113 protein-coding genes (2 of these 113 only partly in view) are annotated in these 114,916 nt (G+C 54.2%); 50 read left to right on the top strand and 63 right to left on the bottom strand.

The genetic code is table 11. The features are described 5' to 3' along the window. A protein-coding gene (locus ACXKZD_RS08465; protein ID WP_033769189.1) for a carbonic anhydrase crosses the window boundary here: on the bottom strand, positions 1–343 show its start. The gene continues 395 nt to the left of window position 1, outside the view; the window shows 343 of its 738 coding nt (coding positions 1–343); its start codon is at positions 341–343; the stop codon falls past the left edge of the window. 1,856 nt (positions 344–2,199) lie between these two features. Here ACXKZD_RS08465 and ACXKZD_RS08460 point away from each other — a divergent pair. Further along, on the top strand, positions 2,200–2,874 hold the full coding sequence (locus ACXKZD_RS08460; RefSeq protein WP_010670761.1) for an ATP-dependent Clp protease proteolytic subunit: 675 nt from the start codon (positions 2,200–2,202) through the stop codon (positions 2,872–2,874). A gap of 382 nt (positions 2,875–3,256) precedes the next feature. On the opposite strand, the gene ACXKZD_RS08455 is transcribed toward ACXKZD_RS08460, so the two are convergent. Beyond that, positions 3,257–3,424, bottom strand: a complete 168-nt coding sequence (locus tag ACXKZD_RS08455) for a hypothetical protein (RefSeq protein WP_010260551.1) — start codon at positions 3,422–3,424, stop codon at positions 3,257–3,259. Positions 3,425–3,774: 350 nt separating this feature from the next. Between ACXKZD_RS08455 and ACXKZD_RS08450 the strand changes: the two genes are divergently transcribed. Both ACXKZD_RS08450 and ACXKZD_RS08445 read left to right on the top strand, forming a co-directional pair. Continuing rightward, complete coding sequence (locus ACXKZD_RS08450; protein WP_010260549.1) at positions 3,775–4,134, top strand: hypothetical protein; 360 nt, start codon at positions 3,775–3,777, stop codon at positions 4,132–4,134. A 67-nt stretch (positions 4,135–4,201) separates the two neighbouring features. Beyond that, positions 4,202–4,546 (top strand): RidA family protein, encoded by a 345-nt coding sequence (locus ACXKZD_RS08445; RefSeq protein ID WP_003852699.1) that lies wholly within the window; start codon positions 4,202–4,204, stop codon positions 4,544–4,546. Positions 4,547–4,557: 11 nt separating this feature from the next. On the opposite strand, the gene ACXKZD_RS08440 is transcribed toward ACXKZD_RS08445, so the two are convergent. After that, the gene (locus tag ACXKZD_RS08440) at positions 4,558–4,752 is read right to left on the bottom strand and encodes a YoaH family protein (RefSeq protein ID WP_010260545.1); all 195 of its coding nucleotides are present in this window, start codon (positions 4,750–4,752) and stop codon (positions 4,558–4,560) included. Positions 4,753–4,862: 110 nt separating this feature from the next. On the opposite strand from ACXKZD_RS08440, the gene pabB reads away from it, so the two are divergent. From pabB to ACXKZD_RS08420, 4 genes are all read left to right on the top strand, one after another. Beyond that, complete coding sequence (gene pabB / locus ACXKZD_RS08435; RefSeq protein ID WP_022625546.1) at positions 4,863–6,242, top strand: aminodeoxychorismate synthase component 1; 1,380 nt, start codon at positions 4,863–4,865, stop codon at positions 6,240–6,242. Next, entirely contained in the window at positions 6,226–6,789 is a 564-nt protein-coding gene (locus tag ACXKZD_RS08430) for a CoA pyrophosphatase (RefSeq protein ID WP_033757888.1), read from the top strand. The genes pabB and ACXKZD_RS08430 overlap by 17 nt, the downstream gene beginning before the upstream one ends. Before the next feature lie 182 nt (positions 6,790–6,971). After that, positions 6,972–8,336, top strand: coding sequence for an L-serine ammonia-lyase (locus ACXKZD_RS08425; RefSeq protein ID WP_010260538.1), 1,365 nt, complete (start codon positions 6,972–6,974; stop codon positions 8,334–8,336). A 224-nt stretch (positions 8,337–8,560) separates the two neighbouring features. After that, on the top strand, positions 8,561–10,123 hold the full coding sequence (locus ACXKZD_RS08420) for an EAL domain-containing protein (RefSeq protein WP_132499952.1): 1,563 nt from the start codon (positions 8,561–8,563) through the stop codon (positions 10,121–10,123). A 141-nt stretch (positions 10,124–10,264) separates the two neighbouring features. On the opposite strand, the gene ACXKZD_RS08415 is transcribed toward ACXKZD_RS08420, so the two are convergent. Next, positions 10,265–11,845 (bottom strand): TerC family protein, encoded by a 1,581-nt coding sequence (locus ACXKZD_RS08415; protein ID WP_488982001.1) that lies wholly within the window; start codon positions 11,843–11,845, stop codon positions 10,265–10,267. Positions 11,846–12,352: 507 nt separating this feature from the next. On the opposite strand from ACXKZD_RS08415, the gene manX reads away from it, so the two are divergent. The 4 genes from manX to ACXKZD_RS08395 all read left to right on the top strand — a co-directional run bounded on the left by manX (position 12,353) and on the right by ACXKZD_RS08395 (position 15,590). Then, positions 12,353–13,315 (top strand): PTS mannose transporter subunit IIAB, encoded by a 963-nt coding sequence (gene manX / locus ACXKZD_RS08410; RefSeq protein WP_010260527.1) that lies wholly within the window; start codon positions 12,353–12,355, stop codon positions 13,313–13,315. Positions 13,316–13,378: 63 nt separating this feature from the next. Then, complete coding sequence (locus tag ACXKZD_RS08405) at positions 13,379–14,179, top strand: PTS mannose/fructose/sorbose transporter subunit IIC (RefSeq protein ID WP_010670765.1); 801 nt, start codon at positions 13,379–13,381, stop codon at positions 14,177–14,179. A 15-nt stretch (positions 14,180–14,194) separates the two neighbouring features. Then, complete coding sequence (locus ACXKZD_RS08400) at positions 14,195–15,040, top strand: PTS mannose transporter subunit IID (RefSeq protein WP_010260523.1); 846 nt, start codon at positions 14,195–14,197, stop codon at positions 15,038–15,040. A 91-nt stretch (positions 15,041–15,131) separates the two neighbouring features. Next, a complete protein-coding gene (locus tag ACXKZD_RS08395) occupies positions 15,132–15,590 on the top strand; it encodes a DUF986 family protein (RefSeq protein WP_488982000.1) in 459 nt (152 codons plus the stop codon). Here ACXKZD_RS08395 and rlmA read toward each other — a convergent pair. The 4 genes from rlmA to ACXKZD_RS08375 all read right to left on the bottom strand — a co-directional run bounded on the left by rlmA (position 15,587) and on the right by ACXKZD_RS08375 (position 18,701). Then, positions 15,587–16,396 (bottom strand): 23S rRNA (guanine(745)-N(1))-methyltransferase, encoded by an 810-nt coding sequence (gene rlmA / locus ACXKZD_RS08390; protein ID WP_031591383.1) that lies wholly within the window; start codon positions 16,394–16,396, stop codon positions 15,587–15,589. The genes ACXKZD_RS08395 and rlmA overlap by 4 nt on opposite strands. A 137-nt stretch (positions 16,397–16,533) precedes the next feature. After that, positions 16,534–16,743, bottom strand: coding sequence for a transcription antiterminator/RNA stability regulator CspE (gene cspE, locus ACXKZD_RS08385; protein ID WP_003852684.1), 210 nt, complete (start codon positions 16,741–16,743; stop codon positions 16,534–16,536). A 656-nt stretch (positions 16,744–17,399) separates the two neighbouring features. Then, positions 17,400–18,410: an MBL fold metallo-hydrolase gene (locus tag ACXKZD_RS08380; RefSeq protein ID WP_111533876.1), complete on the bottom strand. Its 1,011-nt coding sequence runs from the start codon at positions 18,408–18,410 to the stop codon at positions 17,400–17,402. Positions 18,411–18,428: 18 nt separating this feature from the next. Continuing rightward, positions 18,429–18,701: a YebO family protein gene (locus tag ACXKZD_RS08375; RefSeq protein ID WP_325177292.1), complete on the bottom strand. Its 273-nt coding sequence runs from the start codon at positions 18,699–18,701 to the stop codon at positions 18,429–18,431. A gap of 212 nt (positions 18,702–18,913) precedes the next feature. Here ACXKZD_RS08375 and ACXKZD_RS08370 point away from each other — a divergent pair, with 212 nt between their 5' ends. Continuing rightward, positions 18,914–19,150, top strand: coding sequence for a YobH family protein (locus ACXKZD_RS08370; protein WP_010258788.1), 237 nt, complete (start codon positions 18,914–18,916; stop codon positions 19,148–19,150). A 30-nt stretch (positions 19,151–19,180) separates the two neighbouring features. Here the strand turns inward: ACXKZD_RS08370 and kdgR are convergent, their stop codons facing one another. Then, on the bottom strand, positions 19,181–19,972 hold the full coding sequence (gene kdgR / locus ACXKZD_RS08365; protein WP_010670769.1) for a DNA-binding transcriptional regulator KdgR: 792 nt from the start codon (positions 19,970–19,972) through the stop codon (positions 19,181–19,183). A 187-nt stretch (positions 19,973–20,159) separates the two neighbouring features. Between kdgR and ACXKZD_RS08360 the strand changes: the two genes are divergently transcribed. Further along, entirely contained in the window at positions 20,160–21,530 is a 1,371-nt protein-coding gene (locus ACXKZD_RS08360) for an MFS transporter (RefSeq protein WP_488981999.1), read from the top strand. A gap of 262 nt (positions 21,531–21,792) precedes the next feature. On the opposite strand, the gene htpX is transcribed toward ACXKZD_RS08360, so the two are convergent. The 4 genes from htpX to ACXKZD_RS08340 form a co-directional block, all read right to left on the bottom strand. Then, complete coding sequence (gene htpX, locus ACXKZD_RS08355; RefSeq protein ID WP_003852678.1) at positions 21,793–22,674, bottom strand: protease HtpX; 882 nt, start codon at positions 22,672–22,674, stop codon at positions 21,793–21,795. 244 nt (positions 22,675–22,918) lie between these two features. Beyond that, positions 22,919–24,958, bottom strand: a complete 2,040-nt coding sequence (gene prc / locus ACXKZD_RS08350; protein ID WP_488981998.1) for a carboxy terminal-processing peptidase — start codon at positions 24,956–24,958, stop codon at positions 22,919–22,921. Positions 24,959–24,977: 19 nt separating this feature from the next. Next, positions 24,978–25,679 carry an RNA chaperone ProQ gene (gene proQ, locus ACXKZD_RS08345; RefSeq protein WP_010258776.1) on the bottom strand — a complete coding sequence of 234 codons (702 nt, stop codon included), beginning with the start codon at positions 25,677–25,679 and terminating at the stop codon, positions 24,978–24,980. 96 nt (positions 25,680–25,775) lie between these two features. Then, positions 25,776–26,276, bottom strand: coding sequence for a GAF domain-containing protein (locus ACXKZD_RS08340; RefSeq protein ID WP_010258773.1), 501 nt, complete (start codon positions 26,274–26,276; stop codon positions 25,776–25,778). 214 nt (positions 26,277–26,490) lie between these two features. Between ACXKZD_RS08340 and yebS the strand changes: the two genes are divergently transcribed. The 3 genes from yebS to rsmF all read left to right on the top strand — a co-directional run bounded on the left by yebS (position 26,491) and on the right by rsmF (position 31,927). After that, positions 26,491–27,735, top strand: coding sequence for a membrane integrity lipid transport subunit YebS (gene yebS, locus ACXKZD_RS08335; protein WP_029519361.1), 1,245 nt, complete (start codon positions 26,491–26,493; stop codon positions 27,733–27,735). After that, the gene (locus ACXKZD_RS08330) at positions 27,704–30,337 is read left to right on the top strand and encodes a PqiB family protein (RefSeq protein ID WP_010258767.1); all 2,634 of its coding nucleotides are present in this window, start codon (positions 27,704–27,706) and stop codon (positions 30,335–30,337) included. Before yebS ends, ACXKZD_RS08330 begins: the two co-directional genes overlap by 32 nt. A 162-nt stretch (positions 30,338–30,499) precedes the next feature. Then, positions 30,500–31,927, top strand: coding sequence for a 16S rRNA (cytosine(1407)-C(5))-methyltransferase RsmF (gene rsmF / locus ACXKZD_RS08325; RefSeq protein ID WP_488981997.1), 1,428 nt, complete (start codon positions 30,500–30,502; stop codon positions 31,925–31,927). Position 31,928: 1 nt separating this feature from the next. Here rsmF and ACXKZD_RS08320 read toward each other — a convergent pair whose 3' ends face one another. The 4 genes from ACXKZD_RS08320 to ACXKZD_RS08305 all read right to left on the bottom strand — a co-directional run bounded on the left by ACXKZD_RS08320 (position 31,929) and on the right by ACXKZD_RS08305 (position 36,763). Further along, the gene (locus ACXKZD_RS08320) at positions 31,929–32,576 is read right to left on the bottom strand and encodes a metallophosphoesterase (RefSeq protein WP_488981996.1); all 648 of its coding nucleotides are present in this window, start codon (positions 32,574–32,576) and stop codon (positions 31,929–31,931) included. A gap of 305 nt (positions 32,577–32,881) precedes the next feature. Further along, entirely contained in the window at positions 32,882–33,094 is a 213-nt protein-coding gene (locus ACXKZD_RS08315; protein ID WP_010258758.1) for a DUF1272 domain-containing protein, read from the bottom strand. 147 nt (positions 33,095–33,241) lie between these two features. Further along, positions 33,242–34,591, bottom strand: coding sequence for an MFS transporter (locus ACXKZD_RS08310; protein WP_033757897.1), 1,350 nt, complete (start codon positions 34,589–34,591; stop codon positions 33,242–33,244). Between the two features lie 141 nt (positions 34,592–34,732). Next, positions 34,733–36,763, bottom strand: coding sequence for a choline transporter (locus ACXKZD_RS08305; RefSeq protein ID WP_010258753.1), 2,031 nt, complete (start codon positions 36,761–36,763; stop codon positions 34,733–34,735). A gap of 255 nt (positions 36,764–37,018) precedes the next feature. Here ACXKZD_RS08305 and betI point away from each other — a divergent pair, with 255 nt between their 5' ends. The 8 genes from betI to ACXKZD_RS08265 all read left to right on the top strand — a co-directional run bounded on the left by betI (position 37,019) and on the right by ACXKZD_RS08265 (position 43,973). Then, positions 37,019–37,612, top strand: a complete 594-nt coding sequence (betI, locus tag ACXKZD_RS08300) for a transcriptional regulator BetI (RefSeq protein ID WP_010258750.1) — start codon at positions 37,019–37,021, stop codon at positions 37,610–37,612. 14 nt (positions 37,613–37,626) lie between these two features. Next, positions 37,627–39,099: a betaine-aldehyde dehydrogenase gene (gene betB, locus ACXKZD_RS08295; RefSeq protein WP_010258746.1), complete on the top strand. Its 1,473-nt coding sequence runs from the start codon at positions 37,627–37,629 to the stop codon at positions 39,097–39,099. A gap of 23 nt (positions 39,100–39,122) precedes the next feature. Then, on the top strand, positions 39,123–40,805 hold the full coding sequence (gene betA / locus ACXKZD_RS08290) for a choline dehydrogenase (protein ID WP_010258743.1): 1,683 nt from the start codon (positions 39,123–39,125) through the stop codon (positions 40,803–40,805). Positions 40,806–41,234: 429 nt separating this feature from the next. Further along, on the top strand, positions 41,235–41,585 hold the full coding sequence (gene mdtJ, locus ACXKZD_RS08285) for a multidrug/spermidine efflux SMR transporter subunit MdtJ (RefSeq protein WP_010258741.1): 351 nt from the start codon (positions 41,235–41,237) through the stop codon (positions 41,583–41,585). Continuing rightward, positions 41,572–41,901, top strand: coding sequence for a multidrug/spermidine efflux SMR transporter subunit MdtI (gene mdtI / locus ACXKZD_RS08280; protein WP_010258739.1), 330 nt, complete (start codon positions 41,572–41,574; stop codon positions 41,899–41,901). The genes mdtJ and mdtI overlap by 14 nt, the downstream gene beginning before the upstream one ends. A gap of 200 nt (positions 41,902–42,101) precedes the next feature. Further along, positions 42,102–43,244 (top strand): acyltransferase family protein, encoded by a 1,143-nt coding sequence (locus ACXKZD_RS08275; RefSeq protein ID WP_010258734.1) that lies wholly within the window; start codon positions 42,102–42,104, stop codon positions 43,242–43,244. A gap of 180 nt (positions 43,245–43,424) precedes the next feature. Continuing rightward, positions 43,425–43,685: a hypothetical protein gene (locus ACXKZD_RS08270; RefSeq protein WP_010258727.1), complete on the top strand. Its 261-nt coding sequence runs from the start codon at positions 43,425–43,427 to the stop codon at positions 43,683–43,685. A 102-nt stretch (positions 43,686–43,787) separates the two neighbouring features. Then, on the top strand, positions 43,788–43,973 hold the full coding sequence (locus ACXKZD_RS08265) for a hypothetical protein (RefSeq protein WP_010258724.1): 186 nt from the start codon (positions 43,788–43,790) through the stop codon (positions 43,971–43,973). A 97-nt stretch (positions 43,974–44,070) separates the two neighbouring features. Here the strand turns inward: ACXKZD_RS08265 and ACXKZD_RS08260 are convergent, their stop codons facing one another. Together ACXKZD_RS08260 and adhP are read right to left on the bottom strand one after the other, a co-directional pair. Beyond that, entirely contained in the window at positions 44,071–44,208 is a 138-nt protein-coding gene (locus tag ACXKZD_RS08260; RefSeq protein ID WP_010258717.1) for a hypothetical protein, read from the bottom strand. Positions 44,209–44,421: 213 nt separating this feature from the next. Then, positions 44,422–45,444: an alcohol dehydrogenase AdhP gene (gene adhP, locus ACXKZD_RS08255; RefSeq protein ID WP_010258714.1), complete on the bottom strand. Its 1,023-nt coding sequence runs from the start codon at positions 45,442–45,444 to the stop codon at positions 44,422–44,424. Positions 45,445–46,046: 602 nt separating this feature from the next. Between adhP and ACXKZD_RS08250 the strand changes: the two genes are divergently transcribed. From ACXKZD_RS08250 to ACXKZD_RS08235, 4 genes are all read left to right on the top strand, one after another. Further along, on the top strand, positions 46,047–46,505 hold the full coding sequence (locus ACXKZD_RS08250) for an STM2901 family protein (protein ID WP_488981995.1): 459 nt from the start codon (positions 46,047–46,049) through the stop codon (positions 46,503–46,505). After that, a complete protein-coding gene (locus ACXKZD_RS08245) occupies positions 46,499–46,798 on the top strand; it encodes a DUF1493 family protein (RefSeq protein ID WP_488981994.1) in 300 nt (99 codons plus the stop codon). The genes ACXKZD_RS08250 and ACXKZD_RS08245 overlap by 7 nt, the downstream gene beginning before the upstream one ends. A gap of 36 nt (positions 46,799–46,834) precedes the next feature. Continuing rightward, positions 46,835–47,311: a hypothetical protein gene (locus tag ACXKZD_RS08240; RefSeq protein WP_488981993.1), complete on the top strand. Its 477-nt coding sequence runs from the start codon at positions 46,835–46,837 to the stop codon at positions 47,309–47,311. 106 nt (positions 47,312–47,417) lie between these two features. Continuing rightward, a complete protein-coding gene (locus ACXKZD_RS08235; protein WP_256844388.1) occupies positions 47,418–47,597 on the top strand; it encodes a hypothetical protein in 180 nt (59 codons plus the stop codon). 384 nt (positions 47,598–47,981) lie between these two features. Here ACXKZD_RS08235 and ACXKZD_RS08230 read toward each other — a convergent pair whose 3' ends face one another. Continuing rightward, positions 47,982–48,245, bottom strand: coding sequence for a MazG-like family protein (locus tag ACXKZD_RS08230; RefSeq protein ID WP_191918420.1), 264 nt, complete (start codon positions 48,243–48,245; stop codon positions 47,982–47,984). 469 nt (positions 48,246–48,714) lie between these two features. Here ACXKZD_RS08230 and ACXKZD_RS08225 point away from each other — a divergent pair, with 469 nt between their 5' ends. Further along, positions 48,715–49,797: an ImmA/IrrE family metallo-endopeptidase gene (locus tag ACXKZD_RS08225; protein WP_488981992.1), complete on the top strand. Its 1,083-nt coding sequence runs from the start codon at positions 48,715–48,717 to the stop codon at positions 49,795–49,797. 5 nt (positions 49,798–49,802) lie between these two features. Here the strand turns inward: ACXKZD_RS08225 and ACXKZD_RS08220 are convergent, their stop codons facing one another. The 8 genes from ACXKZD_RS08220 to copC form a co-directional block, all read right to left on the bottom strand. Then, on the bottom strand, positions 49,803–50,744 hold the full coding sequence (locus ACXKZD_RS08220; RefSeq protein ID WP_191918422.1) for an alpha-glutamyl/putrescinyl thymine pyrophosphorylase clade 3 protein: 942 nt from the start codon (positions 50,742–50,744) through the stop codon (positions 49,803–49,805). A 3-nt stretch (positions 50,745–50,747) separates the two neighbouring features. Further along, on the bottom strand, positions 50,748–51,716 hold the full coding sequence (locus ACXKZD_RS08215; RefSeq protein ID WP_488981991.1) for a thymidylate synthase: 969 nt from the start codon (positions 51,714–51,716) through the stop codon (positions 50,748–50,750). Positions 51,717–52,062: 346 nt separating this feature from the next. After that, on the bottom strand, positions 52,063–52,314 hold the full coding sequence (locus ACXKZD_RS08210) for a hypothetical protein (protein ID WP_488981990.1): 252 nt from the start codon (positions 52,312–52,314) through the stop codon (positions 52,063–52,065). A 512-nt stretch (positions 52,315–52,826) separates the two neighbouring features. Then, the gene (locus ACXKZD_RS08205) at positions 52,827–53,276 is read right to left on the bottom strand and encodes a WapI family immunity protein (protein ID WP_488981989.1); all 450 of its coding nucleotides are present in this window, start codon (positions 53,274–53,276) and stop codon (positions 52,827–52,829) included. 21 nt (positions 53,277–53,297) lie between these two features. Continuing rightward, positions 53,298–54,044: a hypothetical protein gene (locus tag ACXKZD_RS08200; RefSeq protein WP_488981988.1), complete on the bottom strand. Its 747-nt coding sequence runs from the start codon at positions 54,042–54,044 to the stop codon at positions 53,298–53,300. 480 nt (positions 54,045–54,524) lie between these two features. Next, positions 54,525–54,872: a YebY family protein gene (locus ACXKZD_RS08195; protein WP_010258700.1), complete on the bottom strand. Its 348-nt coding sequence runs from the start codon at positions 54,870–54,872 to the stop codon at positions 54,525–54,527. Positions 54,873–54,900: 28 nt separating this feature from the next. Beyond that, the gene (gene copD / locus ACXKZD_RS08190) at positions 54,901–55,776 is read right to left on the bottom strand and encodes a copper homeostasis membrane protein CopD (protein ID WP_488981987.1); all 876 of its coding nucleotides are present in this window, start codon (positions 55,774–55,776) and stop codon (positions 54,901–54,903) included. A 5-nt stretch (positions 55,777–55,781) separates the two neighbouring features. After that, positions 55,782–56,159, bottom strand: a complete 378-nt coding sequence (gene copC, locus ACXKZD_RS08185; protein ID WP_033769230.1) for a copper homeostasis periplasmic binding protein CopC — start codon at positions 56,157–56,159, stop codon at positions 55,782–55,784. A 151-nt stretch (positions 56,160–56,310) separates the two neighbouring features. Here copC and ACXKZD_RS08180 point away from each other — a divergent pair, with 151 nt between their 5' ends. Both ACXKZD_RS08180 and exoX read left to right on the top strand, forming a co-directional pair. Continuing rightward, positions 56,311–56,544 (top strand): DNA polymerase III subunit theta, encoded by a 234-nt coding sequence (locus ACXKZD_RS08180; protein ID WP_010258692.1) that lies wholly within the window; start codon positions 56,311–56,313, stop codon positions 56,542–56,544. Further along, positions 56,541–57,212, top strand: coding sequence for an exodeoxyribonuclease X (exoX, locus tag ACXKZD_RS08175; protein ID WP_022625523.1), 672 nt, complete (start codon positions 56,541–56,543; stop codon positions 57,210–57,212). The genes ACXKZD_RS08180 and exoX overlap by 4 nt, the downstream gene beginning before the upstream one ends. On the opposite strand, the gene ACXKZD_RS08170 is transcribed toward exoX, so the two are convergent. Next, on the bottom strand, positions 57,206–59,269 hold the full coding sequence (locus ACXKZD_RS08170) for a prolyl oligopeptidase family serine peptidase (protein ID WP_033769232.1): 2,064 nt from the start codon (positions 59,267–59,269) through the stop codon (positions 57,206–57,208). The genes exoX and ACXKZD_RS08170 overlap by 7 nt on opposite strands. 126 nt (positions 59,270–59,395) lie before the next feature. Continuing rightward, positions 59,396–60,052: a tellurite resistance TerB family protein gene (locus ACXKZD_RS08165; protein ID WP_010258682.1), complete on the bottom strand. Its 657-nt coding sequence runs from the start codon at positions 60,050–60,052 to the stop codon at positions 59,396–59,398. Positions 60,053–60,218: 166 nt separating this feature from the next. Between ACXKZD_RS08165 and purT the strand changes: the two genes are divergently transcribed. Further along, positions 60,219–61,397, top strand: coding sequence for a formate-dependent phosphoribosylglycinamide formyltransferase (gene purT, locus ACXKZD_RS08160; protein ID WP_488981986.1), 1,179 nt, complete (start codon positions 60,219–60,221; stop codon positions 61,395–61,397). Between the two features lie 34 nt (positions 61,398–61,431). Here purT and ACXKZD_RS08155 read toward each other — a convergent pair whose 3' ends face one another. Together ACXKZD_RS08155 and zwf are read right to left on the bottom strand one after the other, a co-directional pair. Further along, positions 61,432–62,070 (bottom strand): bifunctional 4-hydroxy-2-oxoglutarate aldolase/2-dehydro-3-deoxy-phosphogluconate aldolase, encoded by a 639-nt coding sequence (locus ACXKZD_RS08155; protein WP_010258674.1) that lies wholly within the window; start codon positions 62,068–62,070, stop codon positions 61,432–61,434. A 214-nt stretch (positions 62,071–62,284) separates the two neighbouring features. Beyond that, on the bottom strand, positions 62,285–63,760 hold the full coding sequence (gene zwf, locus ACXKZD_RS08150) for a glucose-6-phosphate dehydrogenase (RefSeq protein WP_010258671.1): 1,476 nt from the start codon (positions 63,758–63,760) through the stop codon (positions 62,285–62,287). A 365-nt stretch (positions 63,761–64,125) separates the two neighbouring features. On the opposite strand from zwf, the gene ACXKZD_RS08145 reads away from it, so the two are divergent. The 3 genes from ACXKZD_RS08145 to ACXKZD_RS08135 all read left to right on the top strand — a co-directional run bounded on the left by ACXKZD_RS08145 (position 64,126) and on the right by ACXKZD_RS08135 (position 67,871). After that, complete coding sequence (locus tag ACXKZD_RS08145; protein WP_167430293.1) at positions 64,126–65,004, top strand: MurR/RpiR family transcriptional regulator; 879 nt, start codon at positions 64,126–64,128, stop codon at positions 65,002–65,004. A 107-nt stretch (positions 65,005–65,111) separates the two neighbouring features. Continuing rightward, positions 65,112–66,554 carry a pyruvate kinase gene (gene pyk / locus ACXKZD_RS08140; RefSeq protein ID WP_033757915.1) on the top strand — a complete coding sequence of 481 codons (1,443 nt, stop codon included), beginning with the start codon at positions 65,112–65,114 and terminating at the stop codon, positions 66,552–66,554. Positions 66,555–66,638: 84 nt separating this feature from the next. Further along, entirely contained in the window at positions 66,639–67,871 is a 1,233-nt protein-coding gene (locus ACXKZD_RS08135; protein WP_033757916.1) for an MFS transporter, read from the top strand. 120 nt (positions 67,872–67,991) lie between these two features. On the opposite strand, the gene lpxM is transcribed toward ACXKZD_RS08135, so the two are convergent. The 3 genes from lpxM to znuA form a co-directional block, all read right to left on the bottom strand. Continuing rightward, a complete protein-coding gene (lpxM, locus tag ACXKZD_RS08130; RefSeq protein ID WP_022625518.1) occupies positions 67,992–68,966 on the bottom strand; it encodes a lauroyl-Kdo(2)-lipid IV(A) myristoyltransferase in 975 nt (324 codons plus the stop codon). A gap of 125 nt (positions 68,967–69,091) precedes the next feature. Beyond that, positions 69,092–70,423 carry a murein DD-endopeptidase MepM gene (gene mepM / locus ACXKZD_RS08125; RefSeq protein ID WP_010258653.1) on the bottom strand — a complete coding sequence of 444 codons (1,332 nt, stop codon included), beginning with the start codon at positions 70,421–70,423 and terminating at the stop codon, positions 69,092–69,094. Between the two features lie 13 nt (positions 70,424–70,436). Beyond that, a complete protein-coding gene (gene znuA, locus ACXKZD_RS08120; RefSeq protein WP_033757918.1) occupies positions 70,437–71,384 on the bottom strand; it encodes a zinc ABC transporter substrate-binding protein ZnuA in 948 nt (315 codons plus the stop codon). Positions 71,385–71,461: 77 nt separating this feature from the next. Between znuA and znuC the strand changes: the two genes are divergently transcribed. Both znuC and znuB read left to right on the top strand, forming a co-directional pair. Continuing rightward, on the top strand, positions 71,462–72,217 hold the full coding sequence (gene znuC, locus ACXKZD_RS08115; RefSeq protein WP_022625516.1) for a zinc ABC transporter ATP-binding protein ZnuC: 756 nt from the start codon (positions 71,462–71,464) through the stop codon (positions 72,215–72,217). Then, on the top strand, positions 72,214–72,999 hold the full coding sequence (gene znuB / locus ACXKZD_RS08110) for a zinc ABC transporter permease subunit ZnuB (RefSeq protein ID WP_010258643.1): 786 nt from the start codon (positions 72,214–72,216) through the stop codon (positions 72,997–72,999). The genes znuC and znuB overlap by 4 nt, the downstream gene beginning before the upstream one ends. On the opposite strand, the gene ruvB is transcribed toward znuB, so the two are convergent. The 6 genes from ruvB to aspS all read right to left on the bottom strand — a co-directional run bounded on the left by ruvB (position 73,000) and on the right by aspS (position 78,526). After that, entirely contained in the window at positions 73,000–74,004 is a 1,005-nt protein-coding gene (ruvB, locus tag ACXKZD_RS08105) for a Holliday junction branch migration DNA helicase RuvB (protein ID WP_010258640.1), read from the bottom strand. An 8-nt stretch (positions 74,005–74,012) separates the two neighbouring features. Then, on the bottom strand, positions 74,013–74,627 hold the full coding sequence (gene ruvA / locus ACXKZD_RS08100; protein ID WP_003849207.1) for a Holliday junction branch migration protein RuvA: 615 nt from the start codon (positions 74,625–74,627) through the stop codon (positions 74,013–74,015). 96 nt (positions 74,628–74,723) lie between these two features. Continuing rightward, on the bottom strand, positions 74,724–75,251 hold the full coding sequence (gene ruvC, locus ACXKZD_RS08095) for a crossover junction endodeoxyribonuclease RuvC (RefSeq protein WP_003849205.1): 528 nt from the start codon (positions 75,249–75,251) through the stop codon (positions 74,724–74,726). 37 nt (positions 75,252–75,288) lie between these two features. Next, a complete protein-coding gene (locus ACXKZD_RS08090; protein ID WP_010258633.1) occupies positions 75,289–76,032 on the bottom strand; it encodes a YebC/PmpR family DNA-binding transcriptional regulator in 744 nt (247 codons plus the stop codon). A 284-nt stretch (positions 76,033–76,316) separates the two neighbouring features. Then, positions 76,317–76,748 carry a dihydroneopterin triphosphate diphosphatase gene (nudB, locus tag ACXKZD_RS08085; RefSeq protein WP_010258628.1) on the bottom strand — a complete coding sequence of 144 codons (432 nt, stop codon included), beginning with the start codon at positions 76,746–76,748 and terminating at the stop codon, positions 76,317–76,319. Beyond that, the gene (aspS, locus tag ACXKZD_RS08080) at positions 76,748–78,526 is read right to left on the bottom strand and encodes an aspartate--tRNA ligase (RefSeq protein WP_010670804.1); all 1,779 of its coding nucleotides are present in this window, start codon (positions 78,524–78,526) and stop codon (positions 76,748–76,750) included. The genes nudB and aspS overlap by 1 nt, the downstream gene beginning before the upstream one ends. Before the next feature lie 211 nt (positions 78,527–78,737). Here aspS and ACXKZD_RS08075 point away from each other — a divergent pair, with 211 nt between their 5' ends. From ACXKZD_RS08075 to cmoB, 4 genes are all read left to right on the top strand, one after another. Then, on the top strand, positions 78,738–79,559 hold the full coding sequence (locus tag ACXKZD_RS08075) for a DUF72 domain-containing protein (RefSeq protein WP_061703863.1): 822 nt from the start codon (positions 78,738–78,740) through the stop codon (positions 79,557–79,559). Between the two features lie 69 nt (positions 79,560–79,628). Continuing rightward, a complete protein-coding gene (locus tag ACXKZD_RS08070; protein WP_010258617.1) occupies positions 79,629–80,024 on the top strand; it encodes an MAPEG family protein in 396 nt (131 codons plus the stop codon). Positions 80,025–80,105: 81 nt separating this feature from the next. Further along, positions 80,106–80,834, top strand: coding sequence for a carboxy-S-adenosyl-L-methionine synthase CmoA (gene cmoA, locus ACXKZD_RS08065; RefSeq protein WP_010258614.1), 729 nt, complete (start codon positions 80,106–80,108; stop codon positions 80,832–80,834). Beyond that, positions 80,831–81,799 (top strand): tRNA 5-methoxyuridine(34)/uridine 5-oxyacetic acid(34) synthase CmoB, encoded by a 969-nt coding sequence (cmoB, locus tag ACXKZD_RS08060; RefSeq protein WP_010258611.1) that lies wholly within the window; start codon positions 80,831–80,833, stop codon positions 81,797–81,799. Before cmoA ends, cmoB begins: the two co-directional genes overlap by 4 nt. Positions 81,800–81,803: 4 nt before the next feature. Here the strand turns inward: cmoB and ACXKZD_RS08055 are convergent, their stop codons facing one another. Further along, the gene (locus ACXKZD_RS08055) at positions 81,804–82,424 is read right to left on the bottom strand and encodes a LysE family translocator (RefSeq protein ID WP_033787624.1); all 621 of its coding nucleotides are present in this window, start codon (positions 82,422–82,424) and stop codon (positions 81,804–81,806) included. A 154-nt stretch (positions 82,425–82,578) separates the two neighbouring features. Here ACXKZD_RS08055 and ACXKZD_RS08050 point away from each other — a divergent pair, with 154 nt between their 5' ends. After that, entirely contained in the window at positions 82,579–83,676 is a 1,098-nt protein-coding gene (locus tag ACXKZD_RS08050; RefSeq protein WP_033787622.1) for a glycerol dehydrogenase, read from the top strand. 30 nt (positions 83,677–83,706) lie between these two features. On the opposite strand, the gene ACXKZD_RS08045 is transcribed toward ACXKZD_RS08050, so the two are convergent. After that, a complete protein-coding gene (locus tag ACXKZD_RS08045; RefSeq protein WP_010258604.1) occupies positions 83,707–84,555 on the bottom strand; it encodes a hypothetical protein in 849 nt (282 codons plus the stop codon). Positions 84,556–84,977: 422 nt separating this feature from the next. Then, positions 84,978–85,730, bottom strand: a complete 753-nt coding sequence (cutC, locus tag ACXKZD_RS08040) for a copper homeostasis protein CutC (RefSeq protein WP_187484297.1) — start codon at positions 85,728–85,730, stop codon at positions 84,978–84,980. Between the two features lie 85 nt (positions 85,731–85,815). On the opposite strand from cutC, the gene ACXKZD_RS08035 reads away from it, so the two are divergent. Continuing rightward, positions 85,816–86,961, top strand: a complete 1,146-nt coding sequence (locus ACXKZD_RS08035; RefSeq protein ID WP_050679615.1) for a MalY/PatB family protein — start codon at positions 85,816–85,818, stop codon at positions 86,959–86,961. Here ACXKZD_RS08035 and ACXKZD_RS08030 read toward each other — a convergent pair. Further along, entirely contained in the window at positions 86,958–87,518 is a 561-nt protein-coding gene (locus ACXKZD_RS08030; protein WP_061703859.1) for a VOC family protein, read from the bottom strand. The genes ACXKZD_RS08035 and ACXKZD_RS08030 overlap by 4 nt on opposite strands. Positions 87,519–87,832: 314 nt before the next feature. On the opposite strand from ACXKZD_RS08030, the gene ACXKZD_RS08025 reads away from it, so the two are divergent. The 6 genes from ACXKZD_RS08025 to ACXKZD_RS08000 all read left to right on the top strand — a co-directional run bounded on the left by ACXKZD_RS08025 (position 87,833) and on the right by ACXKZD_RS08000 (position 92,934). After that, positions 87,833–87,955 carry a hypothetical protein gene (locus ACXKZD_RS08025; protein ID WP_009089698.1) on the top strand — a complete coding sequence of 41 codons (123 nt, stop codon included), beginning with the start codon at positions 87,833–87,835 and terminating at the stop codon, positions 87,953–87,955. Between the two features lie 209 nt (positions 87,956–88,164). Next, entirely contained in the window at positions 88,165–89,895 is a 1,731-nt protein-coding gene (argS, locus tag ACXKZD_RS08020; RefSeq protein ID WP_010258588.1) for an arginine--tRNA ligase, read from the top strand. Positions 89,896–89,982: 87 nt separating this feature from the next. Continuing rightward, the gene (locus ACXKZD_RS08015) at positions 89,983–90,918 is read left to right on the top strand and encodes a LysR family transcriptional regulator (protein WP_033787618.1); all 936 of its coding nucleotides are present in this window, start codon (positions 89,983–89,985) and stop codon (positions 90,916–90,918) included. Between the two features lie 212 nt (positions 90,919–91,130). Further along, positions 91,131–92,129, top strand: a complete 999-nt coding sequence (locus tag ACXKZD_RS08010) for an aldo/keto reductase (RefSeq protein WP_061703857.1) — start codon at positions 91,131–91,133, stop codon at positions 92,127–92,129. A 74-nt stretch (positions 92,130–92,203) separates the two neighbouring features. Next, the gene (locus tag ACXKZD_RS08005; RefSeq protein WP_010670815.1) at positions 92,204–92,521 is read left to right on the top strand and encodes a type II toxin-antitoxin system RelE/ParE family toxin; all 318 of its coding nucleotides are present in this window, start codon (positions 92,204–92,206) and stop codon (positions 92,519–92,521) included. An 80-nt stretch (positions 92,522–92,601) separates the two neighbouring features. Beyond that, positions 92,602–92,934 (top strand): HigA family addiction module antitoxin, encoded by a 333-nt coding sequence (locus ACXKZD_RS08000; RefSeq protein WP_010258577.1) that lies wholly within the window; start codon positions 92,602–92,604, stop codon positions 92,932–92,934. Between the two features lie 162 nt (positions 92,935–93,096). Here ACXKZD_RS08000 and flhE read toward each other — a convergent pair whose 3' ends face one another. From flhE to otsB, 18 genes are all read right to left on the bottom strand, one after another. Next, entirely contained in the window at positions 93,097–93,489 is a 393-nt protein-coding gene (gene flhE / locus ACXKZD_RS07995) for a flagellar protein FlhE (protein WP_010670816.1), read from the bottom strand. After that, positions 93,489–95,582, bottom strand: a complete 2,094-nt coding sequence (gene flhA, locus ACXKZD_RS07990; RefSeq protein ID WP_010258569.1) for a flagellar biosynthesis protein FlhA — start codon at positions 95,580–95,582, stop codon at positions 93,489–93,491. The genes flhE and flhA overlap by 1 nt, the downstream gene beginning before the upstream one ends. After that, on the bottom strand, positions 95,575–96,726 hold the full coding sequence (gene flhB, locus ACXKZD_RS07985) for a flagellar biosynthesis protein FlhB (protein ID WP_010258565.1): 1,152 nt from the start codon (positions 96,724–96,726) through the stop codon (positions 95,575–95,577). Before flhB ends, flhA begins: the two co-directional genes overlap by 8 nt. Positions 96,727–96,914: 188 nt before the next feature. Beyond that, positions 96,915–97,556 (bottom strand): protein phosphatase CheZ, encoded by a 642-nt coding sequence (gene cheZ / locus ACXKZD_RS07980; RefSeq protein ID WP_003849160.1) that lies wholly within the window; start codon positions 97,554–97,556, stop codon positions 96,915–96,917. A 9-nt stretch (positions 97,557–97,565) separates the two neighbouring features. Continuing rightward, positions 97,566–97,955: a chemotaxis response regulator CheY gene (gene cheY / locus ACXKZD_RS07975; RefSeq protein ID WP_010258559.1), complete on the bottom strand. Its 390-nt coding sequence runs from the start codon at positions 97,953–97,955 to the stop codon at positions 97,566–97,568. Between the two features lie 39 nt (positions 97,956–97,994). Continuing rightward, positions 97,995–99,044: a protein-glutamate methylesterase/protein-glutamine glutaminase gene (locus tag ACXKZD_RS07970; RefSeq protein ID WP_010258555.1), complete on the bottom strand. Its 1,050-nt coding sequence runs from the start codon at positions 99,042–99,044 to the stop codon at positions 97,995–97,997. Further along, positions 99,044–99,916, bottom strand: coding sequence for a protein-glutamate O-methyltransferase CheR (cheR, locus tag ACXKZD_RS07965; protein WP_010258551.1), 873 nt, complete (start codon positions 99,914–99,916; stop codon positions 99,044–99,046). Before cheR ends, ACXKZD_RS07970 begins: the two co-directional genes overlap by 1 nt. Positions 99,917–99,996: 80 nt before the next feature. Continuing rightward, entirely contained in the window at positions 99,997–101,673 is a 1,677-nt protein-coding gene (locus ACXKZD_RS07960) for a methyl-accepting chemotaxis protein (protein ID WP_010258548.1), read from the bottom strand. A 106-nt stretch (positions 101,674–101,779) separates the two neighbouring features. Further along, a complete protein-coding gene (locus ACXKZD_RS07955) occupies positions 101,780–103,342 on the bottom strand; it encodes a methyl-accepting chemotaxis protein (RefSeq protein ID WP_010258545.1) in 1,563 nt (520 codons plus the stop codon). A gap of 194 nt (positions 103,343–103,536) precedes the next feature. Beyond that, entirely contained in the window at positions 103,537–105,210 is a 1,674-nt protein-coding gene (locus ACXKZD_RS07950) for a methyl-accepting chemotaxis protein (RefSeq protein ID WP_033757951.1), read from the bottom strand. 161 nt (positions 105,211–105,371) lie between these two features. After that, a complete protein-coding gene (gene cheW, locus ACXKZD_RS07945) occupies positions 105,372–105,869 on the bottom strand; it encodes a chemotaxis protein CheW (protein WP_010258541.1) in 498 nt (165 codons plus the stop codon). 23 nt (positions 105,870–105,892) lie between these two features. Next, positions 105,893–107,875 carry a chemotaxis protein CheA gene (gene cheA, locus ACXKZD_RS07940; RefSeq protein WP_187661369.1) on the bottom strand — a complete coding sequence of 661 codons (1,983 nt, stop codon included), beginning with the start codon at positions 107,873–107,875 and terminating at the stop codon, positions 105,893–105,895. Between the two features lie 11 nt (positions 107,876–107,886). After that, complete coding sequence (gene motB / locus ACXKZD_RS07935; RefSeq protein WP_010258536.1) at positions 107,887–108,828, bottom strand: flagellar motor protein MotB; 942 nt, start codon at positions 108,826–108,828, stop codon at positions 107,887–107,889. Further along, positions 108,825–109,712, bottom strand: a complete 888-nt coding sequence (motA, locus tag ACXKZD_RS07930; RefSeq protein ID WP_003849139.1) for a flagellar motor stator protein MotA — start codon at positions 109,710–109,712, stop codon at positions 108,825–108,827. Before motA ends, motB begins: the two co-directional genes overlap by 4 nt. Positions 109,713–109,845: 133 nt before the next feature. Then, positions 109,846–110,424, bottom strand: coding sequence for a flagellar transcriptional regulator FlhC (gene flhC, locus ACXKZD_RS07925; RefSeq protein ID WP_010258532.1), 579 nt, complete (start codon positions 110,422–110,424; stop codon positions 109,846–109,848). Beyond that, positions 110,421–110,774, bottom strand: coding sequence for a flagellar transcriptional regulator FlhD (gene flhD / locus ACXKZD_RS07920; RefSeq protein WP_010258528.1), 354 nt, complete (start codon positions 110,772–110,774; stop codon positions 110,421–110,423). The genes flhC and flhD overlap by 4 nt, the downstream gene beginning before the upstream one ends. Positions 110,775–111,794: 1,020 nt before the next feature. After that, complete coding sequence (otsA, locus tag ACXKZD_RS07915; RefSeq protein WP_060680405.1) at positions 111,795–113,231, bottom strand: alpha,alpha-trehalose-phosphate synthase; 1,437 nt, start codon at positions 113,229–113,231, stop codon at positions 111,795–111,797. After that, entirely contained in the window at positions 113,228–114,016 is a 789-nt protein-coding gene (otsB, locus tag ACXKZD_RS07910; RefSeq protein ID WP_022625498.1) for a trehalose-phosphatase, read from the bottom strand. The genes otsA and otsB overlap by 4 nt, the downstream gene beginning before the upstream one ends. 453 nt (positions 114,017–114,469) lie before the next feature. Between otsB and eptA the strand changes: the two genes are divergently transcribed. Continuing rightward, positions 114,470–114,916, top strand: partial view of a phosphoethanolamine transferase EptA gene (gene eptA / locus ACXKZD_RS07905; RefSeq protein ID WP_182500290.1) — the 5' end (the start) only. The gene runs 1,182 nt beyond the window's last position; only the first 447 of its 1,629 coding nucleotides appear in the window; it begins with the start codon at positions 114,470–114,472; the stop codon falls past the right edge of the window.

Below are 114,916 nucleotides of genomic sequence, written 5' to 3'. Positions count from 1 at the left end.
TCGGCGTATGGAAGTGATACTGACGCAGTGTGAACTTTTCCCGATCCAGTACAAAATCATCTTCTTCATCAACGGTCACCTGAATCGTGTGGCCATTGTTGATCACCTTCTCAGCCGACGTATGGTAGGCCAGATCGAGTGCCTGTAAATGCCCCTCAATCGGATCTTTAATATTGATAGGCGACTGGGACTTACCTTCGTGGCAGATGTGGAAGTCGCTGGTCAGTTCGCTCCAGTGTTCCGGGCCAGCTTTGCCTTCGTACGTCCAGTGTGGTTCCGCCGCACCGGCTACGTTGAGGGTAGAAAGCGCCACAACCAGACTTAACATTTTTGGTAATTTCATTTTTATCCCTGCTTAATAAGCTTATTTGCGGCAGGGATACTATTCCGCTCACTGCGGAGTCAGCAAGGTGACTAAATGCGTTAAATCAAAATCAGAACGAATAAAGAGTTTATAATTACAATCAATGTTAATTTAATTAACAAACATCACGATGTTACGTTTTTAAGCACTTCAGGAAAGGGTTGATATCAATCTCTCTGAATAAAAGAGTTTCATTTTTCTGTGTTTATCATTTTGATCGTCGAAACGAGCCGGGAGGGAAATTTTGCACTAAATTCAGGCGACGTAAGAAACCGCAAAACTGCACGCAGGCGGTTTTGCGGTGCAACGCGATAACGCGTCATAAAAGATTATGCAGGTGACGCTAGACATCCTTTTCTAATGGTTCCTCTTCTTCATCTTCTTCCTCATCTTCAGGATAAATCTCAGCGTCATCGGGCAGCGGCTCATCGTAATCAGGGCGTTCAGACATAATTTCCTCCGGTGTCAGATAGCAATTTTGCTATGCCCTTTGAGTGTAGCTTACTCTTGCCATCTGTTTTGCAAGGCTCGCAAAAGATATCAGAAATGCAGGCGCTGCCGCAGACTCAGCTTCGCCACTGCGTGAAACAGCCTTGCGTCACAGCCGGTGCTGATAGCGTACCGGTTAATCGGATGCCCATTCGCCTCCTCCAGCCGCGTTATCATTGACGTCAGTCTGATAGCGGGTTTAATAATTCGCCGCTGAAAAAACTGTGTTTTCAAAAAAACCTCTTACTCGTTTAATGAATAAAAGGCCGGAACTTAACTGTTATAATATAGGGACACGAAAAGTTAATGATGCGATTCAAAGCACAATTATGCACAAAGAAAGGTAACATTAAATAAAAACTCAACAGGAGTAGCATTAAACATCGTTATGTTGTTATAAGAAAAAATCCCTGATATAAAAGAGACAGAATTTAAACGTAACCTGTGAGCATTAGCGGATTGAATATTTCCTCTGATGCAGCCACGCTGACTTAACAGATGGTAGAGAGGTAATTAAAAATTCAGGCGTTCTGTTATCTCTCACAGGCAATAAAAAATTGTCGCCGGATGAGTCACATCACAATAGAAACCATGCCCCACGGCATCCGTCCTCTTTAAAAGGCCGTTTAAGACTATCTCGCTAAAGATATCCGTTAATGTAAATGAAGTGGGGTTTTATATTATAAGTTAAATGGGATGTAATCTGGCTGTTGCTACCCTGTTGCATCTATCCGTCAAAATGGACACCATTACCTCAACAAGGAGAAATATCATTGTTCCCTAAATTACCCCAGTATAGCTTAGTGATTCTGACGCTGAGCGGTTGCGTTACCAACGATGAGGTCAAACTTAACCCAGTTGGTCAACATAGTGAACCTGTCATGCCGCATATAAACCAGGGAATCAGCCCTGCACAGCGGCGCGCGATTATGTCCGGCGAACAACCAGACTGGTCTGACGTTTATCCTCAGCGAATCAATAAAAACTCGTCAGCAGTCAGGAAATGATCTGCACGTCGTAGCAGTTAACGTCGTTACTCCACCACTCACATAGCGTAAAAAACACTGTGGAAAATAATCAACACGTCGATGATGTCTCCCTATGGGATTGGATTGTCACATTAATTTTAACCGGCATACCCGTATTAAATCTTTTCATGCTGCTTTACTGGTCCTTAAACCGAAGGACTAAACGTTCAAAGAAAAACCACGCCAGAGCGAGTTTATTATTGATATTCATAGTACTTATCTTCTATATCATCACCCTGGAAGTTACAACGGGCTATTTTCTTTTTAAACATTACTGATCCTTAAACTGACAGCGTCACACCCTTAAATGGAGTTTTTATGGTGCGTTATTTCACTTTTCTGTTATTGGGCGTCACTTCCGCTTGCTGCATAGCAAAAACGTCAGTGGTGATAAATAACACCCTGAAAGCGCAAGAGATAAAATCGGCAAAAATCGTTTACATTGGCGAGGTTAATGGCACTAAAGTGGCAGAATTGATGGCAGGCATCGATGATATTAATGCAAGTTACCCTGCTGTAAAAGAAATATCGCTTTATATAAACAGCTTTGGCGGCGACATGGAAGCCGGCTATATGGGCGGTCAGGCCGTCAGGGGGTCAAGGATTCCGATAAAAACCATCAATGCCGCAATGACGGGTTCGGCGGCTACCCTGATTTATTGCTCAGGGGCGCAAAGGGAAACATTACCCAGCGCAACGTTTTTAATCCACCCTGCAGCGAGTCAAAACATTCAGAGCAACTATCTGAAAAAAAATGAAGTCATTTTACTCAGCAGAGATATCGATAATGTCAGTAAAATATTCAGGGACACCTATGCATCCTGTTTCAAAGATGACGGGATAGAGATAGATAAAGCCTTATTCAGTGAAGACAACCGTATTTACCTGCGTTTTCCAGAATCTGTAAAACAGGGTATTGCACAAAAACGTGTTGAAGGAATCGCACCCGCTGATGTCGCTTATTACATTTTCACTTCAGAGGCCAGCGGCTAGCAAAAATAACGTTATTTATGCCTGCTGGACGAATACCTTTTATCAGATATGCGCCGCCTGGACAGATGGGCGTGCTGGCGGGGAGACATATCGAGCCGTTAGCGGGTAATCCAGAGAAGAACATAACGCAGACGACGTTCAGATGGTGCGCCGCAGGATGTCACCATCAATATCACTGTGAATTTTCGCAGTAAGCGCTACCCTTGTATGGTGAGTTTTTTGAGCAGCTATAGCAGGGTTGATTCAACACTGGCCAGATAAAAAGCGGCAAATAAAGCAGGCCGCTCAGCCAGATACGGCTCATTCTGGTACTGGGCGTTTATCTGTTTCTGGCTGGTGACCTGATATCACGATTATTGGCGACGCTGCTGTTGCGACCTGCTTATAAGCGGACGTACAACGCGCCCGCCAGCATAACGATGAACAGAATAGCGAAGGTAATAAAGCCCTGCTTACTGCCACGGGACAATCCAACAAATGCCGAAACCACAATAAACAGCAGCGTCAGTGCGCCGACCATCACCCAAAAAAGATACTGCGTATTCGCCATGCCTGAACCCTCATCCGTAGCGCGATTTATCTGCTGTTTTATAACATTTTTATGCCGCGCGTGCCCTCACTTCTCCCGCTCTTTCGACGCTTCATGCTGCTTTAGCGCAGCAGGGCTGCAACAGTGACAACGTCCGCGGCCAATTATCATGATGCAGACAGTGTGATGCAGTTAGCAAATGCAGAGGAACGCAGCGAGTAAACAAACGCGCGGATTATAATGATTAAATCAGCTTACCGTTGGGATGTGGCACCCGTAGGCTGACGTGCTGAGACTGGTTTAACATTGCCGTTCAGGCGGTGTAAAACAGATGGCCTTAACCCGACTGCCTGACTCAGGCGGAGGAATGTATGAACTGTTTCCGCATCGGCTCTCTGGCTGGCGTGCTGCTGCTCTGCGGCTGCCAGGCACCCACGCCTGATCAGGCTCGTCTGCAGCAGCCTGTTTTTCAGGGTCAAAGCACCCGCACCGTCCCTCAGCTCAGCGACTGTATTTATCGCGGCTGGTCCACCACCAGCGTCATTGCCAGAGATAACACCACCCACACCCAGCCCAACGGCAGCGAGATCAGCGTTTTTACCTGGGAAGATTCGATTTTTGCGGATGTGTCGCCCCGCCGAAAAGGGGCTGAGGTGAAATATTTCACGACTTTCCGGATGGCGCCTCAGGTGATGGCGGACAGACAGGCGATTGTTGAGCGCTGCCTGTAAAGCGTAAGGGGTGACAGCGATGTCGGGAGTGTGCCAGGCTAATGCGCAATTAACCAGGGAGAAACCGATGAGTATTACCCGCATTGACCCGGAACACCGTATGTCCGAAGCCGTGATCCACAACGACACGATCTATTACACCAGTGTGCCTGAGAATCTGGATGCCGACGCAGAAGCGCAGACAGCCAATGCGCTGGCAGTGATTGATGCGATTCTGACACGGCTCGGTAGCGATAAAAGCAAAATCCTTGATGCGACACTGTTTCTGGTGGATAAGGCCGATTTCCCTGCGATGAACCGCGCATGGGACGCATGGGTCTCCCCAGGTAATGCGCCGGTGCGCTGCACGGTACAGGCCGGTCTGTTGAATCCGAAGTACAAAATCGAAATTAAAATTATCGCTGCACGTTAAAACGCCGGGCGTTATTCCTCTTCGTTTTCTTCATCTTCGTCTTCGAATAGCGCCCGAATCCGTTCGCCCTTGAAATTTTGTCGGATCTCCTGCGCCACCTGGGTGATCGCTTCACCGCTCGACAAACCTCCCGCCATCAATTCCTGAATACGTTCGACGGCCTGCTGCTGCTGCTCATGAGAGAGAGCCGGTATTCCAATAAACATGTTTCACTCCTGCGTTGGGGCAGACAGTATCCCACGCGGAACTAACAGGTGCCAGTCAGGAAAAAATATGGCAGTCTGACCGCCTCTTTGCTCTCTGATTTCTCTGCCCGATGATTGTTGAAACCCTCAGTCTTGATTATACCCCTGATGCGCTGACTCAGCGTTTTGCCCCGATTGCCCATCTGCCATGGGCGATGCTGCTTTCCTCCGCGCAGGCGAACCACAGCGACAACCGCTTTGATATTCTGACTGCCGATCCCCGCGCCACCCTGGTGACCCGCGGTGCGATGACTACGCTCAGCGACCCGACCGGCACGACCGAATCAACCGCCGATCCCCTGCTGCTGGTGCAGCAGCAGTGTGATGCGCTGGGCGTGACGCCGGCTGCCAGCGATGCCCTGCCGTTTCAGGGCGGTGCGCTGGGCCTGTTTGGTTATGATCTGGGCCGCCGGTTTGAGTCGCTGCCTCAGCAGGCCGCAGCCGATCTCACCACGCCTGACATGGCGGTGGGTATCTATGACTGGGCATTGATTGCCGATCATCATCAGCAGACCCTGACGCTGGTGGCGTTAAAGAACGCGGAAGAACGCGCCGCCTGGCTGGCGCAATGGCCGGCGCGCGAGGCCGTGCCCTTTTCACTGACCAGCCGCTGGCGCTCCAACCTGAGCTATGCAGATTACGCTGCGCGTTTTGCGGCGGTTCAGGCCTATATTCAGGCGGGTGACTGTTATCAGGTTAATCTTGCGCAGCGCTTTCAGGCCGGTTACCAGGGTGATGAGTGGCAGGCGTTCAGTATACTCAATGCGGCTAACCGCGCGCCGTTCAGCGCTTTTCTGCGTCTGCCGGAGAGCGCAATCCTGAGCCTGTCGCCGGAGCGCTTTCTGTCACTGAATAATAAACAGATCGAAACCCGACCGATCAAAGGTACCCGGCCACGCTGTGACGATCCGATTGCTGATGCGCAACAGGCTGAGTCGCTGCGCCATGCGGAAAAAGATCGGGCCGAAAACCTGATGATTGTCGATTTGCTGCGCAACGATATTGGCCGCGTGGCGCTACCCGGCTCGGTCACGGTGCCTGAACTGTTTGTGGTTGAACCCTTCCCCGCCGTACACCACCTGGTGAGCACGGTGCGGGCGCAGCTGCCTGATACCCTGCAGGCTACCGATCTGCTGCGCGCCTGTTTTCCGGGCGGCTCGATTACCGGTGCGCCCAAGATTCGGGCGATGGAGATTATTGATGAACTGGAGCCGCAGCGGCGCAATGCCTGGTGCGGCAGCATTGGTTATCTCAGCCTGTGTGGCCGGATGGATACCAGCATCACCATTCGCACGCTGATCGCTGAAGGTCAGCAGCTCTACTGTGCGGCGGGCGGCGGGCTTGTTGCAGACAGCGATCCCGAAGCGGAGTATCAGGAAACACTCGATAAAGTCAGCCGGATCTTACCGGCACTGGAACAAACCGGAGGTTCAGTTGGCCCTGACGCTTAATGATTTCCGCAGCCGTTTTCTGTTGCAGCAGCCAGCCCGCAGCACACAATTGCTATCCGGGCGCCATGCGGCGGTGCTGGTGCCGATTGTGGCACGGCCTGAACCCGGTCTGTTGCTGACGCAGCGCTCACACGCCTTGCGCAAACATGCCGGACAGGTCGCTTTTCCCGGCGGGATGCAGGATGACACTGACGCATCGCTCATCGCCACAGCACTGCGTGAAGCACAGGAAGAGGTTGGCATTGAGCCGCATCAGGTCGAGGTATTAGGCGCACTGCCCGCCGTGACCAGCAGCACCGGCTTTCAGGTGACGCCGGTACTGGGGATCATTCCGGCCGATCTGCGGTTAACGATTAATCCGGATGAGGTGAGCAGCGCCTTTGAGATGCCGCTGGCCGAGGCTTTGCAGCTCAGCCGCTACAGCGCGCTGGAGGTACATCGGGCTGGCGTTCGCCACCCGGTCTGGCTGTCGCGCTATCAGGATTATCTGGTGTGGGGCATGACCGCGGGTATTATCCGCTCGCTGAGTACTCAGATCGCATTCTGAAACCTTTCTCGTTTTTCTCTCTCCGGCCCGTCAGGTTACTGGCGCGCTGCACTATAATTTTTTCTATGAGTTTTGATAAGTTTATTTCATGCGAAAAGCTGCTCTTTCCTGGTGCATGACCATTACTATGGGCGCCATAAACTGCCCCGGCAGACTGAGAATAATTGTGAGGAGTGTCACCTGTGATTAGTGTTTTTGACATGTTCAAAGTGGGCATCGGCCCCTCAAGTTCGCATACTGTCGGCCCGATGAAAGCAGGTAAACAGTTTGTGGATTTGCTGTGCGAACAGGAAAAGCTGCAGGAGGTCACCCGGATCGCCGTGGATGTTTACGGTTCTCTCTCTCTGACCGGCAAAGGCCATCACACTGATATCGCCATTATTATGGGTCTGGCGGGTGAATCGCCGGATACGGTGGATATCGATGCGATCCCCGCCTTTATTAAAGATGTTGAGCAGCGTGAGCGACTGCTGCTGGCGAAAGGCGCACACGAAGTGGATTTCCCGCGCGAAGGCGGCATGGTATTTCGCAGTGAGAACCTTTCGCTGCATGAAAATGGCCTGCGCCTGCTCGCGTTTGCCGGTGACCTGCTGATCCTGTCAAAAACCTATTACTCCGTTGGCGGCGGTTTCATTGTTGATGAAGAGCATTTCGGACAGTCGGCACTGGATGAAGTCTCTGTGCCCTGGCCGTTCCACTCCGCCAAAGATCTGCTGGCTCACTGTCGTGAAACCGGCCTGTCACTCTCAGGTCTGGTGATGAAAAATGAGCTGGCGCTGCACAGCCGCGATGAGATCCATGCCTATTTCACTAACATCTGGCAGACGATGCAGGCCTGTATCGATCGCGGTCTGAATACCGAAGGCGTGTTGCCAGGGCCACTGCGCGTGCCCCGTCGCGCCGCCTCCCTGCGTCGTCTGCTGACCTCCTCTGACAAGCACTCCAGCGATCCGATGATTGTAATCGACTGGATCAATATGTATGCGCTGGCCGTTAACGAAGAGAACGCCGCGGGAGGCCGCGTGGTGACTGCGCCAACTAACGGTGCCTGCGGTATCGTGCCTGCGGTGCTGGCTTACTACGATCACTTCATTGAGCCAGTGACACCCGACATTTTCCTGCGCTATTTCCTCGCCTCTGGCGCCATCGGCGTGCTGTACAAAATGAACGCCTCTATTTCAGGCGCGGAAGTGGGCTGTCAGGGTGAAGTGGGTGTCGCCTGTTCTATGGCGGCGGCCGGTCTGGCTGAACTGCTGGGCGGCAGTCCGGAGCAGGTCTGCGTGGCGGCTGAAATCGGCATGGAACATAACCTTGGACTGACCTGTGACCCGGTAGCCGGTCAGGTTCAGGTGCCCTGCATTGAGCGCAATGCTATCGCCTCGGTTAAAGCGATTAATGCGGCGCGCATGGCACTTAGGCGCACCAGCGAACCCCGCGTCTCGCTGGATAAGGTTATCGAGACAATGTATGAAACCGGCAAAGATATGAACGCCAAATACCGTGAAACTTCGCGTGGCGGTCTGGCGATTAAAGTTCAGTGTGATTAAGCGAAACGATTAACTGACTAAAAAACGTGCAAACGTAATAAAATCCGCATCCTGCGCTATCTCAGCGCAGGTTTAACCGGTAGAGTGATTTCCGCGCAGCCGTCCGGCTTACGCAACTTTCCAGACCCGCTTTTCTGCATTCCGGCCTCAATGTTGATCTGACCGTGCCGATACTCACCCCGTTGTGTTTTGCTTTTTACTGGCTTTTGGGAAGGTGGATACAGATGTTTATGGCCCAGCAAAATGTTGGACAATTCAGACGCAAGCGTGTGCTGATAGCGCTGTCGATCGCCACCGTGGTGCTGATATTAACCCTGGCCTTTCGCTATATCGAAGAGAAGTCACGTATCGAGCAGCAGGCGATGGATTTCGCCGATAAAGCGATTATGCGGTTTGACCGGATGTTTTCACCGCTGGAGGTTTCAGCCAATAATACGCTGGGTCTGGTCGGCGTTCCCTGTCAGGATGTTCGCTTTCCACTCATCGAAAAAATCTCTTCCCTGCAGACGGTCCGGGCGATCCTGCTGGTGGATAACGACGTGCTCTACTGCTCCAGTATTTATGGGCCGCGCACCATCCCCTTTAGCCAGACTTACCCTGACTTAGCCTTTAACAGTCAGCGCATGACGCTGGCAACCGATGAGTACCTGCTGAAAGGCTCGCCCATTTTACTGCTGTGGACGCCAAAGAGCCTGGATAACCGCTCCGGGATTTTGCAGGTGATCAACATCGAAATGATGAGCAATTATCTGCTGGAGCCGCAGTTGCCCTGGGTGGAACGCGCTGTCTTTAACGTCAACGGGGAGAGCCTGGAGTATGGCAATCCACTGATCGAGCCCACGGTGCCGGCAGATGATGAAGTGAGCTATGAGCAGGGCTCGCTGCGCTATCCGTTTACGCTTACCCTCTATGGCCCCTCTCCGACCCGCCTGGCGCTGGCGACGCTTCCCTCACAGCTCCCGCTGGCGCTGCTGCTGAGTCTGCTTATGGGTTACATCGTCTGGCTGGCGACCGCAAATCGTATGAGCCTGAGCTGGCAAATCAGTTATGGCATTACGGCCCGTGAGTTTATGGTTTATTGCCAGCCGCTGATCAACACCAAAAGTGGTGAGTGCGACGGTATTGAGTTACTGCTGCGCTGGCATAATCCCCGTCAGGGCTGGATTGCCCCGGATGTCTTTATTCCCCTGGCCGAACGACAGAACCTGATCAAACCGCTGACGCGCTTTGTACTGAATGAGGTGGTGAGTCAGTTACCGCAGTTGCCCGACGATCCCGCGTTCCATATCGCCATTAATGTTGCCGCCAGCCACTTCCGCGACCACGCCATTCTGGAAGATCTGCACAACCTGTGGTGGCCTGCCAATCCGGTGCCGAAACTGGTGGTGGAGCTCACCGAGCGCGATGCCCTGCCGGTCGTGGACCAGTCGGTGATTGCGCAACTGCACGACATCGGTGTCCGGCTGGCGATTGATGATTTTGGCACCGGTCACAGCTCGCTCTCCTACCTGAAAGATCTGCAGCCAGATGTGCTGAAAATCGACAAGATTTTCACCGCAGCCATCGGCACTGACGCGATTAATGCCACGGTGACGGATATGGTGATTTCGCTGGCCCAGCGCCTGAATATCAGTCTGGTGGCGGAAGGCGTGGAGACGGCTGAGCAGGCGGCGTATCTGCGCGAACGCGGCGTGGATCATCTTCAGGGCTACTATTTTGCCCGTCCGATGCCGCTGCAGGACTTCCCGGCGTGGCTGGCGCAGCATCAGGCTGATGCCCGCAGGTGACAATCGCCTGAGCCCCGTTTCGCCCTGCCTGATGACCTTACGCCACAGACAAAAAAACAGCCGCGGCAATGAGCCAGCGGCTGTCAGAGAAATTCAGCGCGGCCGGTAAACCCGGCAGCGCCGCTGCATCAACGAGAACGATTAGTCCTCTTCATCCTCATCATGCGGTTTATCTTTAGTGACACGCACCAGATCGATACGGTAGTCGGTCGCTTCGATAATCTGGAAGTGCAGCGGAGTGATATCAATCACATCGCCAGGAAGCGGTAACTGCCCTTTCTGCTCAATCAGCAGGCCCGCCAGCGAGGCGTGGTCTTCTGTCGGGTCGACCAGTTCATGGAAGTCGAGCAACTGCTGCAGCGAGTGCAGATCGGTCCCCCCTTTCACTAACCAGCCATCACCATCCGCAATAATATCGGGCGTTTCATCTTCATCCGGGAATTCACCCGCAATCGCTTCCAGCACGTCCAGCGGCGTAATCAGACCCTGAACCACACCAAACTCATTGGTGACAATCACGAAGCTGCCCTTAGCACGACGCAGCACGCCAAGCAGGTTGATCGGATCCAGCGTCTCCGGCACCACGATAGTCGGTGTATTGGCCGCAAACGTTGCCACATCCACACCGTGCTCCAGCGCCACCAGCAGCTCTTTGGCTCGCACTACACCGACAATTTCATCCAGTTCACCCCGACAGACCGGGAACAGGCTGTGTGGCGTATCAAGCAGCTGACCGCGAATCTCATCTACCGGACGATTCGCATCGACCCAGGAGATTTCACCGCGTGGCGTCATGATGCTGCGAATCGAGCGGGAAGCCAGCGTCAGCACGCCATTAATCATATAGCGCTCTTCATCTTTAAACGCTTCCTGCGGCATCGCTTCCGCCAGTGCAGCCTCTTCGCTGCTGCTGGTGTTGCCATTGCTGGCGGTCTGGGCACGGTTGCGGCCCCCCATCAGGCGTAAAATCGCTTCGGCAGTGCGTTCACGCATCGGGCGATTTGACTGATGGCGGATAAAGTTACGACGTGCAACCTGGTTGAACAGCTCAATCAGAATCGAGAAGCCAATCGCCGCATAGAGGTAGCCTTTAGGAATATGGAAACCAAAGCCTTCTGCCACCAGCGACAGACCGATCATCAGCAGGAAGCTCAGACAGAGCACCACTACTGTCGGATGCGCGTTAACAAAGTTGGTTAACGGCTTAGATGCCAGCAGCATCACACCCATCGCAATCACCACGGCGGTCATCATCACCGGCAGGTGGTTCACCATACCCACGGCGGTAATCACAGCATCCAGCGAGAAGACGGCGTCCAGTACCACAATCTGCGTCACGACAGCCCAGAAACTGGCATATCCCCGATTACCGGATCCGTCGAGCTGCCGGTTCTCCAGCCGCTCGTGCAGCTCCATGGTCGCCTTAAACAACAGGAACAGACCACCCGCCAGCAGAATTAAATCACGACCGGCAAAGCTGAAACCGCCTACGCTAAAGAGAGGCGTCGTCAGCGTCACCATCCAGGAGATCAGCGACAGCAGACCCAGACGCATGACCAGCGCCAGTGACAGGCCAATCAGGCGTGCTTTATCACGCTGCTTCGGCGGCAGTTTGTCGGCCAGGATGGCAATAAAGACCAGGTTATCAATGCCGAGTACGATTTCCAGCACCACGAGCGTCAGTAAACCCGCCCAGATTGAGGGGTCGAATAAAAATTCCATTATTTATGACTCCAGAACAGGGAACAGATCGCGGTGCCGCTTATCAGCGCAGCAAAGCGTGACATGCAGGTAGTCGGGAAAGCGGTGAAAACGCCGTGAGGCGAAGGGTGACGCGCCAGCAGGCGCAAAGAACAGATTAAGCGACGTCGGTGACGATCCATAAAGGTGGGCTGAAGCCCGTTACTCCTGAGTAATAAACAGAACGTTAATGTATCAGGTCGGCGAATTGCGTCAAAAAATTTTCTTATTTTTACAATCTGCCTGACGGATGATCAGGCGCATAAAAAGGGTTACTGGCCGCTTCACAGGATGAATAGCTGACAGACATCACATAATTTATTTTTTCGATCACTAAAATAAATCGCGACTTTACCGCCTTGACGTAGTTAACCCATGTTTTTTCGACGCTATACCGATAATTCGAATCATCCGGTTAAACAGATCATCAAAGCACTTCAATACAGTTCATTGACTCAGATGAGCATCTCTAGCGAACGGAGGTAGCACGTGACCATTGCGATAGTAATTGGTACACACGGCTGGGCAGCGGAACAACTGCTGAAAACAGCAGAAATGCTGTTGGGCGAGCAGGACAATGTCGGCTGGATAGATTTTGTCCCCGGTGAAAATGCAGAAACGCTGATTGAAAAATATCAGGCACGACTGGCAGAACTTGATACGACGCAGGGAGTACTGTTTTTAGTTGATACCTGGGGTGGCAGTCCGTTCAATGCGGCCAGTCGCATTGTGGTCGACAAACCGCAGTATGAGGTCATCGCCGGGGTCAATATCCCGATGCTGGTCGAAACGCTGATGGCGCGCGATGACAATCCCGGTTTTGACGAGCTGGTCGCCGTGGCGGTGGAGACCGGCCGTGAAGGGGTCAAAGCCCTGAAAGCCAAAGAAGAAGCGCCAGCGCCAGCCGCGGCAAAACCGGCTGCTGCGGCGCAACCGGCTAAGCCGATGGCGCCCGGTGACCACATGAAAATCGGGCTGACACGCATTGATGACCGTCTGATTCATGGGCAGGTGGCAACGCGCTGGACCAAAGAGACCAACGTTCAGCGCATTATCGTAGTCAGCGATGAAGTGGCCAACGATCATGTGCGCAAGACTCTGCTGACGCAGGTCGCTCCGCCCGGCGTCACGGCCCATGTGGTGGATGTCGATAAGATGGTGCGGGTGTGGAACAACCCGAAGTATGGTCAGGATCGCGTGATGCTGCTGTTTACCAATCCCACCGATGTACTGCGCGTGGTGGAACAGGGTGTCGATATTAAAACCGTCAACATCGGCGGTATGGCGTTCCGCCAGGGGAAAACCCAGGTCAATAATGCGGTCTCGGTCGATGAAAAAGATATTGCCGCGTTCCGCAAACTCAATGAACGCAATATTGAACTGGAAGTGCGTAAAGTTTCCAGTGACCAGAAACTGAAAATGATGGATCTGATTGCAAAAGTTAACGCGTAACAGAAGCACTTATGCGCCTGCGTTTCCGGGCTCCTGGTTATCCTGCTGAGGACAAGAAGTATGATGGAAATAACCTCGCTACAAATTATTTTGATTTTTATTGTCGCCTGTATTGCCGGTATGGGGTCGATTCTGGATGAGTTCCAGTTTCACCGTCCCCTGGTGGCCTGTACCCTGATTGGTATGGTGCTGGGTGATATGAAAACCGGCATTATTATCGGCGGTACGCTGGAGATGATTGCGCTGGGCTGGATGAACATCGGTGCCGCCGTTGCGCCTGATGCCGCCCTCGCCTCCATTATCTCGACCATCCTGGTTATCGCTGGCGGTCAAAGTGTGGGTGCCGGTATTGCGCTGGCGATTCCGCTGGCCGCCGCCGGACAGGTACTGACCATAATCGTGCGTACGCTGACCGTCGCCTTCCAGCATGCGGCTGACAAAGCCGCAGAGAAAGGTAATCTCACGGCCATCTCCTGGATCCACGTCTCTGCCCTGCTGTTACAGGCGATGCGTATCGCCATCCCGGCGCTGATTGTGGCGATTTCGGTCGGTACCAGTGCGGTCCATGCCTTACTCAGCTCTATTCCGGACGTGGTGACCAACGGCCTGAATATCGCCGGTGGCATGATTGTGGTGGTCGGTTATGCGATGGTCATCAACATGATGCGCGCAGGCTACCTGATGCCGTTCTTTTACCTGGGCTTCGTCACCGCGGCCTTCACCAACTTTAACCTGGTGGCGCTGGGCGTCATTGGCGTGGTCATGGCGGTGCTCTACATTCAGCTCAGCCCGAAATACAACCGTGTGGCGGGAGCACCAACAGGTGCAGCGACCGCAAACGATCTTGATAACGAACTCGATTAAGGAACAGGTGAGCACATGGTTGATATTACGAAAGTTGAAAAGAAACTGACACCCGGTGATGTTCGCGCCGTCTTTCTGCGCTCTAATCTGTTCCAGGGTTCATGGAACTTTGAACGCATGCAGGCGCTGGGCTTCTGCTTCTCAATGGTGCCGGTGATCCGCCGTCTCTATCCTGAGAACAATGATGATCGTAAGCAGGCGATCAAGCGTCATCTGGAGTTCTTTAATACCCATCCTTATGTGGCCGCGCCGGTTCTGGGCGTGACTATGGCGATGGAAGAGCAGCGTGCTAACGGCGCACCGATCGACGATGGCGCGATTAACGGCCTTAAAGTCGGCCTGATGGGACCGCTGGCCGGTGTTGGCGACCCGATCTTCTGGGGTACGGTGCGCCCGGTGTTTGCCGCGCTGGGAGCCGGTATCGCCATGAGTGGCAGTCTGCTGGGTCCGCTGCTCTTCTTTGTGCTGTTTAACCTGGCACGTCTGCTGACCCGCTACTACGGCGTGGCCTATGGCTATCGCAAAGGGATAGATATCGTCAGTGATATGGGCGGCGGTTTCCTGCAGAAACTCACGGAGGGGGCGTCGATTCTCGGCCTGTTTGTCATGGGGGCGCTGGTCAACAAGTGGACACACGTTAACATTCCGCTGGTGGTGTCACGTATTACCGACTCGACCGGTAAAACCACCGTCACCACCGTACAGTCGATCCTCGATCAGCTGATGCCGGGCGTGGTGCCGCTGCTGCTGACCTTTGGCTGTATGTGGCTGTTACGCCGTAAAGTGAACGCGCTGTGGATTATCGTCGGCTTCTTTGCTATCGGTATCTTTGGTTACTGGATCGGCCTGCTCGGTCTGTAATTTCACCCGGCCGGGAGCCTGCGCTCCCGGCTTTTAAGCGTGGTGAGCTGAGCCACAACCGGCTGAGCTCACCCTGTTTGAGGTAGCTGTGATGTCATTAACCGATGCGCTGATTGCGTGTTGTATTGCCGCCCTGATGGGGTTTGCCATTTATCATGAGGCGATTCTGCCGCGTCGCCACGGCCCGACCCGCTTACGGGTTGCGCTGCGCAGGCAGCATAAGCTGGATAGCCTGATTTTCATCGGCCTGCTGCTGATCCTGCTGTGGAACAACGTCAGTCATCACGGCCCGCAACTCACCACCTCACTGCTGATGGTGCTGTGTTTTCTGGCGTTCTGGTTATTCTGGCTGCGAAAGCCAACGCTGCTGATGAAAAGTGAGGGGTTGTTTTACGCCGGTGTCTGGATCGATTACCGGCGAATTCAGGGCATGAATCTCTCTGAGGATGGCATTCTGGTGATTCAGCTGGAACAGCGTCGGCTGCTGATCGCGGTGCAGCAACTCGACGATCTGGAGCGCATCTATAACACCCTGGTCGAAGCGCGCTAGTCGCGCTGCCACACAGTCAGGGTAAAGTCTGCGTCGCAGCTGAACTGCTCGCTCTGCTGCAGGGTCTGCCAGACCTCTTCACGCGCCCGCCAGGCGAACGGCGTCATCTGAAGCAGGGTCGTCGCGGCTGCGCCGGTTAATGCCATTGGGTAACGCAGCGCATGCTGCGCCACCTGGCGGAATCCGGGATACGCTTTCTGCTCCGGCACATGCAACTGCACTTCGCGGTAAATCAGCGCCTTGAACTGCTGCAGATGATGCGGGCCCGGTGTCACGGTCAGTACCAGGCCACCCGGCTTCAGCACGCGAGCCAGTTCCGCTTCATTGCAGGGTGCGTAGATTCGGACAACCGCATCCAGGGCGTGATCGGCAAAGGGTAAGCGCTGGCTGGAGGCGACGCAGAAGCGCACGGCCGGATAGCGCTTTGCTGCCAGCCGGATCGCCATTCTGGCGACATCCAGCCCATAGACCTGCCCGGCCTCGCCTGCTGCGTCAGCCAGTGCGGCGGTGTAGTAACCTTCGCCACAGCCGATATCCAGGATTTTGCACTCCGGCTGGCTCAGCGCGGGCGCAAGCAGGCTGACGACCCGATCACGCAGCGGCTGGTAGTAGCCTGCCTCAAGAAATTCGCGTCTTGCCTGCATCATCTCTGCACTGTCACCCGGTTCACGTGACCGTTTATGCTGAACGGGCAGCAGATTGACATACCCTTCTTTCGCCTGGTCAAACTGATGGCGATTCTCGCAGCACCAGCTGCGCGCAGTGAAGGCGAGAGGAGAGTGACAAAGAGGGCAAATCAGGGACATAGGGTGCTCCGGCATCAGATAACGCGGCGCAGTGTAACCTTAACGTTTACGCATCGGAAGCATAAAGAAAGCCCCGGCTGAGAAGCCAGGGCTTTGAGATTTCATGTCAGGGTGCAATGCACCGAGGCGGAGTTGAATCAGATAGCCGTAACGTTAACGGCTGCCGGGCCTTTCTGGCCGTCCTGAATTTCGAACTCAACGCTCTGGCCTTCAGCCAGGGTTTTGAAACCATTGCCCTGAATAGCGGAGAAGTGTACGAACACATCTTTGCTACCGTCAGCAGGGGTGATAAAACCAAAACCTTTAGACTCGTTGAACCACTTAACCTGACCTTTAATCTTTGCCATTTTGCAAATTCCTTTAGATGTTTATTTAGCCCGAAGGCTGTCGTACAGAAAAACCAGAGACATTACTGCATGAGGCACTAATTAAGGTTCGGCAAGGAAGCGGTATTCAACGTCAACGTCTTTACTCGTTCTTCTTTACAGACTTCTTTACAGAAGATGCCATGCATAAACAGAACTGTACCTCGTTTAACTCAGGATTTGTTATCACATATCCTAAAAACAATGGCAAGCCATTTTTAAGGGCCTCAGCCAGCCTGCGCACATAATTGCCAGAAGGCTCACATTGCCTGTTCTGTGGCGTTTACAAATGCCGATGCAAATTAAGCCCGCACTCTGGCCAGACCCCTCTCCGGCCTCTGTTGCCGGGTCTAACCCAATGGATACCATAAGAAATTAATATTTCACAAATATGGCAATAACAGAATGAATAAGCGAAGCGCGAAAAGTTGAAAATATCAATAATCCGGCGTCAATCCTGTACAGCGCCTTTTATTTCGTACAGATAACACTTTTTTTGCACCAAAAGCAGGAGCCAGACAGTCGTCCTGCTCCAAATAAAAGCATTGAGCCCGATTTTACTTATTAAGAATTTAACTTTTGATTTGAAAAATTGATATCAGATAATAAAAACGGGCTTTTGTTTTAACTCTGAGGTTTTAGGATAATTCCTGGGTGTCCTTATTCAGCCCGCGGCTTTCGCCTATTCGCCACGGTGCGAAACCGCCCTTTTGCTCGTTTGCCCGCAGCAGCGCATCCGCCAGTTCTTTGGGTGGCGCATCCAGCGACTCATCGGCCAGTTCGAACACGCCCCAGTGGATGGGCAGCGTCAGCGGCCTGCCTGCTGCCTGCCACAGCGCCACCGCCTGATCGGGATTCATATGTTGGCCCGCCATGAACCATTCAGGTGCATAAGCGCCAATCGGCAAAGCCGCCAGGCTGAACGGGCCGAGTCGGGCCGCAATCTCCGGCAGACTATCGCTGTAGCCGCTGTCGCCCGAGAACCAGAAGCGCACGGAGGCAGAACGCACGACCCAGCCGCACCAGAGCGAACGGTTTCGATCGCGCGGCGTTCGCATGCTCCAGTGACGTGCCGGCACCGCATCAAAACAGAGGTCGCCGACAGTAAACTGTTGCCACCAGTCGAGCTGATGGACCTGTTTCACGCCCCGCGCCCTGCACCATTTTTCCAGGCCCAGCGGCACAATGAAGGTCGCCTGCGGAAAACGCCGGACGATCGCTTTAACCGTCGGCCGATCAAGATGATCGTAATGGTTATGTGAAATAAGCACGACATCCAGACGCGGCAGATCAGCGATGCTAAGCGGTGCGGGCGTTTTTCGCTGCGGCCCGGCAAAAGAGAGTGGTGAGGCGCGTGACGAGAGTGCGGGATCGATCAGGATATATTGCTGGTTCAGCCGCAGCAGCACGGCGGCATGTCCCAGCCACCAGATGCGATCGTCACTGCCGCTGATATCAGCGGGCTGCCACCACTGTTCGGTGAAAGCCCTGTAGCCCTGCTGCGGTGGCAGCGGCAGTCCCTGTGCTTTGCGCTCCCTGCGCCAGCGCTGCAGATCGCCCGGCTTGCGCCGTTCCGGTTCAGGATTGCAGAATCCCTCGGGCGTGTGATGCGCTTTGCTGCTGTCATACCACGGATTTTTCCAGACCATCCCGCCTCTCTGCTGTGATTATCGTTCCGGAATCAACCGGATAAAGTCGCGTTTCTCGCGTTCGTCATCGGTTTTTTTACTCTCTGCCCCTGGCTGCATCTCAATCAGACGGCGCAGCAGCTGATTCTGTTTCTTCTGCTCTTCCAGCAAAGATTCCAGTAAGCGGATTTGCTCACCGGCGCGCACGCTGGCGCGGTTGACAAAGAACCAGGCGATAAACGCCACAATCAAAATAATGACCAGCAGGCCATAGCTGACCAGTGGGCCCGAATTTGCGGCTAACTCATTCATAACTGCCTCGTAAAACTAAGTGGAAACGCCAGAACATGGCAACCGCCCATTCTACCTGTCGCAATCGCAAAAGATAATGGGGTTAACATCAATGCAGAATTTGCCGTTTCAGTTATCTCTGATCGATCCCACCAGAAAAGCGAGGCATGCTGATATCATCATAACCGGCGGCACCAGGTGGAGCGCTGAGTTATCTTTCACAAGGAGACATAATGAAACTGTTTATTCGTACGGTAGGCTTGCTGGCGGTGATCTGGCTGGCGATGCTGTTTACCGGCTATGGCGTATTAACCGGCAGTACTAAAAATGCCGCCGGCCTTGGCCTGCAGTGCAGCTATCTGACCGCTCGCGGTGTGATCAGTGCGCAGTATCTGCATACTGACAGTGGCGTGGTGGGCGTGACTGATTGTCCGTTGCTGAAGAAAAGCGGAGAAGTGATCGATAATTAACAAAACAGCGGGCCACATGGCCCGCTGTTTTCAGAACGGATAGTCGTGATAGCCCATCTCTGAGGAGAGCGTACGCGCCGCCCGATGCAGCATGGCCACGTAATCCTGGCGGGCATCTTCTGAAAAGCGAATGGTGGGAAAAGAGATGCTCAGTCCCGCAATCACCACGCCAAAACGGTCAAACACCGGCACAGCGAGGCAGCGTAAGCCCTCTTCCTGCTCTTCGTTATCTTCACCATAGCCCTGTGTTCTTACCTGATCCAGCGCCGTAATCAACGCTTCCGCGCTTAACAGCGTATTGGCCGTGCTCCGTTTGAACTCGACGTCCCGCAGGATCTCCTCAACTTCGCTGCGATCGCGCCAGGCGAGCAGAACTTTCCCAATCGCGGTGGTATGCAGCGGATTACGACGGCCAATGCGCGAATACATACGCAGGTTGTAGAGGGAGTCGATTTTGTGGATGTAGACAATACTGTCCTCTTCCAGCGCCCCCAGATGAATGGTCTCTTTGGTCAGACGCGAAAGCTCACGCATCTGCACATCCGCACTGCGGATTAAATCGACGTTCTGCAGCGCTTTAGCGCCCAGTTCAAACAGCTTCAGTGTCAGTGAGTACTTCTCGCTCTCACCTTCCTGCGTGACATAACCCAGCGACTTCATGGTCTGCAGGAAACGGTAAACGGTGCTTTTTGACATCATCACGCGCTGCGCGAGCTCAGTAATACCGTGATCGCGCTCTTCACCCAGCGCCTGCAGAATGCCGAACACTTTAAGTACCGAAGAGACGGAATCGGGCTGTTTATCATTTTCAGCAGAGGACATCGCGCACCTTGTTAAACCTGTTTCAAAAAAAATGGAACGGACTGTCAGTATAGAGTGAGGCATACGAAGGCAGCAATGCTTTAACCATTACGTCATATTTAAAGACAGTTTTTTATCCGTCAGATCGCTGCATTTCAGCGTTAATTTCATTAGCATGATGATATTCACCCTCTTTAGTAATTAACTTATGACACTCTCTCCTCCTCAGGATGGATTACCCGCGCGTCAGCGCTATATGGCAATCGTCACCATCGCGCTGGGTCTGACCATGGCGGTGCTGGATGGCGCGATAGCCAATGTCGCCCTGCCCACTATCTCGCGCGAACTGAATGCCAGCCCGGCGCAGTCGATCTGGATAGTGAACGCCTATCAGATTGCGATTATCGTCTCGCTGCTGTCGCTCTCCTTTCTGGGCGACATGCTGGGTTATCGCCGCGTCTATCAGGCGGGCCTGGCGCTGTTTATTGCCACTTCGCTGTTCTGCGCCTTCTCCACCACCCTGACCATGCTGACTTTCGCCCGCGTGCTGCAGGGATTAGGAGGTGCAGCGCTGATGAGTGTGAATACCGCGCTGATACGCATTATCTATCCGCAGCGTCATCTGGGACGCGGCATGGCGATCAACTCGCTGGTCGTGGCGGTTTCAACCGCGGCAGGCCCGACGGTCGCCGCAGCGATTCTTTCGGTGGCAAGCTGGAAGTGGCTGTTTCTGATTAACGTCCCGCTGGGTGCCATTGCGCTCTGGCTGGCGCTGCGCACGCTGCCTGATAATCCGCAGAAAGCGACGGCGCAGAAATTTGATGTTCCCAGCGCGATCATGAACGCCCTGTTCTTTGGTCTGATCATCTCTGCGCTGAGCGGGTTTGCACAGGGACAGAGTCATCTGCTGGTGCTGTTGGAGGTCATTGCTCTGCTGGTTGTGGGCTGGTTCTTTATTCGTCGTCAGTTAAACATGGCGGTGCCGCTGCTGCCGGTTGATCTGCTGCGTATCCCGATTTTCAGCCTGTCGATGGGAACGTCGGTCTGTTCGTTCTGCGCGCAGATGCTGGCGATGGTGTCGCTGCCCTTCTTTCTGCAAAACGTCCTGCAGCGTGATGAGGTGGCAACCGGTTTACTGCTGACGCCCTGGCCGCTGGCAACCATGGTGTTTGCGCCGATTGCCGGCCGGCTGATTGAACGGGTGCATGCCGGGCTGCTGGGCGGCATCGGGCTGGCTATGTTCGCCCTGGGGCTGTTTCTGCTCGCCTGGCTTCCGGCTAACCCGGGTGATGGCGATATAATCTGGCGCATGATGCTCTGCGGTGCCGGTTTTGGGCTGTTTCAGTCACCCAACAACCACACTATTGTCACTTCCGCTCCGCGTCATCGCAGCGGCGGCGCCAGCGGCATGCTGGGCACCGCGCGCCTGCTGGGCCAGAGTATGGGTGCCGCGCTGGTCGCGCTGATGTTTAATCTGTTTGATGAACGCGGGACGCACGCTTCGCTGCTGCTGGCGGGCAGCTTTGCCGCCGTGGCCGCGCTGGTCAGTGTGTCGCGGATGACGCAGACCCGCGCCTGATGGCAGAAACAGAAAAGGCGACCACCTGACAGAGTGTGACCCGATTCGCTGTAAGGCCGAGCCTTCACAGGGAACCCGGTCAGATCGGAAAGACTTCTGTCATCCATGACGGTCGGCCCGCACCATCCATGGCGCGGGACGCTTTCCTCCTCTGCCCGGGTTCCCTGCATGTTGAGCTAAGATATTGCTGTCAGATTCAGTCTGATTATGGTTTCTAAACAGAAAAGGCGACCCAGGGTCGCCTTTTTTGCTCTGCTTAACGCTACTTCAGATACTGACCGCTGCGCAGTGCTTCAATACGCTTATCTAATGGCGGATGCGACATAAACAGCTCGCTGAACGATTTGCCCTTACCGTTGATACAGAACGCCATCATGCTGCTCGGCTCCTGCGGTTCGTAGCTGGTTTTCAGGCGCTGTAACGCCGCAATCATCTTCTCACGACCTACCAGCTTCGCTGAACCGGCATCGGCATGGAACTCACGGTGACGCGAGAACCACATGGTGATGATGCTGGCGAGAATACCAAACACCAGTTCCAGCACCATCGACACCGCAAAGTAGACCAGCGGGTTGCCGTTGCTGCTCTCCTCACCATCGCGGTTGCCGGACATAAAGCCCGCCGCGATCTGCGCCAGAATACGTGAAACGAAAATCACAAAGGTGTTCACCACACCCTGAATCAGCGTCATGGTGATCATGTCGCCGTTGGCGATGTGTGACACTTCGTGTGCCAGCACCGCTTCCGCTTCATCACGGCTCATGTTCTGCAGCAGACCGGTTGAGACAGCAACCAGTGAGGCGTTACGCCGTGCGCCAGTCGCAAAGGCGTTAATGTCAGGTGCGTGATAGATCGCCACCTGTGGCATCGCAATACCCGCCTGTTGTGCCTGACGGCCAATTGTATCCACCAGCCAGCGCTCGGTTTCGTTGCGTGGCTGTTCAATCACTTCACCGCCAACCGATCGCAGTGCCATCCACTTCGACATCAGCAGTGAAACAAACGCACCGCCGAAGCCAAACAGGCCTGCCATGATCATCAGGCCCTGAACACTGCTTGACTGGATCCCTGTCAGGCTGAGAATCAGCCCGAATACCAACATCACAGCCAGGTTGGTCATCAGGAAAAGAGCAATACGCATCATTTTTGTTAATCTTCCTCAGTAGTTCACACGCCTATACGCGGATCCATATCCTATGGGCATTGGGCTGCTTTTCAAGCAACCTTAACGTTTAAGTGCCTAAAAAGACATAACTTTACATTCTGACACGCCTGATGAGGAGCCCAGCCTTCAGGCACCTTCACCAGCGCTAATCATTGCTTACTGGAAACTTTTCTGAGTACAAAAAAAAGCACCGCTGAGCGGTGCTTTTTCTGGCAACAGCGGATTATTTAGCCGCTGGCGCCTCTGGCTGGGATTTCTCCAGCTGCGCAAGATCGTTAGCGATCTTCACCGTCTCATCAAGATAGGGATCCGGCTCTTTATAATCTTTCGGCAACTCATCCAGGTTTTTCAGCGGTTTTTTGCCTTCGGCCTGATAGCGCGCGTTGATCCGCTCCAGACGAGACGCATCATCTTCGTGGTTCTCTTTCTCGCGCTGAGCGAGATTAAGCGACACGATGTTGCGCTTATCTTTCAGGGCATTGTAACGGGCAATGTCCTTCATGATGTACTGGAACTCGCGATCCTGAGCAATGCGGTCAGCATGCTGCTTAGTCAGCTGCACTACCAGCGGTTTCACATCACCGGTTTTGACATAAGTCGCCGCTTTGATGCTGTCCCACGGCAGTGCGTTATCTTCAAATTTCTCACCGGTTTCAGCCGCTTCAACGCCGGTTGGCATCAGCAGATCCGGCGTGACGCCTTTACGCTGTGTACTGCCGCCGTTAATGCGATAGAACTTCTGAATGGTGTAAGAAACGGAGCCTAACGCAGGCCACTCCGGACGCAGCATCTGATCGTAGATGCGGTTCAGAGAGCGATACTGCTGAACGGTGCCTTTACCAAAGGTTGGCTCGCCGACAATCACCGCGCGACCGTAATCCTGCATCGCGGCAGCGAAGATCTCAGAGGCTGAGGCGCTGAAACGATCGACCAGCACCACCAGCGGTCCTTTGTAGTAGACAACGCCGTCGTTATCGCTGTCTTCACGAACCCGACCATTGTTGTCGCGTACCTGAACCACCGGACCACTCGGAATAAACAGACCGGAAAGCGAGACTGCTTCGGTCAGCGCGCCGCCGCCGTTAGTACGCAGATCGATTACCACACTGTCGACGTTCTGTTTCTGCAGTTTCTGCAGCTGTACTTTCACGTCGTCGGTGAGGCCGACATAGAAACCAGGAATATCGAGCACGCCCACTTTCTGCTTGCCGACATTTTTGATGGTCAATTTAACCGCGCGATCTTCCAGACGAATTTTCTCACGCGTCAGCGTCACAGTACGGGTTTTGGTGCCCTTACCGGCTGGCAGAACTTCCAGGCGCACTTTGCTGCCCTTAGGTCCTTTAATTTTTGCCACGACATCATCCAGACGCCAGCCGATCACATCTTCCATCGGCTTGCCTGGCTGACCCACACCGACGATGCGATCGCCAACGGTAATGGCTTTGCTCTTCGCGGCCGGGCCGCCTGCAACCATCGAGTTAATCACCGTATAGTCGTCATCCATCTGCAGAACCGCACCGATGCCTTCCAGTGACAGGCTCATCTCGGTGTTGAACTGCTCGGTGTTACGCGGCGACAGATAGCTGGTGTGCGGATCGATTTCGCGGGCAAAAGCGTTCATCACCAGCTGGAAAACATCTTCACCGTTGCTCTGGGCCAGACGACGGATAGCGAAGTTGTAACGCTTAGTCAGAACGTCGCGGATCTCGTTATCATCTTTACCCGCCAGCTTCAGACTCAGCTGATCATATTTGACCTTGGCATCCCACAGCGCATTCAGTTCAGACTGATCTTTTGGCCAGGGTGCTTTCGCGCGGTCAATGTCGATAGTGTCATTGCCGCTGAAATTCATCGGACGAGCCAGCACCGTCAGCGCATATTGATAGCGCTCAAAACGGCGTTTCTGCGCCAGATTATAAATATCGTAAAAGAGATCCAGCTTGCCACTGCGCAGCTCATCGCCGACGGTGGTTTTTTTGCTGGTAAACTGCGCCACATCTGACGCCAGCAGCACATTGTGGCTGTAGTCGAGCATGTTCAGATAGCGATCAAAAATTTTCGCTGAAAAGTTCTGATCCAGGTCGAACTGGCGATAGTGGGAACGGGTAAAGCGCGAGGTTACGCGCTCACTGACCGTCGGATCCTGCGGATCTTCGTGAAGCTGGGGAATCTGATCGGCGCGGGTAATGTTCTCCGCGCCGAAGGTTGGGCCTGCTAATAGCAGGCCCGCAATAAGTCCAACTTTAAAAAGGGTGTTCATGCCGGGGTTAGCCTCCGTTTCAGAACTGCAAGTGTTCTGCGCGCACAATCATTGCCATGCCGGAAGCGAGCTGGACCCGAACGCCGTCTTTTGATACTTCAAGAACGGTAGCGTCCATCGCACTTTTGCCTGCTTTAACTTTAATACTCTGGCCGGGTTGCAAAGTTGAGGTATCAGTGATGGGTCGGGCTTCCTGCTCCGGACGTGGGGCTGGCTTGCGATGCTGTGAGGCGGTCGCACGCGGTGCAGTGGTCTGCGGACGCGGTTTACGCGCGGCTTCGCCTTCTGCAGGCTTACGTGCCGCGGGCTTGCGTGGACGACGCGGTGCCGCGCCCTCTTCGCTTTCGCCTGCTTCACGACGCGCGGCGCGCTGCTGGTCACGCTGCGCCTGGACGCGTGCTTTCGCTTCTTCCAGCTGCTTACGTGCATGCTCAACGTGTTGCTCATCCAGCACGCCACAGGCGTTACCGTCGAGATCGACACGGATAGCACCAGCTTTGATGCCGTACAGATAACGCCAGCTTGACGTATAGAGACGCAGCGCGGAACGCAGCTGTGTTTTGCTCAGACCCATTTCGCCCTGAACACGCTCGACCAGATCCTGAAAGATACCGATTTTGAGCGGACGCGCTTCACCTTCAGCGCTAAAGCAGTGCGGAAAGCGCTCCGCCAGAAAAGTGATGACTTCTTTACTGCTATTCAACTTAGGTTGATTTTCCATGAAATTTCCTGATTACAACGGGTTTGCCGACCAGCGCAGGCATGAACAGGCGACATTATAATGACAACATCGCTAAATGCCATGTGATCCAGTCGATTAGCTGCGCGTCAGCTGCAGATATTTTTCTAAGTCGCTGTTCGCAAGCACTTCACAAAGCCCATCAGTCAGTGTGACCAGCCCCGATTCGTCGTCGCTGTCAAAGCGATTGTACGCCACGCTGTCGATGTCCAGCACCCCAACCACAGTGCCATTCACTTTCAGAGGAATCACAATCTCAGCATTGCTGGCAGCGTCACAGGCGATGTGGCCCGGGAAGGCATGCACATCATCTACGCGTTGCACTTTTTCTTCTGCCAGCGCCGTGCCACACACACCTTTACCGACCGGAATGCGCACACAGGCGATTTTGCCCTGGAACGGGCCCAGCACCAGCGTATCCGCTTCCGTCAGCAGGTAGAAACCAGCCCAGTTCACGCCATCGAGACGTTCGTACAGCAGCGCGCTAAAGTTTCCCATCGCGGCGAGGAACGCCGTTTCTCCCGCCAGTAAGGCGCGCATATCGCGATTCAAATCGGCGTAAAAGGCAGTTTTGTTCATTATTTAACCGTTACCAATGACATCTGAACGGGGCATTGAAGACCGTTCGTTAAAAATAAGTTTTAAATATCCAGAGCCACAAGGTGAATCATAGCGTTAGTTGCTATACCCTTAGCATTCTGTGGATCGAAGCGTGATGCCCGAGACAGGCACACAGACAATGTCTTTACGACCGATATCTGTTACTTCTGAAGAGCGAAGATTGCATCACCCTATGAAAATTCACGCTATCAGCCAGACATTGCCTCACGCACGTTATCAGCGTTGCCCGCAATGCGATACCCTTTTTTCCTTACCGGATGTGAAATCTCATCAGTCGGCACATTGCCCACGCTGTAACGCCGAAATTCTCAGTGGTCGCGACTGGCCGATGACCCGTCTTATGGCGATGGCCGCCACCATGATTGTGTTAATGCCTTTTGCTTTCTCCCTGCCGCTGGTAGATATCCGGCTGCTTGGCATGCGCATCGATGCCAGCGTACTGGAAGGTATCATCCAGATGACCCAGCAGGGTGATGTACTGACGGCCTCGATGGTGGCGTTCTGCACCATCGGCGCGCCGGTGACGCTGGTGGCGGGTATCTGTTATCTCGGTATCGGCCACCGGCTCGGCATGAACCTGCGTCCCGTGCTGCTGATGCTGGAGAAGCTGAAAGAGTGGGTGATGCTCGATATCTATCTGATCGGCATCGCCGTGGCGTCGATTAAAGTGCAGGACTATGCTTCGCTTGAGATTGGCTACGGGCTGGCGGCTTACATCGCCCTGACGGTGCTGAGCGTGCTGACACTGATCCATCTGAATATGGAGCAGCTGTGGGAGCATTTCTACCCACAGACGCCTGGCAATATGGCCCGTGACGATATGCAGGTCTGCCTGAACTGTCACAACACCAGCATACCCGATGAACGGGGCCGCTGCCCGCGCTGCCACACGCCGCTCGACTTCCGACGCCGCCACAGCCTGCAGAAATCCTGGGCCGCGCTCATCGCATCGATTGTGCTGTTGATCCCCGCAAATCTGATGCCGATCTCCGTGGTCTACCTTAATGGCTCACGGCGTGAGGACACCATCTTCTCCGGTATCCTGGGGCTGGGCGAAGGCAATATTCCGGTGGCGGCGATTGTTTTTATCGCCAGTATTCTGGTGCCGTTTATCAAGGTGCTGGTGATGCTGACTCTGCTGCTCAGCATTCATTTTCGCTGTGAACAGGGGCTGAGAACCCGCATCCGCTTGCTGCGGTTTGTCACCTGGGTTGGCCGCTGGTCAATGCTCGATCTGTTTGTCATTTCGTTAACCATGTCGCTGGTCAACCGTGATCAGCTGCTGGCTTTTACCATGGGACCGGCGGCGCTGTTTTTTGGCGCGGCCGTCATCCTGACCATTATGTCTGTTGAGTGGCTGGACAGCCGCCTGCTCTGGGATGCACATGCAACAGGAAACGCCGACTACACCGACTAACGCAACGCTGCGCAATAAGCGCAAAATTTCGCCCTTCTGGCTGCTGCCGATTATTGCGATGCTGATCGCCTGCTGGCTGCTCTGGACCAATTATCAGGAGCGCGGCACCACCATCACCATCAATTTCCAGACGGCGGATGGTATCGTGCCGGGTCGCACCCCGATCCGCTATCAGGGCGTGGAAGTGGGCACCGTGCAGGGCATTAATCTCAGTGATGATTATCGCAGCATTCAGATTAAAGCCAGCATCAAGAGCGACATGCGCGATGCGCTGCGTGAAGATACGCAGTTCTGGCTGGTGACGCCTAAAGCCTCGCTGGCGGGTGTGTCGGGGCTGGATGCGCTGGTCGGTGGTAACTACATCGGGATGATGCCGGGTAAAGGTAAACCCAGCGAGTCGTTCACCGCGCTGGATACGCAGCCCAAGTATCGGGTGAATACCGGCGAATTGATGATCCATCTGCATGCGCCCGATCTCGGCTCGCTCAACACCGGCTCGCTGGTCTATTACCGCAAAATTCCGGTTGGCCGGGTCTATGACTACAGCATTAACAGCAAATCCGATGGCGTGTCGATTGATGTGCTGATTGACCGTCGCTTTATCAATCTGGTGAAAACCAACAGCCGTTTCTGGAATGTGTCAGGCATGAATGCTGACGTCAGCCTGAGCGGGGCTAAAGTGCAGCTGGAGAGTCTGGCGGCGCTGGTCAATGGCGCGATCGCGTTTGACTCGCCACAGGGTGCGGAAACGGCCAAAGCTGAGCAGAATTACCGGCTCTACCCCGATCTGGCACATAGTCAGCGCGGCGTGCAGATCACACTGGATCTGCCTAACGGCAACAATCTCAAGGCGGGCAGCACCCCGCTGATGTATCAGGGACTGGAAGTCGGCACGCTGACCAAACTGAACCTGCAGGATGGCGGCAAGGTCACCGGCGAGCTGACGATTGATCCCTCTGTTGTCGGTCTGATGCGCAGCGGCACCCGCATTGAGATGCACAGTCCGAAAATCAGCCTGACGGATACCAGCCTCAGCGCGCTACTGACCGGCAACACGCTGGAACTGGTGCCGGGCGAAGGCGAGCCGCAGCAGCACTACACCGTGCTGGCGTCCAATGAGACTCTGCTGCAGAAGCCCAATGTGCTGACGGTAAAACTCAGCGCGCCAGAGAGCTATGGTATCGATCAGGGCCAGCCGCTGATGCTGCATGGTATGCAGATTGGTCAGGTGATGTCGCGTACGCTGGATGAAAATGGCGTGAATTTCGTGGTAGCGGTCAATCCTGAAAATCGCAATCTGGTGCATGGCGACAGCAAATTTATCGTTAACAGTCGGCTGGATGTGAAGTTCGGTCTTGATGGCATGCAGGTATTAGGTGCCAGCGCCCGTGAATGGGTGGATGGCGGTATCCGGCTGGATCCGGGCAAAAAGGGTGAGCCAAAAAGTGCCTATCCGCTGTTTGCCGATGCTGAAAAAGCGGAAGAAGGCATTACCGGCGATGGCCCTTCTACCACGCTGATGCTGACCGCCAACAGTCTGCCTGACGTGCAGGCCGGCTCTGTCGTGCTTTACCGCAAATTTCAGGTGGGAGAGATTGTCAAAGTCACGCCGCGCGCTGACGCCTTTGATATTGCGGTACATATTCAGCCGGAATATCGCAAGCTGCTGACCAGCGAAAGCGTGTTCTGGGCTGAGGGTGGCGCACGCGTCAGCCTTAACGGCAGCGGCCTGACGGTGCAGGCATCGCCGCTTAACCGCGCGCTGAAAGGCGCGATCAGTTTCGACAATATGAGTGGTGCGCAGTCGGCCAAAGGGGCCAAACGCGTCCTCTATCCGTCTGAAACCGCCGCCCGCGCGGTGGGTAGCCAGATTACGCTGCACACCTATGACGCCAGCAAGCTCTCTGCCGGAATGCCGATTCGTTACCTGGGTATTAATGTCGGCCAGGTGGAGTCACTGTCGTTAAGCAAAGATAACAATCAGGTGGTGGCGAAAGCGGTACTCTATCCGGAGTATGTCAACGATTTCGCCCGTCTCGGCAGCCGTTTCTCGGTGGTCTCACCGGAGATTTCCGCTACCGGCGTGAATCATCTGGAAACCCTGTTGCAGCCTTACGTCAACGTGGATCCCGGTAAAGGTGGCGCCGCGCGCACGTTTGAGCTGCAGGAGAGCACCATTACCGACTCCCGCTACCTTAATGGCCTGAACATTTATGTTGATGCCACTGAGGCCGGTTCACTGTCGCTGGGTACGCCGGTGCTGTTCCGTGGTGTGGAAGTGGGTACCGTGACCGGCACCTCACTGGGTAATATGGCGGATCGTGTGCAGATCGCCCTGCGCATCAGTAAGAAGTACCAGCATCTGGTGCGTAATAACTCGGTGTTCTGGCTGGCATCCGGCTATAACCTGGACTTCGGTCTGGTGGGTGGCGTAGTGAAAACCGGGACCTTCCAGCAGTTTATTCGCGGTGGCATTCAGTTTGCGACGCCGCCGACGGTGCCGCTGGCGCCGCAGGCGAATCCGGATAAACACTTCCTGCTGCAGGATGAAGCGCCGAAAGATTGGCGTAACTGGGGAACGGCGATCCCGTCTCCGCGCTAAAGGCTATCTCAAACGGGCAGACTGTTCTGCCCTTTTAGGCGTTTAAAGTCAGCACCGGCTCAGGGATCATACGCCTTATTCACTCCCTCAAACGGGCAGCCTGGCTGCCCGTTTCCTTTCCTCATGATACACTGCCGCCTTTGCCTTAACTGGAATGTGCCCGTGTCAGATGCTTCTTCGCTTTTCCCCGCCGATTTTCTCTCGTTAATGCGCCAGAGCCTGCCCGATGAGGCGAGCCTCGCGCAATTTATTGCCTACAGTCAGCAACCCCTGCGCCGCAGTATTCGCGTCAATACCCTGAAGATCAGCGTGGCTGACTTTCTGAGTCAGACGGCTAATTATGACTGGCAGCTGACGCCGGTGCCGTGGTGCGAAGAGGGATTCTGGATCAGTCGGGAAGATGAGAGCCTGCCGCTGGGCAGCGTGGCTGAGCATCTCAGTGGCCTGTTCTACATTCAGGAGGCCAGCTCCATGCTGCCGGTCACCGCGCTGTTTGACGCCCAGCCAGAAGTCAGCGCCGTGATGGATATGGCGGCGGCACCGGGTTCTAAAACGACCCAGATTGCTGCGCGGATGGGCAATCAGGGCGTTATCCTCGCTAACGAATTCTCCTCCAGCCGGGTAAAAGTATTGCACGCCAATATCAGCCGCTGCGGCGTCAGCAACAGTGCCTTAACGCACTTTGACGCGCGGGTCTTCGGGCCAGCCCTGCCGGAACAGTTCGACGCCATCCTGCTCGACGCTCCCTGCTCCGGCGAAGGGGTGATTCGCAAAGATGCTGATGCGCTGAAAAACTGGTCGCTGGCAAGTACGCATGAGATCGCCGCGACCCAGCGCGATCTGCTCGACAGTGCCTTTCATGCACTCAAACCCGGCGGCACGCTGGTTTACTCCACCTGCACCCTGAATCAGATTGAGAATCAGCAGGTGATCGCCTGGCTGCTGGAGCGCTATCCGGACGCTGTTGAGGTTGTAGCACTCGATGGTCTGTTTGAGGGTGCCGGACAGGCCGCGACGCCCGAGGGCTATCTGCATGTCTTCCCGCAGATGTTCGACAGCGAAGGCTTTTTCGTTGCGCGGCTGCGTAAAACCGCGTCGGTCGAGCCCTTACCGCTGCCGGGCTACAAAGTGGGTAAACTGCCCTTCTCCCACCTCAGCCGCAAGCTGGAAAGTGAGATAGCCCAGGCCGCCGCCGCTGTCTCTCTTAAATGGGATGCGTCGCTGGAGCTGTGGCAGCGTGATAAAGAGATCTGGCTGTTCCCGAAGGCCGTCACCCCGCTGCTGGGTAAAGTGCGGTTCTCGCGCATCGGCCTGAAGCTGGCAGAAACCTTTGCTAAAGGCTATCGCTGGCAGCATGAAGCGGTAATTGCGCTGGCAAAACCGGATGCGGCGCAGACTTTTGAGCTCACCGCAGCAGAGGCGGAAGAGTGGTATCGCGGCCGGGATATCTACCCGGAAACGGAACCTACCCGTAATGAGATGATTGTCACTTATCAGCAGCAGCCGCTGGGGCTGGCTAAAAAAGTCGGCAGCCGTATCAAGAACAGCTATCCGCGGGAGCTGGTGCGCGACGGACGCCTGTTCCGCTGAGTCACTTTATTTGCAGCATCGTCAGATGATTGTCAAACACTGCGCCGGTATCGATGTAATGCAGATTGGCAATCGTCAGCGACTGTTTCAGCGGCGTGTGTCCGAAGTAAAAGGCGTCTGCGCCACGGATGCCCGCCCGTTCGCCAGACTCCATCGCCTCCAGCCGCTGACGGCTCCAGACCACCTGCTGCCAGTCGAGTGGCTTATTCAACGCATATTCCCGGGCCGGGTAATCAGCATGAGCAATCACAATAATTCGCTCATCAAGCTGAAGATGGAGAATCAGCGGCAGCTCACGGCAACGCTGCAACGCGTGACGCGCCGCAATCAACGCTGCACCACGCAGCCGAAAGAACCAGTCGCCACCGTTCATCTGCCAGAGCGCCATTTCCTGCCCCTGTAATGCTGAAAGCGCCATCTCCTCATGATTCCCCCGCACGCAGCGAAACCAGGGCTCCTCCAGCAGCGCCAGACAACCCAGGCTGTCGGGACCGCGATCGATGATGTCACCTACCGAAATCAGTAAGTCCTGCTGCGGGTCAAACTGGTGCTGCTGCAACAGCGCATCCAGTTCGCGGCGGCAACCATGCAGATCGCCGACCACCCAGATCCGTCGCCACGCTGCGCCATTCAGGGATTGGTAATACATCGCTGCACCCGGCCTTTGTCTGCTGAAAACATCTTCAGAGTATAGTCAGGGCTGACCCTGTACTGGCATGACGCGCTGGAAAGCAGAATGCAAAGGAGGCTGGCTGAAAGGGTGCAAGGGAGCAAGGGAGCAAGGGAGCAAGGAGGCCGGGCGAAGCGATTAAAGAGAGATGAAAGGTACGTCCCTCCCGGCGCTTATCTCCGGCACTCAGTAAAGGTGGTAGCTCTGTCAGGGACGAAATACATCATAATGCGATCAGGCGCGCCAGGCTATTCTGCCCCCACCATATCTGTAGTCATTTGGGATCAGCTACGCATTTTAGCCGGATATTTCTGCAGTTTCTCTGCCGGACGCACCGGACGGCGCACCAGCTCACCGCCGCAGTTGGGACAAAGATGAGTGAGATGCTCAGCACAGTCAGCGCAGAACGTGCATTCAAACGAGCAGATGCGTGCCGCCAGAGAAGATGGCGGCAGATCAACGTCGCAACGTTCACAATTGGGGCGAAGTTCCAGCATGGTGTGACTCCTTAAAAAAGCGGTATGCGCCAGCTTCGCGGTTGCTGACCCGAATGTCGAGCCAGCAACCGGACAAGAGTGTGTCAGATCCGGACATCCTGCTTTAACGGTGCAGTCAGCGGCGAACGGCATCCTGCTTTGCCGCTGCTATTTGTGCCGCTGATCCTCAGGAAGGTCATCGGGCAAATCCTCTTCGTCAGCTGTGCCATCGAACTCAGCACTCTCCTCTTCCGGCTCCTGACCGCCCATCGACGCATGAATCACCTCCTCTTCCAGCGTCGGGATCAGCGCGGCACCCAGTGGCGAGGTCGCCAGACTGTCAGGCATCACCACATGCGGCAACGGCACTTCGGTCGTCGGAAGCGGACCCGGCGCACGCACATAACTCAGTCCGCCAATCACCAGCGCACAGAGCATAAAGAAGAGATAGAGCATATTGCTGCCCAGCGGCTGCATCAGCGCACCGACCACCAGCGGGCCGATACTGGCGCCAATACCAAACGCCATCAGCAGACAGGCAGTTAACGAGACACGACGATCGGCGGCGACCTGATCGTTGGCCAGCGCCACCTGCAATGGATAGAGCGCAAACTGCATCATGCTGGCGGCAAAGGCGATGCCAATCATCCAGTGGAAGGTCAGATGCGGCAGTACCACCAGCGGCACGCAGGCCACGGCAAAGAGCATGGCAATAATGAATAACAGCCGCTGGCGGTCGTAGCGATCAGAGAGCCAGCTTAGCGGAAACTGCGACACCAGCCCGGCAAAAATCGTGAGACTCATAAAATAACCGGTCTGGCTGGTGGTGAAGCCTTTGCTGCTGCCATAAACCGGTGCCAGACCATAGAACGCGCCAATCGCCATGCCGGTCACCAGGGTGGTGCCGAGCAGTTTGGGAATAGTGCGGATAAAATAGCCCAGCTCCATCGGCGCCGGTGTCATAGGCCTGACGTGAGTGCGGGTGGTCAGTGCAATCGGCACCAGACAGAGCGCGAAACAGAGCGCCACAATCAGCAGCGTGCTCACCCCAAACCCCGATTGCAGGCTCAGTATCACCTGTCCGCCACTGAGTCCAAGGTAGGTGGCGACCATATAGAGGCCGAAAATCATGCCGCGCTGGGAAGATTCCGCCTGATCGTTGAGCCAGCTCTCCAGCACCATGTACTGGCACATCATGCAGAGCCCGATAATCAGGCGCAGAAAGACCCACAGCGGAATAAAGTCCGTCAGCCCGTGACCTACAACCGAGGCGGTAATGATCCCGGCACAGGCCACGTAGGCACGGATATGGCCGACGCGGGCAATCAGGTTGTGCCCCACTTTGCCGCCAATCACCAGCCCGATATAGTTAGCCGCAATAATCGCGCCGATCAGCGCACCATTAACCTGCTCACTGGCCAGCCGCAACGAAACGTAGGTAGTCAGTAAACCTGAACCCAGCAGCATCAGAAGCGTAGTGGTATAGAGCGGCAGAAACGTACTGAATATTTTTCCCATATGACTCCCTGTCTACGCTTTTCAGGCATCAGGCCAGCAAAGCCCTAAAGATAGTCGATTTCGGCAGGTGAAGCGGTATTGTTCATGACGACGGTAGCGAAAAAAAAGCCCGCCAGCAATTGCTCACTGACGGGCCCTGATTTAAGCGCTTGGGAAGCTGATGTTGCTGCCCGGCGCTTCACGGTTGAGATGGATGAAGTTCAGGTGTCGCTCATACTGATCCAGTATGTCGATGATCACCTGCTCTTTGCTGTAATCCATTAAGTCGTTACCCTGACTGCCCTCCATCAGGAAGGTTTCCAGCCGGTAGTAGGTCGACTTACCGCTGCGGGCGCGATAGGTAAAGCCCGGAATCGAATATTGCTGCGGCCAGACCTGATAGATAAAGTCCTGCTCCTCGCCCAGATGGACGCGCAGATCCAGATAGCCAATCGGGTTGCTTTCATCCGCCTCAACGCTCTCAAGCGTGACCCGGCCATCCCGCAGCTCCAGCTCTTTCGCCACTTCCTGCATCGCCGGATAGATGGTTTTTTCCATCATCTGCTGGGTATAACGCGAGCCAGGGTAGTTCATCAGGCGCGACAGACGCTTCTTCCAGGTCAGGCGATCGGTCGCATGAGCCAGATAGGGCGCGGTGTCGCGCGTGGCACTGGCCCGACGGTGATCTTCAATCTTCAGGGATTTAAACAGCCCCGCCATGACAAAGAAGATAACAAAGCTGAACGGCAGCCCCATGATCACCGTGGTGTTCTGCAAGGCAGTGATACCGTTGGTCATCAGCATGCTCAGGGTCAGTACCCCAATCGCCACAGACCAGAAGATACGCAGCCAGTTCGGTGCATCACTGTTGATATCTTTCAGTCGCGAGGTGAAGTTACCCAGCACCAGCGAGCCGGAATCCGCCGAGGTGACGTAGAACAGCATACCGGTGATCGTCGCGACCGAGGCGCTGAGTTTAAACGCCGGATACTGCGCCAGCAGGCTGTAGAAGCCGCGCTCCGCATGGTTCATCACTTCCTGCGCAAACTCCGTATTGCCGTGGATGATCTGATACAGCGCGGCATTACCGAACACTGACAGCCACAACAGCGTAAAGGTGAACGGAATAATCAGCGTGCCCAGCACGAACTCACGGATGGTACGACCACGTGAGATACGCGCCAGGAACAGGCCGACGAATGGCGACCAGGCCACCCACCACGCCCAGAAGAAGAGCGTCCAGCTGTTCATCCACTGGGTCGGACGATCAAAGGCAAAGGTATTGAGCGTCATGCCCATGAAGCGGTTGATGTAATCCCCGACGTTCAGCACCAGCGCATTCAGCAGGAACTCGGTGTTGCCGAAGAACAGCACAAACAGAATCAGGCCCAGCGCCATCACCACGTTCAGCTCAGAGAGAATACGGATCCCTTTATCGACGCCCGACGTGACAGAAATGGTGGCGATCACCACGGAGAGGACAATCAGCGCGGCCTGCGCGGTCAGGCCTTCCGGGATATCAAACAGCACTTTGAGGCCATAGTTAAGCTGCACGACCCCAATGCCGAGCGTGGTAGCGATACCAAAGATGGTGCCGACCACGGCGGCGATATCTACGGTGTGGCCAATCGGGCCATAGATGCGTTTACCAAAGATGGGATAGAGCGCGGAACGGATGGTCAGCGGCAGGTTATAGCGATAGCTGAAGTAGCCCAGCGCGATGCCCATCAACGCATACATTGACCAGCCGGTCAGTCCGTAGTGGAACAGCGTCCAGACCATCGCCTGGCGGGCCGCTTCCATCGTCTGCCCTGCCCCCTCCGGCGGCTGCATATACTGCGTCACCGGCTCGGCGACCGAGAAGAACATCAGGTCGATGCCGATCCCGGCGGCGAACAGCATGGCAGACCAGCTAAGGACGCTGAACTCGGGTTTGGAGTGCTCTGGCCCGAGCTTGATCGAACCAAAGCGTGAGCAGGCCATATACAACACAAAAACAATATAGAGCGTGGCAGCCAGCATGTAGTACCAGCCGAAGGTGGCGGAAACCCAGTTTACCGCCTTGAGGATCCAGCTCGCGGCCAGTTCACTGTAGAGAATCGTCACAAGTGAAAACGTCAGAATCAATCCGGCAGAGGTATAAAATACAACGGGATTGAGTCTGTCTTTTTCACCGGCAGGTGGATTATTCATCGGTTACCTCTGGTTAATGTCCTGAAAATACGCAATGGATAAGTCTTGCCGTCCACGGCTTTCCGGCCGTGCGGCCCTGTTTCGTTCTGTCACTTCCTGTTAATCGCTCAGGCAAACCAGCCTATTTTAGCACTCATTGCCGTTTCGCTTTCGCTACATTTAAAGAACAGCATCCTAACAAAGTTTCTTTTTATATTGAACGTGCAATCAAAAAAAGTTTAAATAGGGGCTCGATTTGAGGGTGGAGCTGGAGCTATGCCAAAGGTAGGGATGCAGCCGATACGTCGTCGGCAACTGATTGATGCGACCCTGAGCACGATTAATGAAGTGGGGATTAATGATGCCACTATCGCCCAGATCGCCCGTCGGGCGGGGGTATCCACCGGCATCATCAGTCACTATTTCAAGGATAAGAACGGCTTACTGGAAGCCACGATGCGTGATGTGACGCGTCAACTGCGGGAGGCGGTACTGTCGCGGTTAGAACCGCTGGCCGGTGCCTCTGCAGAACAGCGGTTGTGTGCCATCGTTGAGGGTAATTTTGATGATACCCAGGTGCACACGGCAGTGATGAAAGCCTGGCTCGACTTCTGGTCGAGCAGCATGCATCAGCCCCAGCTTAATCGCCTGGAGCGGGTCAGCAGCCGGCGGCTCTACTCAACGCTGGTGGTCGAATTCCGGCGTGAACTGCCGCTGGAGAAGGCACGTCTGGCCGCACACGGTCTGGCTGCCCTGATAGATGGTCTGTGGCTTCGCGCCGCGCTGAGCGGTAAGCCATTTAATCCGGTCATCGCCCTCACACTGACCACCCAATTCATCCGTCAGCAACTGGCTGGCGAGCACGAATAACGGAAGGAGAAAACATGTCCCGATTCACCGAGCAGAAACTCTACATCGATGGCGCTTATGTTGCCGCAACGTCTGGCGAAACGTTCCAGACGATTAACCCGGTCAACGGCGAAGTGCTGGCAGAGGTTCATGCCGCCGGCCAGGAAGATGTCAATCGCGCCGTTGCTGCCGCCAGAAAAGGCCAGAAAGTCTGGGCCGCGATGACCGCCATGGAGCGCTCGCGTATCCTGCGTCGCGCCGTCGATATTCTGCGTGAGCGTAATGATGAGCTGGCAGAGCTGGAAATGCTCGATACCGGTAAGCCTTACAGCGAAACCTCAGCGGTCGATATTGTCACCGGCGCAGACGTACTGGAGTATTACGCCGGTCTGGTTCCGGCGCTGGAAGGTCAGCAGATCCCATTGCGCGAAACCTCTTTTGTTTACACCCGCCGCGAACCGCTGGGCGTGGTAGCCGGTATCGGTGCCTGGAACTACCCGATTCAGATCGCCCTGTGGAAATCCGCGCCCGCGCTGGCAGCGGGTAACGCGATGATTTTCAAACCGAGTGAGATGACCCCGCTTACTGCCCTGAAGCTGGCGGAAATTTACACCGAAGCGGGCCTGCCGGATGGCGTGTTCAACGTGCTGCCGGGCATCGGTTCAGTCACCGGTCAGTTGCTCACTGAGCATCCTGGCATCGACAAAGTCTCCTTTACCGGTGGCGTCGTCAGCGGCAAAAAAGTGATGGCCAATGCAGCAGGTTCAACGCTGAAAGAGGTCACCATGGAACTGGGCGGTAAATCACCGCTGATCATCTTTGACGATGCCGATCTCGATCTGGCCGCCGACATCGCCATGATGGCGAACTTCTACAGCTCCGGTCAGGTCTGCACCAACGGCACCCGCGTCTTTATTCCTGCAAAACTGCAGGCCGCATTCGAGGCGAAAATCAGCGAACGCGTTGCCCGCATTCAGGCAGGCGATCTGCGTGACCCAGCGACCAACTTTGGTCCGCTGGTCAGCTTCAGCCATCGCGACAATGTGATGCGTTATATCGAATCCGGCATCGCTGAAGGCGCACGCGTACTGTGCGGCGGCAAACGTCTGACCGGTGGCGATTTCGACCAGGGTGCATGGGTTGCACCAACCGTGTTCACCGACTGCCGTGATGAGATGAAGATTGTGCGTGAAGAGATCTTCGGACCGGTCATGTCGATCCTGAGCTACGAAAGTGAAGAAGAAGTGATCCGCCGCGCCAATGACACCGAATTTGGTCTGGCCGCCGGGCTGGTGACGCAGGATCTCAATAAGGCGCACCGCGTGATTCATCAGATCGAAGCAGGAATCTGCTGGATTAATACCTGGGGCGAATCAGCCGCAGAGATGCCAGTGGGGGGTTACAAGCACTCCGGCATTGGCCGTGAGAATGGCCTGATGACGCTGCAGAGCTACACCCAGGTGAAGTCAGTGCAGGTTGAGCTGACGCGTTTTCAGTCAGTTTTTTAATCACTTAACCTGAGGAACGATGAATGGAATTTGATTACATTATTATTGGAGCCGGATCCGCAGGAAACGTTCTGGCTACCCGTCTGACCGAAGAGAGCAACGTGAGCGTACTGTTGCTGGAAGCGGGCGGCCCGGATTACCGCTTTGATTTTCGCACCCAGATGCCTGCGGCCCTCGCCTTCCCGTTACAGGGCAAACGCTATAACTGGGCTTATGAAACCGAGCCAGAGCCTTACATGAACAATCGCCGCATGGAGTGTGGTCGCGGCAAAGGTCTGGGCGGTTCATCACTGATTAACGGCATGTGTTATATCCGCGGTAACGCGATGGATCTCGATAACTGGGCCAGCGAACCTGGACTGGAGAACTGGAGCTATCTGGACTGCCTGCCCTACTACCGTAAAGCGGAAACCCGCGATATCGGCCCGAACGATTTCCACGGCGGCGACGGCCCGGTGTGCGTTGCAACGCCTAAAGCGGGCAATAACGTGCTGTTTGAAGCGATGATTGAGGCGGGCGTACAGGCGGGCTATCCGCGCACTGACGACCTTAATGGCTATCAGCAGGAAGGTTTCGGTCCGATGGATCGTACCGTCACACCAAATGGTCGTCGTTCCAGCACTGCGCGTGGCTATCTCGATATGGCCAAAGGCCGGGCTAACCTGAAGATCATCACGCATGCCACCACCGATCGCATCATCTTCGATGGCAAGCGTGCGGTCGGCGTGGAGTATCTGCAGGGCGACAGCAACACCATCAATAAAGTGACCGCACGCCGTGAAGTGCTGCTGTGTGCCGGCGCTATCGCCTCGCCGCAGATCCTGCAGCGTTCTGGCGTGGGTTCTCCTGAGCTGCTGAAACAGTTCGACATCCCGCTGGTTCACGACCTGCCAGGCGTGGGTGAAAACCTGCAGGACCATCTGGAGATGTATCTTCAGTATGAGTGTAAAGAACCGGTCTCAATCTATCCGGCTCTGAAGTGGTGGAATCAGCCGAAAATTGGTGCGGAGTGGATGTTTAACGGCACCGGTATTGGCGCCAGCAACCAGTTTGAAGCGGGTGGCTTTATCCGCAGCCGCGAAGAGTTCAGCTGGCCGAACATCCAGTATCACTTCCTGCCGGTGGCGATTAACTACAACGGTTCCAACGCGGTTGATGCCCACGGCTTCCAGTGTCACGTTGGCTCGATGCGTTCTCCAAGCCGCGGTCATGTACGCCTGAAGTCACGCGATCCGCGTCGTCATCCGGCCATTCTGTTTAACTACATGTCGCATGAGCAGGACTGGCATGAGTTCCGCGATGCGATTCGCATCACGCGCCAGATCATTAATCAGCCGGCGCTGGACAAGTACCGTGGCCGTGAAATCAGTCCGGGACTGGATTGCCAGACAGATGAGCAGCTGGATGAGTTCGTGCGTAACCACGGCGAAACCGCTTATCACCCGTGCGGCACCTGTAAGATGGGTAACGACCCGATGTCCGTCGTTGATGGCGAAGGTCGTGTGCATGGACTGGAAGGCTTACGCGTGGTCGATGCGTCGATTATGCCGCTGATCATCACCGGTAACCTGAACGCCACCACTATCATGATTGGCGAGAAGATTGCCGATAAGATTCGTGGGCGCGATCCGTTGCCACGCAGCACCGCCGCTTACTATGTCGCAGGTGATGCACCCGTTCGCACGGTTCCGCAGCGCGCTGAATGATACGTGACAGCGTCACTTAATAATAGCCGGGCACTTTTGTTGCCCGGCTATTTTTTTCATTCCGGTTTACCACAGATCCTTTTCCACATGTCACCCTTTTCAAATCATCAAACCTTAACAGACATCAAACAAAGCAGCATCTGCTGTTGATTTGGTGATGTGCAGAATGCTATAAATCCAGCGTCTATTTAACCGGAGGCACTATCCGTCCACTGATGAGAAGCAACAATGTGGATGTGTTGTAAATTTTATGAGCAGAATGTTCATGTCAACCCCCCTGTTTTCCCCCTCTTGCCTTTCTGGCTGGAACGCCGCCGATCAGCACTGGCGTAACGCCCTGTAGTCCCCTCACCACTTCGAACTGTTCTGAGTCTGCCCGCACATTGTGCGTTGTTGCAGGTCGTCATTTATCGTTGCTGGAGAGCACCCATGCGCGCCTGGGTTTTATTATCACTCGCTATTGTTACTGAAATTATTGGTACCCTTTTTATGAAATGGTCCAGCCTCAATGGCAGCCATTCCGGCTACCTGATGATGCTGGGCATGATTGCCTGTTCTTATATTCTGCTGAGTTTCGCCATTAAACGTATCGCCCTGGGCGTGGCTTATGCGCTGTGGGAAGGTATCGGCATCATGCTGATTACGTTATTCAGCGTGCAGCTGTTTGGTGAAACGCTGTCAGCGCTGAAAATCTGTGGGCTGGTGACGCTGATCGTCGGAATTGTGTTGATCAAAACCGGCACCCAATCATCAGCGGAGGTTAATCATGCTCATCGCTGATCTTGTTCATGCGTCCTGGCTGGCGCTGGCTATCGTGCTGGAAATTGCCGCCAACATATTCCTTAAATATTCTGATGGGTTTAAGAAACCGCTGTACGGTCTGCTTTCACTTTGCTGTGTCCTGCTCGCGTTCAGCGCACTCGCTCAGGCGGTCAAAGGTATCGATCTCTCGATCGCCTATGCGGTCTGGGGCGGTTTTGGGATTATCGCCACTGTCGCGGCCGGATGGGTGTTGTTTGGCCAGCGGCTGAACCGCAAAGGCTGGGCCGGCCTGACCCTGCTGCTGGCCGGTATGATCCTGTTAAAACTGGCCTGATCGGCCCTCTCAATCAGTGATATTGATTAAGGGTGTGCCACTGTACGACCTTAACTTCCTGTGCTTCCCCGCCCTGTTTCGGTTGATTTCCCCCACTTACCTGTGCTCGGAATCTTCTTACTTTTGTAAAGGCCCGTTTACATATCTGTTGCCTTGAGGCTTAGTGAGCGCCGAAGGTCGGATAAAAACGAGGAATAGTTATGTCTGCAACACGAGGTTGGTCTACGGAGCTGGAGGGATTACGCGGCATCGCTTCTCTCTGGGTATTAGTTGGCCATATCAGCTTACTGGTTCATTGCCATATCACGCTTATTTCATCCCCTGGCATCGGGGTCGATCTGTTTATTCTGTTATCGGGTTATCTGATGGCGAAAAACTACGTCGAGCGTCAGCAGAAAGAGCCGTGGCAGAGCACAGAGACCATTAAGAAGTTCTGGATCCGGCGCTTCTTCCGCATCGCCCCGCTCTACTATCTGCTGCTAATCATCGCTCTGATTTATGGCCCGTGGTTTGGCGAGATGCGTGACACCATTGCTCATTTCTATTCCGGCACCGCCACTGAGTCGTCGCGTTACAACGACCAGTCGCTGGCAAACATCCTGACCCACTTCAGTTTCCTGTTCGGCCTGCTGCCCGAATATGGTTTTAATACCGTGCTGCCTGACTGGAGTATCGGGCTGGAGATGCAGTTCTATCTGCTGTTCCCGTTCATCATGCTGGTGACGCTGCGCTTTGGTTATGCCGCATCGCTGATTGGCATCATGGCGCTTTGCTGCGCTGGCCGGTATGTGCTGGCAGATTATTATGAGGCGTTTGAGATGCCTTCAATGATCCTGATAAAGCTGAATATGTTCCTGTCGGGGATGCTGCTGGCCGAGGCGATCCGCCGTAAATCCCTGCTCTACGTCGCCTTTGCGCTGCTCGGCCCGGTCGCCAGCGTGGCGATGGGCCTGGGTGCGATTAAGCTGCAGGTGATTATGGAAGCGCTGATGATCGTCGGTATGACGGCGATTCTGTGGCAATACCCGCAGGGCAGCCTGATGGCAACGCTGATTGCTCTGCCGCGTAAGCTGCTGAACAACCGTCTCAGCACCTGGCTGGGCGACGTTTCGTTTTCGGTCTACCTGCTGCATCTGCTGATTGTAATCCCGCTGATCGCACTGCTGCTCAATCACACCGACATCGAGTTTAAGAGCGACATGATGCGTTTCCTGATTGTCTGCGTCTCTGCCATCCCGGTGACCTATGCGCTGGCCTCTTTACTCTATAAGTATGTTGAGAAGCCCGGCATTCAGATTGGTAAGCGCGTGCTTAAGCCGAAGCTGGCCGATCAGACCAGCTGAGTTTTTAACGCAGGCCATCCCTTTCTTAAAAGCCCCCGACTTCGGGGCTTTTTTTTGCCAGGAAAAGCGCAATTGGCTGTGATAACGAGCCTGCTCAGGCATTGATTAAGCCCGTCGCCAGCACACCCGCTGAGGTGAACTACACTTTGCCGGTTAGCAATCTGACTCAGAGGAGAGAACATGAGCATTCAGCATCTGCTGCTATCCACCGACGGTGGCGCAGTGATCATTGAAGCAGAACAACTCGAAAGTGAGCTGGTTATCCCGCCCCACCTGCAGACCCTGACCGGCGGTGAAGCTGACAGCGATACCGGTCATCGGGTGGCGGTAACAAAGCACTACTGCAAGGGACGCTACTATGCGGTTGCCCTTGATCGCCATGCGGCCAGCAATGAAATTGATGACGTGATCGACCTGCTGCATCCGGCCCCGCTTGATTAGTCTTTGTCGGACAGAACCCGTACATGTTCCGCTGAACTGCTGGCGGAAAAGCTCAGTATTGCCGGTGCGCGGCATTTACCTATTCAGAAGAGGATAAGCATTATGCAAAAGAAGAAGTGGTTTGTTTCTTACGTGATTAAGCCTAAAGGTGAAAATCATGTCACGACTCACGCCTTTATCGAGGGCGACGATGTCGAGGAGGCGCTGGAAGCCTTTATGTTCGAAACCAAAAAAAGCCTGTCGCTGGAAACCGAAGAGCTGACTCTGCTTTCGGTGAGCCTGGTGTAGACTCTGATTAACCTCGCGATTGCGGGGTTTTTTATGTCCTGTATCAGGATCGGTTATCTATTTATATTATTTATAATTTCCCTGGTGCGGCACTCAATTACTTACTGGGATACGGCCAGGCGTGATCAACGCCAGTTGATGAAAGCAGACCGGTAACCGCCAGATACGCCAGTATCAGGACAAACAGCACAATCGCTGCAATTTCAATGGATTTTAGTAAGTGATGCTTAGCCATAAATAACCCTCCTTCAGATGTGTGTAATCAGACTTCACCCCATAAACTATAATGTTACCGGTAAAGTTCAAGTGAAAATCACATCATGAAACATAAAGCCGCGCTTATTAATGCTTTAACGGAATGTGCTCTTACGCATTCAGAGGGAGGGAACTGGCCTTACAGGCATAAAAAAGCCCGCACGGCGCGGGCTTCTGCGATTATCAGCACGGATTATTCAGCAGACTGACCGCTAAAGTCGATTACCATCCTGCCGCGGATCTTGCCCTGAATCATCTCATCGAAGATGGCATTGACCTCACCAATCTTCCTTTTGGTCACCTTCGGCACCACCTTCCCTTCTGCCGCAAACTGGAAAGCTTCCGCCAGATCGTTACGCGTCCCGACCAGCGATCCTACTACCTGAATGCCATCGAGCACCAGACGCGGAATATTCAGGCTCATCGCTTCCGGCGGCAGTCCGACAGCCACTACCCGACCACCGGCCCTGACCGCATCGACAGCAGAGTTAAACGCTGCTTTGGCAACGGCCGTTACCACAGCCGCATGCGCCCCACCGGTTTGTTCCTGAATAAAGCGAGCCGCATCTTCGCTGGCCGAGTTTACGACCAGGTCGGCGCCCATCTCTTTCGCCAGTGCCAGTTGCCCATCACTCACATCAACCGCGATCACTTTGGCGTTAAAGACGTTTTTCGCATATTGCAGAGCGAGGTTTCCCAGCCCGCCCAGACCGTAAATCGCCAGCCACTGACCCGGTTTTACCTCGGACACTTTCACCGCTTTATAGGTGGTGACACCGGCGCAGGTGACACTACTGGCGGCGTAAGGATCAAGCCCGTCGGGGACTTTAACAGAGTAGTCTGCAACGACGATACACTCTTCAGCCATGCCGCCATCTACGGTATAACCGGCATTAACGACCTCTCTGCAGAGCGTTTCGTTACCGGAGTTACAGTATTGGCAGTGCCCGCAGCCCTTAAAGAACCATGCCACGCTGGCACGATCGCCTGGCTTAAGTGAGGTCACATCTGGCGCGACTTCCTCAACAATACCGATACCTTCATGACCCAGCGTCACGCCGGTTTTATCACCGAAATCACCATTCTTCACATGCAGATCGGTATGGCATACGCCACAGCATTCCATCCTGAGCCGTGCTTCGCCCGTTTTGAGAGGACGCAACGTCTTCTCAACCACTTCAACCTTGTGTTCACTGTTAGCAATTGCCGCTTTCATAAACGTTACTCCTTTTGATTGAAGACTTAAGGATAAGCCAAACCGTGGTGATGACAAGATGACAGGTAAGCTTTGGGTGCGAGGCTGGCAGGGTTGTTTCTGCTTTTGCAGAGTGGAGTGGGTTTTTGGGATGGAGACCGGGCACCTTAAGCTAATAGGGTTATTTTGCGTTCGCTTTTCCACTCAAATTTTAAGCTCACTAATATGTCAGGATTTTATCAATACCATCGGTTAAATTTAATATACACATAAGAAACTACGATAACCCATGCAAAACTAAGAAGTGCTGCATACTGCGGAACGCTGGCAAAACCTGCCATAGTAGCAATGATGAGATGAACGTTAGTAAAACTGCATTCAAAGCATGCATCAAGTGATCCGCCATTGCGATGCTAGCTACTGTGGGCTGAGGAATAAGATGCATAGATCATGCTGCGTCAGCGACCCGAGCGTGCGCATCGTGATCGTTTGATACCAGCGGAGCGACAACTATGGCTTTGAGAGTCGCAAAATGCATCAGATAGCGCCAGCCAGCATCTGGCAGTGACCGGAATTGATGTGATACAGTTTTGACCATTACAGTACCCATTTAAGGGAATGGTATGGATACAACGGAGCAGTTAAACGGAACTTACTTCTATGGCGGACTTACTAACCTTTCTGCAGGAGAGCTTTATTTCTGGATAATGATTGATGTGACTGCAGAGCACTTCAGCGGTACAAAGGATATCATCGCTCTGGTTGCGGTTTACTCGGGACAAAATACGATTGACGTATCCGGTAAGCTAAACGGAGCATGGAAAGGCACCTCTTATGCTTCGGTCTATTCTCGAAAGCTGTTACGGGATTACCGTCTTCCATTCAGATTACCCACGTGGATACAGAACCCTAAAAACCCTCTTCAAATTAAAATGTTAATGACTCACAAGCTGGGGACGTTCGTCGGTCGTACAATCCCGGTTTTAGGCTGGGTAATTATGGCCGCTGATGTGGCAGAAATTGGCTGGAAAACTACGGAAAAATATAACCTTCTTGCTTATAAGGAAGACAAGATATGGTAAACGAGGATACAGAGAAAGCTATATTTGCGCTGGTTGAAGATTATAACGGCAGAAGTTTGTTTACGTTCAGACGCTATAAGCTTGAACTGGATACCGATCTGAACAATGACTTTCGCATGGATCCTCTTGACGCTTATGAATTGCTAGAGCGGTATGCTGAAACATTTGGCATTAGTCCCAGTACTATCACGTTTGCCGAATATTTCCCGGAAGATTTCAATGCGCCGCACGATCCGCTGACTATTCGTCTGTTAATTGAGTCTGCACAGGCCGGACGCTGGTTGGGTAAATAATTCACGCCTGCAAACGCAGGCGTCTATCTCTTCAGTTTGTTGCTGCCACTTCCAGAGGACAAGGGCGGAAAACGTGCCGTTGATTTGGGTTTTGAATTTAAGGACGCGTGCGCGTCCTCTCAGAGTTCTGTCAATAACTGTATGGAGCCAACAGGCTCTGAAGCAGCTATCGATTTCACAAAGCCCCCTACTCGCGCCGAGCGTAGAAAGATTATTAAGCGATTAAGAGAAAAGCCAGCTCAGGAGCAACCTGAGCCGGACAGATACCCACCTGAAGTGAGTCATTGCACAGAACGGGAGGCGTTGAAAAAGAGTTTCTTCGAGATCTCCAGGTTAACGCTGTCCGACGGTGAAGCGGTCCGCATGATGAAAGGTCATACCATCAAGGTTGGGGAGCTTACTTACTGGAGCGGTACAAGCGGCTATCTGTTCCATAGACGGAACAAGAATCCTACTCCCTTAAAAAGATTTAATGCTCTTGCGAAAAAAAGCGGCATACCTGTGCCTGATTAATAAAACGGCAGCCGGACTAATCTGAGCCGCACGATTCTTTACGATTCCAAAACGCCATGATACTGCTTATACATACAGTATATTTTGAATAGCAGGAGTTAATCATTTGATTGACATAGATAATCTAAGCGAGACGGTTGCACGCATCCAGTTCATTGTTGACGTATCACTGATCGCAAACTGCAAAGAAGATGAATTAAAAATGGCACTGTCGATGATCAGCGACATGGCAGGGACAATCGACACATCTGTTTTCCAAGCTGCCATATACCGCCAAGCTGAATGATTAATTGCCCCTTCCCTACCATTCACTAGCCACCTTTCAGGTGGCTTTTAGATTCTGCATCAAAGTGCATATGCTTGCATGAATACGCATGATCCAAATTGGATCGCTAAGCGTGTGTGAGGCCGGTGCTGGCGCGTTCAGAGGTAACACATGCACCTGCATGAAAAGCGATGCATAAAGCGGGCAGGCGTGGCGGGGATAGCATTGCGCGCGAGGGGTGCAAACATGTTTTTTAATGCTGCACGAGGAAATATTGCGGTTGCATAACAAAGATCTGATGAGAAAAAAGAGTCTTAATGAAGTTATGAGTTTTTTAACCATAAGACACTATCGCTGATTCATGCCTTATGGATGTAAAAGCTAACAACTTTAACAAATATAATGTTAGGACTTTTTCCGGTCGTAGTATTCGATTATTTGTAAGGCAACTGCTGCAACCTGCACCATTTCATCACGGCTCGTGCCCGCGCATTTCCCACCATAATAATCATGCAAAATAGCTTGGTTGAATTCACCAACCTCTTCACCCAATATCGAGGCCCACAAGAACGGGTTTAGGTCCCGGTCAGCCCCCCATTTGGCGTCTTGGCGATCCATTTCTGCCACTACATCTGCAAGTGCATTTGAACTGGAATGTTTGTCGCTCATTTTAACTCTTTAGCAAGGGAAAGTGAGGCAATCGTTTATCATCAAAATTATTATTAGTCTACATCCATAAGTGATTTTAATACTTTAAGAACCAGTTATTTTTTGCTATAAATTCAGTAATACAATTTTTCACAAGCGACAAGCCTTTGGAAATTTCTTTTCACAGCAAGCACTTAAGAAACATTTGCCTTATCCAAAGCTACGCGGATGAAATACTAGGTGCTTCTTTATCTGAAAAATTGATATCGCGCCTTTTTGATATCAGCGCAATAGAAAACGTGTGGGAACTACCCGTTGGAAATCCTGTCCTTAGCTTTCAGCATGACGAAGAATATATTATAATCAAGCTAGACTCTAAGGTTAACATGGGTTTCATATGCGTTCATGCAAAACCTCCAAAAAATGAAGATAATTCAATAGATTGGAAGGGAGTAAGGCGCATTAAGTTAATGTTCATAGGTGAAGAAAAATGATTGGCACACTCCATTTTAGCCCTGACCGGGTATCTCCCCCAGGCGACACAATCATAGACTTGATGGATGAGCACGGGCTGACCGATGTAGAACTGAGCAAAAAGATTGGACTTTCTATTTCAAAAGGTCAGCAGCTTTTGCGTGGAGATATGCAATTAAACGAATGTATGGCATTAAGGCTCCAAGATATATTTGATGTTTCAGTCAACTTTTGGCTCAAACGAGAAGGTGTATACCGAAAACATATAGAACATTTGAATTCTGTAAACAAGGAATGGCTTGATTCACTTCCAGTAAAAGATATGATTAATTTTGGGTGGATACCCAAAGCATCAACGCGTGAACTAAAATTCAAGTATTGCATGGATTTTTTTGGTATTAACTCCGTAAACGATTTTACTCGTAAAATAAATAACGATGCCCCATTGGTGGCATTCAGGAAATCATTAAGCCTTAAAACTGTTCCAATGGCAGATCTAACGTGGATAATAAAAGCAAAAGAACTTAGTGAAAATTACACCTGCAACAAATGGGATAAAGGAAAGTTAAAGAGTTTAATTCCAGATATTCGTCAATTTTCAAACGAGCCTGATGTAAGGAAGTTTATTCCGCAGCTTAAAGAAATTTTTGCTCAGACAGGAGTTTCATTTATTGTCTTGCCAACTCCCTCCGGATGCCGTGCGAGCGGTGCAACATGTTTTTTCGAACCTGACCGCGCTACTCTTATAGTAAGTTTTAGACATCTCACTGATGATCACTTCTGGTTCACCTTGTTCCATGAAATTGGACATTTGATTCTTCATGATGCGATTGACATTCGTGTAGAAGGAGAAAAGGAAATTAGTTCAAAGGAAGAATTAGAAGCAGACCAATTTGCTGTTGATGCATTAATACCTAAGGCTTTTCAGAAAGAAATTAAAAAATATAGAGCTAAAGACTGGAAAGATATAGTTCGTACCGCGAAAAAGATAGGTGTTTCAAAAGGGATAGTTTTGGGGCATTTACAACATATTGGTAATATACCTTATTCTCACCTTAATCGACTTAAGGTGAGATATAAAAAGGATGATATAATCTAAATACTCTATCCCCCGAAATATTTATAGCTGTCGGGGGATTTTTGCCAGTTACAAAGGGCATCCTCCAAAACCTGCATCTTTAGATATCCTATAGGTAAAATATCTGCAAGCAGAGACAGTTTTTCGTTTAATTCTGACACTGAATCTACACCACCTTTATTATTGCTAAAAAGAAGTCTACATCCTTTGATAGGGCCAGTTGAACCGTTTAAAAAAAGATGGCCTGGCTCCAAGTTTAGTAAGTTTGTTTTTCTAAGCATAGTTAGATAATCAAACTTCGCTGTTCTACCGAAGGAAATAACACTCCTCATATTTGAGTATAATATTTCAAAGAGCAGATCAGGACCCGTGGAAATTGTTTCAGCCTCAGAAAATCTCGCTTCATGACTTTTTGTATTGCCAATAAATTCGATATATGACTTAAAAACCTTAGGTATTGAACGTCTTGAGTCATCTTTTAGGGTTTCATATTTTCTATGATTTCCATATTGTCTCTCTTTACTAGTGGAAACCAAATGCGATGATGATTTTTTATACCACCTTTCAAAACCCTCAAAATTATCAGTAATATTCTCCCAAGTCCAAGTTATTGTACCTAGCCCACTGTATATATCTCGGCATAATTGCCATTTTGTTTTGATATTTTTTCCAAAATGAGTAGACAAAAAGATTAACCAGCATGCCTCATCATAATGACCTTTTTCGTTATGCAGTTTAGCTGCAATAAGTGGATCAAAGTGAATTGAGTTAGGTTCCATTCTAAGCAGGCTATAGTTATTTTTATTATTAATAGCTTCCACATATTGTATTCTACGAATACTGTCTATTAGCTGCATAGCAAACGTTTCGTAGTGAGCATTAGAAGTAAGCCCTAACAAAGAACACTCATTGTTTGAAAATTTCTTGAGATCAGATACAAACCTTTGAACTTCATGATGCCTTCTCATTTTTTATTTTCCTTCAAAAAATATCCTAAGCGAATCATTTTTTAATTTTTTCATTTCATTATGCGCTTCCTGTAAACTATCATCACCTCTGAACAAGTAATTTATTTTTATTAACCTCATCAAATCTTTCCAATAATCGTTTAATTCAGAGTTATCAATATTAAATAATTTGTCACTTCTCAAGCTCTCTTCTACTTTAAGTATTTGGAATCTCAAATCTAAAGAATTTATTGCAGGCATCTCACCCATAATGGATGCTGTATTCATGAAACCTTCTCTTTGTAAAGCATAAACTTTTGGAAGATCACATTCATACAAATGCATACTTGATACATAATGATAATACTGACCTAAGCCGCAATTTAAAATTTTGGAAATAAACTCCTGAATCATTGTAAAGGCGAATATATCGTGAGTTAAGCCTTTAAAGGCGTCATTGGAGCGCATATTAACAAATAGGTTTAGTTTATCATCTCTTATTAGGAACTGAAGTGAGATTGTGCACGGTATGTCTTTATACTCTTTAGAATCATTTGATTTCAATGCCAGATCTGAAGCATCAAAAAGTTGCACTAAAGCTCTTCGGCTAGTTTTTTTATGGCTCAGTTGAGTAATAATATTCTCTAACTGATTATGTACATTATGCATGTTAAAGATGCGAGGGCCATATCCTCCTCGGATTGTACCATCATCTTCAGCAAAGTCTTTGTAAACAGAGATATACCGTTCAATAAAACTAAGTTTATTGTCACCAGTCAAATACCATAGAAACTCACCTAGGCAACTGATTATTTTACTCCTAGACTCAGTTCTACTGACGCGCTTGATAGGGTCAGTGAGAACTAAGCTAGCTCCAAGTATCTCTATGGTATCGCCTTTAGACGCTTTAATTTTTGAACCATCTTTGATGATTGCTGCATGAACTTCCTTAAGAAGATCATCAATACCATCTGCTTCTACAAAAAATGTCATAATGTTACATCCTGTAAAAACTTTAGGTTTACTTATTAACACCATCACATTGCGCAGTCAATCAGCCACTACAAAAAGTCTTGGCGTACTTCAATTTCAGTTACTTTTATACAAGCCTCAATATTTTAAATTTTTACACGTGCAAAAAATAATCATTTAAAACAGATAAATACCTTGACCATGTAGCATGCATTCTTGCTGATTCTCTCAAATGAGTAGTGACGACGTTCAATTACTGCACAACGCATCCAATCATTTATTTCTTTCATCCTTTCTTGAAGCGGCGTCAGCTCATTACGTACAAAAAACCTGCGTCGCCTTGACCGCATCCCCAAACCCACTGGAGTTATCCAGGATAATTCTCATCATCTGGGGGCGGCACGCGGTGCGCGCTGAGCAGGTCGTCACGGCTGTCCTTCCTGATTTTAAAAAAATCGTCTTTCATCGTAACTTCGCTGAGCGGCAGGATCTTGGTGCCGTGCGGCTTACCGTTCGATACGTACATAAAAATATTGTGGAAGTTACCCAGCCCTTTCGTGTAGCGCAGAGCCCTGCAGCATCCGGTCAACGTCACTGCTGCTCTGGCCGCATCGGTCATATACAGGATGTAACCTGCGTGCTCCCCGTTCTGATGATACTTGCGGCAGAACAGCGTCGTCGCCTCATTCAGTCAGGCAACCTAAGCGTGTTTAGGTATTACGGCAGACCATACAGCTCATGATTAATATCCGGCTGCATCAGGCCAAACATGCTGCCCTTTTTGAACTGGTACTGTTTTTTCCACTCATGAAAAAATCAGTAAATGTGATCCTAACGACCTGCTGAGTGAATTTGGCTGGGGTGGTTTTAAGGCGCAGTGGCTTGTCCAAACTGCTACGGCGCAACTCGGCAAAAGCGTTAACCAAGATCAGATAGTCCATGGCGAACTTGCTCAATTACTGTTGGTTCAGCATGGGATGGAGGATAAAGGTTGAAGCCAAAATGTTGCGATTCAAATCAATAGCCGAACTTTGATGTACGTCTGCCCCTAGGATTTTTGCCAATCAGTGAACGCTGACCGGCGACTCATCTGCACTCTTTTTGATCAGAACCACAATCAAAAATAAACCTTCAGCCTTGCTTACCGGGCCATTCAATCATCTCATTAAGCCTGGAAAGGATGTCGGGGAAATAGCTTTCATCAAGGCCAAAGCTGCCTTTAACCTGAACGCTGTCGGCATGAGGCTCCGGTCGAAGGATAAAATCAATAGTAACGCTATCAATAGTATTTTCATTTGTCAGTATCATATCAAGCTGATGAATATCGCTCTGATATTTAAACGACTTTAACTTTTTCTGAGCAATTATCGCCTGATGAAAAGCTGAAAATTCTTTCTTCAACATTTTCAACTCTCCAACAGTGAACTTAGTCTTAAACGCCACCTTCAGGCCGCTTACCGAGAATTCTATCCAGGACTGTATCCAATCCCAGTGATGATTAACCGGATCGACTTCGTTATCGACAACCCGTTCAAAAGGCGACACCGCAAAAACGAATTCTTCATCTCTGATATCAAACATATGTACGTTCCTGTCGGTTAATCAAAAATACCTAAAATGAGTTATCGTCCAATCTGATACCCTTACCACAACCTCAAGAGTGTACTTCTTATACTCAGTGATATTTTTCTTATGGTGTAATTTATACATTTCCGTTTCATAACGATACATACCCTCTCCGTTGCGAGGATCGGCCATGCGTCTGCCATAGCGGATAGCTCTTTCCTGAATATGTAACGGAACATAGCGACCCGGCTCATACATGTGCCTCGCCGCTGTTTCGGTCATTTTCAGGTTACACGCCGATAAACCCGTTTTTAACCTGGCACGCAGGAACATTATTGTTGCCTGGCTGAGTCTGGCACTTATAGCAGCTCGTGTACCAGCCTCCAATAATGCGCGGCCAGCGCGGAAAATTCGAAATACACCAAACGCAAGAAGCGCTATGTCTGTAGGATCAATCAGTGGCGTTTCGAGAGGTGCCTCTTCAAGTCGAACAAAATGCCCCTGCACATCGTATATCTGCCACAGACCGGGAGCCTGAGCCACAGAATAACCAATGCACATGCCGCTGGACTCATCCAGCACCGGCTGTGCGTTTCGTGGCAGCACACGTGGTCTCAATTCAAAAAATACGTTGCCCGAAAGTGGTGACTGAAATGTGTAATATCTGCCAGGTTCTGTGATTGCATTCCCTGCATTCATTATCGTTCCCTCATTTTCATGTGACTTAATAGAGTGCCACAGGATAGTAGAGCGGTCATTACCGAGTACTGCAACGCCGTTCACTCAGCAAACTTCTCTCGCACGGGCTGTACAGCCTATACCTGATGCTCCTGACAGGGCTTCAACCATGAGTAAAAAAGCTGGCAGATTATCGCCACGGTGTCCCTTTCATAGAGAGGTAATAAAGCAGGGTTGTAACTTATATGAATAGGAGAAAGGGCAATGACATAATGGAATGGCGTCTTGCAGAAGAACACAACGGAAAAGACTAAGTTATTGATTGAAAATCATTAACTGATGGGCGGCATCTGACAAAAAAAGACCGAATACGATTCCTATATTCGGTCCAGGGAAATGGCTCTCAAGGAGCCGTGCGCTAAAAGTTGGCATTTATGAAGGCGATGTCGCCTTGCCATTTAACATTAGAACAGCGCGGTGGAATTGCCAGCAAATGGGAGGCGCAGGACCATAAACCGGATCAGTTTGTGATCGCAACGGCAAAAAAGAGGGGTTGGGCGCAGCGCGGTGCTGCACCCGACAGGTTTATTTACCGCACAGCGCCTGGGTGCGCTCAACAATCGGCTGCAGACTCATCATCTGGCCCGGATGCGCTTTATCTTCAACCTGAATCACGCTGATCGGCTGCGCTTTCACCTGTTTGTTTTTGAACAGTGTGTCGGCGATATCGTTCAGGGGGTATGTCATCAGCGTGCTCGGGTTGATGGCAAACATCGCACCATCTTTCTCACAGGTCAGCATCACCTCTTCACGGTTAAACGGCCACTTCTCTTTACCGATCTCAAAGCGGCTGACGGTAATGATTTGTGCCGCCAGCGCCTGGCCGCATACGGATAACAACAGGATTGCGGGGATCACTTTCTTCAGCAACATAACTACCCTTTTCTCTCTTAAACCACATTCAGGCTGGCGACAGCGTGGCAAATACGCTGACCAGCCCAACCACTCCACACGCCAGCAGCAGTTCAAGCTGCGTCATGCGAATAAATTTTTGCTGCGTCCCGCTGCCAGCCAGGCGGAATTGCGGTACCAGCCAGTATCGGTTAATCAGCGCCACCAGCACCATCAGGGCAACCAGCAGCACTTTACACAGCAACAATACAATGTAGCGTGAATAGTGCCACGTCAGCGGCCAGCCCGCGATCATCACGCTGTTTATCAGGCCACTCAGCAGCGTTAACGCCACCGCCAGATGACCATAGCGCGAAAAGCGCATCATGGTACGGATAGCGTCGGTGCGGCGATCGATCTGGCGCGCCTCCCGCATCAACAGCAACAGAGGCAGTAATCCGCCCGTCCAGAACGCCGCGGCAATCAGATGTAGTGCATGATTGAGCTGCTGAAACAATCCCGGCCAGCCATCGCGCATCGCGGCATGACCAATCAGAGCCATGCAGGCCAGTTGCAGAACGCCCGCCAGCAGTAACACCTGCTGACGCAGCCGCCCGGTCAGTAGCAACCCGGCAACGGCCAGCAGGCTAAACAGGATTTCCCACAGCCACACGCCACCGAAGTGCGTGCCAATCACCGCCAGCCAGATATCGACATCGGCCAGATTGGCGCTGTCGCCGCTCATCAACACATTCTGGCAGGCCAGCATCGCCAGCGCACTCAGCAGCGCCAGCCAGGCGCTCCCTTTCACCAGCGGGTTTAATCTTAGCGCCAGCAGTGGTCGATAGCGTCCGGGTGCCAGCAGCGCACTGTAACAGGCGCTGCCGGTCAGCAGCATCGCGGCGGCAAAATGCAGCGCGCGTAACAGGATCCAGAGGCTGGTCACCGGAGTTACTTCACGCTAAAGCGATAGCTTCCTGCGGTTTTATGTCCATCCACCGACAGCACATGCCAGTTAACCTGATAGCTGCCCGCTTGCAGCGGCTGAGACAGGCCCACAATCAGCCGATTTTTCTGGCCAGATTCAACGCGGGCTTTAGCGGTGGCGACAGGCTTCTGTTCACTATCCAGCAGCGTGACGCCGCTGAATGCCGCTTCAATATCTTCACTGAAGTTCAGCGTCAGCGCATCGGTGGATGTCGTTACCTGCGCTTTGGCCGCCGGGATAGAAGACTGGAGATGCGCATGCGCCGCTGCCAGCGAACTGAATGTCATCAGTCCGGCTGCCGCCAGCGCAATAACCATGCGGGAAATCAGTTTTTTATGCATAAGATCATCCTTTTAACCGCCGCCAGGGCGATAAACGTGGCAAAAGGATACGCTGCTGTATTTGCACTGTCGAGGCCAGCGATGCGATCCTTTATCCTTGATTCAGACCGCCGAAAACATTACTTTTGCCCGCTATCGTCAGGAGAATATTATGAGCCATAACCTTGCCCTGCTGTCCCAGGAAGAGAAAGACAAGATTAATGTCGATTTGGCGGCAGCGGGTGTGGCGTTTAAAGAGCGCTATAACATGCCGATCGTCGCCGAAATGGTGGCGCAGGAGCAGCCCGAAGCGCTGCGTGACTGGTTTCGTCAGCGTCTGATGCATTACCGCCAGGCGTCGCTCAGCCTGTCGCGCCTTCCTTATGAACCGAAGATGAAGCAATGATATTTCGCGTTATTGATACCGAAACCTGCGGTCTGCAGGGTGGCGTAGTCGAAGTGGCGTCCGTGGATGTGGTCAACGGTCAGATTGTGAATCCGATGAGCGATCTCACCCTGCCCGATCGCCCTATCAGCCGTCAGGCGATGGCCGTGCATCGCATCACCGAAGCGATGGTCGCCGGTAAGCCAACGATTGAAGAGGCGATCCCTCGCTATCACGGCAGTGCTTTTTACGTGGCGCACAACGCCAGTTTTGATCGCCGGATGCTGCCGGAAATGTACGGAGAGTGGATCTGCACCATGCAGCTGGCGCGTCAGCTCTGGCCGGGCATTAAATATGGCAACCAGGCACTGCGTCATTCGCTGAAGCTGGATGTCACGCCGCCCGCCGACCTGCATGCTCACCGCGCGCTCTATGATTGCTATGTTACGGCAGCACTGCTGATTCGTATTATGGAGACCTCCGGCTGGAGTGCCTCCGAGATGATTGTGCGGTCACAACCTGCGGCCCAGCGCGACGACGTTCTGCCCTTTGGCAAATACCGCGGCCAGGCGATCGCGGTCGTTGCGCGCAAGGATCCGGGCTATCTGAAGTGGATGCTGGATAACGTCAGCGATCTGCGCCCGCCATTGCGGCAGGCGCTGCGTAAGTACCTGACCGAATCTCAGTAATCCTGGGCTGGCGGTAAGGTGCCCTGCGCCAGTCCCAGCAGGAAGGTGTATTCCATCGCGATCCCTTCATAGGCTTTGTAGCGCCCCGACTTGCCGCCGTGACCCGCATCCATGTCGGTGCAGAGCAGCAGCAGGTTATTGTCGGTTTTCATCGATCTCAGCTTCGCCACCCACTTGGCTGGTTCCCAGTACTGCACCTGCGAATCATGCAGGCCGGTGGTGACCAGTAGATGAGGATAGGCTTTCGCCTCGATGTTGTCATAAGGGCTGTACTGGCGGATATAACGGTAGTATTCAGGATCATTAGGGTTGCCCCACTCGTCATACTCGCCGGTGGTCAGCGGAATCGACTCATCCAGCATCGTGGTAACCACATCCACGAATGGCACCTGGGCAACCACGCCGTGGAACCGCTGCGGTGCCAGGTTAATCACCCCGCCCATGAGTAAGCCACCCGCGCTGCCACCCATGGCATAGAGTCGTTCCGGGTGTCCGATGCCACGCGCCACCAGCGCGTTAGTGACATCGATAAAATCGGTGAAGCTGTTCATTTTGTTCAGCAGGCGACCGCCGTCATACCATTGCTGCCCCAGCTCACCGCCGCCGCGCACCTGTATCAGCGCATAGACAAATCCGCGATCCAGCAGGCTCAGGCGGCTGACGCTGAAATCGGCATCCATACTACTGCCGTAGGCACCGTAGCCATACACCAGCATCGGATTCTGACCGGGCTGATAGTGTTTGCGGTGATAGACCAGCGATACCGGCACTTCGGTGCCATCGCTGACTTTGATCCAGTGGTGCTCGCTTTTGTAATCTTCCGCGTTAAAGCCTTTCACCGCGCTCTGCTTGAGGATGCGGCGTTCGCCGGTATCCATATCCAGTTCAAACAGCGTGGTCGGCGTGGTCATCGATGAATAGCCGTAGCGCAGTTTGCTGGTGCGCGGCGTCGGATTGTAGGCCAGCCAGGTCACATAGGTCGGATCGTCAAAGGCGATGCCGCTGGTTTCACCGCTGGCCCAGTTGATCTGCCGCAGGCTGGTCAAGCCGCGCTGGCGCTCCTCAACCACCAGCCAGTCCCGAAACAGCTGAAAATCTTCCATCACTACCTGTTCACGTGCCGGGATCAGGGTTTCCCAGCGTGACTCGTCCAGATAGCGGCTGCGGTAAAGCCCGAAGTTTTCGCCTTCCCGATTGGATCGAATGAAGAACTGATGATCGTAGTGGTCGATGCTGTACTCATGATCGCGCCGGCGTGGCAAAAACACATGCGGCTGCGCGTCGGGGAAGTTCGCATCAATCAGCTGAATTTCGCTGGTGTTGGTGCTGTAGAGGGCAATCATGATGAACTGCTTGGAGGTGGTCTTGTGTACGCTGAGATGATATGTGTCATCCTGCTCTTCATAGACCAGCTGGTCGTCGAACTGCGGCGTACCCAGTTCGTGTCGCCACACCTGATAAGAAAGCAGCGTCTGCGGGTGTTTTCGCACATAGTAGAGGGTGCGCGAGTCATTACCCCACGCGAAGCTGGAAGAGGCGTTGCTCAGCACTTCAGGGTACCAGCTGCCACTCTCCAGGTTACGGAAGCGGATGCCATATTGCCGGCGAGACAGGAAATCTTCAGCCAGCGCCATGACCCGGTTATCCGGACTGATATGCAGCGCGCCCATGGTATAGAAATCACTGTGCGAGGCGCGCTGGTTGGCATCCAGCAGCAGGCTCCACTCGCCAGACTCATCGCTCGCGGCGGGCTGGCGGTAATAGGCCGGGTATTCGTTACCGCTCTGATAACGGCTCTGATAACGGTAGCCATTTTTCACATAGGGCACTGAGTGATCTTCAGGCGGCAGCCGATCGATAATCTCTTTTAATACCCGGTCCTGCAGTGGCTGCTGTGACGACATGATTTTTTTGCCGTAGTTGTTTTCGGCACGCAGGTAATCAAGGACCTCGCTGTTTTCGCGCTTGTCGTCGCGCAGCCAGTAGTAGTCGTCAACGCGCGTCTCGCCGTGCAGCGTCATCTCATGGGGTATTTTTTTTGCGATGGGTGCTTTCATCCATCCGTCTCCGTGAACGTAATGATCTGTAAGCGTAACACTTCAGCAGCGGGAAGCCAGGTATAGGTTGAGAAGCAGCCGCTGGCGGATCACATCCTGTGACCCGCCAGCGGAATATCAGAGGGATTAACTGGCGGGTAAACGGGCTTTCTCAGCCTCAAGATCCTGCTGGATACCGTCGCGAACATCCTGGGGAATTTTCAGCGCGTCGCCCAGCGCGGAGAGATAACTGCGCTCCATGAAGTGATCAACGTCGATGGCGGCACAGCTCAGGAAGTAGAGCTCCAGCGCCTCCTCCTCGTTCTTCACATCGGCGGCCAGCCACTGCGGATCCAGCGGGCGGTTCATCGCTTTCTGGATCAGCTGTTCCGCTTCCTGACCGTAGCCAGACTGATGAATATTCTGCTCAATCGCTGCACGTTCCTGATCGTCAATGTGCCCGTCGCTTTTGGCGGCAAACACCAGCGCCGTCACCAGACGTTCGGCCCGCAGGTTAACCGGCGTTTGCGCCACGCCAAAGTCAGGTTCATTCTGGTGTGCTTCGCTGACCCGCTGCTTGTATTTGTTCCATAGCACCGCGCCCGCAGCCGCACCACCGCCGATAATCAGCGCCTTGCCGCCATATTTAGTCAGCAGTTTGCGCGACGATTTACTGGCAATCAGCATACCGGCCAGGCCGCCCAGCGCACCCGGCGCCAGCATGTCGCTTAAGCCGCCGCCCGATTTGCCCTCACCGCCCTTCTTCGTCAGTACCGACTGAATTTGTTGCAACCAGTTATTCATCATCCACTCCTTTTAAGATGTCAGTCCGCTATCCTGACGAAAAGGATGTCAGGAAACGTCAGAGCGGGAAAAGTAAGGCAAAAGGTCGTGTCAGATGGACGAAAGATGAGAACGCAAACGTTTTCGTTTATACTTGCGCGCGAATTTTGACAGCTTAGGTGAATGTATGACGACTCTCGGAACAGCGCTGCGTCCGGCAGCAACGCGTGTGATGCTATTGGGTTCAGGTGAACTGGGTAAAGAGGTGGCGCTGGAGTGTCAGCGTCTGGGTGTGGAAGTGATCGCGGTTGATCGTTACGCCGATGCCCCGGCGATGCACGTCGCCCATCGCAGCCATGTGATTAACATGCTGGATGGCGCGGCACTGGCTGCGCTGATTGCTGAAGAGAAGCCTGATTTTGTCGTACCGGAAATCGAAGCTATCGCCACGGAGACACTGGTTGAGCTGGAGCAGCAAGGCCAGCGCGTGGTACCGACTGCCCGTGCCGCGCGGCTGACCATGAACCGCGAAGGCATTCGTCGGCTGGCGGCTGAAGAGCTCTCTCTGCCGACCTCCCGCTATCGCTTTGCCGACAGCAAGGCGCGCTTTGATGAGGCGGCTACCGAAATCGGCTTTCCCTGCATTGTGAAGCCGGTGATGAGTTCATCCGGCAAAGGCCAGAGCTTTATCCGCGATGCCAGCCAGCTCGATAACGCCTGGGACTATGCGCAACAGGGTGGCCGCGCGGGTGCCGGACGCGTCATCGTCGAAGGGGTTGTCGACTTCGATTTCGAGATCACCCTGCTCACCATCAGCGCAGTCGATGGCATTCATTTCTGTGCGCCGATTGGTCACCGTCAGGAGGATGGCGATTATCGTGAATCCTGGCAGCCGCAGCAGATGAGTGATGTGGCGCTGCAGCGGGCGCAGGAGGTTGCCGCGCAGGTGATTAAGGCGCTGGGTGGCTATGGCTTGTTTGGCGTTGAGCTGTTTGTCTGCGGTGATGAGGTGGTATTCAGCGAAGTTTCGCCGCGTCCTCACGACACCGGCATGGTGACGCTGATTTCGCAGGATCTGTCAGAGTTTGCGCTGCACGTGCGGGCGTTTCTCGGTCTGCCGATTGGCGCGATTCGCCAGTATGGTCCGTCAGCGTCCGCCGTTATTCTGCCGCAACTCACCAGCCAGAATGTGCAGTTTGTGAATGTCGAAGCGGCGCTGGGTGCCGGTCTGCAACTGCGCCTGTTCGGCAAGCCGGAAATCAGCGGTCAGCGTCGTCTGGGCGTGGCGCTCGCCAGCGGTGACAGCACCGATCAGGCGATTGCGCGTGCCGTTGCCAGCGCAGCAGCGGTCACGGTTCAGGGATAAACGTGTGCGGTGAGCAGACGCTCACCGCCATAACTTACTTCGCGCCTTCAACAGCTTCGCGTGCCAGGCGGGTGATGCGATCCCAGTCGCCCGCTTCCAGCGCGTCGTTGGGCACCAGCCAGGAACCGCCGATGCACAGCACGCTTTTCAGCGCCAGATAGTCACGGTAGTTCGCCGGAGAGATGCCGCCGGTCGGGCAGAATCGCACCTGCGGGAAGGGGCCGCCAATCGCCTGCAGCGCTTTAACGCCGCCGTTCGCTTCTGCCGGGAAAAACTTGAACTCGCGCAGACCGTAGTCCATACCGGTCATTAGCTCAGAAACGGTGCTGATGCCGGGAATCAACGGTACCGGCCCTTCAACCGCCGCTTTCAGCAGCGACTCGGTGACGCCAGGACTGATCACAAACTGCGCACCGGCATCGGTCACTTCCTGTAACTGCTGCGGATTAATCACCGTTCCCGCACCAACGATCGCATCCGGCACTTCTTTGATCATCGCACGTAAGGCATCCATCGCCACTGGCGTGCGCAGCGTCACTTCCAGCACTCTGACACCGCCTGCCACCAGCGCTTTTGCCATCGGCACGGCGTGTTCCAGTTTGTTCACAACGATGACCGGCACCACAGGTCCGGTGGTCAGAATCTGTTCTGCACTCGTTTTCCAGTTTTTCATCAGTTCCCCTTGCTTGATAACACCGGGATTGCGACCCGGTCATGGAGCATCGGCTCCTGCCCTGTAAATTGCGTCACTACCATACATGATCAGCTTCCTGAGCGTCTATCATCCTGCGACCATTTTGAAACGGCAGTTCAATTTTATTCGTGTTGACTGGCCCGGATTAAGGGCGAAAAAAAAGCCCGCGTTGCGGGCTTCATCATCACTTCCGTTATTCGAACTCGTTCCACGAGCGGCCATCGCGGGTAATCATTGCCACTGAAGCCACCGGGCCCCAGGTGCCCGCCTGATAAGGCTTGGAAGAGTCACCATCCGCAGCCCAGGCGTCGATAATGGAATCGACATAGGTCCATGCGGCTTCCACTTCATCGCGACGCACAAACAGCGCCTGGATACCGCGCATGCTCTCCAGCAGCAGACGCTCGTAAGCATCGGCAAGGTGCGACTGGTTAAAGGTCTCGGAGTAGCTCAGATCCAGCTTGGTGGTCTGCAGTTTGTGCTTGTGATCAAGGCCTGGCACTTTGTTCAGGATCTCGATATCCACCCCTTCGTCCGGCTGCAGACGAATCGTCAGCTTGTTCTGCGGCAGCTCTGAGTAGGAGTCTTTAAACAGGTTCATTTCCGGGTTTTTGAAGTAGACCACGACTTCTGAACACTTGGTCGGCAAACGCTTACCGGTGCGCAGGTAGAACGGCACGCCCGCCCAGCGCCAGTTGTCGATATCGACACGTATTGCCACGAAGGTCTCTGTGGCGCTCGACTTATTGGCACCCTCTTCTTCCAGGTAGCCAGGCACTTTTTTGCCCTGCACAAAGCCGGCGGTGTACTGGCCGCGAACGGTTTTCTCACGCACGTTGGTCTGATCGATGCGGCGCAGCGAGCGCAGCACTTTAACTTTTTCGTCACGGATGCTGTCGGCGCTGAGATCGGACGGCGGCGACATGGCGATCATGGTCAGAATCTGCAGCAGGTGGTTCTGGATCATGTCGCGCATCTGGCCCGCTTTATCGAAGTAACCCCAGCGGCCTTCGATACCCACTTCTTCGGCCACGGTAATCTGGACGTGGTCAATGGTGCGGTTATCCCAGTTATTCACGAAGATAGAGTTAGCAAAGCGCAGCGCCAGCAGGTTAAGCACGGTCTCTTTGCCAAGATAGTGGTCAATACGGAACACCTGGCTCTCATCAAAGTACTCACCAACGCTGTCGTTGATCTCCTGCGAGGTTTCCAGTGAGGTGCCCAGCGGCTTCTCCATCACTACGCGCGCCGGTTTAGCATTCAGCTTCGCGGTGCCGAGCCCCTGGCAGATGGCGCCAAAGGTGCTGGGTGGCATGGCGAAGTAGTTGATGGTGGTGCGATTTTTCTGGTCCAGCATCTTGCCCAGTTTCGGGAAGTGCGTGGTGTCGTTGACATCGAGGTTGCAGAAGTCGAGACGATTGCTGAGTTTGTCCCACAGCGCTTCGTCAATCTTCTCCTTCATGAAGGTTTCCAGCGCTTCACGTACCACTTTGGTGTATTCCGCTTTATCCCACTCGGCACGGCCGACACCAATAATGCGGGTTTCCTCGTGGATCTGCCCCGCTTTCTCTAACTGGTACAGTGAAGGCAACAGTTTACGGCGTGCAAGATCGCCTTTGGCACCGAAAATCACCAGATCGCATGCCTGGGCTGTTTGTGTTACCGCCATTTTCCTCTCCTCGTTGCAGGATAGTCCGGTGGTGATGCATCCTCTGCCACCGGGTCCAGGTTATTATTTTCTTTGAGCACAATGTACTTTTTTCCCCGCGCCAGGTAAACCGACTCGCCGGGTTAACCGCATTAACTCTGTACCGGATGTACTAAGCGCGTGTGATGACACGTGCGGATTGCCGGTTTTTTCTGTGTCTGTTGGTGTCAGGAAAATCAGGCACCGGTCAAAGTATCCCAAAAAAAAAGGGCAATCGACTTGTCCGCCGTTGCGCCTGGCAGGTGCTGACACGATATAGTCTCTGTTAATCGACTCTGACGACAGGGATAATTGAAATTGGTAAAAGTGATTATGGTCATCGGCTTATGAATATGCTGGAAAAAATTGACGCGCAGTTTGCCGCGCTCAGCAATGCGGAACAGAAAGTCGCCCGGCAGATTCTGGCTGCGCCGCAGGCGGCGATGCACTCCAGCATTGCGACCCTGGCGCGCGAAGCGTGCGTCAGCGAACCCACGGTGAATCGCTTCTGTCATCGACTGGGCGCGCGCGGCTTTCCCGACTTTAAGCTGCAACTGGCGCAGAGCCTGGTGAAAAGCAGCAACTGGGTCAGCCGGGGCGTGGAGGACGATGACAGTGTGGAGAACTACAGCCACAAAATCTTTGACTCGGCGCTGGCAGGGCTGCAGCGGGTACGGGATCAGCTGGATAGCGCCCAACTGCAGCAGGCCGTCACCCTGCTTACTCAGGCTGACAAACTCGCCTTTTTCGGGCTGGGTGCTTCCGCTGTGGTGGCGCATGACGCCTTTACCAAATTTCTGCGCTTTAATCTTCCGGTCATCTGGTCAGACGATATTGTGATCCAGCGCATGAGTTGCATAAATAGTCGAGCCGGTGACGTTTTTGTTCTCATTTCGCATACTGGACGCACAAAAAATATGGTAGAACTGGCTCGCCTGGCCCGTGTAAACGGTTCCACCGTTATAGCCATCACCTCTGCCGATTCTCCCCTTGCCCATGAAGCAGCGATAGCTTTAGTGCTTGATGTACCGGAAGATACGGATATCTATTTGCCGATGGTATCGCGCCTGGCGCAGTTGACCGTGATCGATGTGTTGGCGACCGGTTTCACCCTGGAACGGGGTGCGCCCTTCCGGGAAAACCTGAAACGCGTGAAAGAGGCGTTGAAAGCGTCGCGTTACGAAAAGCACACCATTCGGGAAAAGGATGATCAGCAAAAAAATTAACATCACATTTACAATGTGAGTCGTATCACAACCCGTCGATCATATAGAATAGATAACCATGCTGTGTCCACAGACCAGGGCACGCTTAAATGTTTACGGAGTCCTCGATGTCAAGACGTCTCAGAAGAACCAAAATCGTTACAACCCTCGGCCCGGCCACCGATCGTGATAATAATTTAGAAAAAATCATCGCTGCCGGCGCGAACGTTGTACGACTCAACTTCTCTCACGGCACGCCAGAAGATCACCAGATCCGTGCCGATAAAGTGCGCGAGATTGCCGCAAAACTGGGTCGCCACGTGGCCATCCTCGGTGACCTCCAGGGTCCAAAAATTCGTGTTTCAACCTTCAAAGAAGGCAAAGTTTTCCTGAATATCGGCGACCGCTTCCTGCTGGATGCCAATCTGGGTAAAGGCGAAGGCGATAAAGAGCGCGTCGGGATCGACTACAAAGGCCTGCCGGCAGATGTGGTGCCGGGTGATATCCTGCTGCTGGATGATGGTCGCGTGCAGCTGAAAGTGCTGGAAGTTCAGGACATGAAGGTGTTTACCGAAGTCACCGTGGGTGGCCCGCTGTCGAACAACAAAGGCATCAACAAACTGGGCGGCGGACTCTCAGCTGAAGCCCTGACCGAAAAAGATAAAGCGGATATCATCACTGCCGCCAAAATCCGCGTCGACTATCTGGCCGTCTCTTTCCCACGCTGTGGTGAAGATATGAATCTGGCACGTCGTCTGGCGCGCGAAGCGGGTTGTGACGCCAAACTGGTCGCAAAAGTGGAACGTGCCGAAGCGGTCGCCAGCCAGGAAGCGATGGATGACATCATTCTGGCCTCTGATGTGGTGATGGTAGCGCGTGGCGATCTGGGCGTTGAGATTGGCGATCCGGAACTGGTCGGCATTCAGAAAGCATTGATTCGTCGTGCCCGCCAGCTTAACCGCACCATCATTACCGCGACCCAGATGATGGAGTCGATGATCACTAACCCGATGCCGACCCGCGCAGAAGTGATGGACGTGGCGAACGCCGTGCTGGATGGCACCGATGCCGTGATGCTCTCTGCGGAAACCGCAGCGGGTCAGTATCCGGCTGAAACTGTCTCAGCGATGGCGAAGGTCTGCCTGGGCGCAGAGAAGATCCCGAGCGTCAACGTCTCCAAGCATCGTCTGGACGTGCAGTTCGACAATGTCGAAGAAGCGATTGCTATGTCATCCATGTACGCCGCGAACCACCTGCAGGGTGTTACCGCGATCATCACCATGACCGAGTCGGGCCGTACCCCGCTGATGACCTCACGTATCACCTCAGGACTGCCGATTTTTGCCATGTCACGCCATGAACGCACGCTGAATCTCACCGCGCTCTATCGCGGCGTAACGCCGGTGTTCTTCGACAGCAATAACGACGGTGTGGCTGCCGCACACGATGCGGTTAACCTGCTGCGCGACAAAGGCTTCCTGGTCTCTGGCGATCTGGTCATTGTGACGCAGGGCGATGTGATGGGCGCCACCGGCACCACCAATACCACACGTGTGCTGCGCGTGGATTAATTGAGCCCGGGTTTACATTGTCGGTGTAGAATAAACGACGCGACTGCCTGCCAGTCGCGTTTTCTTTTCTGACAAGGAGGCCAGATGGCCCGTTTCCACCCCATCAGCCAGCTTACCGGCCGAATTTTACTCTTTCCTCTGGCGTTAGTGCTGTTCGAGTTTGCCACCTATATTGCTCATGACATGATCCAGCCTGGCATGCTGATCGTCACCAGCGAATTTTCCGTCGGCCCTGAATGGGTCTCCACCTCCCTGACCGCCTACCTGATTGGCGGCGTGGTGCTGCAATGGCTGTTGGGTCCTCTCTCTGATAAGTTTGGCCGGCGACCGGTGATGCTCTTCGGCATCCTGTTTTTTGCCGTCGCCTGCATGCTGATGCACTGGGTCAGCTCGATTGAAGAATTTGTCAGCCTGCGCTTTATTCAGGGCATCAGCCTCTGCTTTATCGGCGCGGTCGGCTATGCCGCGATTCAGGAAGCTTTTGATGAGGCGCTGGCGGTGCGCATGATGGCGCTGATGGCCAACGTGGCGCTGCTGGCTCCGCTGGCGGGTCCGCTTGCCGGTGCAGCCTGGCTCACCATTGGCAGCTGGCGCAGCATGTTCTGGCTGTTTGCCGCCTGCAGCCTGGTCGCCTTTGTGGTGCTGTGGCGTGTGATGCCCGAAACCGCTGGTGACCGCAGTCACTCCATCGCCCTGCTCAATCTGGCGCGCAACTATGGCCGGCTGATGAAAGACCGGCTGGTGATGTTTGGTTCCTTCGCTATCGGGCTGGTGTTTATCCCGATCCTCACCTGGGTTGCCCTTTCGCCGGTGATCCTGATGCACGACGAAGGTCTGTCGCGTATGCAGTACGCCCTGCTGCAGCTGCCGGTGTTTCTGGCGATGATCGCCGGTAACCTGACGCTGAGTAAGCTGGCGGGACGCGTGCCGATTGAACAGCCGGTGAAGTTCGCCGCCTGGCCGATTCTGATTGGTCTGAGTCTGGCGCTGGTGGCGAGCCTGATGAACAGCCACGGTTATCTGCTGATAACCGCTGGTCTGAGTCTCTACGCCTTTGGCGCGGGCATGGTCAATGCCGGACTGTATCGCCTGACGCTTTACGCCAGCAACGAAGGCAAAGGCAGCGTGGCAGCGATGCTGGGGATGATCAGTATTATGACGCTGGCGGTGGGAATTGAGCTGGCGAAAAGCGGCTACTTCAGCGGCGGCACGCTGTGGTTCTGCCTGGTTAACTTTATCAGCGGCGTGCTCTGGTTTGGCCTGGTGATCCTGTTTATGCGCGAGCGTAAACGTCGCAGCAGGCTGGAGGCATTATAAACAGGCAGCGCAGCTACAGGTTTGCCCTGAGCAGGCAGCTCAGAAGCTCAAAGCGACGGGAGCATAAGCCTGTAGCCAATGATTAAGTGATCAGAAAAGGCCGCTTTCGCGGCCTTTTTGCTATTTGCGCGGATAGAGATCTTTGCGCGAATAGGGCTCGATGTCACCCTCTTTACGGGTCTTCAGCAGCTTGAGGATCCAGGTGTACTGCTCGGGATGCGGGCGGACAAACACTTCCACTTCTGCATTCATCTGGCGAGCCAGCTGGTGATCGTCGGCTTCCAGCAGATCGTCCATCGGTGGACGCACATAAATCTCAAGCTTATGCGTTTTGCTGTTATAAACCGGGAACAGCGGCACCACGCGCGCGCGGCACACTTTCATCAGTCGCCCTACCGCAGGCAGTGTCGCTTTATAGGTGGCAAAGAAATCGACGAACTCACTCTGCTCCGGACCATGATCCTGATCGGGCAGGTAGTAGCCCCAGTAACCCTGGCGGATTGAACTGATAAAGGGTTTGATACCGTCGTTGCGGGCATGGAGTCGTCCGCCATAACCCCGGCGTGCTGTATTCCAGGCATAGTCCATCAGCGGATCGCTCTGGTTATGGAACATCGCCGCCATCTTTTGACCTTCTGACGCCAGCAGCATGGCGGGGATATCCACCGCCCAGCCGTGCGGCACCAGGAAAATCACATTCTGCTGCTCCGCTTTCATCTGGTCGATAATTTCACGACCATGCCACTCTACACGTTCACGGATACGTGCCGGATCGCGCAGCACCAGCTCGGTCATCATTGCCATCGCCTGCGGTGCCGTCGCAAACATCTCATCGACCAGCGTCGCACGCTGCGCCTCGCTGAGTTCCGGCAGACAGTAATAGAGGTTAATCAGCGCACGGCGCCGTGCACCCTTTGCCAGCTTACCGGCGAATTTGCCTAACCGACCCAGCAGCGGATCGCGCACTTTCGGCGGTAGCATCGCCATCGCGGCCAGACCACCAATCGCCAGCCAGCTGCCCCAGTATTTAGGTTTGAGAAAAGAACGTTCAAAAACGGGAATAAATTCAGTGTTATTTTTTTTACGGGTTTCCATGCACTCGCCTCAAGCAATGACCGGCTAATGATAGTGACGACCTGAAAATTTGCAATCATCCTGCGCCATATAGCAAAAAACCGACGGGAAACCCGTCGGTTTTTGCGCGATTTGACGAAATTCGCTTACTTCAGACCCAGCTGAGGCAACCAGGATTTAACCTGTGCCATGTAATCGCTGCGATCTTTACCGGTCAGGCCTTCCATCCGCGGCAGTTTCGCCGTTAATGGGTTGACCGCCTGATTATTGATCCAGATTTCGAAATGCAGATGCGGCCCGGTAGATCGTCCGGTGTTGCCTGACAGTCCAATACGGTCGCCACGCTTCACTTTCTGACCTGGCTTCACCAGCACTTTCTTCATGTGCATATAGCGCGTCATATACTGACGGCCATGACGAATGGCGACGTAGTTACCCGCGGCACCGCCGTTCTTCGCCACCACTATTTCACCATCACCCACTGCCAGCACCGGCGTACCGATCGGCAGCGCAAAGTCGACGCCTTTATGAGGCGCTATGCGGCCGGTAACCGGGTTGAGACGACGCGGATTAAAGTTAGAGGAGACACGATACTGCTTAACCGTCGGGAAGCGCATAAAGCCGCGCGCCAGACCGGAGCCGCTGCGATCGTAGAACTTGCCATCTTCGGCGCGGAAAGCGTAATAGTCTTTACCCCCGCTGCGCAGGCGCACACCCAGCAACTGGCTTTGCGCACTCTTGCCATCCAGCATTTCGCGTGACATCAGTACGCTGAACTGGTCACCCGCACGCAGCTTACGGAAGTCCATCTGCCACTGCAGCGCTTTGATCACGGCGCTGGCTTCGGCACTGCTCAGTCCGGCACGCTGGGCGCTGGCGGCAAAACTACCGCGCACTTCGCCCTGCATCACGCTGTTGCGCCATTCACCCTTCTGCATCTCCGCATCCATCTTAAAGCCACCTTTAGGGGTGCGCTCATAGGTGCGGGTTTCACGGCGGGAAATTTCCCAGCTCAGGGTTTTCAGGCCGCCATCATCATCCAGCGTCCAGCTCAGCTGCTGACCAACCTGCAGATTACGCAGATCGCGGTCGCTCATCACCAGCGCATTAATGTCACTGATGTCGATGCCATACTGATTCAGGGCACTGCTCAGGGTATCGCCGGATGAAACGGTGTAGTCGTGAACACCGGCCGTTTCGGGCACGTCGGTGTCCACATCGTCCGCAGGCAATTCTTCTTCCGGTTCCGGTGTGCTCTGATCGATAGGCTCACTGGCTTCCGGCAACAGCGTGCGGAACGTGTTCTTATCCAGTTCGATGTTTTTGACGATGGGCGTCACATCATCCGAAGGATGATAAACGTAAGGCCGCCAGACAGCGACGGCCAGAGTGACTACAGTTAAAGAACCCAGCATTACGCGGTGGGGGCGCGGCAAATTATTAAATGCGAGGGCGACAGAGCGGGCTATCTGCTGCACTTTTACCTATTCCTCATGCTCCATTCAGGCAGCTTTCATACTGGCTCGACAGTTGTGAGAGGAATTTCACATAGCTGTCTTTGGCTAAGCTGATGTCTGTTCCCAGGGGATCGAGCGTGCCTTTACGCACCTGCGTTCCGCGGGCGACAGCATCGATGACTGCTGGCCTGAATTGTGGCTCAGCAAAGACGCAGACCGCCTTTTGCTCAACCAACTGTGTTCGTATCTGATGTAAACGCTGAGCGCCCGGTTGAATTTCAGGATTGACGGTAAAGTGCCCGGTGGGCGAGAGACCGTATTGTTTTTCAAAGTACGTGTAAGCGTCGTGAAAAACGAAATATCCTTTATTTCTGACCGGAGCGAGTTGTGCGCTAACGCGTTTGTCCGTGTCCGCCAAAGCTACCTCAAACTGCTGGAGGTTGGCGTCAAGTTTGGCTTTATCTTGCGGCATAAGTTCCAATAATTTTCCATGGATTGCAACCGCGGTCTTGCGCGCAATCTCTGGCGACAACCACAGGTGCATATTAAACTCGCCGTGATGATGGTGATGGGCATCGGCCTCCTGTTCTTCGGATTTTTCCGCTGTGTGTTCATCTTCATCTTCACCACCGCTAATCAATAACGGTTTTACCCCGTCGATGTTCACCATCGCGAGGTTTTTTTGGGCCGGAAGTTCAGCCGCAGACTTCGCCATAAAGGCTTCCATTTCAGGCCCGACCCATACAACTAAGTCCGCGTTTTTTAAGCGTTTTGCATCTGAGGGCCGCAGGGAATAGTCGTGTTCAGAGGCACCGTCCGGTAGCAGAACATCAACCGGTGTGACACCATCGGCAATGGCCGCAGCGATAAACCCTACCGGTTTGAGTGAAGCCACGACATTCGCCTGAGCTGGAAGGGTTAACGAAGCTGTAACGGAGAAAGCAGTTAAGGCGAAAATTGCGCCCTTTTTATTATGTAACATATTGCGTCATTCCATCGTGACCATGAGGTGGAATGTGATATTATAACATTCGAAATTCTGTGCAACCTGTAAATACTATGACCTCACTTGTCACACTCGATAATGTTTCGATAAAGTTTAACCAGCGCAATGTGTTATCCGGTGTCAGCCTGGCACTGCAGCCTGGCCGCATCCTCACCCTGCTGGGTCCTAACGGTGCCGGAAAATCAACGCTGGTGCGTGTGGTGCTGGGACTGCTCGCTCCCACCACCGGTAGCGTTAAGCGTGATCCTGGACTGCGAATTGGCTATGTGCCACAGAAGCTGCACATCGACCCGACCCTGCCGGTGACGGTTGAACGCTTTATGCGTCTGACCCGTGGCAGCAAAAACGCCGAGATCCTGCCGGCACTGAAACGCGTGCAGGCGGGTCACCTGCTCAACGCCCCGCTGCAAAAGCTTTCCGGTGGTGAAACCCAGCGTGTGCTGCTGGCGCGCGCTCTGCTGAATCAGCCTCAATTGCTGGTACTCGATGAGCCTACTCAGGGTGTGGATGTGAATGGTCAGGTGTCACTCTATGACCTTATCAATCAGTTACGTGTTGAACTGAACTGCGGCGTACTCATGGTCTCCCACGATCTGCATCTGGTGATGGCCAAAACCGACGAAGTGCTCTGCCTTAACCATCACATCTGTTGTTCCGGCACCCCGGAAGCGGTATCGCAGCATCCGGAATTTATCGCCATGTTTGGTCCGCGCGGCGCGGAGGAGCTGGCGATTTATCGTCATCATCATAATCACCGTCACGACCTTCAGGGACGTATCGTTTTACGCAAAGGACAGGGTCCATCATGATTGAGTTGTTATTACCGGGCTGGATAGGCGGTGTGATGTTAGCGCTGGCTGCCGGTCCGCTGGGATCGTTTGTTGTCTGGCGCAAGATGTCCTATTTCGGCGATACCCTGGCGCATGCCTCTCTGCTTGGCGTGGCATTTGGCCTGCTGTTTAACGTGAATCCTTACTACGCGGTGATTCTGGTTACGGTCTGCCTGGCGCTGGGACTGGTCTGGCTGGAGCGTCGTCCACATCTGGCTATCGATACCCTGCTGGGGATTATGGCGCACAGCGCGCTGTCGCTGGGCCTGGTGGTGGTCAGCCTGATGAAGAACGTTCGCGTCGATCTGATGGCTTATCTGTTTGGCGATCTGCTGGCGGTGACGCCAGACGACCTCTGGATGATGGGTGGCGGCGTGGTGATCGTGCTGCTGGTGATGGCGTGGCAGTGGCGGTCGCTGCTGTCGATGACCATCAGCCCGGAACTGGCCCAGGTGGACGGCGTCAATATCCAGCGTACCCGTCTGATCCTGATGCTGGTCACGGCACTGACTATCGGAGTGGCAATGAAGTTCGTGGGTGCGCTGATTATCACCTCACTGCTGATTATCCCCGCTGCGACCGCTCGTCGCTTTGTGCGTTCACCGGAAGGCATGGCGGCCGTCGCCGTAGTCATCGGGGTGATTGCCGTCACCGGCGGCCTGACCTTCTCCGCCTTCTACGACACCCCTGCCGGGCCGTCAGTGGTGCTCTGCGCCGCCATCCTGTTTATTTTCAGTATGGTCCGGAAACCAGCAGTCTAATTACTCTTCGCGCGTAATGCCGAAGTGACGATAAGCGTGCTGCGTGGCCATCCGGCCACGCGGTGTGCGCTGAATGAAGCCCTGCTGAATCAGGAAGGGTTCAATCACATCTTCGATGGTTTCGCGCTCTTCACCAATGGCAGCAGCCAGGTTATCCAGCCCCACCGGCCCACCCATAAATTTGTCGATGATCGCCAGCAGCAGTTTACGGTCCATATAATCGAACCCTTCGCTGTCTACGTTAAGCATATCCAGCGCGCTGCAGGAGACTTCACCGCTCAGGTCACCATTTGCCCGCACTTCGGCGAAGTCACGAACGCGGCGCAGCAGGCGGTTGGCGATACGCGGTGTGCCGCGGGCGCGACGGGCGATCTCTAACGCCCCTTCGTCACTCAGCGCCAGACCCAGACAGGCGGCGCTGCGGCCCACGATGTGCTGCAAATCTTTAACCTGGTAGAACTCAAGCCGCTGCACAATGCCAAAACGATCGCGCAGCGGCGAGGTCAGCGAGCCAGCACGCGTAGTGGCGCCAATCAGGGTAAACGGCGGCAGATCGAGCTTGATTGAGCGCGCAGCCGGGCCTTCGCCGATCATGATATCCAGCTGATAATCTTCCATCGCCGGGTAGAGTATCTCTTCCACCACCGGTGAGAGGCGATGGATTTCATCGATAAACAGGACGTCATGCGGTTCAAGGTTGGTCAGCATCGCCGCCAGGTCGCCCGCCTTTTCCAGCACCGGACCTGAAGTAGTGCGAAGATTAACGCCCATCTCGTTGGCCACGATGTTCGCCAGGGTGGTTTTACCCAGTCCCGGCGGACCGAAGATCAGCAGATGATCGAGCGCATCGCCGCGCAGTTGCGCTGCCTTGATGAAAATCTCCATCTGCTCACGCACCTGCGGCTGACCGACATACTCGGTCAGCATCTTCGGGCGAATAGCGCGGTCAATAACCTCTTCTTCGCTGATACTGGCAGCGGAGATCAGGCGGTCGGCTTCTATCATGACTTACCTCAAATGGCGGCGCGTAGCGCTTCGCGGATCAGGGTTTCGCAATCCGCATCCGGTCGACCGACTTTACTGATCATACGGCTCGCTTCCTGCGGTTTATAACCCAGTGATACCAGCGCTGCAACCGCTTCGGATTCCGCATCATTGGTTTCCGGCTCGGCGCTCGGCGTGGTCAGCGTAAACGCAGAATCGCCGCCAAACAGGTCGCCGTGCATTCCTTTGAAGCGGTCCTTCATTTCGACCACCAGACGCTCAGCCGTCTTTTTGCCCACGCCTGGCAGTTTCACCAGTGACGCGATCTCCTCTTTCTCGACAGCGGTCACAAACTGCTGCGCCGACATGCCGGAGAGGATCGCCAGCGCCAGCTTAGGTCCGACGCCATTCACTTTAATCAGTTCGCGAAACAGCGCGCGCTCCTGCTTGCTGTTAAAACCAAACAGCAGCTGAGCATCTTCACGCACCACAAAGTGGGTAAAAATCACCGCTTCGTGCTGAAGTTCAGGCAACTCATAAAAACAGGTCATGGGCATATAAATTTCATAGCCGACGCCGTGTGCCTCAAGCAGCACCAGTGGCGGCTGCTTTTCCAGAATATTGCCCCGTAAACGACCTATCACCTGAACGCTTCCTTAACTAACGAATGTGGCGGATTTTATAACATAAAAAAGGCTGGATGAATATCCAGCCTGTGAGTGCGGCCTGAGCGATGACGGCTAACCTGAGCGTAACCGTCCGCGCGTCAGCACCAGCTTACTGTCACTCATGCGAGCCGCATTCTGAGCCACATGACAGTGCGTAATGGCAATCGCCAGCGCATCGGCGGCATCCGCCTGCGGGTTCGCCGGTAGCTTCAGCAGGGTTCGCACCATGTGCTGCACCTGACTTTTCTCGGCGCTGCCGATGCCAACCACGGTCTGTTTTACCTGACGGGCGGCATACTCAAACACCGGCAGATCGTGGTTTACCGCGGCAACAATCGCGGCACCACGCGCCTGGCCGAGCTTCAGTGCGGAGTCTGCATTCTTCGCCATAAACACCTGTTCAATGGCGAAGAAGTCGGGTGAAAACTGCGTAATGATTTCACAGACGCCCGCATAAATCAGCTTCAGACGGGCGGGCAACTCGGTGGTATTAGTGCGGATACAGCCGCTGCCCAGATAAGTGAGCTGGCGGCCAGTCTGACGAATAACACCATAACCGGTGATGCGTGAGCCGGGATCGATACCCAGGATAATCGACATTACGCCTCTTTGGTTAAAGTAATTACGGTAGACGCCATTACAGCGTTTCCGCTACCTCGTCGGAGATTTCACCGTTGTGATAGACCTCCTGCACATCGTCGCAATCTTCCAGCATGTCGATCAGACGCAGCAGTTTAGGTGCGGTTTCCGCATCCATCTCTGCTTTGGTGGTCGGGATCATTGCCACTTCTGCAGTGTCCGCTTTCAGGCCGAGCGCTTCCAGTGCATCACGCACCGTGCCCATCTCTTCCCATGCGGTGAAGACATCAATCGCGCCGTCGTCATAGCTGACCACATCTTCTGCGCCCGCTTCCAGAGCCGCTTCCATCACCGCATCTTCATCCTGACCCGGCGCATAGGAGATCACGCCTTTTTTGTTGAACAGGTAAGCCACGGAGCCGTCGGTGCCCAGATTCCCGCCGGTTTTGGTGAAGGCGTGACGCACTTCGCCCACGGTACGGTTACGGTTGTCACTCAGGCATTCAATCATGATGGCCGAGCCGCCAGGACCGTAGCCTTCATAGATGATGGTTTCCATGTTGGCATTGTCATCGCCGCCTACACCGCGCGCAATAGCGCGATCCATGGTGTCACGCGTCATATTGTTCGCCAGCGCTTTATCCATCGCTGCACGCAGGCGCGGGTTTGAGCCCGGATCGCCGCCGCCCAGCTTGGCCGCCGTCACCAGCTCACGAATGATTTTGGTGAAGATTTTGCCGCGCTTGGCATCCTGCGCCGCTTTACGGTGTTTGGTGTTTGCCCACTTACTGTGTCCTGCCATTTTAAATTTTCTCCGATCTTTTACAGGGTGCAGGCTATCCTGCTTGCGAGCCTGTTTACCGTCCGTACGCATACAGGTGACTGACAACCTGAATGCCCCGAGGGCGAGCGTCGCGAAGCATCCTCACGTACAAGCGTACGCTGACGACGTCGCGCGGGCGGTGAACAACCTCACGGTGCCGATTACGCCTGACTGTTCAATATGTTGGTGAAGTCCTGTTAAAACTCACCAGATTCATAAAATTTAATCTATCCGCCGCCGGAATACCGGGCGATGGCGAGCATTCAGATAAATTCTTCAATTGCCTGGCGGTTACTCCATGATCGGGTTAATGCTGCAGCGTCAGCGGGTGCCAGCCAGCGAAACGCCAGATGCTCGGTGAGCATCACATCGCGCTCCGTTGGCAGTTGCAGGCGAAACCAGTGCTCGTGATTATGAGTGACATCAGGGGCGTAGCGATGGCGGAAATGGGGAAAGATTTCAAAGTCGATCTGACGCTGACAATCCTCCACCTCCAGCCGCTCGGCCAGCACGTCGATGCCGATTTCCTCATTCACTTCACGACACGCGGTCGCCAGCGGTGACTCTCCTGCCTCCAGGCTGCCGGTGACCGACTGCCAGAACGTGGGATCGTCACGCCGCTGCAGCATCAACACCCGGCCAGTATCGCGCGCCGAAATGACGACCAGCACTGAAACCGGGTGTTTATAGCCCATTATTTATTCTCAGGCTTTTCTTTTTTAACGACCTGAATGCCGAGCTCCAGCAGGGAAGCCGGATTAGCTTCGCTTGGCGCTTCGGTCATCATGCAGGCGGCCGCCGTGGTTTTCGGGAACGCAATGACGTCACGAATATTATCGGTGCCGGTCAGCAGCATGGTCAGACGATCCAGACCAAAGGCCAGGCCCGCATGCGGTGGGGTACCGAACTTCAGCGCATCCAGCAGGAAGCCAAACTTCTCACGCTGCTCATGCTCTTCGATACCCAGAATGCTGAACACCGTCTGCTGCATTTTGCCGTTGTGGATACGCACTGAACCGCCGCCCACTTCGTAACCGTTGATCACCATGTCGTAGGCATTCGCCACGGCACGGGTTGGATCGGCGGCCAGCTCTTCTGCGCTCATCTCTTTTGGCGCCGTGAACGGATGGTGCATCGCAGCCAGACCGCCCTCTTCGTCCTCTTCGAACATCGGGAAGTCGATCACCCACAGCGGTGCCCAGGCTTTCTCATCAGTGATGTTCAGCTCGCGGCCCACTTTCAGGCGCAGCGCACCCAGTGCATCCGCGACTACTTTGGCGCGATCGGCACCAAAGAAGATAATGTCGCCATCCTGAGCGCCGGTGCGGCTCAGAATGCCTTCTACGATCTCTGCATTCAGGAATTTGGCAACCGGGCTCTGCACGCCTTCCAGGCCGTCAGCACGGACGTTAACCTTCATCCACGCCAGACCTTTGGCGCCGTAAATCTCCACGAACTTGCCATATTCATCAATCTGCTTACGGCTCAGCTGTGCGCCGGTCGGTACGCGCAGCGCGGCAACACGGCCCTTTTCATCATTAGCCGGGCCAGAGAAGACCTGGAACTCCACGTTTTTCAGCAGGTCGCCGACATCCACCAGCTCCATCGGGTTACGCAGATCCGGTTTATCAGAACCGTAGCGATGCATCGCCTCTGCAAAGGTCATCTGCGGGAACTCGCCGAGATCAACGCCCTGCACGTCCTGCCACAGATTGCGGATTAAACGCTCCATGATTTCACGCACCTGTGGTGCGGTCATAAAGGAGGTTTCCACATCGATCTGGGTAAATTCTGGCTGGCGATCGGCACGTAAATCTTCGTCGCGGAAGCATTTAACGATCTGATAGTAGCGGTCAAAACCGGACATCATCAGCAGCTGTTTAAACAGCTGAGGTGACTGCGGCAGCGCATAGAATTTGCCTTTATGTACCCGGCTTGGCACCAGATAGTCACGCGCGCCTTCCGGCGTCGCTTTGGTGAGCATCGGGGTTTCGATATCCAGGAAACCTGCGTCATCCATAAAGCGACGAACGAAGCTGGTGATTTTTGCGCGGGTTTTCAGACGCGTCACCATCTCAGGGCGGCGCAGATCCAGATAGCGGTACTTCAGGCGCGCTTCTTCGCTGTTGGTCTGATTCGAGTCCAGCGGCAGTGGCTCAGAGCGGTTAATAATGGTCAGAGCCTGGGCAAACACTTCCACTTCACCGGTCGCCATGTCGCTGTTTTTGTTCTTCTCATCACGCGCACGCACGGTACCGGTGATCTGGATACAGAATTCGTTACGCAGTTCAGAAGCCAGCTTAAATGCGTCCTGGCGATCGGGATCAAAAAACACCTGCACGATGCCTTCACGGTCGCGCATATCGATAAAAATCAAACTGCCCAGATCGCGACGGCGGTTTACCCAGCCGCAAAGCGTGACTTGCTGACCCACATGAGACAGATTGAGCTGTCCGCAATATTCTGTACGCATAACACTATCCTTTTAACTTCGCCGCTGCATCTGACAGCATCCGGCCGCGTTACCTGTTGCGATGCTGTCGCAAAAATGGCGGTCATTATAATGGAAAAAGCCAGACAGGATAAGCAGATCCGCGCCAAAGCGCCGATTTCCTGTGTGCATTTGCCCCCCAGCCTGACCATAGCGGATAATGGGGTATCTTAATCTGCAGCCAGGAGCGCGCGTGACACTTCGTATTGGCCTGCCCCAGTGGCAGCATTCACACTGGAAACGCTGGGGCATCGAAAGCCTGGCGGACTATGCCCGCTATTTCCATTGTGTAGAGGGAAATACCACGCTCTATGCGCTGCCGAATCCGGAAACGGTGATGCGCTGGCGCGATATGACGCACGATGCGTTTCGCTTCTGCTTTAAATTTCCCAATACCATCAGCCATCAGGCGGCGCTGCAGCACAGCGATGACCTGCTGACCGATTTCCTTCGCCTGATGGAGCCGCTGGCCGATCGTATCGGTCAGTACTGGCTGCAACTGCCTGCCAGCTTCTCTCCGACGCAGCTCGACGACCTGTGGCGCTTTCTCGACAGCCTGCCGCGCCGTTTTCACTATGGCGTCGAAGTCCGCCATCCCGCTTTCTTCGCTAAAGGGGATGCCGAACGGGCGCTGAATCGCGGCCTGCTGGCGCGCGGCATCAATCGCGTGATGCTCGACAGCCGTCCGGTTCACGCCTCTACCTCGCAAAGTCCGGCCGCGCTGGTGGCCCGCGCGCAAAAACCCCGGGTGCCGCCTCATGCGCTGCGAACCGGCTCACAGCCGATGGTGCGGTTTATCGGCAGCGATAGCGTGGAAGAGAGCGTGCCGCTGTTTCAGATCTGGCGTGACAAGCTGACAGATTGGCAGCAACAGGGCGACGCCATGCTGTTTCTGCACACGCCCGATATGGGCCAGGTCTTTCCGCTGGTGCAGGCGCTCTGGCCGCAGCTACAACAGATCGATCCCGGCATAGGTAGCGGACCGGACTGGCCGCAGCAGACGTCACTGTTTTGATTCCTGCCCAGGACAGCGGGCTGCACGCCCGTTAGAATAGAAGCATTATGGACAGTCGCAGGGGTGGCAATGGTTAGCGCGTTATATGTGGTGATGGGTGCATTACTGGTGATGAAATTCACGCTGGACGTGGTCCGCTATCGCCGATTCTACCGTGTGGCGTATGGCGATGGCGGCTACCATGACCTGAAAATGGCGATTCGCATTCACGGCAACGCCATCGAAACCATTCCGCTGGCGCTGTTCCTGCTGGTAATGATGGAGATGAACGGCGCCGATATCTGGATGGTGCATCTCACGGGTCTGCTGTTCTTTATCAGTCGCCTGCTGCACGCCTGGGGTTTGCGCAGCAGCGCAATGGCAGGCCGCAAATATGGCATGCTGCTGACGCTGTTTTCCCTGTGCGGCATGGTGATTTTTAACCTGATATATATGCCGTGGGAACTGGTGCTGACGCTGCATTAAGCTGGCCTGGGTTAAGGGGTGCAGCCCGCCCCACTTTCTGCGAGAATAGCGCCCTTTCCGTCGTCTCTTCGGATTTTCGATATGTCTGACCGCGATCAACTCTTCTCAGCGCCCATTGCAAAACTGGGCGACTGGACTTTTGACGAGCGTGTAGCTGAAGTCTTTCCTGACATGATTCAGCGCTCGGTGCCGGGCTACTCCAACATCATTTCGATGATTGGCATGCTGGCAGAACGTTTTGTTACCCCGGACAGCAAGGTTTATGACCTGGGCTGCTCGCTGGGCGCGGCCACCCTGTCGGTGCGCCGCAATATTCAGGTGCCGGGTTGCCAGATCATTGCAGTGGATAACTCCCCGGCGATGGTGGAGCGCTGTCGTCGGCATCTTGATGCGTTTCGCGCGGACACGCCGGTAACGGTGCTGGAAGCGGATATCCGCGACATTGAGATTGAGAACGCCTCTCTGGTGGTACTCAACTTTACGCTGCAGTTTCTGGAACCACCTGCGCGTCTGGCGCTGCTGGAAAAGATCTGGCAGGGACTGAAACCGGGCGGCGCGCTGGTGCTGTCAGAAAAATTCAGTTTTGAAGATGCCGAAGTCGGTGAGCTGCTGTTTAACATGCATCACGACTTCAAGCGCGCCAACGGCTACAGCGAACTGGAAATCAGCCAGAAACGCAGCATGCTGGAAAATGTGATGCTGACTGACAGCGTTGAAGCTCATAAAGCCCGTCTGAAACAGGCCGGTTTCTCGCACGCCGAACTCTGGTTCCAGTGCTTTAATTTTGGATCTCTGGTGGCGTTGAAATGATCGACTTTGGCCGTTTTTATCAGCAAATTGCGGTGGGACCGCTGGCGAAGTGGCTGGAAGTCTTACCGGCGCAAATCAGCGAGTGGCAGCGTGAAAACCTGCATGGGCACTTCCGCGACTGGTACAAGTCGCTGGAGTATCTGCCGCTGCTGGAGCCTCAAAAACTTGACCTGCTGCACAGCGTTACTGCCGACCGCGATGACATCAGCGATCGCCATCGTCAGGGTATTGAGAAATTACTGCGCAACCTGATGCCGTGGCGTAAGGGGCCCTATTTCCTTTATGGCACCCACATCAACACCGAATGGCGATCTGACTGGAAGTGGGAGCGCGTGCTACCGCACATCTCTCCGCTGGCCGGCCGCACAGTGCTCGATGTGGGCTGCGGCAGTGGCTATCACATGTGGCGGATGATTGGCGCGGGTGCCCATCTGGTGGTTGGCATCGATCCAATGCAGCTGTTCCTGGTGCAGTTCGAAGCGGTACGTAAGCTGCTGAACGACGATCGCCGGGCGCATATGCTGCCGCTGGGCATTGAGCAGTTACCGGTATTGCAGGCGTTCGATACCGTGTTCTCGATGGGCGTGCTCTATCATCGCCGTTCGCCGCTGGATCACCTGTTACAGCTTAAGAATCAGCTGGTCAGCGGTGGCGAACTGGTGCTGGAGACGCTGGTGATTGAGGGCGATGTAAATCAGGTGCTGGTGCCCGGTGAGCGATATGCGCAGATGCGCAATGTCTTCTTTATTCCGTCAGCTGAAGCGCTGAAAAGCTGGCTTGAAAAAAGCGGCTTTGTGGATGTCCGGATTGTCGATTTCGCCCTCACTACCACTGAAGAGCAACGCCGTACTGACTGGATGACCAGCGAGTCTCTGGCTGAATTCCTCGATCCCGATGACCCCAGCAAAACGGTCGAGGGCTATCCGGCGCCTCTGCGCGCCGTGCTGGTCGCCACCAAACCGTAATACCCTAGCGGCGAGACAATGCCAGTTTCGCCGCAAATCCTATAAATACGCAGCCGGTCAGACGATCCATCACCTTCAGCACCCGCGGTTTGCGCAAATGACCGGCGAAATAGTGGCTGCCGCCAATCAGTACCGCATTCCAGATCAGCCCCAGCAGCATGTGTGCCAGCGCCATCAGACTACACCAGAGCGCCACCGACGCCCCCGCCGGGATAAACTGTGGCAAAAAACTCACATAGAAGATCCCCACTTTGGGGTTTAGCAGATTGCCCAGCAGCCCGCGGCTGAAACAGGCAAGATAGCCCTGTTGCAGCGCCGGTTGTTGCGAGTCGATTGCTGCGTGGCGGGGTTTCAGCAACAATTTCAGCCCCAGATAAAGTAACCAAGCGGCACCCAGCCACTTAAGCAGGTTATAGGCCATTTCGGAGGCCAGCAGCAGCGCGCCTAATCCGAATCCCACCGCGACACCCCAGACCAGGCAGCCGAGCGTGATACCCAGGGCCGTCACGCTGGCGCGCTTTGCGCCCTGAGCGATTGCTGAGCGCAGCACCAGCGCGGTATCAAAGCCTGGCGTCAGCGTCAGTATGGTGATGGCAAACAGAAATGAAAACAGCGTGGTGGTCATGGCGTTCTCCCTGGAGGTAACAGCCGGTCAGCAGCGTATGGGTGTCCTGCCAGCGTAACAGGCCCGTCGAATTATCTCACTCATGTCACTCTCCCTGTTCGTCAGCGTGTGCCAGGCTAAGGGCGGTTTAACTTCATATTAAGGAGCTGTGATTATGAGTAAATTTATCTTCTCTTCACCCCATAAATATGTGCAGGGCGCGGGCGTGCTGGATGAGCTGGGCCCCTACGTGGCCGAACTGGGTGATAACGCTTTCCTGGTCGCGGATGATGTCGTCTGGAAATTGATCGGCGAACGCGCCCAACAGGCGCTGCAAAAGGCGGGCGTTACCTTCAACTGGCACCCGTTCAACGGCGAGGCGTCGAGCAATGAGATCACCCGTCTGAGCCAGCTGGCGAAAAACCAGGGCTGTAACGTGGTTGTCGGGCTGGGCGGCGGCAAAACGCTGGATACGGTTAAAGCGGTGGCGGATGAGCTGAAGCAGCCGGTAGCCATCGTGCCTACTATCGCCTCCACCGATGCCCCCTGTAGCGCGCTGTCGGTCATCTATTCTGATAGCGGCGTATTTGAGAGCTATCGCTTCTACAGTAAAAATCCTGATTTGGTGCTGGTGGACACCGCCGTCTGCGCCAGTGCGCCAGCACGACTCTTTGCCTCCGGCATTGCCGATGGACTGGCGACCTGGGTTGAAGCGCAGGCGGTGGCGCGTTCGCATTCAAAATCGATGGTCAATGGTGATCCGACAATTGCCGGATTGGCGATTGCCCGTGCCTGTGAAGAAACGCTGCTTACCTGGGGTTACAGCGCCTATGTTGCCGTCACCCAAAAACGAGTGACGCCCGCCGTGGAAGCGGTGGTTGAGGCGAATACGCTGCTATCAGGGCTGGGTTTTGAAAACGGAGGGCTGGCAGCTGCGCACGCTATTCATAATGGGTTCACCGCGATTGATGGTGATATCCACCATCTGACCCATGGCGAGAAAGTCGCCTACGGCACACTGACGCAGATGGTGCTTGAGAAGCGTCCGGATGAGGACATTGCGCGCTATATCCGCTTCTATCGCTCGATCAACATGCCGACCACGCTCCGGGAGCTGCATCTGGAAAATGAGAGCTGGGAGAATCTGGTCAAAGTGGGTGCACTGGCGAACAGTGAGGGCGACACGCTGAAAAACCTTAATCCAAACCTTTCACCGGAAGATATTGCAAACGCGCTGCTGGCGCTGGATGCCTTTAGTCAGACGGTTAAATAACCACCCGACAGGCGATCATCCGATCGCCTTTTACTCCGCCGCCGCTGGCTGGTCCCAGTACTCATATTTGTAGGCGGAACTGAGATGGCGCTCAATAGTGCCGCGCGTGAAGATTTCGGTCTCATGCAGATAACTCAGGGTACAGTTACCCACCTGATCCCAGGACTGACACTCATCTACTGACCGGATGGTGCTCAGCGGTGTGGTCGCCGTGCCGTTGAGCCGCACTTCACGCCATTGGGGATCGTAGGTATAACTGTCGGTGCTGCGGGCCGATGTGGTGCGGGTCACCAGACCCTGCGGATTCCAGTGGTAATGATTTTCACCGTTGGTCAGGGGATCGCTGCCGCGCGCCACGCTCTTCTCCAGCCTGAACTGCCGATCATAACGGTAAGTCGTGTCGGTAAAGCCGCTTTTACCCATGCTGGTAAACCTGTCGGAGGCGCTGGTAATGTTGCCATGCTGACCTTTCTGCCAGTTAATCGTCCCCTGTCGGTTATCGACCACCACCTCTTTGCCCTCTTTCAGCACTTTTACCAGATACGCATATTCCGCCACCCAGCCGCCCTGCACCCGGGCAATGTGTTGCTCCATACTGAGAATAACGTTGCGCTCACTTTTGTCATAGCTGACGTCGGCAACCGTCAGATCGCCACAGGCGTCAAACTGCCCCAACACCCGCTTTTGCGAGTTCACATCTTTGCCAAACTCACCCGCAACCACCTGCTTCACCGCGCCTTTCGCATTCCCGCCCAGCAAAATCAGGTTATTGCTGTTAGCCACAGCAGCGTTGTTCGGGCTGCATGCGCTGGCCGCAGCGCTGCCACTGCAGAGAGCAGTCAGGATCAGAGTCAGGACAGCAATCGGATTGGGTTTCATAGGATACTTTTCCAGGCGACGTTGCTTTCAGTGTAAACGCTGCGGTGATGAACAGCGGCAATCTGTGAAGATTTCAGCCTGCATCGCCTTTTAAGGTTTTAAGGACCGGAGAGGCGACACGGTTTCAGCATAACGAATAAAGCGGGTGATTAGGTTGCTGCCGGGCCTGAAAGTCCTGGATGACATGTAATGATTAATAAGGGGCAGGTGATTTTTATCGAGCCAGGCGAAAGAGTGATAACTTCGCTGCAGCCAGATTTCAGATCCCTCTGACATCAATAACATGCCAGAGAAGCGCAAAACAATTTAACCGGGACGGCGTGTGCTTTACACAAAAAGAACCCCAGCAAGGATACTGGGGTTTGGTACTTGCAAACACCACGTCAATGATCGGCGTGCTGCGCGGCAAAATCTGTTGTGGTTCAGGCGACCCGAACGGTGCTCATCTGCATCACGCTTTTCATCGCCTCAACCACATCGCCGTCTACACAGTAGCGGCTGAACTCGTCAGTCTCGGCTTCTGAACACATGGAGACCCCCGCTTTGCGGTAGCGCATCGGCGACGCGACAAGGCGACTGGCCGAGCTGTGAACTTCCTCAATCCCCATGTCGAGAAACTTTTGCAGGTTGCTGAGACGTACCCCGGCACCCGCCATAATAATAGGACCGGTGCTGGCCTCATTTAGTTCCCTGAGTAATGCAATTCCGTTTTCAGCGCTCTGCTGCTGACCGGATGTCAGAATACGCGCCACTCCCAAATCCGTTAGTTCTTCCAGCGCACGCCTGGGGCTGTGACAGAGATCGAAGGCGCGATGAAAGGTTACGGCCAGGCCGTCACACAGCGCCATAATCTGCCGCATCTGACCATGATGAATGTGAGCATCTTCATCCAGCATCCCAATCACCAGACCAGGAAAACCAAGTTCACGGATTAACGCCACATCCGATTTCATCGCTTCAAATTCGCGTGCGGTGTAACAAAAATCGCCACCACGTGGCCGGACAATAGGATGAACCGGAATCGAAACTTCTTGCCGGGCGGCATTCAGCATCCCCGCTGATGGGGTCAGGCCGCCTTCACGCGGTGCGGCACAGAGTTCAACCCGATCGGCGCCCGCCTGTTGTGCGGTCACAGCGCAATCCACGCCATAGCAGCAAATTTCCAGTGTGGTCATTCTCTTCTCCTTTACATGACTCTGGTTCAAGGCAGATTCATCAGTTAGTCTGGCTGCTGGAATGAGTTTACCGGGAAAGTTAACTATGGCATTCAATTTCGACCAACGGATAGACCGTCGTCACAGCGATAGCCTTAAATGGAACAAATATGCGGACCAGGACATTCTGCCGTTGTGGGTGGCAGACACCGATTTCCGATCGCCTGACTGCGTCATCGATGCGATTAAAACCCGTGCCGAACATGGGATTTTTGGCTATGGCGACACGCCAGTTGAATTTATCGATAGTGCGATAGCCTGGCTCGCCTCGCGCTATCAGTGGCACGTTAATCCGGAATGGATTGTGGTTTTGCCGGGTGTCGTAAGCGGTCTGAATCTGGCAGTGCGCGCTTTCACCGCGCCTGATGAGCTGACGATTGCGCCAACACCCATCTATCCGCCGTTTCGCGGTGCAGCAAAACTGGCAGAGCGCGGTCAGATCACGCTGCCACTGACGCTGCAAGAGGGACGCTGGCTACTGGATCTGGCTGCGCCGCAAGGTCAGCTGGACGATAAAGCGCGGCTGTTAATGCTGTGCAACCCGCAGAATCCGGGCGGCACCGTCTATCGCCGCGAGGAACTGCAGGCGCAGCTGGAATTTGCGCAGAAGCACGATTTGATTGTCTGTTCCGACGAGATCCACAGCGATCTGCTGCTGGAACCCGGCGTTAAGCACCTACCCTTTGCTTCACTGAGCGAAGATGCAGCCCAGCGTAGCGTGACGCTGATGTCACCCTCAAAGTCCTTTAATATTGCCGGTCTGGGGGCTTCCATCGCCATCATCCCCAACGCCGGGCTGCGCGCGCGCTTTAACCGGGTACGACGCGGCATTGTGCCGGATGTTGATATTCTGGCACTCACGGCAGCAGCAGCGGCATGGCGCGAGGGTGAGCCCTGGCTGAATGCGCAGAATGCCTATCTGCGCAGTAACCGTGACTGGCTGGTGTCGCAGGTCAATAAGATGACCGGCCTGTCACTCGCCTCGCCGGAAGCGACCTACCTGGCCTGGATCGACGCCAGCGCGCTGGGTGTGGCCAGCCCGGCGCTCTATTTTGAAAAGCACGGGCTGGGCTTAACCGCCGGACGTGAGTTTGGCAATGACCAGTTTGTCCGGCTCAATTTCGGCTGTACCCGCGCGCTGCTCGACGAAGCTGTTGCGCGCCTGAAGCGTGCGTTAGCCGCCCGCCTTTAGTTCTGTTCGCTGGCGACAATCTCCTCCAGTCGCCACGGATGGAACTTGATTGTCGTCTGCCCATCCGTAACCGCCAGGGTCGGATTGGGCAGGCGCTCATTCTCGCCCTGCGGTGAACTGGTTTTAAATGAAATACCCGGCTGCGTCAGCGCCTCATCTGACAGCAAGGCCATCGCGCGCACGCCCAGCGTCTGATGATCGCCCCGTAACACCACCTCAATATGCTCCCAGCCTTCATGGCGATAACGCTTTTCACCCGGCCATGGCAGTTCAACCACATCAATCTGCCTGCCTGCGACAATCAGCGGGTCATGGAGTTTAAACAGGCAAATCTGCCTGCCGTTGATCATCGCCGCCGAAAACTGCGTGCCAATCTGCTGCAAACCTTGCTGCCAGCGCATCGCCGTCGTGTCCTGATGGCAACGCACCGCGATATGGTCCACTTCCAGATCGGTAAGACGCAAACCGAGCCGCTGCGCAAAACTTTGCAACGATTCTTCAAAACGTCCTAAATCTGTCTTTAAATCATCCAATTCTGCCGGAAAAGTTCTCGTCACTACCCCAGTTCCTCTCAATTTGTTTAGCATTTATAACCCGCCTGGCTTTTGGCGCGCCGCATGCTGAGCATCACATAATGATAAGATTCATCTTATTTGGCCCGAAATTTAACGCTAATCCTTATAATAACATCTTTCATTTCGGATTTATCTCCTGTTTAGGACCATGAGTTCCTTGATGAAAGCATGTTAACTATATGATTATTATCAACTTCTTTAATACAATAAGATAACTCTCATTTACCTGGCAAACAATTGCAGCCCACCCCGCCTTCCTATAAATTTGACCTAACACAACCAAAAGGAATGGCTCTATGTCTATGCTCATCGTTGTCGCTGTCCTGATCGCACTGATGGGATTTGCAATCTCCCGCCATTGGAAGGTGCGTGAAGATAAAAGCGTAAAGAACCCACGCCGTCATCTGCGACGTCGTTAATGCCTCAGGGAAACATCTTATTCAGCTCTGTTTCCCCGCTTCATCCAACTGCTGACGCCCACTGACATTTCACGTATACTTTTCCCCTCATTTTTTCCGTTTTGTCTGCCCCATCCGTTTCTGCCTCTCCGTGACGCGATGCGCTCAGGCAAGATGATGACAGCCCGGCTTTCTGGTCCGGGCGTTGCTCAGCACATGAAGGTAACTCGGTGAATATTCAGGCACTTCTTTCCGCAAAAGTCAGTCAGGCAATGGTTTTAGCCGGCGCACCCGCCGATTGCGAACCCCAGGTTCGTCAATCCGCCCGGGTTCAGTTTGGAGACTATCAGGCCAACGGCATTATGGCCGTGGCGAAAAAGCTGGGACAGGCACCGCGACAATTAGCGGAAACGGTGATTCAGCACCTCGACCTGACCGGCATCGCCAGCAAAGTCGAAATTGCCGGGCCGGGCTTCATCAATATCTTCCTTGACCACAACTGGCTGGCCAGTCATGCCCGGGAAGCGCTGCGTCTGCCGCGCCTTGGCGTGCAGCTGGCCGAACCCCAGACTATCGTCGTCGACTACTCCGCGCCTAACGTTGCGAAAGAGATGCATGTGGGCCACGTCCGCTCCACCATCATTGGTGATGCGGCGGTGCGTACGCTGGAATTTCTCGGCCATAAAGTGATCCGTGCGAACCACGTTGGCGACTGGGGAACACAGTTCGGTATGCTGATCGCGTTCCTGGAAAAGCAGCAGAATGAAGATCATGCAGAGATGGCGCTGGCCGATCTCGAAGGCTTCTACCGTGAAGCCAAGCGCACTTATGATGAAGATCCTGAGTTTGCCGAGCGCGCACGCAGTTATGTGGTGAAATTACAGGGCGGCGATGACTATTGCCGCCAGATGTGGAAGAAGCTGGTCGACATCACCATGAGTCAGAACCAGAAAATCTATGACCGCATGAACGTCACGCTGACGCGCAACGATGTTATGGGTGAAAGTCTCTATAACGATATGCTGCCTGGCATCGTCTCCGATCTGAAACAGAAAGGCTTAGCGGTAGAGAGTGAAGGTGCGACCGTGGTGTTCCTGGATGAATTCCAGAACAAAGAGGGTGAACCGATGGGCGTCATCATCCAGAAAAAGGATGGCGGCTACCTCTACACCACCACCGATATCGCCTGTGCGAAATATCGTTACGAAACGCTGAAAGCCGATCGTGTACTCTATTACATCGACTCACGTCAGCATCAGCATCTGGTTCAGGCCTGGACTATCGTCCGTAAAGCGGGTTATGTGCCGGAATCTGTTCCGCTGGAGCACCATGCGTTCGGCATGATGCTGGGCAAAGATGGCCGTCCGTTCAAAACCCGCAGCGGCGGCACCATCAAGCTCTCCGATCTGCTGGATGAAGCCTATCAGCGTGCCTACACGCTGGTGCGTGAGAAGAACCCGGAGATGAGCGAAGCGGAAGTGAAAACGCTGGCGGAAGTGGTTGGCATCAGCGCGGTGAAATACGCCGATCTGTCAAAAAGCCGTACTACCGATTACATTTTCGACTGGGACAACATGCTGGCGTTCGAAGGCAACACCGCGCCTTACATGCAGTATGCCTATACCCGCGTTCTCTCCGTGTTCCGCAAGGCGGGCATTGATGCCGATTCGCTGGATGCGGAGATTGTGATCAGCGAAGAGCGTGAAGCGCAGCTGGCCACCCGTCTGCTGCAGTTCGAAGAGGTTATTACGCAGGTCGCTCGTGACGGCACGCCACACGTGATGTGTGCCTATCTCTACGATCTGGCTGGTCTGTTCTCCGGATTCTACGAGCACTGCCCGATTCTCACCGCAGAATCAGACACAACCCGTCTGAGCCGACTGCAGCTGGCCGCACTGACCGCGAAGACGCTGAAGCAGGGTCTGGATACGCTGGGCATCGACACCGTCGAGCGCATGTAATCTCTGAAACGGAGAGGGGTTTCCCTCTCCGTTGCTGAATTCGTATATCCGCTCTGATCCCCCAAATCTTCGCAGCAGGATGGTGTTATGTCTGTAGCCGCGCACCTCATCAGCAGCCACCTTCCCACCATAAAACAGTTACAGTGCTTTCTGGCTGTTGCGCACGAGCTGAATTTTCGCCGGGCCGCAGAACGTATCAGCATGACGCAACCTCCGCTGACCCGTCAGATTCAGAGTCTGGAAGATCTGCTGGGCCACTCGCTGTTCAGCCGCACGACCCATGAGGTAACGCTCACCGATTCTGGCCGTGCGCTGGTCGCGAAAGCGGAAGCGATCCTGACTGCGCTGAATGCCCTGAAGCAGGATGCGCAGCCCGCAGCGGCACGGCTACGCATCGGGCTGACCCGCACGCTGAACTTTGAACTGATTTCGCCACTAAACCGGCAGCTCGCCGCTTTTCATGCCAGCGAAGAGATGGAGATGCCCCGCCTGACCTCCCCTCAGCTTTTGCAAAGCCTGGCCAAAAACAGTCTGGATTTAATACTTACCGGAGAAAAGGGGTCGGATGCGGAAGACACCATTCAGTACACCTGGGTTTACCGTGAGCCGCTGCTGATTGCCATACCGTCGGCGCATCCTGCCAGTGTGGCGGAACGGGTCTCGCTGGAAGCGCTGGCCGATCTGCCGCTGTTCTGGTTTGCCCGCAGCGCCAATCCGCTGTTTTACGATAAATGCGAGCGCTACTTCGCCACGCTCAGCGTCACGCTGAAACGGGTGAGAGAGCCGGACGATTCCCTGCTGATGCTGTCACACATCGCCAGAGGAAAAGGGTTCGCCCTGATGCCGCAGTCAAAATGCACCTTTAATCAGCCAGGTCTCTGTTATCGCCCGCTGACAGAAGATGCGGCACAGCCGCTGGCGATTGATGTTTACGCGGCGATTCGCGCCGATGAAAAAAATGAGGCGGTTCTCAATGCGCTGAGAGAACTCTCTCATCCCGGGAATGCGATAAAGTCCGCATGATGCCGCGCCGCTAAAACAGAGCGAAGCACCACCACACTCTTCTTCCTTGTTAATCCCCGCTCAGCCTGTTGCTGAGAGCTTACTGTGTCGACACGCCGGATGGATGTCTGAAGCCCTTTCATTCGCCTGATACCTTTTTTGCATGACGGAAAGAGCAATTCATTGCTTTCACGCGGAGTGAAACAATCGCGTCTCACATACGAGGAGCGACAATGAAAAAGCGAACGTTAACTCAGGGTCTGGACGTCAGCGCAATCGGCTATGGCGCGATGGGGCTCAGCGAATTTTATGGTCAGACCGATGACCGTCATTCCCTGCAACTGCTCAATAAGCTGCGCGATCTGGATATCACCTTTATCGATACCGCCGATCTTTACGGGCGCGGTCACAACGAGCAGTTGATAGGTCAGTTTCTTGCCGGGCTCAATCGGGCCGAACGGCTGAAGTTCACCGTTGCCACCAAATGTGGTATTGAACGCCCTGCTGATGCGGCCTATGCCCGCACCATCAACAATCAGCCGGACTACATTACCCGCTGCTGCCATGCATCACTGAAACGGCTAGGCGTGGAGCGTATCGATCTCTTTTATCTGCACCGGATCAGTCCGGCGACACCGATTGAGGAGAGCATGCAGTGTCTCAGCCGTCTGGTGCAGGAGGGAAAGATTGCCCGGATTGGGCTGTGTGAAGCATCGGCTTCAACGCTGAATCGGGCGCAGGCGATCCATCCGCTGGCCGCGCTGCAGACGGAGTATTCACTCTGGACGCGTGACATCGAAGAGGAGATTCTCCCTATGGTGAAAAAGCTCAGTATCGGACTGGTGCCCTACTCGCCGCTGGGCAGAGGATTCCTGACGGGTAAATACCGTAAAAACAGCGATTTTGCCGAGGGTGATTTCCGCAAAAATAATGACCGTTTCCGGCAGGAAAATATCGATCACAATCTCCAGCTTCTTAACGCGGTGACGCCACTTGCTGAGAAATATCACGCCACCACCGGGCAGATTGCGCTGGCCTGGCTACTGGCACAGTATGAAAAAATTGTGCCGATACCAGGCACCAAACAGATCGCTTACCTTACTGAAAACGCGCAGGCCGCAGATATCGAGCTAGAAGAGGAAGATATCGCGATGCTGAACGCTGTTCATCAGCAGATTGAAGTTAAAGGCGGTCGCTACTCTGAGGAGGGAATGAAGGGGGTGAACGCCTGAATACAAAATACGCACTTGCGCACTGTGCGTCGGTGCGTTAAATTGTCTTCAGTGTGATACAGGGAGGTAATGAGGTGGCAACGTTAAGGAATATTGAAAGTTTCAGGGATGACTGGCTTAAGGATTATTTTTTATATGGCAAATTTTCCAAAAGAATACCGTCAAGCCTCTCATCAGCGCTGGCGCGAAAGCTCGACATCATCAATGCGGCGATTAGCTATAAGGATTTAAAGTCGCCGCCAGGCAATCGTTATGAGGAACTAAACCCGCCTCTCAAGGGATATGCTTCAATCAGGGTCAATGAGCAATATCGGCTGATCTTTAAATGGATAGAAGGTAAGGCCGTTGACCTTTATCTGGATGCTCATAGCTATAAAACGCACAAGCGATGAAAACTGAGCCTGGCTGCATCAGGCGCTGTAAGACAGCATGTAACACATCAACCTCTGTCAGTAATAAAGAGAGCAAGACTATGAACCAGGCGACCCGCAAACCGACCACTGTCGGTGACGTATTACTTTACGAATATCTGGAGCCAACCGGCCTGAAGATTCTCGACTTAGCGGAGATGCTAAAAGTGCACCGCAACACCGTCAGCGCCCTGGTCAACAATAACCGGAAGCTGACGCCGGATATGGCTTTCAGGCTGGCTGCAGCCTTCGAAACCAGCGTTGAGTTCTGGCTTAATCTGCAAAACAGTGTCGATATCTGGGAAGTGATGCATGATGCCAGGGCACAGGAGGAGATCAGTCGCGTAACACCGTTGAAGGATTTTCTGGTGCAGAAAGAGAATCAGCTGGCGTGAAAAGCTTTATAACGCACTGGTCATGACGGGATTTGAAACGGGTCAATTATCTGTCAGCCGCTGGGTCAGGGTTAGCATCGGTTTACAGCCAGGGTCATCACGTAACAAGGGAGCCAGGAGGCGATCTCTGGCTCGCCTTCAGTCAATTCAGCAACGATATCCTTACTCGTAATTGACCATCACTTCACTGCTCACCACCCGTAATCCGGGTGGCAGCGCCCCGCTTCCGGCGAAACCAAACACCATATGCAGGGTCTCACTGGCGCTCAGATGTGCCAGCCCGCGCGTGGTGCCGCTTGCCCCCTCCAGGGAAGTGCAGCGCTGTTCGCCGCACAAGCGCACCTGCAGGCCGGACGGGGCCGGTCTGCTCAGCTGATAACGCCAGTTAATAACGCTGACCTCCCCGCCAATGTCGGCGGGCGGCGTCAGCGGCTGCGCCCGTTGCCAGCTGCCGCGGTTCGCCAGCAGCGGCCCATTGGCCGTGGCACTCCAGGCACCACCGGCCGCCTGCGCCATCAGTGGCAGCATCACGAATGCCATCACCAGCCAGCGCATTATTTACCTCCGATGGTGGCAGTCATACGGATCTGACGGTTGTCGCTCAGCTCCAGATTAGAGAGCACCACCAGCTGTGGCAGATTGCGGCGCAGGAAACGCGCCAGCAGCGCACGCAGCGGATGATTGACCAGCAGCACCGGCGGCGCGCCCAGCATCTCCTGACGCTGTAATGCCGCCTGTGCCTGACTTAACAGCCGATCGGCCAGACCCGGCTCCAGTCCGCCACCGCCCTGCAACGCCTGTAACAGCAGGCGCTCCAGCGTGGAATCGAGCCCGATAACCTGCACTTCGTCATTACCCGGGAACCACTGCTGAGTAATCGCACGGCCCAGCGCCACACGCACCACGCTGGTCAGCTCCTGCGGATCGCTCTGCACCGGCGCATGTTCCGCCAGCGTTTCGATAATGGTGCGCATATCGCGAATCGACACCCGCTCCACCAGCAGGTTCTGCAGCACCTTGTGCAGGGTGGTCAGCGAGATCACTCCCGGCACCAGATCTTCGGTCAGCTTCGGCATCTCCTGAGTCACACGATCCAGCAACTGCTGCGCTTCCTGACGGCCAAACAGCTCGCTGGCGAACTGGCCAATCAGATGGTTAAGGTGGGTTGCCACCACGGTACTGGCTTCAACCACGGTAAAGCCCTGAATCTGTGCCTGCTCTTTCAGCGCGCTATCAATCCAGACCGCCGCCAGTCCAAAGGCGGGATCAACGGTCGCTTCGCCTGGCAGACTTCCGGCAGCCGTGCCCGGGTTAATCGCCATCCAGCGGCCAGGATAGGCATCACCGCTGCCAATCTCCACCCCTTTCATCAGGATGCGATAGCGTGCCGGTGGCAGCTCCATGTTGTCGCGGATATGCACTACCGGCGGCAGGAAACCGACATCCTGAGCGACTTTCTTACGGATACTGCGGATACGTCCCAGCAGCTCACCGTTTTGCTGATGATCGACCATCGGAATCAGGCGATAGCCCACTTCCATGCCCAGCGTATCTTCCAGCTGCACATCGGTCCACGACGCTTCGGTGGCGGCTGGCGTATCCGCCGTTTTGGCGATGCCGCCCGTGACTTCCACTTTCTTCTTCGGCTGCATTTCGCGGCCGCGCAGCCACCAGGCCAGACCCAGTAAGGCGGCGGTGAACAGCAGGAAGACGAAGTTCGGCATGCCCGGCACCAGACCGAGCAGACCAATCACGCCGGCGCTCAGCATCAGCACGCGCGGATCTTTGAACAGCTGGGTGACCATCTGTTCGCCGACATCCTGATCGGTGGCAACGCGCGTCACGATAACACCGGCTGCGGTAGAGATAACCAGCGCCGGGATCTGCGCGACCAGACCATCACCGATGGTCAGCAGCGTATAGGTCTCTGCGGCATGACCCACATCCATACCGTGCTGCACCACGCCCACCAGCAGGCCGCCGATGACGTTGATCACCATGATCATAATACCGGCGACGGCATCACCACGAACGAACTTACTGGCACCGTCCATCGAACCGTAGAAGTCCGCTTCCTGGGTCACTTCGGCACGGCGGCGTTTGGCGTCATCTTCACCGATCAGACCGGCGTTGAGGTCGGCATCGATCGCCATCTGCTTACCGGGCATCCCGTCCAGCACAAAGCGCGCGCCCACTTCGGCGATACGGCCAGCACCTTTGGTGATAACCATAAAGTTGATGATGACGAGGATGATAAACACCACGATACCGATGGCGAAGTTACCGCCCACCAGGAAGTGACCGAACGCTTCAACCACCTGTCCTGCCGCGGCGGCACCCGTATGCCCTTCCATCAGGATGATACGGGTTGAAGCCACGTTCAGCGCCAGACGCAGCAAGGTAGAGAACAGCAGAATGGTCGGGAACGCCGCAAACTCCAGGGTCCGCTGGGTGAACATCGCCACCAGCAGGATCATGATCGACAGCGCAATGTTAAAGGTGAACAGCAGATCGAGGATGAACGGCGGTAATGGCAGAACCATCATCGACAGGATCATCAGGATCAGTACCGGCCCGGCCAGCACCTGCCACTGCATATCTTTAAAGTTGCCCGGTAAACGTAGTTTTGCGGCCAGGTTATTAGCCATCGTTTTTGCTCTCTCCTGCAAAGTCCATCTCTGCCGGAACCGGCAGGTTTTTTGGTTTGGTTGGGATCAGGCCGCCTTCGCGCTTCCAGCGACGCGACTGCCAGACCCACGCCAGCACCTCGGCCACGGCGGCATAGAGCGCGCCGGGAATGTGCTGACCAATTTCAGTATGTCGGTATAACGCACGCGCCAGCGGCGGTGCTTCCAGAACCGGGATGCGGTGTTCGGCAGCCAGTTCACGAATTCTCAGGGCGATCTCACCTGCGCCTTTCGCCACCACTTTCGGCGCACTCATCTTCTTCTCGTTGTACTGCAGTGCCACCGAGTAGTGCGTCGGGTTGGTGACGATGACATCGGCTTTCGGCACATCCGCCATCATTCGGCGTCGCGCTGCGGCGCGCATCTGCTGCCGGATGCGCCCTTTAACGTGCGGGTCACCTTCCTGCTGCTTATGCTCGTCGCGGATCTCCTGCATCGACATTTTCAGCTTTTTAAAGTGGCTGTGCAGCTGCCAGAAGACGTCATACCCGACCATCGGGATCAGCCCCAGCATCACCAGCGAACAGCAGACTGCGATCATCTCCATGCCGTGAATCAGCGCGGTGACGGGCGCTTCGCTGATCAACCGCAGCATCTCGGGCCAGTGGCTCCAGATGTACCACCAGCCCACCGAGCCAACCAGAATAGTCTTGAGGATGCCTTTAAACAGTTCGGTCCAGGCCTGCGCCGCAAACATTCGCTTGAACCCAGCCATCGGGCTCATCTTCTTCAGGTCGAACTTGATCGATTTACCGCTGAAAACGATACCGCCCAGCAGCATGGGCGCGGCGATTGCCACCAGCACCAGACCGCCCATCAATGGCAGCAGCGCCATCAGTGCCTGCGTGATCAGGCTGCCGATGTGGCTGACGATAATTTTGTCATCTCTGACCATGCCGTGATCAAAACGGAGTCCGGTGGCGACCATCGCCGCCAGCCGGTGCGCCATCATGTTGCCGCCCATCCACAGGATCATGATGCCGGCCAGCAGCATCAGTACGGATGTGAGTTCGCGCGAACGCGGAATCTGGCCCTCTTCACGCGCTTTCTCAAGTCGGTGGGCCGTGGGCGATTCTGTTTTGTCTTCGTCGCTATCTTCAGCCACGACAAACCTCGGTTGGCAGGAATTCTGAGCATAGGATGCCAAATCTGGCTTAAGTTAAAGCGGAGATAAGATGAAGAAAACAGGCGTTCTTTCGGGGATGGGTCTGACAATGCGGAACGGGGCCACCCGAAGGTGACCCTGTTTATTATAACCTGCAGCTGTTTTGCCCGCCCGCAGGCGGACGAAACCTAGAACCCTAAGCTGTCCAGCAGGTCATCAACCTGATCCTGGTTCGCCACCACGCCCGGTGCATCGGCGTGAATCTGCGGCCCGTTCAGCAGGCTGGTGCCTTCCTGACGCTTCTCAGCGCTGACTTCTGGCATATTCTCCAGCAGCACCATTAACAGCTGGCGCTCAATTTCCTGGATCACATCCATCATGCGCTTGATCACCTGACCGGTCAGGTCCTGGAAATCCTGCGCCATCATGATTTCAAGCAGCTGCTTGTTGGTAAAGGCGGTATGCTCTGGCACGGCGGTGAGGAATGCGCGCGTATCCGTCACCAACTCCCGCGCATCACCCAGTTCAATCGGGTTCTCAAACCACTCATCCCAACGCCCTTTCAGCTGGGTTGCCCCGGCTTCCATCTTATCCTGATGGGGTTGTGCTGCTTCAACACAGTTCAACGCACGGTCGGCGGCCTGCGCCGTCATCTGCACAACATAATCCAGACGGTCGCGGGCATCAGGAATGGCTTCAGCCGCATCGGCTATGGCTTTATCCAGCCCCAGCTCGCGCAGGCTGTCGCGCAGCATGCGCGTCAGAGAGCCAATACGTGAAATGATGTCGTGTGCCGCGGCATCCTCAGTTGGTTTCGGAAAGTCGCTCATCACATCCCCTTACATGCCCAGTTTTTCGAAAATTTTACCCAGCTTTTCTTCCAGGGTTGCCGCAGTGAATGGCTTCACGACATATCCGCTGGCACCGGCCTGGGCGGCGGCGATAATGTTCTCTTTCTTCGCTTCCGCGGTCACCATCAACACCGGCAGCGAACTCATTGCCGCGTCGGCACGAATGGTCTGCAGCAGCTGCAGGCCATCCATGTTTGGCATGTTCCAGTCGGAAATCACGAAGTCGAAACCACCCGCTTTCAGTTTGCCGAGGGCGTCCACACCATCTTCCGCTTCTTCTACGTTATTGAAGCCCAGCTCTTTCAGCAGGTTACGCACAATACGACGCATCGTATTGAAGTCGTCTACTACCAAAAAGCGCATGTTTTTATCAGCCATATCTACTCCTGAGTTGTCTCGCCCGGCGGGACGGGCCTGTTAAATACGCAATGCCTGTCCGGCGCTAATTTTCGCCAGCATATGCTGGCTGATGTTGCTTAAATCCACGACTTCGCTCACGCCGCCTGTGGCAATGGCCTCACGCGGCATGCCAAATACCACACAGCTGGCTTCGTTCTGGGCAATAGTCCAGGCGCCTGCCCGATGCATTTCCAGCATCCCGGCGGCACCGTCGTTGCCCATGCCGGTGAGGATGACCCCCACCGCATTTCGTCCGGCGTAAGTTGCCACCGATTTAAACAGCACATCCACAGAGGGTTTGTGCCGGTTAACCGGTGGTCCTTCATTCAGTTTCACCACATAGTTGGCGCCACTTCGGGCCAGCTCCATGTGCATTGCGCCTGGCGCGATGTAGGCATGGCCTGGCAGAATACGCTCACCATCTTCAGCTTCCTTCACCGTGATCTGACACAACTTGTTCAGACGCTCGGCAAAAGAGCGGGTAAAGCCTGGCGGCATATGCTGGGTAATCAGCAGTGCCGGGCTGGTCGCCGGTAACGGCTGCAGCACATGGCGAATCGCCTCGGTACCCCCGGTTGAGGAGCCAATCGCAATCAGCTTCTCACTACTCAGCAGCGGGCCCGCTTTCAGCGTCGCCGGCACCGGCATCGCTGCACGGTTGTGCAGTCGGGCACGGGAAGCGGCACGAATTTTGTCGCCAATCATCTGGCTGTAAGACAGCATCCCTTCGCGGATACCGAGCTGTGGCTTGGTGACGAAATCCACCGCTCCCAGCTCCAGCGCGCGCAGGGTAATTTCAGAGCCTTTCCCGGTCAGCGATGAAACCATCACCACCGGCATTGGCCGTAACCGCATCAGTTTTTCCAGGAAATCGAGGCCATCCATGCGCGGCATTTCCACATCCAGCGTCAGCACCTGCGGATTGAACTGCTTAATCAAATCGCGGGCGACCAGCGGATCGGGCGCCGTAGCGACCATCTCCATATCCGGATGGCTGTTGATGATTTCAGTCATCAACTGCCGCATCAGCGCAGAGTCATCTACGCACATCACGGTGATTTTGCTCATCATCTTTCCTTCGTCAGTCCATAGACGGTTTGCCCGCGCAGCCAGAACTCTTTACTGATCTGACTGAAGTTTTCTGAGTGACCGGCGAACAGAATGCCGCCCGGCTTCAGGAGCGGGACAAACCGACGCAGAATCTTCTCCTGCGTCTCTTTATCGAAATAGATCATCACGTTGCGACAGAAAATAGCGTCGAACTGACCCGGCAGCGCCCAGTCATTGGCCAGCAGGTTAAGCTGCGCGTAAGTGACCATATTGGTCAGCTCGGGACGCGCCCGCACCATACCGGCATGAGGACCGGTGCCGCGCAGGAAGTAGCGCTGCATTTGCGCGGGTGACAGCGTACGCAGCTCCTCCTGGCGATAAACACCCGCCACCGCTTTTTCCAGCACCTGGGTGTCGATATCGCTGGCATGAACCTGGAACTTGCCCGGTCCGGTGCCCAGCGCTTCCGCCAGCGTCATGGCGATGGAGTAAGGCTCTTCGCCGGTTGACGCTGCGGTACTCCAGACGCTGAAGTTGCCCTGTCGCTTACGTGCATGCTCCGCCAGAATCGGGAAGTGATGCGCTTCGCGGAAGAACGCGGTCAGGTTAGTGGTCAGGGCATTGATAAACGCCTGCCACTCGGCACTGTTCGGATCGGACTCCAGCAGCGCCAGGTAGCGACCGAAATCATCGATATTCAGCGTACGCAGGCGACGAACCAGACGGTTGTAAACCATCTCACGCTTGTGATCGGCCAGTACGATACCGGCACGCTGATAGATCAGCTGGCTGATACGACGAAAATGCGTATCGGAGAGCGGTAAACGCTGCACCATTTGCGACAGCAGCGTTGTCGTCTCATTTTGATCTAAAATTGTCGATTTTTTCATCTCTGCACCTGGCCCGAACTAAATACATTATTTGTCTGCTGCGATGCCCGGCGGCTCAATAGCGGCCGGGCCACGGGCGTTTAAAAGGTTTCCCAGTTGTCGTCGCTGCGGGTAGCAGGCGAACGACCAACGGCTAACGGTGCATCTGACTGGAGAGTTTTCATCGCCGTTGTCTTGTTAACGGCCTGAGCGACAAATTCTTTACCAATATTGAACACTGATACCGCTTGTTTTAAGTGACTTGCCTGATCTTCGAGCGCTGCAGCCGCTGCCGCTGACTCTTCGACCAGTGAGGCGTTCTGCTGGGTGACGCGATCCATCTCGGTCACGGCAAGGCCCACCTGGTCAATGCCACGGCTCTGCTCGTCTGACGCTGAGGCGATCTCACCCATGATGTCGGTGACGCGGGTGACCGCGCTGACGATGTTGCTCATGGTGTCACCGGCGCTCTCTACCAGCACCGAGCCGGTATTAACGCGGCTAACCGAATCTTCAATCAGACCTTTAATCTCTTTGGCGGCCTGGGCGCTGCGCTGCGCCAGGCTGCGCACTTCACCGGCAACGACCGCAAAACCGCGACCCTGTTCACCGGCACGCGCCGCTTCAACCGCCGCATTCAGCGCCAGGATGTTGGTCTGGAAGGCGATGCCATCAATCACACTGGTGATATCGGCAATCTTTTTGGAACTGCCCGCAATTTCTTTCATGGTGGTGACCACGCCATCCACCACTTTGCCGCCCTGCTGCGCGGTTTCAGAGGCGGTCAGCGCCAGCTTGGACGCCTGACGGGCGTTTTCGGCATTCTGCTTCACGGTCGCGGTGAGCTGCTCCATGCTGGCAGCGGTCTGCTCCAGCGAAGCGGCCTGCTGTTCGGTACGCGAAGAGAGATCGTTATTGCCGATGGAGATTTCGCTGGCACCGGTATAGATGGCATCAGAGCCGTCTCGTACGGTACGCACGGTACGGACCAGCTCCTGCTGCATGTGCTGCAGCGAAGTCAGTAACTCACCGATTTCGTTACGTACGCTAATCTCAACCGGCTGGGTCAAGTCGCCCCGTGCGATGTGCTGGATATGCTCAATACTCTGACGCAGCGGACGGATCAGCACCGAGCGCATCACGTTCCACACCAGGATAATCATCAGCAAGGTCACTGCCAGTGTGGCGATGACAATAGTGATGGAGCGGGTATACGCGTGCTGGTTGGCTTCCACACCCTGCTGAGACAGCGCTTTATTGTGCTCAAGCCACTCGCTGTAATCTTTCTGGAACTTGTCCTGGTAGCTCTGGGTCGGCTGATCCACAAAACCTTTGAAATTGCCGGCGGTGAAGAAGACCATCAGCTCCGCCAGCGCATCGTGATAGGCCTTGTAGTTCGCCTGTAACGCCCGGACGTTTTCGGCCGTTTTGCCTTCTTCTGACAGGTTATCGTTGAATATCTGATAGCTGACTTCAGCCTGCTTCAGCTCCTCGCCCGCCAGGGCGACCAGCTCTTTCACGCTGGCACCCGAGCCCGACATCTGTGCATCCTGCAGAAAACGGATACCGGCGCGGTTAAGGGTATTGCGCGCCTGAACCAGCGAAACCCATGAGGTGCCCATCGCCTGTTGCAGAGTATTCAGGCGTTGGTTGTAGGCAAAATTCTCTTTATCTGAACTGACAGTTTTGAAAAACATTCCGCCGGAAAACAGCTGCAGCAGCGCAAACAGCGCCAGCACACACAGCAGGCCGGAGACGACTCGTACTCGACTAAACATAAACACCTCATTGGTTGGCGATTCGTGTGTATTTATCGGCGGAGACGGGGGGAACTTTATGCATGGCGACGGCTTTACGCCGCCGCCATGTTGAAAGAGGAAAAAATCAGGCGCGGGAAATTTTGAAAACGGAGACGGCCTGGGTCAGGACGCTGGCCTGCTGCTCCAGTGCGGCCGCAGCGGCGGCAGATTCCTCAACCAGCGAGGCGTTCTGCTGGGTCACGCGATCCATTTCGGTAACGGCCAGACCGACCTGCTCGATACCGCGGCTCTGCTCATCGGAAGCGGAGGCGATCTCACCCATGATGTCGGTAACGCGGGTCACGGCACCCACAATCTCATTCATGGTGCTGCCGGCGCTTTCAACCTGCAGTGAACCGCTGTTGACGCGTGACACCGAGTCTTCAATCAGGCCTTTAATCTCTTTGGCGGCCTGAGCGCTGCGCTGGGCCAGACTGCGCACTTCACCGGCCACCACCGCAAAACCGCGACCCTGTTCACCGGCACGTGCCGCTTCAACCGCCGCATTCAGCGCCAGGATATTAGTCTGGAAGGCGATGCCGTCGATCACGCTGATAATGTCCGCGATTTTCTTCGAGCTGCCGGCGATCTCTTTCATGGTTGTGACCACGCCATTCACCACTTTACCGCCCTGCTGCGCGGTTTCGGAGGCGGTCAGCGCCAGCTGGGATGCCTGACGGGCGTTGTCAGCATTCTGCTTCACCGTGGCGGTAAGCTGCTCCATGCTGGCGGCGGTCTGCTCCAGCGAAGCGGCCTGCTCTTCGGTGCGGGCCGACAGGTCGTTGTTACCGGCGGCGATTTCGCTGGCACCGGTAAAGATGGCATCAGAGCCGTCACGCACATTCCCCACCGTCATCACCAGCGACTGCTGCATCTCATGAATGCCTGCTGCCAGCTGGCTCATCTCATTACGCCCCTCAACCACAATCGGCTGGGTCAAATCGCCGGAGGCAATAGCGCGTATCTGTGCCAGCAGCTGTTGCAGCGGCTGAATCAGCACCTGACGCAGGCCAAACCAGCAGGTAATAATCACCGCAAGCACCGCAACACCAATCGCGGCCAGCAGCCACATCATCTGTTTAAAGGCTTTCTGGTTCTGCTCCATTCCCTGATCGGAAAGCTCAGTCTGACGCGCACGCCATTTGTTGTAACTCTCCTGCATCGCGACCTGTTTCTGCTCAATGTTCTGTTTAAACATCCCTTCCAGGTCACGCGCCTGCAGACTTTTTACCATCGCCTTCAGGCCGTTTTCGTAGTTAGCGTAATCGGCTTCAAGCGTGTCGCCCATGGTTTCGTCAAGACCTGACGTGGTTGGCAGATGGTAATAGATTTTAAAGTGGCGATCGGCTTCCGCTAACTGGGTATTGGCTTTGTTGATCAGCTCATCAAGCTGACCACCGTTCATCTGCGAGGCCATGCTGGTCTGTAAGCGCAGCATGCCGCGGTTCAGCGTGGTACGACTGTTGTTCAGTGAAATATAGGCGTCAGTCATCTCGGTGACATTGCGATTAGAGACCTGCGACAGCGCAAAGGACTCTTTGTCTTTATTGAGGGCTGACCAGAAAAGGCTGCCAGCGACTAGCTGGAGCGCGCCGAAGATGACCAGGACTGCGATTAAACTGGTCACCACTTTTATTTTTTTTAACATCTTGTTCCCCTGCAGGTTAATTTAGGTGCAGCGGCTATATCGGCGATGTAACAGGATTAATTAACGCTATTCAGCGCTTTCAGGAGAGAAGTGGCTTTTGTAATTATTTTTATCAGCATGAGCTGCTGAGTTTGGCTTTACGCAGAGGAATCGCGAGGGGTTGCTGCGCATCCCGCAGGATGCGCAGCATGACATCAGAAGGTTTCCCAGTGAGTATCACTGACCGGTGCCGTCAGGGCTTTGCGTGGTGCCAGCGCCGCCGTAGCGGGTGCGGCAATCGGCAGATGCTTTGTCAGCGTCTGCTGCAATGCGCCGCGTTTAATTTTGAAGACCGACACTGACTGACTTAACCGGCTGGCCTGATCTTCCAGCGAGGCGGCTGCGGCAGCGGACTCTTCCACCAGCGAGGCGTTCTGCTGGGTAACGCGATCCATCTCAGTGACCGCCTGCCCGACCTGATCGATACCGCGACTCTGCTCGTCCGACGCCGAGGCGATTTCACCCATGATGTCGGTGACGCGCGTAACCGCACTGACGATATCGCTCATGGTTTCCCCGGCGGTGCCGACCAGTTGCGAACCGACATTGACCCGGTTCACTGAGTCATCGATCAACCCTTTGATCTCTTTTGCCGCCTGGGCGCTGCGCTGGGCCAGATTACGCACCTCGCCCGCGACCACGGCAAAACCGCGACCCTGCTCGCCGGCACGCGCCGCTTCAACGGCGGCGTTAAGCGCCAGAATATTAGTCTGGAAAGCAATGCCATCAATCACGCTGGTGATATCGGCAATCTTCTTCGAGCTGCTGGCGATTTCGCTCATGGTTTTCACGACACCCGCCACCACGTTGCCGCCTTTTTCTGCGGTTTCTGAGGCGCTGAGTGCCAGCTGTGACGCCTGGCGGGCGTTTTCGGCGTTCTGTTTCACCGTGGCAGTGAGCTGCTCCATGCTGGCCGCCGTCTGCTCCAGTGACGCAGCCTGCTGTTCTGTGCGGGCAGAAAGATCATTGTTTCCGGCAGAGATCTCGCTGGCACCGGTGAAAATCGCATCCGAGCCGTCACGCACATTGGTCACCGTGCGCACCAGTGACTGCTGCATGTCATGCAGACTGGCCGCGAGCTGAGTCATCTCATTGCGCCCTTCCACCACAATCGGCTGGGTTAAATCGCCCTGGGCGATATGCTGAATGTGATTAATGCTGCTGTTGAGGGGTGTCATCACGATTTTGCGCAGTCCAAACCAGCAGAGCACGATCACGGCGACCACGACGGCCATGATGGTGGAGAGGATCCACATCATACGGCTGTAAGCAGAACTGTTCTCTTCAACACCAAGCGTAGTCAGGCGATTCTGATCGGCTCGCCATTCACGGTAAACCGTCAGAAACGCACTCTGGCTTGGCGCCACCGGGGCTTTACCGGCCGCAATCAGATCGTTTGCCTGTAGCGCGGTCTGCAACTGATCCAGCGCAGCGCCATAGTCGCTGTAGCGCTGCTCCAGCTGGTTGTTTAACTCACTATTTTGTCCCGGCGTATCGGGTGTCTCTTTAAAGACTTTGAAAAAACCGGCGGCCGCCTGCTGAAAGTTTTTGCTGTCGTCAAACAGCGTGGCGACATCGGCCGTTTTGCCTTCCAGCTTACTGGTGGCGAAACGCAGCTGAATACGGGTCAGCAGCACCCGGCTCTGGTTAAGACTCATATAGGCGTCGTTGAGCGACTGCGTATTTTGCATCGCCAGCTGCGACACGGCGAAGCTTTGCTTGTCGTGGCTTAATGCGGAGTAGAAAACAGAACCGGAGAAGGCCTGTAACAGCCCAAACACCAGCAACACCAGTAACAGGCTGGTGACAACACGGATTTTCGTTAACATGAGTAACCTTGAAGAAAGTAGGTAATTAAAGTGACTGAGGGATTATCGGCAGGTGACAGCGGGAAATTAGAGTGCAATGCGGCTTTATTGTATGATTAGAAAGGAATTATCGCTCAGTGAAACTATCACGGGCCAGCCATAACCGGCCCGTGATGATTCAATTACGCGCTACGCAGGTTATCCACCAGCGCCATCTCGTCGCTGCTCAGCAGCTTCTCAATGTCGACCAGAATCAGCATGCGATCGCCCAGCGCACCCAGACCGGTCAGGTACTCGGTGGACATGGTCACAGCGAACTCTGGTGAAGGACGGATCTGATCCTGGGTCAGCGACAGCACATCAGAGACGCCGTCAACCACAATACCGACCACGCGATTTTCCAGATTCAGCACGATAACCACGGTGTTTTCATTGTACTCAACATCGGGCTGCGCAAACTTCACGCGCAGATCGATAATCGGCACGATAACGCCGCGCAGGTTAGTGACGCCGCGGATAAATTCAGGGGTATTTGCGATACGCGTTACCTGATCGTAACCGCGAATTTCCTGAACTTTGAGGATATCGATGCCGTACTCTTCGTCGCCCAGCGTGAAGACCAGAAACTCCTGACCCACAGTTTCGCCAGCGATTTTTGTCACGGTTGCCATTCCATTCATGTTATTTACCCTTTCGTTATCAATCAGGCGGCAGCGCCAGCCACACGTTTTTCACGGTTAAGTGATTGCAGTGCTGAAACATCAACAATCAGCGCCACGCTACCATCGCCAAGAATGGTGGCGGCGGAGATGCCCGGCACTTTGCGATAGTTACTTTCCAGGTTCTTCACCACCACCTGATGCTGGCCAATCAGCTGATCGACCAGTAGCGCGTAACGTTTGCCCGCGCTTTGCAGGATTACCACGATGCCCTGAGTGGCCTCGGTTTTGGCATCCTGCACATCAAAGACGTTCCACAGCTCGACCAGTGGCAGATATTCGCCACGCACTTCCAGCACGCACTCGCCACCGGCCAGCGGTTTCAGCTCTTCGGCGCGCGGTTGCAGCGACTCCATCACCGCATTCAGCGGCAGAATAAAGACTTCATCGGCCACACGAACGGACATCCCATCAAGGATGGCCAGGGTCAGCGGCAGCAGGATACGAATGGTGGTGCCTTTGCCCTGCTTCGAGGCGATTTCGACGTGACCGCCCATCTCCTGAATATTTCGTTTCACCACGTCCATACCGACGCCGCGTCCTGAAACATCCGTCACCTGCTCTGCGGTGGAGAAGCCCGGAGCGAAGATCAGCATGCCGACCTCTTCGTCGCTCATGTTCTCGTGAACCGGCAGGCCCGATGAGAGGGCTTTAGCCAGAATACGTTCACGGTTCAGACCGGCACCATCATCAGACACTTCAATGCAGATGTTGCCGCCCTGATGTTCCGCTGAAAGCGTCAGGTTACCGGTTGCCACTTTACCGGCCACCAGACGTTTCTCTGGCGTTTCGATACCGTGGTCAAGGCTGTTACGCACCAGGTGCGTTAATGGATCGATGATGCGCTCAATCAGGCTCTTATCGAGTTCGGTTGAGCTGCCCAGCAGCGTCAGTTCGACCTCTTTGCCGAGTTTGCTGGCCAGGTCACGCACCAGACGCGGGAAGCGGCTGAAGACATATTCCATTGGCATCATACGAATCGACATCACCGATTCCTGCAGATCGCGGGCGTTACGCTCCAGCTGACCCATGCTGTTCAGCAGGTCACCGTGCGCGACCGGATCGAGTTCGCCGGAACGCTGAGCGAGCATTGACTGGGTAATCACCAGTTCGCCCACCAGGTTGATCAGCTGATCGACTTTCTCCACCGCAACACGGATGCTGGTGGATTCGCTCGATTTGGCAGGGGCCGCGACGCGCTTACTTTCACGCTTCACTGCGGCCACCGGCAGTTCGGTGACGGTGGCGGTGTGAACGTCTTCCACCACCGGTTCGGCCTCAGCTGCAACAGCAGCTGGCGCGGCAACGGCTTCATCTGCTGCCGGGAAGCGGATCTGTGCTTCGTCGATGACGAAGCAGAGCACCGCCACGATGTCATCTTTACCGACGCCATCAATGCAGACATCCAGCGTGGTGCTGCCTTTCTGTACGTTTGTCAGGGTGCCGAGATTACTCATCTCTTCCAGCATCAGATCGACCTCTTTCTCTTTGAGATCGATCAGCTGTACACGCAGGCCGCTGGTGCTGGCCGATTCTGCGCTGGCAGTGGCAACACTGGCCGGAACATCAGCCGGCAGACCTTTGGCCTCTAGCGCCAACTGGCGCAGCGCTTCACAGATATATTTGAAGCTCTCCGCGTTAGGCTCCTGCGCGGTTTTATAAGCATCGAGCTGTTCCTGCATAATATCTTTGGTTTCCAAAAACAGGTTGATGATGTCGGTGCTGAGCTGCATCTCGCCGCGACGAGCACCATCCAGAATGTTTTCCAGGATATGAGTCGTTTCCTGTAATACCGTAAAACCAAAGGTTCCGGCCCCACCCTTAATGGAGTGAGCGGCACGGAAGATGGCGTTAAGCTGTTCCGAATCTGGCTCCTGCGGGTCTAAGCCCAACAGGTGTTGTTCCATATCCGCTAATAGCTCATCGGCTTCATCAAAAAACGTCTGGTAAAAATCGCTGATGTCCATACTCACGGGAATCACCTCGGCTGTGAGGGGGCTGCTGTATTCACCGCGCCGCCTGGTGTTGCAGGTGCGGTAATCTGTTCAATGGCCGCCGGATCGCTGATCTGGACGGCATCACTTTCTGCGTTCTCTTTTTCTATTGCCGCTTCGGTGTCGTGGTTCAACACCAGCAGGCTGATGCGGCGGTTAACGGCGTCATTACCGCCACGATTTTTCAGGCGCATGGTGTCGGCCATACCCAACACCCGTAAAATTTTTCCGCTGTCTAAGCCGCCCATCACCAGTTCACGGCGTGAGGCGTTAGCACGGTCTGTCGACAGTTCCCAGTTGCTGTAGCCTTTGTCACCGCTGGCATACTGAAAATCATCGGTATGTCCGGCCAGGCTGATGCGGTTCGGAATGTCGTTAAGGACTGGCGCTATCGCACGCAGAATATCGCGCATATAGGGCTCAACCTCGGCCCGACCGGTCTTAAACATCGGGCGATTCTGGCTGTCGATAATCTGAATACGCAGCCCCTCTTCCACCATGTTGATGATCAGATGCGGGCGCAGCGCTTTCAGACGCGGATCCGCTTCAATCAGCTGGTCGAGCTTTTCACGCAGCCGGTTAAGACGAATCTCATCCAGCTTGCGTTTCTGGGCGTCCATATCGACGACTTTGTTCACTTCGCCAATCTTTTTGGTCGGATCATCACCGCCGCCGGGGATCGGGCTCTCGCTGTCGCTGCTGCGCGCCCCGCCGGTAATCGCTACCTTCAGCGGTGTTTTGAAGTAGTCTGCTATCTGCACCAGCTCCTGCGGGTTGGCGATTGAGAGCAGCCACATCACCATAAAAAAGGCCATCATCGCCGTCATAAAGTCGGCGTAGGCAATCTTCCACGATCCGTGGCTGCCTTCATGGCCTTTATGTTTGCGCTTTTTGATCAGCACAATCGGGCGATTGCCGTGTTTCATGAAGCCTCGTCTGAAGTCTGTTTAGCCGGGTTCTTGGCGTTACGTACGTGCTCTTCCAGTTCGCTGAACGACGGACGCTCGGCGGAATAGAGCGTCTTACGACCAAATTCCACCGCAATCTGCGGCGCGTAACCATTCAGGCTCGACAGCAATGTCACCTTAATGCACTGCATCATCTTGGTGGTTTCCGCACACTTCTGACGCAGCACTGACGAGAGTGGAGAGACAAACCCGTAGGCCAGCAGGATGCCCAGGAAGGTGCCCACCATCGCATGCGCGACCAGCGCACCGAGTTCAGCGGCTGGACGATCGGCCGAAGCCAGTGCATGGACCACGCCCATTACCGCGGCGACGATACCGAATGCCGGAAGACCATCACCCACTGCAGCAATACTTTGCGCTGGTACGTCACACTCGTGTTCGTAGGTCTCAATCTCTTCATCCATCAACGCTTCGATTTCAAAAGCGTTCATGTTGCCGCTCACCATCAGGCGCAAATAGTCAGTAATAAAATCCACTAACTGTTTATCGGCAAGAATGCGGGGATAATTAGCAAAAATTTCACTCTGGCTGGGATCTTCAATATCGCGTTCCAGCGATAACATACCCTGCTGACGCGACTTCGCCATCAGGCGATAAAGCAGCGCCATCAAATCCATGTAAACCGCTTTGTTGTACTTGGAGCCGCGAAATAACTTAGGCAGCGCCTTCAGCGTTTTTTTAATCGACTTACCGTTGTTGCCGACTAAAAAAGCACCGGCACCGGCACCGCCGATCATTAATAATTCGGCTGGCTGATAAAGCGCGCCCAGATGGCCACCTACCAGCGCATATCCGCCCAACACGGAGCCTAAAACAATCAGGTAACCTATAATTATCAGCACAAAAAAATCCTTACGTCCGTAACGTGTTGGTGGAAGTTAAGCCAGAGAGCCGCAGATGTTATTCCTGAACCGCAAGCAAAAAAAAAGCAGCGGTATTAACCGCTGCTGGATGGCTTCCACAGTGCGAACAAACTTAAACGGCGTGTTTAACCTGTTCATCCAGCAGTTGTGGAAACATATCGGCAGGTTCTGCAGAAAGTTTACGTCTTTTTACTGCCCGTGATGGTGGCTGGCACAGGCTGCAGGTAAAGCTGCCAACCGGCTGATGCGCATGATTAATAAAGCTGCCGTTGCAGCTTTTACAATCTGCCAGTTCCAGCATACCGCTATCAACGAATCGGACCAGGGTCCAGGCACGAGTCAGCGCCAACAGCGGGCCCTCGTCCGATTGAGGACACTGTTCAAGATACAGGCGGTAAGCTTTAATCACGGCATCGACGCCGCTGCACAACCCGGTTTTCAGCAAAAACTTCCAGGCGTTACAGAACATAGAAGCATGAATGTTCTGCTCCCACGTCATAAACCAGTCCGTAGAGAACGGCAGCATACCTTTCGGTGGCGGACTGCCACGTAATTCTTTATAGAGCTTAATGAGACGACCGCGGCTCAGCTGGGTTTCGCTCTCAAGCATCTGTAAGCGGGCACCTAATGTAATGAGCTCCATCGCGAGATGAATATCACGTGCTTCCTGAACAATACTTTTCTCACTCATGACATTGCTCTCTTTTTAGCAGGTGCATCATCTTTAGACGCATTACGCAGTAAACGGCTCGATAATAAAATGCCGGTGTGGATTTGTTGTAAATCATCCACGCGTGATTCCTGCGTCAGGCGATTAATGGTGCTGCTATCGGTAAAACGAAACTGGCAAACCAGTTGATTGGTTTCCGCCATTTTTACCATCTCAGGCAATGTTAATTCAGATAATGCATTCGCCATTTTCTCGTCAATTCCGAGGCGAAACATTGCAGAAGCTTTATCCTGGTTAATTAAACGCTGCGCAAGCAGTAAATAAGACAAGTTGAGATCGTAAATATGTTTCAGTACTTCAGAGGTGCCCATTATTTTTCCATCCTGAGAGATGCGACGTAACTGTATCGCAGAATAAATCTGCGGTTCGAGCTGCTGTTTGTTAAATCAAAAGATGGCAAAAAAAACTTCACGTAACGTTAATGTCACCGTTTTCGCCTTCCATTTTTGTGTGGGTTTCAGACCCACCGAAGGTCGAAAATCCATGCCATTTTATTTTCGAGTTCTGGACATCTTCCGTGACGTCTTCTTACATTTTTTAGGACTATTCCGAAAACAACGCAAATCTATATCGTCTGATTTCGACATACAACGACAGTGATGTGAAATTTTAGATAAAGTGTGACGCAGATCACACTTTTAACGCAAATTTCTTCAGCAACCCTTTACCATTACTTACCGACTGGTCATTTTTTGAGCAAAAAAGCCCGACTTTAAGTCCAATTGGTCCTGAGAAAGGTTTAATAGGGGGTAAAAGCATCGCTATTCGACGCTTTGCGCAGTCCGGAATGAATATCGGGTGTTAATCGTTTTAACACCCTATTTAGAACCACCCAAAGAAAGGTTATCAGCATATTATGCTGCTGCGACGTGCGGTTATTTGCTTTTAAATTAGTTACTTAAGGGGAGTATCGCAGAGGGTGAGTAATGAAATCGTTAAGGTTTATACGGCAGCAGGTCAGATTTCTGGCAACCTGGCGTTAACAGTGGTGACCGGGTGTACAGACTCTGATTCCCACTGTAACAAGGGGTTATATAAGAAAGTCGAATGAATTAACGAAGGGTTATGCGTTGGCACTATCACTATCGGCAGCCTGAAGAGAAACTTGAGTAAAGAAGGTAAAGAAAGCGGCAGGGGCTGACAGGACGGGGATTTCCGGGCTTACCTGCATTTATCGGGCCACTCCGGGCAGCCACTGACGTTATCAGCGTAGAATCGTAGCAAACGGTCATTAACAGATAGCAGGCGAGTTTTCTGTGACCTGGGCCGAAAAAAAAGCAGCGACGCCGTAGAGGCGCCGCTGCTTTCATAACCCTGAGTCAGAACAGATATCAGGCGAGTTTTGGGAAGGTCGCGACTTTATTAACCGTGTTGTGGTCAACGCTGCGCGGTTCAATGCGTTCCAGGTCTTTCAGGAAGCCTTCACGCCAGGCGGTAATATCATTTTTACGCAATACCGCCATCATGTCGTTGTAGCGTGAAATCCTTTCGGTACGCGGCATAGTAATCGCCCTATCCAGCGCGGCTGCCACTTCATCACGGTCATACGGATTTACAATCAGCGCGGAGGTGAGCTCGTTAGCCGCACCCGCAAAGCGCGACAGCACCAGTACACCGGGATCATCCGGGTCCTGCGCAGCCACGTACTCTTTCGCCACCAGGTTCATACCGTCACGCAGCGGCGTAACCAGACCGACATCGGTCAGACGGAAGATTTTCATCAGCAGGCGACGGTCAAAATGCTGGTTAAGGTAGTAGAGCGGGGTCCAGCCCAGCGTACCGTATTTACCGTTGATGCGCCCTGCTTCGGTCTCCAGCTGATGACGGATATCCTGATACGCCTGCACATCGCCGCGCGAGGTCGGAGCAATCTGCGAGTAGCGGATTTTGCCGCGATGCTGCGGGAAGTTCTCCAGCAGCGCTTCATAGGCAAGAAAACGCTCAGGCAGACCTTTGGAATAGTCGAGACGTTCGCAGGCAATAATATTGCGTGCATCGCCCAGCTCTTTCTTCATGGCGGCCATTTTCGGTGGCAGCGGCCCTTCGGCCATCTCTTTAATACTGTCTGGCTCAATCCCTATGGGATAAACCTCAGTCATAAAGGTGTTGCCAAAGGCGCGATGTTTTTTGTCGCCCTTATTCTGCAGCTGTGTAAGCTGGCTGACGCTGTCGAGGAAGGCCACCCGATCCGATTCGGTCTGGAAACCCAGCAGGTCATATTCGCACAGCATTTCCAGAAGCTCTTTGTGCGGCGGCAGCGCATTAAATATTTCAGGCGTCGGGAACGGAATATGCAGGAAGAAGCCGATACGGTTATTAATGCCCGCCCGACGCAACGCGGCTGCAAACGGTAAAAAGTGATAATCGTGGATCCAGACAATATCATCCGGCTTGATCAGCGGTTTTAAACGCTGTGCCACCGCATCGTTAACGTCGCAATACCCTTCCCAGGCTTCCCGCTGGAACTGCACCAGGTCAAGGCGATAATGGAATGCGGGCCAGATGACAGTGTTTGAGAACTGGCAATAGTAGAGATCGTAATCGTTCTGGCTCAGCGGGAACGAGGCATACTCAATACCTTCATGTTCCTGAACCGTGACTTCTTCCACCTCTTCGCCTGTGTACTCGCTGATTTCACCGTTCCAGCCAAACCACAGTCCACCGGTGCTTTTCAGTGCATCGAGAATACCGACGGCCAAACCGCCAGCGCTGGTTTTTGACCCATCGGGCATGGCGACACGGTTAGATACAACCACTAAACGACTCATAACCTAAACTCCTTACCGACGTTGTCTTGATCTGATAGTAATAATGTTCTTTCCAGCCAGCCGTAAACCGCATCGACATCATGAAGCCGATAATGGGCCTGGGTGGAACCTTCTCCGACTTTGATCGAGACGCCCTGCCGTGCGTTCACGGCCAGAAAGCCCTTCTCATCCGTCAGATCGTCGCCAATAAAGACCGGCGTACGTCCGGCAAAAGGGGGCTGCTGCATAAAGTCGCTGATTGCGGCGCCTTTATCGATACCTGCCGGTTTAATCTCTACCACACATTTCCCCGGCTGAAGCGCCAGTCCGGGAAAACGTTTTACTGACTGTTCAGCCAGTCGCATCACATCCTGCTCATGCTGCATCGCCTGGCGGTAGTGAAGTGCGAAAGCCATGCCTTTTACCTCCAGCTGGGTGCCAGGCCAGGATGCCATGGCATCCTGCAATTCCGCCCTGAGCGATTGCTCCACCTCGACCGGCAGGCTGATGCGTTGCAGATTACCCTCTGCATCACGGCGCTCAGCACCATGTACGCCCGCAGCCGGGCCGTACCAGGGAGCGGCCAGCGCATCGAGTTGTTCTATGGGTCTGCCGGAGACCAGCGCAAGCGCGCCCTGCGAGAGTGCAGAGAGCTGCTGCAGTTGCGCGATGACCTGCTCAGGAATAAATACCGCTTCGGGACGGGACTGAATCGCTGCCAGCGTGCCGTCGACATCAAAAAAGAAGGCGTACTGCCCGCCGCTTAATGTCGGGTACCTGGCATGGGTGTCTGCCGCTTGGGTCACGTTACTTCTCCTGAAAATCGAATTTTAATAAAACATTGAGTTAAAACAAGAATGTCCTGACGCAGTCAGGTCAGCAAGCGGGAAATTCTGATAAAGCGGTGATTGAGGGATAAAACGCGGTAACGGGATAGGTCACTCTCCTCAAACTTGCAAGCGCATTGCTGACAATACTGGCTAACTGAGAACATCTTCACAGTAAGTGTAGTCATTAACAGGGGTTACGCCAGAAAGATGCAGGTTTCATGCCAGCCGCTGCGGTTAAGTCAGCATAAAAGCACCATTCAATTCTGCTTCGCTTCCGATGATCAGGCCAGACACGATCCGCTGCTGACTGGAGTCACGCACGTATCGCACCCGGCAGAGTCGGCCCCCCCAAAGCTTAAGGCTCTTAAGGTATTCCTAATATTGAAAGCGCATTCTCGTGACACTTTTATTACTCTGGTTCCTGCTCACATGGCGTTTACCCTGAAGAGGCCGCTGATTAGCCGCCTTACGTTGCTGATTCTGGCTGCGGTTTACATCGCGGTTTTCCTTAACGTTGCCTATTACCGTCAGGTGCTGGCGGTGATGCCGCTGAACGACCTGCACACCACGCTGGTCTTTTTATCGATGCCGCTGGTCGCCTTTAGCGTGATCAATATCGTGATTACGCTGGCCTCGTTTATCTGGCTGGATCGGCTGCTGGCCGCGCTGTTTATTCTGCTCTCCGCCTCGGCACAGTTCTTTATTCACACCTATAACATCGTGGTCGATCGCTCGATGATCACCAACATGATGGATACCACCGCCTCGGAATCTTTTGCGCTGATTACGCCACAGCTGCTTGTAACCCTGCTCACCTCGGGCGTGCTGATGACGTTGCTGCTGTTCTGGCCGCGAATCAAAAAGCAGCAGTGGCGC

Source organism: Pantoea sp. ABR1s, assembly GCF_057812235.1.
The sequence above is the reverse complement of the archived record's forward strand: the minus strand, read 5'-3'. Positions and strand labels throughout refer to the sequence as shown.

Excerpts from the sequence above, each read along its gene's own strand:
- ACXKZD_RS08460 (WP_010670761.1), top strand. The coding sequence starts at position 2,200 with ATGGTGCGTTATTTCACTTTTCTGTTATTGGGCGTCACTTCCGCTTGC.
- ACXKZD_RS08455 (WP_010260551.1), bottom strand. The coding sequence starts at position 3,424 with ATGGCGAATACGCAGTATCTTTTTTGGGTGATGGTCGGCGCACTGACG.
- ACXKZD_RS08450 (WP_010260549.1), top strand. The coding sequence starts at position 3,775 with ATGAACTGTTTCCGCATCGGCTCTCTGGCTGGCGTGCTGCTGCTCTGC.
- ACXKZD_RS08445 (WP_003852699.1), top strand. The coding sequence starts at position 4,202 with ATGAGTATTACCCGCATTGACCCGGAACACCGTATGTCCGAAGCCGTG.
- ACXKZD_RS08440 (WP_010260545.1), bottom strand. The coding sequence starts at position 4,752 with ATGTTTATTGGAATACCGGCTCTCTCTCATGAGCAGCAGCAGCAGGCC.
- pabB (WP_022625546.1), top strand. The coding sequence starts at position 4,863 with ATGATTGTTGAAACCCTCAGTCTTGATTATACCCCTGATGCGCTGACT.
- ACXKZD_RS08420 (WP_132499952.1), top strand. The coding sequence starts at position 8,561 with ATGTTTATGGCCCAGCAAAATGTTGGACAATTCAGACGCAAGCGTGTG.
- ACXKZD_RS08415 (WP_488982001.1), bottom strand. The coding sequence starts at position 11,845 with ATGGAATTTTTATTCGACCCCTCAATCTGGGCGGGTTTACTGACGCTC.
- ACXKZD_RS08405 (WP_010670765.1), top strand. The coding sequence starts at position 13,379 with ATGGAAATAACCTCGCTACAAATTATTTTGATTTTTATTGTCGCCTGT.
- ACXKZD_RS08400 (WP_010260523.1), top strand. The coding sequence starts at position 14,195 with ATGGTTGATATTACGAAAGTTGAAAAGAAACTGACACCCGGTGATGTT.
- ACXKZD_RS08395 (WP_488982000.1), top strand. The coding sequence starts at position 15,132 with ATGTCATTAACCGATGCGCTGATTGCGTGTTGTATTGCCGCCCTGATG.
- rlmA (WP_031591383.1), bottom strand. The coding sequence starts at position 16,396 with ATGTCCCTGATTTGCCCTCTTTGTCACTCTCCTCTCGCCTTCACTGCG.
- cspE (WP_003852684.1), bottom strand. The coding sequence starts at position 16,743 with ATGGCAAAGATTAAAGGTCAGGTTAAGTGGTTCAACGAGTCTAAAGGT.
- ACXKZD_RS08380 (WP_111533876.1), bottom strand. The coding sequence starts at position 18,410 with ATGGTCTGGAAAAATCCGTGGTATGACAGCAGCAAAGCGCATCACACG.
- ACXKZD_RS08375 (WP_325177292.1), bottom strand. The coding sequence starts at position 18,701 with ATGAATGAGTTAGCCGCAAATTCGGGCCCACTGGTCAGCTATGGCCTG.
- ACXKZD_RS08370 (WP_010258788.1), top strand. The coding sequence starts at position 18,914 with ATGAAACTGTTTATTCGTACGGTAGGCTTGCTGGCGGTGATCTGGCTG.
- kdgR (WP_010670769.1), bottom strand. The coding sequence starts at position 19,972 with ATGTCCTCTGCTGAAAATGATAAACAGCCCGATTCCGTCTCTTCGGTA.
- ACXKZD_RS08360 (WP_488981999.1), top strand. The coding sequence starts at position 20,160 with ATGACACTCTCTCCTCCTCAGGATGGATTACCCGCGCGTCAGCGCTAT.
- htpX (WP_003852678.1), bottom strand. The coding sequence starts at position 22,674 with ATGATGCGTATTGCTCTTTTCCTGATGACCAACCTGGCTGTGATGTTG.
- prc (WP_488981998.1), bottom strand. The coding sequence starts at position 24,958 with ATGAACACCCTTTTTAAAGTTGGACTTATTGCGGGCCTGCTATTAGCA.
- proQ (WP_010258776.1), bottom strand. The coding sequence starts at position 25,679 with ATGGAAAATCAACCTAAGTTGAATAGCAGTAAAGAAGTCATCACTTTT.
- ACXKZD_RS08340 (WP_010258773.1), bottom strand. The coding sequence starts at position 26,276 with ATGAACAAAACTGCCTTTTACGCCGATTTGAATCGCGATATGCGCGCC.
- yebS (WP_029519361.1), top strand. The coding sequence starts at position 26,491 with ATGAAAATTCACGCTATCAGCCAGACATTGCCTCACGCACGTTATCAG.
- ACXKZD_RS08330 (WP_010258767.1), top strand. The coding sequence starts at position 27,704 with ATGCAACAGGAAACGCCGACTACACCGACTAACGCAACGCTGCGCAAT.
- ACXKZD_RS08320 (WP_488981996.1), bottom strand. The coding sequence starts at position 32,576 with ATGTATTACCAATCCCTGAATGGCGCAGCGTGGCGACGGATCTGGGTG.
- ACXKZD_RS08315 (WP_010258758.1), bottom strand. The coding sequence starts at position 33,094 with ATGCTGGAACTTCGCCCCAATTGTGAACGTTGCGACGTTGATCTGCCG.
- ACXKZD_RS08310 (WP_033757897.1), bottom strand. The coding sequence starts at position 34,591 with ATGGGAAAAATATTCAGTACGTTTCTGCCGCTCTATACCACTACGCTT.
- ACXKZD_RS08305 (WP_010258753.1), bottom strand. The coding sequence starts at position 36,763 with ATGAATAATCCACCTGCCGGTGAAAAAGACAGACTCAATCCCGTTGTA.
- betI (WP_010258750.1), top strand. The coding sequence starts at position 37,019 with ATGCCAAAGGTAGGGATGCAGCCGATACGTCGTCGGCAACTGATTGAT.
- betB (WP_010258746.1), top strand. The coding sequence starts at position 37,627 with ATGTCCCGATTCACCGAGCAGAAACTCTACATCGATGGCGCTTATGTT.
- betA (WP_010258743.1), top strand. The coding sequence starts at position 39,123 with ATGGAATTTGATTACATTATTATTGGAGCCGGATCCGCAGGAAACGTT.
- mdtJ (WP_010258741.1), top strand. The coding sequence starts at position 41,235 with ATGCGCGCCTGGGTTTTATTATCACTCGCTATTGTTACTGAAATTATT.
- mdtI (WP_010258739.1), top strand. The coding sequence starts at position 41,572 with ATGCTCATCGCTGATCTTGTTCATGCGTCCTGGCTGGCGCTGGCTATC.
- ACXKZD_RS08275 (WP_010258734.1), top strand. The coding sequence starts at position 42,102 with ATGTCTGCAACACGAGGTTGGTCTACGGAGCTGGAGGGATTACGCGGC.
- ACXKZD_RS08270 (WP_010258727.1), top strand. The coding sequence starts at position 43,425 with ATGAGCATTCAGCATCTGCTGCTATCCACCGACGGTGGCGCAGTGATC.
- ACXKZD_RS08265 (WP_010258724.1), top strand. The coding sequence starts at position 43,788 with ATGCAAAAGAAGAAGTGGTTTGTTTCTTACGTGATTAAGCCTAAAGGT.
- ACXKZD_RS08260 (WP_010258717.1), bottom strand. The coding sequence starts at position 44,208 with ATGGCTAAGCATCACTTACTAAAATCCATTGAAATTGCAGCGATTGTG.
- adhP (WP_010258714.1), bottom strand. The coding sequence starts at position 45,444 with ATGAAAGCGGCAATTGCTAACAGTGAACACAAGGTTGAAGTGGTTGAG.
- ACXKZD_RS08250 (WP_488981995.1), top strand. The coding sequence starts at position 46,047 with ATGGATACAACGGAGCAGTTAAACGGAACTTACTTCTATGGCGGACTT.
- ACXKZD_RS08245 (WP_488981994.1), top strand. The coding sequence starts at position 46,499 with ATGGTAAACGAGGATACAGAGAAAGCTATATTTGCGCTGGTTGAAGAT.
- ACXKZD_RS08230 (WP_191918420.1), bottom strand. The coding sequence starts at position 48,245 with ATGAGCGACAAACATTCCAGTTCAAATGCACTTGCAGATGTAGTGGCA.
- ACXKZD_RS08225 (WP_488981992.1), top strand. The coding sequence starts at position 48,715 with ATGATTGGCACACTCCATTTTAGCCCTGACCGGGTATCTCCCCCAGGC.
- ACXKZD_RS08220 (WP_191918422.1), bottom strand. The coding sequence starts at position 50,744 with ATGAGAAGGCATCATGAAGTTCAAAGGTTTGTATCTGATCTCAAGAAA.
- ACXKZD_RS08215 (WP_488981991.1), bottom strand. The coding sequence starts at position 51,716 with ATGACATTTTTTGTAGAAGCAGATGGTATTGATGATCTTCTTAAGGAA.
- ACXKZD_RS08210 (WP_488981990.1), bottom strand. The coding sequence starts at position 52,314 with ATGACCGATGCGGCCAGAGCAGCAGTGACGTTGACCGGATGCTGCAGG.
- ACXKZD_RS08205 (WP_488981989.1), bottom strand. The coding sequence starts at position 53,276 with ATGTTTGATATCAGAGATGAAGAATTCGTTTTTGCGGTGTCGCCTTTT.
- ACXKZD_RS08195 (WP_010258700.1), bottom strand. The coding sequence starts at position 54,872 with ATGTTGCTGAAGAAAGTGATCCCCGCAATCCTGTTGTTATCCGTATGC.
- copC (WP_033769230.1), bottom strand. The coding sequence starts at position 56,159 with ATGCATAAAAAACTGATTTCCCGCATGGTTATTGCGCTGGCGGCAGCC.
- ACXKZD_RS08180 (WP_010258692.1), top strand. The coding sequence starts at position 56,311 with ATGAGCCATAACCTTGCCCTGCTGTCCCAGGAAGAGAAAGACAAGATT.
- exoX (WP_022625523.1), top strand. The coding sequence starts at position 56,541 with ATGATATTTCGCGTTATTGATACCGAAACCTGCGGTCTGCAGGGTGGC.
- ACXKZD_RS08170 (WP_033769232.1), bottom strand. The coding sequence starts at position 59,269 with ATGAAAGCACCCATCGCAAAAAAAATACCCCATGAGATGACGCTGCAC.
- ACXKZD_RS08165 (WP_010258682.1), bottom strand. The coding sequence starts at position 60,052 with ATGAATAACTGGTTGCAACAAATTCAGTCGGTACTGACGAAGAAGGGC.
- purT (WP_488981986.1), top strand. The coding sequence starts at position 60,219 with ATGACGACTCTCGGAACAGCGCTGCGTCCGGCAGCAACGCGTGTGATG.
- ACXKZD_RS08155 (WP_010258674.1), bottom strand. The coding sequence starts at position 62,070 with ATGAAAAACTGGAAAACGAGTGCAGAACAGATTCTGACCACCGGACCT.
- zwf (WP_010258671.1), bottom strand. The coding sequence starts at position 63,760 with ATGGCGGTAACACAAACAGCCCAGGCATGCGATCTGGTGATTTTCGGT.
- ACXKZD_RS08145 (WP_167430293.1), top strand. The coding sequence starts at position 64,126 with ATGAATATGCTGGAAAAAATTGACGCGCAGTTTGCCGCGCTCAGCAAT.
- pyk (WP_033757915.1), top strand. The coding sequence starts at position 65,112 with ATGTCAAGACGTCTCAGAAGAACCAAAATCGTTACAACCCTCGGCCCG.
- ACXKZD_RS08135 (WP_033757916.1), top strand. The coding sequence starts at position 66,639 with ATGGCCCGTTTCCACCCCATCAGCCAGCTTACCGGCCGAATTTTACTC.
- lpxM (WP_022625518.1), bottom strand. The coding sequence starts at position 68,966 with ATGGAAACCCGTAAAAAAAATAACACTGAATTTATTCCCGTTTTTGAA.
- znuA (WP_033757918.1), bottom strand. The coding sequence starts at position 71,384 with ATGTTACATAATAAAAAGGGCGCAATTTTCGCCTTAACTGCTTTCTCC.
- znuC (WP_022625516.1), top strand. The coding sequence starts at position 71,462 with ATGACCTCACTTGTCACACTCGATAATGTTTCGATAAAGTTTAACCAG.
- znuB (WP_010258643.1), top strand. The coding sequence starts at position 72,214 with ATGATTGAGTTGTTATTACCGGGCTGGATAGGCGGTGTGATGTTAGCG.
- ruvB (WP_010258640.1), bottom strand. The coding sequence starts at position 74,004 with ATGATAGAAGCCGACCGCCTGATCTCCGCTGCCAGTATCAGCGAAGAA.
- ruvC (WP_003849205.1), bottom strand. The coding sequence starts at position 75,251 with ATGTCGATTATCCTGGGTATCGATCCCGGCTCACGCATCACCGGTTAT.
- ACXKZD_RS08090 (WP_010258633.1), bottom strand. The coding sequence starts at position 76,032 with ATGGCAGGACACAGTAAGTGGGCAAACACCAAACACCGTAAAGCGGCG.
- nudB (WP_010258628.1), bottom strand. The coding sequence starts at position 76,748 with ATGGGCTATAAACACCCGGTTTCAGTGCTGGTCGTCATTTCGGCGCGC.
- aspS (WP_010670804.1), bottom strand. The coding sequence starts at position 78,526 with ATGCGTACAGAATATTGCGGACAGCTCAATCTGTCTCATGTGGGTCAG.
- ACXKZD_RS08070 (WP_010258617.1), top strand. The coding sequence starts at position 79,629 with ATGGTTAGCGCGTTATATGTGGTGATGGGTGCATTACTGGTGATGAAA.
- cmoA (WP_010258614.1), top strand. The coding sequence starts at position 80,106 with ATGTCTGACCGCGATCAACTCTTCTCAGCGCCCATTGCAAAACTGGGC.
- cmoB (WP_010258611.1), top strand. The coding sequence starts at position 80,831 with ATGATCGACTTTGGCCGTTTTTATCAGCAAATTGCGGTGGGACCGCTG.
- ACXKZD_RS08055 (WP_033787624.1), bottom strand. The coding sequence starts at position 82,424 with ATGACCACCACGCTGTTTTCATTTCTGTTTGCCATCACCATACTGACG.
- ACXKZD_RS08050 (WP_033787622.1), top strand. The coding sequence starts at position 82,579 with ATGAGTAAATTTATCTTCTCTTCACCCCATAAATATGTGCAGGGCGCG.
- ACXKZD_RS08045 (WP_010258604.1), bottom strand. The coding sequence starts at position 84,555 with ATGAAACCCAATCCGATTGCTGTCCTGACTCTGATCCTGACTGCTCTC.
- cutC (WP_187484297.1), bottom strand. The coding sequence starts at position 85,730 with ATGACCACACTGGAAATTTGCTGCTATGGCGTGGATTGCGCTGTGACC.
- ACXKZD_RS08035 (WP_050679615.1), top strand. The coding sequence starts at position 85,816 with ATGGCATTCAATTTCGACCAACGGATAGACCGTCGTCACAGCGATAGC.
- ACXKZD_RS08025 (WP_009089698.1), top strand. The coding sequence starts at position 87,833 with ATGTCTATGCTCATCGTTGTCGCTGTCCTGATCGCACTGATGGGATTT.
- ACXKZD_RS08015 (WP_033787618.1), top strand. The coding sequence starts at position 89,983 with ATGTCTGTAGCCGCGCACCTCATCAGCAGCCACCTTCCCACCATAAAA.
- ACXKZD_RS08010 (WP_061703857.1), top strand. The coding sequence starts at position 91,131 with ATGAAAAAGCGAACGTTAACTCAGGGTCTGGACGTCAGCGCAATCGGC.
- ACXKZD_RS08000 (WP_010258577.1), top strand. The coding sequence starts at position 92,602 with ATGAACCAGGCGACCCGCAAACCGACCACTGTCGGTGACGTATTACTT.
- flhE (WP_010670816.1), bottom strand. The coding sequence starts at position 93,489 with ATGCGCTGGCTGGTGATGGCATTCGTGATGCTGCCACTGATGGCGCAG.
- flhA (WP_010258569.1), bottom strand. The coding sequence starts at position 95,582 with ATGGCTAATAACCTGGCCGCAAAACTACGTTTACCGGGCAACTTTAAA.
- cheZ (WP_003849160.1), bottom strand. The coding sequence starts at position 97,556 with ATGAGCGACTTTCCGAAACCAACTGAGGATGCCGCGGCACACGACATC.
- cheY (WP_010258559.1), bottom strand. The coding sequence starts at position 97,955 with ATGGCTGATAAAAACATGCGCTTTTTGGTAGTAGACGACTTCAATACG.
- ACXKZD_RS07970 (WP_010258555.1), bottom strand. The coding sequence starts at position 99,044 with ATGAGCAAAATCACCGTGATGTGCGTAGATGACTCTGCGCTGATGCGG.
- cheR (WP_010258551.1), bottom strand. The coding sequence starts at position 99,916 with ATGAAAAAATCGACAATTTTAGATCAAAATGAGACGACAACGCTGCTG.
- ACXKZD_RS07960 (WP_010258548.1), bottom strand. The coding sequence starts at position 101,673 with ATGTTTAGTCGAGTACGAGTCGTCTCCGGCCTGCTGTGTGTGCTGGCG.
- ACXKZD_RS07955 (WP_010258545.1), bottom strand. The coding sequence starts at position 103,342 with ATGTTAAAAAAAATAAAAGTGGTGACCAGTTTAATCGCAGTCCTGGTC.
- ACXKZD_RS07950 (WP_033757951.1), bottom strand. The coding sequence starts at position 105,210 with ATGTTAACGAAAATCCGTGTTGTCACCAGCCTGTTACTGGTGTTGCTG.
- cheW (WP_010258541.1), bottom strand. The coding sequence starts at position 105,869 with ATGAATGGAATGGCAACCGTGACAAAAATCGCTGGCGAAACTGTGGGT.
- cheA (WP_187661369.1), bottom strand. The coding sequence starts at position 107,875 with ATGGACATCAGCGATTTTTACCAGACGTTTTTTGATGAAGCCGATGAG.
- motB (WP_010258536.1), bottom strand. The coding sequence starts at position 108,828 with ATGAAACACGGCAATCGCCCGATTGTGCTGATCAAAAAGCGCAAACAT.
- flhC (WP_010258532.1), bottom strand. The coding sequence starts at position 110,424 with ATGAGTGAGAAAAGTATTGTTCAGGAAGCACGTGATATTCATCTCGCG.
- flhD (WP_010258528.1), bottom strand. The coding sequence starts at position 110,774 with ATGGGCACCTCTGAAGTACTGAAACATATTTACGATCTCAACTTGTCT.
- otsA (WP_060680405.1), bottom strand. The coding sequence starts at position 113,231 with ATGAGTCGTTTAGTGGTTGTATCTAACCGTGTCGCCATGCCCGATGGG.